The organism is Polynucleobacter sp. JS-Polo-80-F4 (assembly GCF_018881965.1).
In the GTDB taxonomy this organism is placed as follows: Bacteria; Pseudomonadota; Gammaproteobacteria; order Burkholderiales; family Burkholderiaceae; genus Polynucleobacter.
Map to the genome: position 1 here is coordinate 880,727 of NZ_JACVPI010000001.1, position 110,877 is coordinate 991,603.

A 110,877-nucleotide genomic window follows, 5' to 3' on the forward strand; every position below is an offset into this window, starting at 1 on the left:
TGTAGTTACAGGCCGTATCGAGCGCGGTATCGTTAAAGTGGGTGAAGAGATCGAAATCATCGGTATCAAGCCAACACTCAAGACAACTTGTACTGGTGTTGAAATGTTCCGCAAATTGCTCGACCAAGGTCAAGCAGGCGATAACGTTGGTATCTTGTTACGCGGTACAAAACGTGAAGAAGTTGAGCGCGGCCAAGTATTGGCTAAGCCAGGTTCAATCACTCCACATACTCACTTTACAGCCGAGGTTTACATCTTGGGTAAAGATGAAGGTGGCCGTCATACACCATTCTTTAACAACTATCGTCCACAGTTTTACTTCCGTACAACGGACGTAACTGGTTCAATCGAGTTGCCAAAAGACAAAGAAATGGTTATGCCTGGTGATAACGTCACGATTACCGTAAAACTCATCGCCCCAATCGCGATGGAAGAAGGTTTACGTTTTGCGATCCGTGAAGGTGGCCGTACTGTTGGCGCCGGCGTGGTTGCAAAGATTTTGGCTTAAGTAGTCGGTATTAATTAGTAAAAATATTTAGCGGTTTGCTAACCGGTGACATCAGTGCTGCTGATGTCACCGAGCTCTTTAGATGTATAACGTGGCAGCACCACAACGCTCTTTGGAATTAATATGCAAAACCAAAAAATTCGTATTCGCCTTAAAGCATTTGATTACCGTTTGATCGACCAGTCTGCAGCTGAAATTGTTGATACAGCTAAGCGTACTGGTGCAGTTGTTAAGGGCCCAGTACCTTTGCCAACCCGTATCGAGCGCTTTGATATCTTGCGCTCACCACACGTGAACAAGACATCTCGTGATCAGTTAGAGATCCGTACCCATCTCCGTTTGATGGATATTGTTGATCCTACAGAGAAAACTGTAGATGCTTTGATGAAATTAGACCTCCCAGCAGGTGTAGACGTCGAAATTAAGTTGCAGTAATTTGTATTTTCCGGTCTTTTTGCTTGTCAAGACTGGGTTTTCGGGATAGAATCTAAGGCTTCGCTCAATTATTTCGGCGAAAATCTTAGTTTTATCAGCATTAAAAACGTTGTAACTTATTGATTTAGAAGTACTTTTACTTGTAAATCATTTAAATTAATTTTGCCGACCAATCGAAGTCGGCGTGGAGCATGAATATGAGCTTAGGCTTAATCGGCCGCAAGGTCGGCATGACCCGTCTATTTACGGACGAAGGGGATTCTATCCCTGTAACCGTAATTGACGTGAGCGACAACAGAATCGCTCAAATCAAGACCCAGGCAACTGATGGCTATGATGCTATCCAGTTGGCACATGGCACACGTAGAGCTACTCGCGTTACTAAAGCAATGGCTGGTCACTTCGCCAAAGCTGGTGTGATGGCTGGTAACGGTCTCAACGAATTCCAATTAGATGCAGCAAAAATCGCAGAAATGACACCAGGACAAGTTATTCCTGCTGACACTGCATTTACTGCTGGTCAAAAAGTGGACGTACAAGGTGTGTCTATCGGTAAGGGTTACGCAGGTACCATCAAGCGTTATCACTTCGCTTCTGGCCGCGCATCTCACGGTAACTCACGTTCACATAACGTACCAGGCTCAATCGGTATGGCGCAAGATCCAGGTCGTGTTTTCCCTGGTAAGCGTATGACCGGTCACTTGGGTGACGTTACACGTACAGTTCAAAATTTAGTCATCGCACGCATTGATGCAGAACGTAATCTCATCATGGTTAAAGGCGCTATTCCAGGTGCCCCAGGCGGTAAAGTTATTGTTACTCCAGCGGTGAAGACACCGTTGAAGAAGAAATAAGGAGAGCGAATATGGAACTTAAGCTTCTCCAAGACAACGGTACTTTAGGTGCAGGCGTACAAGCTTCACCAGAAGTATTCGAGCGTGAATATAACGAAGCATTGGTACACCAAGTTGTAGTGGCTTACCAAGCAAATGCACGTAGCGGTAACCGTGCACAAAAAGACCGTGAGCAAGTTAAGCACACAACCAAGAAACCTTGGCGTCAAAAAGGTACTGGTCGTGCACGTGCTGGTATGAGCTCTTCCCCGCTGTGGCGTGGAGGTGGTCGTATATTCCCGAATTCTCCAGAAGAGAATTTCAGCCAAAAAGTAAACAAGAAAATGTACCGCGCTGGTATGAGATCTATTTTGTCTCAGTTAGCACGCGAAGGTCGTTTGAATGTTGTTGATCAATTTTCTCTTGACGCTCCAAAGACTAAAGTTTTAGCTGACAAAGTTAAAGCAATGGGCTTGGATTCAGTCTTGATTATTGTTGATCAGGTTAGCGAGAATTTGTACTTGGCATCACGTAACTTGCACAAAGTTGCTGTATGTGAGCCACAGCACGCTGATCCATTAGCTTTGGTTCAATACAAAAAAGTATTGGTAAGCAAAGCTGCGATCGCAAAAATTGAGGAGTTGCTGAAATGAGCCAAGTCCGTAAAAATGATCACAACCTGATGAGGGTTCTGCTTGGACCGGTTATCTCTGAAAAAGCCACTATGGTTGCAGAGAAAAACGAACAAGTAGTTTTCCAAGTAGCTCGCGATGCAAACAAGAGCGATGTTAAACAAGCAGTTGAGTTGCTCTTTAAAGTGCAAGTTGACTCTGTTCAAATCGTGAATCAAAAGGGTAAGCCTAAGCGCTATGGCCGTTTTGAAGGTCGTCGTGACCACACTAAGAAGGCCTACGTAAGCTTGAAGCCAGGTCAAGAAATTAACTTTGAAGCGGAGGCGAATTAATCATGCCTTTGATGAAGACAAAACCGACCTCACCAGGTCGTCGTTCAATGGTCAAGGTGGTAAATCCTGACCTGCATAAAGGTAAACCTTTTGCAGCGTTGGTAGAGCCACAATTCCAAAAAGCGGGTCGTAACAATAATGGTCACATCACTACCCGTCATAAAGGTGGTGGTCATAAGCATCACTATCGTGTTGTTGATTTCAAACGCAACGACAAAGATGGTATTCCAGCAAAAGTTGAACGCTTGGAATACGATCCAAACCGCAGTGCAAATATTGCATTGATCGTGTTTGCTGATGGTGAGCGTCGCTATATTCTTGCTGCAAAAGGCATGACTGTTGGTCAGGCATTGATGAGTGGCTCAGAAGCCCCAATTAAGTCTGGTAACAATTTGCCAATTCGCAACATTCCAGTTGGTAGCACGATTCACTGTGTAGAAATCATGCCAGGCAAGGGCGCTCAGGTAGCACGCTCCGCTGGTGGTTCTGCAGTATTGTTGGCTCGTGAAGGCGTTTACGCTCAAGTGCGTTTGCGCTCTGGTGAAGTTCGCCGTGTTCTGATTGACTGCCGTGCCACTATTGGCGAAGTTGGCAACGAAGAGCATAGCTTGCGTGTTATCGGTAAAGCCGGTGCAAATCGCTGGCGCGGTATTCGCCCAACCGTTCGCGGTGTGGCAATGAACCCAGTAGATCACCCACACGGTGGTGGTGAAGGTAGAACTGGCGAAGGCCGTGTACCTGTATCCCCATGGGGCACACCAACCAAAGGTTATCGTACACGTCGCAATAAGCGTACAACTTCGATGATCGTTCAACGTCGTCAAAAACGTTAAGCGATAAGGATAAATAGATATGACACGTTCAGCTAAAAAAGGCCCATTCTGCGACGCCAGCTTAGTAAAAAAAGTTGAAGTTGCACAAGCCAACAAAGACAAAAAGCCGATTAAAACTTGGTCACGCCGTTCAACAATCCTCCCAGACTTTATTGGTCTGACGATTGCTGTACATAACGGTCGTCAACACGTTCCGGTATATGTATCAGAAAACATGGTGGGTCATAAGTTAGGCGAATTTGCCTTGACCCGTACTTTCAAAGGTCACGCTGCTGACAAGAAAGTAACGAAGAAGTAAGGGGATGATGATGGAAGTTAAAGCTATTCACAAGGGTGCCCGCATTTCAGCGCAAAAGACACGTTTGGTCGCCGACCAAATTCGTGGCTTGCCGATTGCTCGCGCATTAAACATTTTGAACTTCAGCCCCAAGAAAGCTGCCTTCATTGTGAAAAAAGTGGTTGAGTCTGCAGTGGCCAACGCTGAACACAATAAAGGTGCTGACATTGATGAGCTCAAGGTTTCAACAATTATTGTTGATAAAGGTACTTCCTTGAAGCGCTTCACAGCACGCGCTAAGGGTCGTGGCAATCAAATTGAAAAACAAACATGTCACATTACCGTGACCTTGAGTAACTAAGGAAAGATATGGGACAAAAGATAAACCCAACCGGATTCCGACTCGCGGTAACGAAGAATTGGACATCAAAGTGGTATGCAAACAATACTGACTTCGCAAAGATGTTGAAAGAGGACGTAGATGTCCGCATCTATCTGAAGAAGAAGTTGAAGAACGCATCTGTAAGCAAAGTAGTTATCGAGCGTCCTGCAAAGAATGCCCGTATCACTATCTATAGCTCACGTCCAGGTGTTGTAATCGGTAAAAAAGGCGAAGATATTGAAGTGCTCCGCCGCGAATTGCAAAAGCGTATGGGTGTTCCAGTTCACGTGAATATCGAAGAAATTCGTAAGCCTGAAGTTGATGCGCAATTGATCGCTGACTCAATTACTCAGCAGCTCGAAAAACGTATCATGTTCCGTCGTGCGATGAAGCGTGCAATGCAAAATGCAATGCGCCTTGGCGCACAAGGCATCAAGATCATGTCATCAGGTCGTTTGAATGGTGCTGAGATTGCTCGTCGCGAATGGTACCGTGAAGGTCGCGTTCCACTTCATACATTGAAGGCGGATATCGATTACGCAACTTCCGAAGCTGAAACTACATACGGCATCATCGGCGTAAAAGTTTGGGTATACAAAGGCGATACATTGGGTCGTGGTGCAGAAGCTCAAGTAGCTGCTCCATCTGCTGAACCAGCTGCCGAAGAAAAGAAAACTCGTCGTGCTCCAAGTAAGACAGCTGCTCGTAAACCAGCTGCTGGCACAGACAAGCCATTAGTTGCTGCTAAACCAGCAGTAAAGCGTGTGCGTAAGGTTGAAACACCGGCCGCAGATACGCAGAAGTCAGGAGAGTAAGCATGCTACAACCAAAGCGTCGCAAGTATCGTAAGGAACAAAAAGGCCGTAATACCGGCGTGGCAACACGTGGTAGTTCAGTAGCCTTTGGTGACTTTGGATTGAAGGCCGTTGGCCGTGGTCGTTTGACTGCTCGCCAAATCGAGTCAGCACGTCGTGCAATGACTCGTCACATTAAACGTGGTGGCCGTATTTGGATTCGCATTTTCCCAGATAAGCCAATTTCACAAAAACCTGCTGAAGTACGTATGGGTAACGGTAAAGGTAATCCAGAGTACTACGTAGCTGAAATTCAACCAGGCAAAGTGCTTTACGAGATGGACGGTGTTGATGAGCAATTGGCGCGCGAAGCTTTCAAGCTTGCTGCTGCTAAGTTGCCTTTACAGACCACTTTCGTGATTCGCCACTTAGGTTGATCGGGATAGAGATTATGAAAAATACAGAATTAGCTTCAAAAGATCTGACAGCTTTAAATGCAGAGTTAACCGAGTTGCTTAAGACCGGTTTCAAGCTCCGCATGCAAAAAGGCACTCAGCAACTCACAAATACCAGCCAATTGGGTAAAAATAAGCGCGACATCGCTCGTGTGAAGACTTTTATCGCCCAAAAGACTGCACAGAAATAAGGAAAAAGGGATATGACAGAATTATCTAAACCCTTGCGCCGCACCCTAGTGGGCCGTGTTGTTAGCGACAAAATGCAAAAAACTGTGACGGTGTTGGTTGAGCGTCAAGTTAAGCATCCAGTGATTGGTAAGTACGTTGGCCAGTCCAAAAAGTACCATGCTCATGACGAAGCTGGCACATACAAGATGGGTGATACCGTTGAAATTGCTGAATCTAAGCCAATTTCACGCACTAAATCTTGGGTTGTGACCCGTTTAGTTGAGGCTTCAAAGGGTATTTAAAGAAATATTAGGGATTTTGGCGAAGTTTCTTCCCAAATCCCTGTTTTACGTAGTAGAATAGAAGGCTTCTCTGGTTTTATTGGAGAAGCAGTGTTTTTCATTAATTCCGGGTTTTAGCTTTCGTTAAAACCCATAGACGGAACCAAGACTGTTTGCCTTTGGCCAATAAGTTGGGGATTAGAAATGATACAAACCGAAAGTAGATTACAGGTTGCCGATAACACAGGCGCCAGTGAAGTTTTGTGCATCAAGGTATTGGGCGGCTCTAAGCGTCGTTACGCCAGTATCGGTGATGTCATTAAAGTGACTGTAAAGTCCGCTGCTCCACGTGGCCGTGTAAAAAAAGGTGACATTTATAACGCCGTAGTAGTGAGAACTGCTAAGGGTGTTCGCCGTCCAGATGGTTCATTGATTAAGTTCGATGGCAACGCTGCGGTATTGCTCAACGCTAAGTTAGAGCCAATTGGCACACGTATCTTTGGACCAGTGACGCGCGAGTTGCGTACTGAAAAGTTCATGAAGATCGTTTCTCTCGCCCCCGAAGTTATTTAAGAGGCTGATATGAAAAAGATTCGTAAAGGTGATTCAGTAGTTCTGTTGACTGGCCGCGATAAGGGCAAGCAAGGAACTGTTACGGCCGTTCTCGAGAACAAGTTAGTGATCGAAGGCGTAAACATTTATAAAAAGAGCGTTAAGCCAAATCCAGCAGCCGGTGTTACTGGCGGCATGATTGACAAGACGATGCCTGTTCACATTTCTAATGTGGCTGTGGTTGACGGTAACGGCAAACCATCACGTGTTGGTATCAAACTCGTGGACGGTAAAAAGCAACGTTTCCTCAAAACCACTGGCGCAACTTTAAGCGCATAAGGGGCACGGAGAAATTATGAGCACACGTTTTCAAGAACACTATCAAGCTAAAGTTGTTGCTGATTTGATCGCCAAATTTGGTTACAAGTCAGTAATGGAAGTTCCGCGTATCACTAAGGTAACCCTGAACATGGGCTTAGGCGACGCAGTGAACGACAAGAAAATTATCGAAAATGCAGTTGGTGATTTAACTAAAGTTGCGGGCCAAAAGCCAGTTGTAACTAAAGCGAAAAAAGCGATTGCAGGCTTCAAGATTCGTCAAGGCTACCCAATCGGTGCCATGGTGACATTGCGTGGTGCACGCATGTACGAATTCTTGGATCGTTTCGTTACTGTTGCATTGCCACGCGTACGCGACTTCCGCGGTATTTCTGGTAAAGCATTTGACGGCCGTGGTAACTACAACATCGGCGTTAAAGAACAGATCATTTTCCCTGAAATCGAATACGACAAAATTGATGCCCTTCGTGGTCTCAATATCAGTATTACGACGACTGCTAAAACCGACGAAGAAGCAAAAGCTTTGTTGGCAGCATTCAAATTCCCTTTCCGCAATTAAGAGGCTAACGTGGCAAAACTATCCCTAATTGAGCGCGAGAATAAGCGCGCAAAAACTGTAGAGAAGTACGCTGTAAAGCGTGCCGAACTCAAAGCGATCATTGCTGATCAATCACGCAGCGATGAAGAGCGCTATGAAGCTCGCTTGAAGCTACAGGCACTTCCACGTAACGCAAGCCCGATTCGTCAAAGAAATCGTTGTTCATTAACCGGTCGCCCACGTGGCACATTCCGCAAGTTCGGTTTGGCTCGTAGCAAGATTCGTGAAATCGCCTTCCGTGGCGAAATCCCCGGTTTAACCAAGGCCAGCTGGTAAGCGGCGAAAGAATTAGGAGAACTCATGAGTATCAGCGATCCAATCGCCGACATGTTGACAAGGATCCGCAATGCGCAAGCAGTGCAGAAACCCGTAGTCTTGATGCCGTCGTCAAAAGTAAAAGTAGCCATCGCAAAAGTTTTGCAAGATGAAGGCTATATCGAAAGTTTTGAAATCAAAGGTGAAGCAGCTAAGCCAGTGCTACACATCGATCTCAAATACTATGCAGGCCGTCCTGTTATTGAGCGTATTGACCGTGTATCAACACCAAGTCTACGTATCTATAAAGGCCGTCATGACATTCCAGAGGTAATGAATGGCTTGGGCATTGCAATTATTTCAACCCCTCAAGGCGTAATGACAGACCGTAAAGCACGTGCAACAGGCGTGGGCGGCGAAGTTATTTGCTACGTAGCTTAAGGAGCGAAATATGTCCCGCGTAGGTAAATCACCAATTACAGTTCCTAAAGGCGCTGAAATCAGCATCAACGGTGCAAATGTTACTGTTAAAGGCCCATTGGGTACTTTGACACACAACTTGCATCCTTCTGTTGGTTTGAAACAAGAAGATGGCGTATTGACAGTTGTTTTAAATAACGACTCACCAGAAGCTGGTGCACAGTCAGGTACAGCACGTGCTTTGGTTAATAACATGGTTGTTGGCGTAACTGCTGGCTTTGAGCGCAAGCTCAGCTTGGTAGGCGTTGGTTACCGTGCTGCTGCTCAAGGCGAAACATTGAAATTGCAGTTAGGTTTCTCACACGACATTATTTACAACCTGCCAAAGGGCGTAAAGGCTGAGACTCCTACTCAAACTGAAATCATTATCAAAGGTTCCAACAAGCAGCAAGTTGGCCAGGTCGCAGCTGAAGTTCGCGCATACCGTTCACCAGAGCCATACAAAGGCAAGGGTGTTCGCTACGTGGATGAGGTTGTGCATCTGAAAGAAACTAAGAAGAAGTAAGCGAGATTAGAAAATGAATAAAGACGAATCCAGACAAAGACGTGCTAGGCAGACTCGTATTCGCATTGCCGAAGCATTGGCAAATCGCTTAACAGTTATCCGTAGCAATACCCATATTTCTGCACAGGTTTATAGCCCATGCGGAACCAAGGTTGTAGCAGCTGCTTCAACAATGGAAAAAGATTTGCGCCAAGCGATCAAAAACGGCGGCAACGCTGAAGCGGCTAAACAAATTGGCAAGTTAGTTGCTGAGCGTGCTGTTAAGGCAGGCGTTGTTGATGTTGCGTTTGATCGTTCCGGACATCGTTACCACGGCCGTATTAAGGCCTTAGCTGAAGCTGCGCGTGAAGCCGGCCTGAAGTTCTAAAAGGGTTTAGGAAAAAACATGGCAAAAATGCAAACTAAGATGCAAAACGAAGAGCGTGATGATGGTCTTCGCGAGAAGATGATCGCTGTTAATCGTGTAACTAAAGTGGTTAAGGGTGGTCGTATTCTCGGCTTCGCTGCACTCACTGTAGTTGGCGATGGCGATGGCCGCATCGGCATGGGTAAAGGCAAATCAAAAGAAGTTCCAGTTGCTGTTCAAAAAGCAATGGATGAAGCTCGTCGCAAGATGATCAAAGTAACTTTGCGTAAAGGTACTTTGCAGCACACTGTTACTGGTCAGCACGGCGCGTCACGCGTTTTGATTTCACCAGCTAAAGACGGTACTGGAATTATTGCTGGCGGCCCAATGCGCGCAATTTTCGACGTAATGGGTGTAACTAACGTGGTTGCTAAGTCACTTGGCTCTACAAACCCATACAACTTGGTTCGTGCAACCATTGATGGTTTGAGCAAGATGAGTACTCCTGCTGAGATTGCTGCTAAGCGCGGTAAGTCAGTTGAAGAGATTCTCGGCTAAGACCAAAAGATTAGGAATCTACAAATGACAACATCTAACTCCAAACTCAAACTGCAATTAGTACGCAGTTTGATCGGTACACGCGAAAGCCACCGTGCAACTGTACGAGGCTTAGGCCTTCGTCGTATCAATTCAGTTTCTGAATTGGAAGACACTCCAGCTGTTCGCGGCATGATTAATAAAGTTTCTTATCTAGTTAAAGTCGTTGGCTAATAACTAGCAAGTAAATAGGCGAAGAATATGCAACTCAACACAATTAAACCTGCAGAAGGCTCCAAGAAAAACCGTCGTCGCGTTGGTCGCGGCATTGGTTCTGGTCTTGGTAAAACTGCTGGCCGTGGTCACAAAGGTCAAAAATCCCGTTCTGGTGGTTTCCATAAGGTCGGATTTGAAGGCGGTCAGATGCCTATGTATCGTCGTTTGCCAAAACGCGGTTTCGTGTCTTTGACACGTCGTCACGTTGGTCAAATTACATTGAACGACTTAGCAAAAATCAACTTGCCAGAAGTAGACTTACTGGTATTGAGAGCTCATGGCTTTGCTGGTGAGCAAATCAATGCAGTTAAGGTTATCAAGACTGGCGAACTCAAGATTGCTGTAACCCTCAAGGGCATCACAGCAACTGCTGGCGCAAAAGCGGCTATTGAAGCGGCTGGCGGCAAATTGGTTGAATTGGTTTAATAAGTTTCCTAGTAGATATGGCATTAGCACCTACCAATAACGCAAACACTGCAGCAACAGGCGGCAAGTTTGGCGAATTAAGCCAACGCTTGATTTTCCTGGTGCTGGCTTTGCTCGTGTTCCGTTTGGGTGCTCATATTCCAGTCCCTGGAATTGATCCCGACCAGCTGGCACAGTTGTTCTCTGGCCAAAAAGACGGCATCTTGGGAATGTTTAACTTGTTCTCAGGTGGCGCCTTATCTCGTTTCACCGTATTTGCTTTGGGCATCATGCCGTATATCTCTGCATCGATCATCATGCAGTTGATGACAATTGTTGTGCCTTCTTTGGAGGCCTTGAAAAAAGAAGGTCAAGCAGGTCAACGCAAGGTTACCCAATACACCCGCTATGGCACAGTACTTTTGGCAACATTCCAAGCCTTAGGTATTTCTGTTGCGTTGCAAGCTCAGCCAGGTTTAGTAATTAATCCAGGCTTGATGTTTGAACTCAATACTGTAGTTACTTTAGTAACCGGCACAATGTTCCTCATGTGGCTTGGTGAACAAATTACTGAGCGTGGCCTTGGTAACGGTATCTCTATTATTATTTTTGGTGGCATTGTCTCTGGCCTGCCAAATGCGTTGGCAAGCTTGTTGGAATTGGTTCGTACTGGATCAATGAATATTATTTCTGCACTGCTCATCGTGGTTATTTGCGTAGCGGTGACTTATTTTGTGGTGTTTGTAGAGCGCGGTCAGCGCCGTATCTTGGTGAACTACGCTAAGCGTCAAGTAGGCAACAAGATTTATGGTGGCCAGTCTTCTTACTTCCCATTGAAGTTAAATATGGCAGGCGTAATTCCTCCAATTTTTGCTTCATCGATTATTTTGTTCCCTGCGACAATTGCTGGCTGGTTTACATCAGGCGAGCCAACCAATATGTTCAGCAGAATTATTAAGGACTTGGCAGCTACATTGGCACCAGGCCAGCCGGTTTACACAATTTTGTATGCTGCAGCGATTATTTTCTTCTGTTTCTTCTATACCGCATTGGTATTTAACAGCCGTGAGACTGCTGAGAACTTGAAGAAGAGTGGCGCATTTGTTCCAGGTATTCGCCCGGGTGACCAAACAGCACGTTACATCGATAAGATCTTGGTGCGTTTGACTCTAGCTGGCTCTATTTATATGGTTCTGGTTTGCTTGTTACCAGAATTCTTGGTGTTGAAGTACAACGTGCCGTTTTATTTCGGCGGTACTTCATTGTTGATTATTGTTGTTGTTGCAATGGATTTCATGGCTCAAGTTCAGTCATTCGTGATGCAACAGCAGTATGGCTCTTTGATGAAGAAGGCCAATTTTAAGATGGGCGCCTAACTGAATGTCTAAAGACGATGTAATTCAGATGGCGGGAGAAGTTGTAGAGAATTTGCCGAACGCAATGTTTCGCGTGAAGCTGGAAAACGGACATGTGGTTCTAGGGCACATTTCCGGAAAGATGCGGATGCACTACATCCGAATTTTGCCGGGAGATAAGGTGACGGTGGAGATGACTCCTTACGACCTAACGCGCGCCAGAATCATTTTCCGAGCGAAGTAAAGATTAAGTAGTACCTATTTTTTTAGAGGTGAGTTATGAAAGTTTTAGCATCCGTTAAGTGTATTTGCAGAAATTGCAAGATCATTAAGCGCAAACGCGTTGTTCGCGTGATCTGTTCTTCAGACGCACGTCATAAGCAGCGTCAAGGCTGATCTGGTTAATTAAGAGGAAATCTCATGGCACGTATCGCTGGGGTAAATATCCCAAATCATCAACATACTGTTATCGGTTTAACAGCAATTTTTGGCATTGGCACAACTCGTGCACGCAAAATTTGTGAAACCACAGGTGTTGCTATCGACAAAAAAGTCAAAGACCTTACTGACGGTGACTTGGAAAAGTTGCGTGATGAAGTAGGTAAATTCATTACCGAAGGTGACCTTCGTCGTGAAGTAACTATGAGCATCAAGCGTTTGATGGACTTAGGTTGCTACCGCGGTGTTCGTCATCGTAAGGGCTTGCCTGTACGTGGTCAACGTACTAAGACTAATGCGCGTACCCGCAAGGGCCCACGCAAGTCTGGTGTGCAACTCAAGAAATAATCAAGAAAGTTTATTGACATGGCAAAACAACAATCCGCTTCTGCAGCTTCACAGCGCGCACGCAAGAAGGTTAAAAAGAACGTTGCTGACGGTATTGCACACGTTCACGCTTCTTTTAATAACACCATTATTACGATCACTGATCGCCAAGGTAATGCGCTTTCATGGGCAACATCTGGTGGACAGGGTTTTAAAGGTTCACGCAAATCAACACCTTTTGCTGCTCAGGTAGCTGCTGAAGTTGCTGGTAAAGCTGCTGTTGAATGCGGCATCAAGAACTTGGAAGTTCAGATCAAAGGCCCAGGCCCAGGTCGTGAATCAGCGGTTCGTGCATTGAACTCATTGGGCATCAAGATCACTGAGATTCAAGACGTTACTCCAGTTCCACACAATGGTTGCCGTCCTCCTAAGCGTCGTCGTATTTAAGCTAGGAAGTTGGCAGTACAAGTTTTAGTAGTTTTTTATTAAAGCCCACTGTTCGCCCGATTTAAAGGGCGAACTCACCGCCGGTCGTAAGACTGCGGCAAAGAAAGGAAAGCATCGTGGCACGTTACTTAGGGCCTAAGGCCAAATTAGCTCGTCGGGAAGGTACCGACTTATTTTTAAAGAGCGCACGTCGCGCCCTGTCAGACAAGTGCAAGTTAGATACTAAGCCTGGTCAACATGGCCGTACATCTGGCTCAAGAACATCTGATTACGGTAATCAATTGCGTGAAAAGCAAAAGGTTAAGCGTATGTATGGAATTTTAGAGCGTCAGTTCCGTCGTTATTTCGCTGAAGCTGAGCGTCGTAAAGGTAATACCGGTTCGATGTTGCTTCAGTTGTTAGAGTCACGTCTTGATAACGTTGTTTATCGCATGGGCTTTGGTTCTACTCGTGCTGAAGCACGTCAGTTGGTTTCCCACTGCGCAATTTTGCTCAATGGTAACCCTGTAAATATTCCATCCATTCAGGTTAAACCTGGTGATGTAGTTGCTATTCGTGAAAAAGCGAAGAAGCAAGCGCGTATTACAGAATCATTGAATTTGGTTGGACAAATGACTCCTGTTACTTGGGTTTCAGTTGATGCAGCTAAGCTCGAGGGAACATTTAAGCAAGTGCCTGACCGCGAAGATATTAGCGGTGAAATTAATGAAAGTTTGATCGTTGAATTGTATTCACGCTAATTAGGCACTCTCAAGGAAAAAATATGCAAACAAATTTGCTCAAGCCAAAGATTATTTCTGTTGAAGCGCTTACCGCCAACCAAGCTAAGGTTGTTATGGAGCCGTTCGAGCGTGGCTATGGCCACACACTCGGAAATGCATTACGTCGCGTACTCTTGTCCTCGATGGTTGGTTATGCGCCAACTGAAGTAGCTATTGCTGGTGTTGTTCATGAGTACTCCACATTAGATGGAGTTCAAGAGGACGTAGTAAACCTCTTGTTGAACCTCAAAGGTATCGTATTTAAGTTGCAGTCGCGTGACGAAGTTACTATCAATTTGCGTAAAGAAGGCCCAGGCGTTGTTACAGCAAAAGATATCGATTTGCCACATGATGTAGAAATCATGAACCCTGACCATGTGATTGCTCACTTGTCAGCTGGTGGTAAGTTGGACATGCAGATCAAGGTTGAAAAAGGCCGTGGTTATGTACCAGGTAACGTACGTCAGTACAGCGACGAAGCTACTAAGATCATTGGCCGTATTGTGTTGGATGCCTCATTCAGCCCAGTAAGCCGTGTTAGCTATGCTGTTGAATCTGCTCGTGTTGAGCAGCGTACCGACCTCGATCGTTTGGTAATGACTATCGAAACAAACGGTGTGTTATCTCCTGAAGAAGCTATTCGTCAAGCAGCTAGTATCTTGGTTGACCAATTGGTTGTATTCGCGGCCCTCGAAAGCAGCGAAGTTTCTGGTGATTTGGCACCAAGCCGCTCATCAATGGTTGATCCAATGTTGATGCGTCCGGTTGATGATCTCGAGCTCACAGTTCGCTCTGCAAACTGCTTGAAGGCTGAGAACATTTACTACATCGGTGACTTGATTCAACGTACAGAGAATGAATTGTTGAAGACGCCTAATCTAGGTCGCAAATCTTTGAATGAAATTAAAGATGTTTTAGCGGCTCGTGGCTTAAGTCTTGGCATGAAACTCGAAAGCTGGCCTCCAGCTAACCTCGAGAAATAATTAGAAAGGAAGCATCATGCGTCACGGAAACGGCTTACGCAAACTAAACAGAACATCATCACATCGCCTAGCGATGCTGCGCAACATGTCCAACTCACTTTTGGAGCACGAAGTCATTAAAACGACTTTGCCAAAAGCAAAAGAATTGCGCATGGTTGTTGAGCCTTTGATTACCTTGGGTAAAAAAGACAACTTAGCAAACCGTCGCTTAGCATTCAATCGCACACGTGATCGCGATATCGTAGCTAAACTCTTCACAGAGCTCGGCCCACGTTACGCAACCCGTCCAGGTGGCTACCTTCGTATTTTGAAGTTTGGCTTCCGTCATGGCGACAATGCACCAATGGCCTTGGTTGAGTTGGTAGACCGCCCAGAGGTTGAAGAAACAGCAGTTGTAGCTGAAGAGGCTTAAGCCTCCCGGTTACGGTAAAAAGCCAGGCTTCGGTCTGGCTTTTTTCATTTATCAGGTTATAAATAGAGAATGTCTCAAAACTCCCCAGTGAATCCCAGCAAACCATTAGTGGTGCTAACTAGCCTACCGGATGTAGGGGCTGCAAAAGCCTTAGCTCGTGCCTTGATAGAGGGGAATTTGGCTGCTTGTGTGCAGATTATGGATGGCATTCAATCGATTTATCGCTGGGAGGGCAAGGTTTGCGAGGAGCATGAAGTATTGCTCTCTGCAAAGACGACAGAGTCAAGATGGTTAGAGATTTCTGCTTTTATTCAAAGCGCCCATCCATATGAATTACCAGAAATATTGGCTTTTTCTCCAGATCAATATGAAGAGCAATACGGCAAGTGGATTGAGTCTGAGGTAAATTCGAAGTTATGAAATTACATTCTTTGTTCGTGAGAATTCTTGCGCTCTTGCTGCTCATCTCTGCGCAGGTTTATGCGGCGCAAGATTTCTTATCCCCAGAAAAAGCATTTCGAGTAGAAGCTACTTGGTTGGAAAACTCTAATCAAGTGGAGGTGGAGTTTCTGCCAGCTAAAGGCTATTACATCTATCAAGAATCTTTAAAGTTCCAAGTAGGGAACCAGCCCGGGAAGTTAAGTAATATAAGGCCTTCATTACCTATCGGCTTTGAAAAGTTCGATGAAACTTTTCAGAAAAAGCTGCAAGTATATAAAGAGCCATTCCTCGTATTTCTAGGCATCAAGCCAGTAGTTGGTCAGCCCGTTCACTTGGAGATCTCTCTTCAAGGTTGTGCAGAGGCAGGTATTTGTTATCCACCCATGACCCTGAAGTTTTTGCTCGCAGGGCCTGGTGTAAAGGCGGCACCAATTCCAGATATCTTAGATGCCACTCCTACGGCTAATACTCAAGAAAATGCTCAATTTAGTTTGGCGGATTTATGGCGTGAGCGCGATGATGTCAATGCAATTAGCCGTTTTTTGGAAAGCACTTCAACCGCTTATTTATTCCTAGCTTTCTTTGTCTTGGGTTTGGCTTTGGCATTTACACCTTGTGTGCTCCCCATGTTGCCAATCCTATCGAGTGTCATCTTCGGAACTCAGGGTGGCAAAGCAGTATCTAAAGGCCGCGCGAGCGTCCTGGCACTTGCTTACGTTTTGGGTATGGCCTTGGTATATGCATTGGCTGGTGTGCTGATGGCGGCCTTAGGTGGGAGCGTACAGCGTGCCTTGCAAAGCCCTATTGCACTGGCCACTTTCGCCTTATTGCTCTTGATTCTTTCTGGCAGTCTGTTTGGTTTATACGACCTACGTTTGCCACAATCATGGCATCACCATGTGGATAGGCTCGCAGGACGCCAAAAGGGCGGTAGCGTATTTGGGGCTTTTGCCTTGGGCGGCATTTCAACCCTGGTGGCTAGCCCCTGTATTACGGCACCTTTAGCAGGCGTTCTCGCCTTTATTGCACAAACTGGGTCTATGAGCCTGGGTGCTGGACTGCTCTTTGTGATGGCGCTGGGAATGGGTCTGCCACTTCTCTTTATTGCTGTCGAAGCCCGAATTTTGATTCCATCTACTGGTATTTGGATGGTGTGGTTACAGCGTACCTTGGGTGTATTGCTCGTTGCCACTGCCGCTTGGATTGCCTCACCTTTAATTCAGAAAAATGAGCCTGTTGGATCTGTAAAAGCGATTAATGGACAGACTATTCATAAGGTCGGCGAACTATCTTTTGTAGTGATTCATTCGCCTGCGGAGTTGGATGCGCAATTAAGCAAAGCTAAAGAAGAGAAGAAATTTGTTCTCTTGGATTTTTATGCAGACTGGTGCATTAGCTGCAAAGAAATGGAAGTGAATACCTTTGCAAACCCTGAAGTCACTAATCAGCTCAAGCAAGTGGTTTTATTGCAGGCGGATGTTACTGCAAACAGCCCTGAGAACCAGGCATTACTTAAGCGATTTGGATTGTTTGGCCCCCCAGGAATTTTGATCTTCAATCAACATTCAGAAGAGCTCAAAGGGCAGCGCGTGATTGGTTATGTGCCACCACAGCGCTTTATTGAACGCCTAAACCAAGCCGCAAAAACTCAATAAAATAAAGTTCTATTTGCTTGCTGCGTTGGCTTTAAGTAGGCGTGCTGCTTCGAGTGCGAAGTAGGTTAGAACTCCATCCGCACCAGCACGCTTAAATGCGAGGAGAGATTCCAGCATGACTGCATCATGATCAAGCCAGCCATTCTGTGCGGCAGCTTTTAGCATGGCGTATTCACCGCTGACTTGATATGCATAAGTCGGATAATCAAACTCTTCACGCACGCGACGTACGATATCCAAATAAGGCATGCCTGGTTTAACCATCACCATATCAGCGCCCTCGCCGATATCTAGCGCCACCTCCCGCAAAGCCTCGTCACCATTGGCGCAATCCATTTGGTATGTTTTTTTGTCGGCTTTGCCAAGGTTCTTGGCGGAGCCTACAGCATCCCTAAATGGACCATAAAAAGCGGATGCATATTTAGCTGAGTAAGCCATGATGCGTGTGTGAATCAGTTTCTTGGTCTCAAGTGCTTCACGAATTTTTCCGATGCGACCATCCATCATGTCTGATGGCGCAACGATGTCCACACCTGCTTCTGCTTGAGCAATCGCCTGTTGTACCAAGATTGCAGTCGTCTCATCATTGAGAATGCGACCTTGTTCATCAAGTACGCCATCTTGACCATGACTTGTATACGGATCAAGCGCTACATCAGTCATGATGCCTAAATTTGGGAAACGTTTTTTGAGTTCACGCACGGCCGTAGGGATCAGTCCGCTAGGATTAAAAGCCTCTTTACCATCTGGTGTTTTTAATGCTGCGTCAATGACCGGAAAAAGTGCCAGAACCGGAATGCCTAAATCTACACACTCTTGCGCAACTGGAATCAGCAAATCTAAAGAAACGCGATTGACACCCGGCATGGATGCAACCGCCTCTGATTTGCCCTGGCCTTCAAGTAAAAAGACTGGGTAGATCAAATCATTCGCTGAAACGCTATTCTCTTGCATTAGGCGACGTGACCAATCATCACGACGCATACGACGTGGACGATGACCTGGAAAATTAAGCAAAGAGTTAGCTGGTGATTTCATCTTCATGAGTTTCTGCTTCAAATAGCCATTTAATAATTAAATTATCTGCCTCTTCAAGGCCAATTCGCTTGGTACTTGAAAACAATTGTGCCGTAAGTTGTTTGGATTCACCATTACCGTCGGGCAGAGCTGGGTCATATTGTTGTAATTGCTTGCGAACCGCCTCCAGCACATGCTTGCATTCACTTTTGTTGAGTTTGTCGCATTTGCTGAGTAAAACGTGAATTGGTTTGCCAGTGGGCACAAACCACTGAATCATTTGCTCGTCTAGCTCCGTGATACCGCGCCTAGAGTCCACGATCAGGATCATGCCTACCAACTGCTCTCGCTCCTGTAAATAGTCGCTTAGGAGGGCATTCCAGTGGTATTTGGTCTCATGGTTTACAGCTGCGTAGCCGTAACCCGGCAAGTCCACCAAATACGCCAATAGGTCGTCTTTAGCAAAAATCCCAAAATAATTGATATGTTGGGTGCGTCCAGGGGTTTTACTGGCAAAAGCGAGCCTTTTTTGGTTGCAAAGGACATTCAGTGCGCTAGATTTACCCGCATTTGAGCGACCGGCAAAGGCCACCTCTCGGAGCGGGGTGGCAGGCAGGCAATGGGTGTCATTGACTGTGGTGGCGAATCGGGCTTGAAAGAGTTTAGACATGTCCAGAAGCTATTGTAAAATCACGCAAAATCATGAAATATCTCATGGTGTTGGGTAAAAAGTTGTAAATGCAGGGCCCAAACACTTTTAGGAATTTTTGCCAAGGTAAACATAATGCGTCAAACCTCCCAAATCTCCAAATTAACTAGCTTACGTGCTGGTTTTGCGGCTCTCTCCATTTTCGCTCTGATCGGCGTATCGGGTGCAGTTTTTGCTGCCGATCCCGCTCCTATGGCTCCTGCTGCGGAAGCTAAGGCTGCCGTGCCAGGCAAGCCAAAGGTTGATGCTGCTGCTGGTGAAGCACTATATTCAAACGGCGATGCAACACGTGGTGTTACCGCTTGTATCACCTGCCACGGCCCTAAGGGTCAAAGCGCAATTGGCACATGGCCAAAGTTATCTGCACAGCATGCGGCTTATACAGCTAAGCAATTGAGAAACTTCAAAGAAGGCACCCGCGCTAACCCAATCATGATGGGTATGTCTGCAACCTTGACCGAGCAAGATATGCAAAACATTGCTGCTTACTTGGTAAAGCAACCTGCTTCCTTGGGCGTTGCACAAGATAAAGAAACTATTGCATTAGGTCAAAGTATTTACCGTGGCGGTATTGCTGCTAAAGGTGTTCCAGCCTGCGCTGGATGTCATGGTCCAACTGGTGCTGGTAATTCTTCACAGTACCCACGTTTAGGTGGTCAATGGGCTGAATACACTAATGCACAGTTGCTCGCGTTCCGCGAAGGTGTTCGTAAAAACAGCAGTCAAATGACTACTATTGCTACTAAGCTTTCAGATCAAGAAATGAAAGCAGTTTCTGATTACATGGCTGGTTTGCATTAATTCGTAAAAGCATAAAAACAAAACCCCGCTTATGTAGCGGGGTTTTTTATTGCCAAGTTTTTTCTAAAAAATTATTTTGGCAAAACACTTTCACTTGCAAACAAGTCGGCTGTTTTTTCACGTGCGCGAATAACGTAAGCATTTTTTCCATCAACCATAATCTCTGCAGGTTTTGGGCGCGTATTGTAGTTAGAAGCCATCACAAATCCATAGGCGCCAGCAGACAGAATAGCAAGAAGATCTCCTTCTTCTACGGCAAGTTCACGATCTCTACCAAGCCAATCACCTGATTCGCAAACAGGGCCCACGACATCGTATGTAAGACTCTTGACTTGTTTGGTTTGGGTTGGAACGATACCGTGGTGTGCCTCATATAGAGCGGGGCGCATCAGTTCGGTCATAGCCGCATCAACGATACAAAAGTTTTTCTCAGCACCGGGCTTGAGATACTCCACGGTCGTCAGAAGCACGCCAGCATTGCCTACCAAAGACCTGCCTGGCTCAAGAACAATATCTAAATGACCAAAACCACGTTCAGCCACTCGATTCAATAGGGTATTCGTAAACTCAGTGATGTCGGGTGGAGTTTCATCGCTATATGAAATACCAAGACCGCCGCCTAGGTCAAGATGGTGAATAACAATACCCTCTTTTTTCAATTGCGCTACGAGATCCAATACCTTATCTAATGCATCCAAATAGGGTGCGGTAGTGGTGATCTGGGAGCCGATATGACAATCAATACCCACAACATCAATTTGAGAAAGTTGCGATGCTTCACGATAGGTTTTTAAAACCTCGTGATATGCAATACCAAATTTATTACCTTTAAGCCCTGTTGAAATATAAGGATGAGTCTGTGCATCCACATCAGGATTAACGCGTAAAGAAATTGGGGCGCGGCAATTCAGTTTGGTCGCAACACGATTGATCTGGTGGAGTTCCGCAATCGATTCAACGTTAATGCACTTCACTCCGGCCTGTAACGCAGCAGCGATCTCATTGGCAGATTTACCAACGCCTGCAAACACAAGGCTTTTTGGGTCGGCACCAATCTCTAAGGCGCGCGCTAATTCACCACCACTAACTAAATCAAATCCAGCGCCTAATTTTTTAAAGCAATCAATCACTGCTAAATTGCTATTCGCTTTCATTGCATAGTGCACGCGTGCACGGCGTTTGCCTTGCGGATCAACGCATGCTTTGTCGTATGCTTGATAAGCTTCGGTGAGTGCTTTTTTGCTATATACGTAAAGCGGCGTTCCAAATTCCTTTGCTAAATCAGCCATTGGAATTTCTTCGGCATACCAAGCGCCATCGCGCTCGGTAAATCCGGATAAATTAGGGAGGGGAATTGCTTTGCTTGTCATTACTTGGCCGATGAAGAATTGCTTGGGCTAGCAGAGGTTTGAGGTGGGTATAACTTGCCCTTAGTTTCTGGCTCCGTAGGAGCGGGCGGAACTGGTGGCACATTTGGCATATATAGCGGCCCCCTTACCCCACACCCTGCAAGGGATATTAGAAGGCTAAAGCAGAGGGTTCTATTAAGAATCGCTATCATGAATGTCTCTAAAACGAATGATTGAATATAGCATGCAGGACTCCGGTATGAATCCAAATAATTCAGGTGTAGAAACCATCGATGACAAGCAGTTTTACAAGCTAGGAAGCGATTTATTGCAATCTATAGAAGTGGCATTAGAGGCCGCTGATGATGAGCTTGATCTGGATCTAGATGTCGAGCGCCAGGGTGGAAATGTAATCAATATTCGTTTTAAGGATAAAAGTGTCATTGTGGTCAATACTCAACCACCTTTGCATGAGATTTGGGTCGCCGCTAAATCGGGTGGATACCACTATCGTTGGGCTGGGACCATGGCAAATCCGGTGTGGCTCGATACCAAAACAGGAAAAGAGCTCTTGAGCGACTTGACTGAGTTTGCGAGCACTCAGGCCGGGCAAGCCGTCAAGATTAGATTGATTTAAGCTGCGCCAGTAGCGCTTAATGTTTCAATCACTTGGGCATCAGCTACGCTTTTAATCTGAGCCTTGCCAATTTTTTCTAAAACGACGTAGCGGATTTGACCGCCCTCAGTTTTTTTATCAACCTGCATGAGCTCCATATAGCGTTCTGCGCCAAACTTGGGGGGCGTAATTGGTAAATTCATGGATTGAATGATTTTGGTGAGGCGCTGAACATCTGCTTCACTGATGTAATTGAGGCGACGTGATAAGTCTGCCCCAAGCACCATGCCGCAACCAACAGCTTCACCATGCAACCATGCGCCATAGCCCATACCCGCTTCAATTGCGTGACCAAAGGTATGACCAAAGTTCAGGGTTGCACGAATGCCGCCTTCTCTTTCGTCGGCAGATACCACTGCAGATTTAATTTCGCAGGAGCGTAAGACAGCGTGACCCATTGCTTCGGTGTCACAAGCCAATAATGATTTTGCATTAGCCTCAATCCAATCTAAGAATTGGGCATCGGCAATAGCGCCATGTTTGACTACTTCTGCAAGGCCGGCAGATAACTCTCTTGGAGGCAGTGTTTTTAATGTATTGAGATCAGCAATTACAGCTGCTGGCTGATGAAAAGCACCAATCATATTTTTACCAAGCGGATGATTGATGCCTGTCTTACCGCCAACAGAAGAGTCCACTTGGGCGAGCAGGGTAGTTGGAACTTGAATAAAGCGAATACCGCGCATGAAGCTTGCTGCAGCAAATCCAGTCATATCACCAATAACGCCACCACCTAAGGCGACCAACATAGTTTGACGATCAGCACCAAACTTTAAAAGGTCATCAAAAATCAGCTGGAGGTTTTTCCAGTCCTTATAAGACTCGCCATCTGGCAAGACAATCGTTCTAACGGGCTTGCCAAAGGTGCTCAGCGTTCTGGTCAGGCGCTCAGCATAGAGGGGGGCAACAGTAGTATTGCTAACAATGTAAATAGAGCTTGCTTTTTCACAGGCGCTAAATAAGCTTGCGTGATCAATCAAATCTGTACCAATATAAATTGGGTAACTGCGATTACCGAGATCAACTTCAAGTGTTTTCATCATAGCCAATATATTTAAGCGGAAAGTTCAAGCTGCATAATTAAGGTGTTGACTAATTGATTAACGCTGGGCTTACCAGTTTCAATCACGTAGTCGGCGATTTCGCGATAGAGTGGATCACGGATCGAATAAAAGTTTTCTAAAATCTTTTTGGCATCACCATTTTTTAATAAGGGGCGACCTTCGCCACCTTTGGTGCGATGCCAAAGTTCCACTGGATTAGCATGAAGATAAATAACGGTGCCATGCTCACTTAATGCCTGGCGATTTTCTGGCAACAGCACTGCGCCGCCGCCAGTGGCCAAAATAATATCTTGTTCGGTAGTGATTTCACGGATAGCTTGTGCTTCTCTTTTGCGAAAGCCTTCTTCACCTTCCATTTCAAAGATGACGGGAATTTTTACGCCACAACGTTCTTCGATGACATGGTCCGCATCCAAAAAGCGACGCCCCAATTTTTTTGCCAATACCTTGCCGACAGTCGACTTCCCGGCGCCCATGAGGCCGATCAGAAAGATATTGTTTGTCGAAGAGTTCACCCCCCGATTTTATTAGGGTTTGTCGAGAATGGTCGGAGTTAAGAAGACGAGCAGCTCAGTTTTGTCTTGTAATTTAGATTTATGGCGAAAAAAATGGCCAATGAGGGGTATATCTCCTAATAAAGGGATTTTGACTTCATCCTCACGTTCGGTGGTTTGGAAGATGCCGCCAATGATCACTGTTCCTCCATTTTCAACAGTCACCTCTGAACTCAGACTTTTGGTATCAATTGCATAGCCTTGCTCTGTTTTCATGCCTACGGTGTCTTTATTAATACCCACCAGCATGGAAATCTTGCCATCCGGATGAATTTTAGGAAGCACTTCAAGGCGTAGGTTTGCCTTTCTGAATTGCAATTTACTGCCATTTTGATTCGATGTTTGGTATGGCAGCTCTGTGCCTTGCTCAATCGTGGCTTTGACTTGATCGCCAGTCATGATGCGAGGGTTGGAGAGAATCTTTCCTTGCCCCTCGGATTCGAGCGCAGAAAGCTCTGCTTGAAGAATCCGACTTGCATTTCTAGAAACGAGGGTTGCAGCCATGGATGCTGGATTAAAGCCGCTTAAGCCAGCGCCACCTAAGTCAATATTGCCCACCAGCTTTTGCTCTGCGTTACCCCCAATGCCATTGGCTTGGTAGCCAAGCTTAACGCCTAGCTCTCTAGCAAAGCGCTCATCAGCCTCGACAATTCGTGCCTCAATGAGAATTTGCCTTGGACTATTCATGTGATCCCCCCCAAAAGGAAGGGCGGCATCCTCACGCCGGAATTTTTGAAAAGCTTGGATTTCTGCATGGGGCCCAATCCAGTAGATTTCTCCATTGCGAACTAGCCTCAACCCACGACTTGCCAAAATAGAGTGAAGGGCTGTTTGCCAGGGAGTATTTCTGAGGTCTATCGAAATAGTTCCCTGAATGGACTCGCTTAACAAAAAATTGGTGTTTCCCAATTTCGCCATGACTTGCAAAAGCTCTGTCATTTCGATGTCTGTAAATTGCAGGCTAATGGGGCTCAGGAAATGATTTTGTGAGAGTGAGCTTCCTGCTGCTGGATTGCCTAGTAAATACATCAATACAGTCAACCAAATACTGAAATTTTTTAAGTGCTTTTGAATGGTATTGAAGTTGGTTTTCATGGAGTCTTGGAGGCCTTCAAAACCAGAGATTTACCTTGGCTATGAGTAAGGGTGACAAGTCCCTTTTCAATATTGCTCAGACGCCATTCCCCCAAAACCTGAGCCCCTTTGTCAAAAACGAGATGGCTTTTGCCCGTATGAAAATAGGCTAGATGGGAGATGCCCATTTGAGAGGCTCCAAGGTAGCGCCAGCGGCGGAGTTCTGACTCATGAACAGGCATTGGGGGCTTATTGAAAACCCTGATTTCTGGCTTTTTCTCCTCTAATGAGTGAATACTCACTTCTAATTTATCTATTGCAATATATAGGTCATCTTGATCCTGATAGATTTCATCGCGCATTAAAGACATTTCTTTTTTGAGTTCGGAGATCTGCTTTTGAGACTCCTCAAGATCGTTTTGAGAGCTGCTATTCAAAGCGTTAAAGACAGCAAAAAATCCAATAGCTATTACAACTAAGGCACCAATGAAGATGACGGGAATCGTCAATCCCTGGGTTAAATTTTTAATTTGACTATGGCTTAGGGACCCCGCGAAAAAATTGTCATTACTTTGGCTTGAGGCTTTGGGTGGAATGTTTTTTTGGGGAGGTGGCTTGCGAATGCCATGTGGGTCTGGGATGGCTGGATCATCGCCCAGGTCACTCAAAATCTCATCAAAAGATTGGCTGGAAATATGGCGTGCTGGCATATCGATATTCTTGGTTTTTGAAGGCTGGAAATCTATCAGCCCGACTTGAACCCCATGTCAGAAATTCACCCTTTTCTGTACCCAAAAGAAGGGTTTTGGAGCTTTTAGGGAAATTGTCTAAGCACCCTATAATTTGGACATATGGCCTTACCTCCAAAAGACAAGCCGCCGCTGAATCAGCGTCCCATTCGTCCATCCGATAGACGTCCTCGGCAAACGCGAGTTGAGCCGGACTTGTCACGTAAGAAATCAAGCAACCCCCTCGTAAAGGCCTTGTTAATCATCGGCGTAGTTTTTGCCTTGGTGATTACCTTGCTCATGGGTTATGCCTTCTTGGTAGCTAAGCCTAACCTCCCTAAAATTTCTGCCTTAACTGATTACAACCCTAAGACTCCTCTGCGCATCTACACGGCGGATAAAGTATTAATTGGTGAGTTTGGCGAGGAGCGACGCAAGGTAATCCCGCTAAATGAAATTCCTCAAAGTATGCGCAATGCAGTTTTAGCCATTGAGGATGATCGTTTCTACTCTCATGGCGGCGTGGACTATGTTGGAATTTTGCGGGCAGCCTTAACCAATTTGCGTGGACATCTTTCACAGGGTGCTTCAACGATCACAATGCAAGTAGCACGTAATTTCTTTCTCAGTAATGAGAAAACGTTTAGTCGAAAAATATACGAAGTACTGCTCGCTTGGGAAATTGAGTCTCAATTAACCAAAGACAAGATTCTGGAAATCTATATGAACCAGATTTTCTTGGGACAACGGGCTTACGGTTTCTCTAGTGCGGCACAAATCTATTTTGGTAAAGAGTTAAAAGACATCACTATTGCAGAGTCAGCGATGTTGGCCGGATTACCAAAAGCGCCCTCTGCATATAACCCAGTTAGTAATTTCCGTCGTGCCAAGATTCGCCAAGAGTACATTCTTCAGCGCATGCGCGATCTGGGTTACATCACACCAGAGGAATATCAAAAAGCGATGATTGAAGAGTTGCATATTCGTGGCCTAGGTAACGAATTTGCAGTGCGAGCCGACTTCCCAGCTGAAATGGTTCGTCAATTGCTCTTTACTCAATATGGTGAAGCAATTTATTCGCAAGGGATTGACGTTTACACCACCATTTTGAAAGCCGACCAAGATGCTGCTTATAAGGCGGTGCGCAAGGGAATTTTTGAGTACGACTTGCGTCATGCTTATCGTGGTCCAGAGGGCTTTATCGATCTTCCTGAAGATTCCGTGAAACGTCAGCGTGCGATTGACGAAGCATTACTTGCCTATCCTCAGTTAGATGACTTGCAGTCTGGAGTTGTGCTTGATGTGAAACCAAAAGAAATGCAGGTCATGATTGCCACGGGCGATACCATCACCATTAAAGGTGAGGGTATGAAGTTGGCTGCAGCCTCTATTACCGATAGCACTCAACCTAAAAAACGTTTGCGTCCTGGTGCTGTAGTGCGCCTTCTGTCAGACGGCGGCGTATGGAAGCTGGCCCAGTTGCCGCAAGTTGAGGCTGCCTTTGTTTCCATGAATGCTGAGACAGGCGCGATTCTGTCGTTAGTAGGCGGTTTTGATTTCCGTCGCAATCAATTCAACCACGTGACACAAGCCTTACGTCAGCCTGGCTCCTCATTTAAACCATTCATTTACGCAGCTGCGATTGAAAAAGGCTTTACCCCCAGCACGATGGTGAACGATGCGCCGTTATCTATTGGCAGTATGGAAACGGGCAGCCAAGCCTGGGAGCCAAAAAATTACGATGGCAAATACGACGGCATGATGCGTTTACGTAATGCCCTGGCGAAATCGAAGAATTTAGTTTCTGTTCGTATCATTCGCGCCATTGGCCCTTCTTATGCGCAGGAATATATTCAGCGTTTTGGCTTTGAGCCAGAAAAGCATCCGCCTTATTTAACTATGGCTTTGGGCGCGGGTTCTGTAACCCCATTACAGATGGCCTCTGCTTATAGTGTGTTTGCGAATGGCGGTTATCGTGTAGATCCATTCTTGATTGACAAGATGGTGGACTCCAAAGGCGCCGTAATGTTCGAAGCAAAACCTACGCGTGTAGGTGACGGTGCACCACGTGTCTTGGATGCCCGAACTGCATTTGTGATGGATAGCATGCTGCAAGAAGTCACCAAAACCGGCACAGCAGCCTCTGCACGTGGGAAGTTGGGACGTAGTGATATTGCCGGTAAAACAGGTACAACGAACGATTCACACGATGCTTGGTTTGCTGGTTACAACCCTAAGGTAGTGGCTATTGCTTGGATTGGTTTTGACAAGCCTGCAAGTTTGGGCGATCGTGAAACTGGTGGTGGTCTAGCTTTGCCGATGTGGATTTCTTATATGTCGACTGCATTAAAAGATAGCCCACAGATCTCACGTGAAGTGCCAAGTGGCGTGACTCAGGTTGATGGTGATTGGTTTATTCCTGATTTCGCTAACAATGGTGGTGTGCGCGAACTGCAATAGTTCGTTTTCAACATGGCACGGCAAGCTCGTACAGTAATACCAGGCCAAGCAATGCATGTAATGGTTCGTGGTAACAATCGCGAAACATTATTTTTTACCGACGAAGATCGGCGCACATACCTGGAATGGTTGCGCGAAGCAGCGAGGCAATTTGGCTGTGCAGTCCATGCCTTTGCATTAATGCCTAATCATGTTCATGTATTAATGACCCCCCAAAACGAAGATTCGCTTGCTAAGACCATGCAGTCTCTCGGGCGTCGTTATGCGCAATATTTCAATCAACAGCATCGTCGGTCTGGGACGATTTGGGAAGGGCGTTATCGCTCCTCACTCATTGACCCAGATTATTTTCTACGTTGTCAGCGTTACATAGAGCTCAATCCAGTGAGATCTGGATATGAATCTCATCCTCAAGGCTCCACTTGGACGAGTTTTGCTACCCATATTGGCGGCAAGGCTGAGCCTTGGTTGGTAGATCATCAATACTTTTGGAAGTTGGGTAATACGCCTTTTGAGCGGCAGATGAGCTGGGCTAACTTTGTTAAAGAGGGCGCCCCCCACTGGGAAGACCGCCAAATTACAGAATCACTTATTCGCTCCAAGCCTTGGGTGAGTGATATTTATGCGAAAAAGCTCTTCAAAGACGCACCAGAGATAGCTGCCATTCGGCACCGCGGCCGCCCTAGAAAAATAAACCTAGCAAATTCAGTAACTTAGTCAGATAAGTAGCCTCCTAAATATGATCTAGGGGGTTGAAAGCATCGACTCTGTCCCCATATAGGTAATTCATATTGGTGCGACATCAAAATAAATGGGACAGACTCATTTTATTTCTATTGCATCGGTGTGGGTATTCCCCTATATTTGATCCTCCAAAAGTAATCAGGCCTTTGTTGCCCCTCGGAAATACTATGACTACAAAATTAAATTCAGATCTTCGCCCAATCGCTCAAGGTTTATATGACCCTAGAAATGAGCACGACGCTTGCGGCGTAGGATTCGTTGCACATATCAAAGGTAAGAAATCTCATGAGATCGTTTCTCAGGGTTTGCAGATTCTTGAGAACTTAGATCACCGGGGAGCGGTTGGTGCCGATCCTTTGATGGGTGATGGTGCTGGTATCTTGATTCAGATTCCAGATACTTTGTATCGCGAAGAAATGGCAAAGCAAGGCGTGACCTTGCCACCTTTAGGTGAGTATGGCGTTGGCATGATTTTCTTGCCAAAAGAACATGCTTCACGTTTGGCATGTGAACAAGAATTAGAGCGCACTGTACGTTTAGAGGGTCAGGTGGTTTTGGGCTGGAGAGATGTTCCGGTAGATGTGAAATTACCGATGTCGCCAACTGTGCAAATGACTGAACCATTCATTCGTCAAATTTTTATTGGCCGTGGTCGCGACATCATGACAACCGATGCGCTTGAGCGTAAGTTATATGTAATTCGCAAGACAGCAAGCCACGCTATTCAAGATTTGCACCTCAAGCATGGTAAAGAATATTTCGTAGCCTCAATGTCAGCCAGAACCATTGTTTATAAGGGTTTGCTGTTGGCTAACCAGGTGGGTGCTTATTACGAAGACTTACAAGATAAGCGCACGGTATCAGCACTTGCTTTAGTGCATCAACGTTTCTCTACTAACACCTTCCCTGCTTGGGAATTGGCACATCCATACCGCATGATTGCGCATAACGGTGAGATCAATACTGTTAAAGGTAACGTCAATTGGGTTAACGCACGTGAAGGCGCGATTAGCTCTCCAGTACTTGGCGATGACTTACAAAAACTCTGGCCATTAATTTACCCGGGTCAGTCAGACACTGCGTGTTTTGATAACTGCTTAGAGTTGTTGGTGATGTCTGGTTACCCATTGGCTCAAGCCATGATGATGATGATCCCAGAGGCATGGGAACAACATACATTGATGGATGACAATCGTCGCGCTTTCTATGAATACCACGCGGCAATGATGGAGCCATGGGATGGCCCTGCAGCAATGGCATTTACAGATGGTCGTCAAATCGGTGCAACTTTGGATCGCAATGGTTTGCGTCCAGCACGCTACTACGTAACGGATGATGATTTAGTGATCATGGGCTCAGAGGCTGGTGTATTGCCAATCCCTGAGAGCAAGATCGTTCAAAAATGGCGTCTGCAACCAGGCAAGATGTTCATGATCGACATGGAGCAGGGCCGCATTATTGATGACATTGAGTTGAAGGATGCGGTATCTAAGGCTAAGCCATATAAGAGCTGGATCGATGCAGTTCGTGTGAAGTTGGATGAAGTTGATGCCAGCAAGGCGGACTTGATCGACGAGAAAATGACTATTCGTCCAGCGGCTAAATTATTAGATCGCCAACAGGCATTTGGTTACACCCAAGAAGACATCAAGTTCTTGATGGCCCCAATGGCCACCAATGGCGAAGAGGCTATCGGTTCAATGGGCAATGACAGCCCATTGGCAGTTCTCTCTAACAAGAATAAGCCGCTTTATAACTACTTCAAACAATTGTTTGCGCAAGTGACCAATCCTCCGATTGATCCAATTCGCGAGAACATGGTGATGTCTTTGGTTTCTTTCATTGGGCCTAAGCCTAATTTATTAGATACCAACAATATCAACCCACCAATGCGCTTGGAGGTAAGTCAGCCAATTCTAGATTTTGATGACATCACTAAGATTCGTCATATTGGCCATTACACCAACGGTAAGTTCCGCTCTTATGAGTTGGATATTTGCTACCCAGCTTCATGGGGTAAGGCAGGCATTGAGGCTCGTTTGGCATCTCTGTGTGCTGAAGCTGCAGATGCCGTCCGCTCTGGTTACAACATTTTGATCGTGAGCGATCGTCAGGTTGATGAGGAGCACGTAGCTATTCCAGCTTTGTTGGCAACTTCTGCAATTCATCAGCATTTAGTGCAAAAAGGTTTACGTACCAGCGTTGGCTTAGTAGTGGAGACTGGTAGCGCGCGTGAGACACATCACTTTGCACTCTTGGCTGGTTATGGCGCAGAAGCCGTTCATCCATACCTCGCAATGGAAACCCTGGCGGAAATGGCTAAAGGCTTATCCGGTGATTTGTCAGCGGAAAAGGCAGTGAAGAACTTTGTAAAAGCTATTGGTAAAGGTTTGCAAAAAGTCATGTCCAAAATGGGCATCTCTACTTACATGTCCTACACTGGCTCACAGATTTTTGAAGCAATCGGTTTAAATCACGACATCATTGATCAATACTTCAAAGGTACTCCATCAAACGTTGGTGGTATCGGCGTATTTGAAGTGGCTGAAGAAGCATTGCGTATGCATACATCCGCGTTTGGTAATGACCCAGTCTTGACCAATATGCTTGATGCTGGCGGTGAATATGCCTTCCGTATTCGTGGCGAGAACCATATGTGGACTCCAGACACGATTGCGAAGTTGCAGCACTCCACACGTATTGGCGCAGAGAAGGGCTACCAGACATATAAAGAGTACGCCAACATCATCAATGATCAAACCAAACGTCAAATGACTTTACGTGGTTTGTTTGAGTTCAAGATTGATCCAGTTAAAGCCATTCCTTTGGACGAAGTAGAGTCCGCGAAAGAAATCGTCAAACGTTTTGCAACGGGCGCGATGTCTTTGGGTTCTATCTCTACAGAAGCACATGCTACTTTGGCAATCGCAATGAACCGTATTGGCGGCAAGTCCAATACTGGTGAGGGTGGCGAAGATCCAAATCGTTATGTGAATGAACTTAAAGGCATTCCAATCAAGAAGGGCGAGACTCTAGCCAGCATCCTCGGTAGCGATGTAGTTGAGGCCAATATCCCATTGCAAGATGGCGACTCATTGCGCTCGAAGATTAAGCAGGTTGCTTCTGGTCGTTTTGGTGTGACTACTGAGTACTTACGCTCTGCTGATCAGATTCAGATCAAGATGGCGCAAGGCGCTAAGCCTGGTGAAGGCGGTCAACTGCCTGGCGGCAAGGTTTCTGATTACATCGGTAAGTTGCGTTTCTCAGTTCCTGGCGTAGGTTTGATTTCTCCTCCTCCGCACCATGATATTTACTCCATTGAAGATATCGCCCAGTTGATTCATGACTTGAAGAACGTTAATCCAAAGGCTGACGTATCTGTGAAGTTAGTGTCTGAAGTCGGCGTTGGTACTGTTGCTGCTGGTGTTGCAAAAGCAAAAGCAGACCACGTAGTGATTGCTGGCCATGATGGCGGTACTGGCGCATCTCCACTGTCTTCAATCAAGCATGCTGGTTCCCCATGGGAATTGGGCTTGGCTGAAACACAGCAGACATTAGTTCTCAATGGTTTGCGTAGTCGTATTCGTGTTCAGGCTGATGGCCAAATGAAGACTGGTCGCGACGTAGTGATCGGTGCTTTGTTAGGCGCTGATGAATTCGGTTTCGCGACTGCACCATTGGTAGTTGAAGGTTGCATCATGATGCGTAAGTGTCATTTGAATACCTGCCCAGTAGGCGTTGCTACTCAAGACCCAGAGTTGCGTAAGAAATTCTCAGGTAAGCCAGAGCATGTTGTGAACTTCTTCTTCTTTATTGCTGAAGAGGCTCGCGAGATCATGGCGCAACTCGGTATTCGTAAGTTTGATGAATTAATTGGTCGTGTTGATTTGTTAGATACCCGTAAAGGTATTGAGAACTGGAAAGTGCATGGTTTGGATTTCAGCAAGATTTTTGCTGAGCCACAAGTTGCCGCTGAAGTTCCACGTTACCAAGTGCTAACTCAAGAGCATGGCTTGGCTAGTGCACTCGACAATATTCTGATTGAGAAGAGTGAGCCTGCATTAGAGCGTGGTGAAAAAGTTTCTTTCATTGTTCCGGTGAAGAACGTGAACCGCACTGTTGGCGCAATGCTCTCAGGCGAAGTTGCCCAACGTTATGGTCACGCAGGTTTGCCTGATGACACTATTCATATTCAATTGAATGGCACTGCTGGTCAAAGCTTTGCAGCCTTCTTGGCACGCGGCATTACATTGGATTTGGTGGGCGATGGCAATGACTATGTTGGCAAAGGTTTATCCGGTGGTCGTGTGATTGTTCGCGCTCCTCATGAGTTCCGTGGCGATACAGCGAAGAACATCATCGTTGGTAATACCGTGCTTTACGGTGCGATTGCTGGTGAAGCATTCTTTAACGGTGTAGCAGGTGAACGCTTTGCAGTCCGCAACTCTGGTGCTACTACTGTTGTTGAAGGTACTGGCGACCACGGCTGTGAATATATGACAGGTGGAACAGTGGTTGTATTGGGTGCGACAGGCCGTAACTTTGCTGCAGGTATGAGCGGTGGTATTGCTTATGTTTACGACGAAGATCGCTTGTTTGATAAGCGATGCAATACCAGCATGGCAACTTTAGAAAAAGTCTTGCCTTCTGCAGAGCAGATTGCCAAGATGCCAAAGTCTGAATGGCATGCTCCTGTCGATGTAAAAGATAGTGGCGAGCGTTTGACTGATGAGCAAATTTTGAAGGGCTTGATCGAGCGCCACTTCCGTCACACTGGCTCTGAGCGCGCTAAAGCAATCTTGGCTGATTGGGAGAATGCTCGCGGACGTTTTGTGAAGGTGCTTCCAACTGAGTACAAACGTGCTCTAGGTGAGTTGTGGGAAAAAGCTCAAAACAAAACTGTTGCGGCTTAAGCCACTTGATCAATAAAGACATTAAGAAAAGATACTAAGGATTCGATATGGGTAAGGTCACTGGATTTATGGAATTTGAGCGCGTTGGCGAAACGTACGAAGCGCCGGTTAAACGCCTTCATCATTACAAAGAATTTGTTGCTGCATTGACTGATGAAGAAGCAAAAGTTCAAGGTGCACGTTGTATGGATTGCGGTATCCCGTTTTGCAATAACGGATGCCCAGTGAACAACATCATTCCTGACTTCAATGACTTGGTATTTCATAATGATTGGAAGAATGCCTTAGATGTTTTGCAATCCACCAATAACTTCCCAGAATTTACTGGCCGTATTTGTCCGGCCCCTTGTGAGGCCGCATGTACCTTAGGAATCAATAGCACTGCAGTGGGCATCAAGTCTATTGAGCATGCCATTATTGATAAAGGCTGGGAAAATGGCTGGGTTAAACCACAACCACCTAAAACTAAGACTGGCAAAAAAGTAGCAGTAGTTGGTGGCGGCCCAGCAGGCATGGCAGCTGCGCAGCAACTAGCGCGCGTTGGTCATGATGTAACCGTGTTTGAAAAGAATGATCGTGTTGGCGGCTTACTGCGCTACGGCATTCCTGATTTCAAAATGGAAAAGTGGTTGATTGATCGTCGTGTAGAGCAGATGCAAGCTGAAGGCGTCAAGTTTGAGACCGGCGTTTTTGTTGGTAAAGAAGCGATTGGTGCGGAAGTAAAGAATTACTCCAACAAAACTGTTTCTCCTGAGCAGTTGATGAAAGATTTTGATGCGGTAGTTATCACTGGCGGTGCAGAGCAGCCACGTGATTTGCCGGTGCCAGGTCGTGAATTGGCTGGCGTTCACTATGCATTGGAATTTTTGATTCCGCAGAACAAAGAAAATGCAGGCGACTTTAAAAATGAAATTCGCGCAACAGATAAGCATGTAGTCGTTATCGGTGGTGGTGATACAGGTTCAGATTGTGTCGGAACTTCAAATCGTCACGGTGCAACCAGGATTACCCAGTTTGAATTACTTCCTCAGCCTCCTGAAGTTGAGAACACGCCTTTGGTGTGGCCATATTGGCCAACAAAGCTGCGCACTTCTTCATCTCATGAAGAGGGTTGTGATCGTGACTGGTCTGTTGGAACTAAGCGTTTTGAAGGCAAAAACGGTAAAGTTGAGAAATTAATTGGTGTTCGTTTGGAGTGGAAAGACGGCAAGATGGCAGAAGTGCCAAACTCTGAATTTGAAATCAAGGCAGATTTAGTACTTTTGGCAATGGGTTTTGTGTCTCCAGTTCAGCAGGTCTTGAATGCATTTGGCGTTGAGAAAGATGCTCGCGGTAATGCTAAGGCAACGGAAGATGGTCAAAATGCCTATCAAACTAACGTTCCTAAGGTGTTTGCTGCGGGTGATATGCGTCGCGGACAGTCTTTGGTAGTTTGGGCAATTCGTGAAGGCCGTCAATGTGCCCGTTCAGTAGACGAGTATTTAATGGGGTCTTCCGTTTTACCTCGATAATGTTGAGGATATGAACAGTGGCCAGCCAAACTCTTTGGATGTAAATAAGCAAGCAACAGGTGAAGTTGTCGTCTCTATCAAGGACGTCAACTTTTCCTATGCTCCAGGTGAGCGGCAAATTTTGTCGGGACTCAATATGGAGTTTCGACGTGGCCAAGTAGTAGCTGTCATGGGTGGTTCAGGCTGCGGCAAGACCACTATTCTTCGATTAATCGGCGGTCAATATAGAGCGCAATCAGGTCAGGTTCTATTTGAAGGTCAAGATATCGGCCAGATGAATAACGCCGAGTTAATGACTGCCCGTCGTCGCATGGGAATGCTTTTTCAATTCGGCGCTTTATTTACCGATCTGAGTGTTTTTGAAAACGTAGCCTTTCCTCTGCGTGAGCACACAGACCTTAGCGAAGAACTATTGCACACATTGGTATTGATGAAGCTCAATGCGGTTGGCTTGCGTGGAGCGCGCGATTTAATGCCCTCACAAATTTCTGGCGGAATGGCAAGACGTGTTGCGCTTGCTAGGGCGATTGCTTTAGATCCACCGCTGATCATGTATGACGAGCCATTTGCTGGCCTAGATCCTATCTCTCTTGGCATTACTGCACGTTTAATTCGGGATCTTAATAATGCCCTGGGAGCCACGAGTTTATTGGTAACGCATGATGTCGAGGAGACATTTGCTATCGCCGATTATGTGTATTTCATTGCGAATGGACGTATTGGCGCAGAAGGCACTCCTGAGGAATTGAGTCGCTCCACGGATCCTTTCGTGAGACAGTTTTTAGATGCGGCCCCAGATGGTCCCGTGCCTTTCCATTACCCAGGAAAAACTTTGGAAGAAGATTTTGGAGTGAGCGCCCAATGACCGCACTTCATAAATTATTGAATTTATTTGGCGACCTTGGATTTTTTGTACGTCGCAATTTAAGTAGTTTGGGTTTGGCTGCTCGCATGTTTGCTGCAGTGATCATGCGTTCAGGATTCTTACTCAAGAGACCACGCTTGGTAATCGATCAAATTTTATTTGTCGGTAATCATTCTTTTGTCATCATTGCTGTTTCAGGATTATTTGTTGGTTTCGTTTTGGGATTGCAGGGTTACTACACCTTAAATCGTTATGGCTCAGAGCAAGCGCTCGGGTTATTGGTAGCGCTTTCATTAACTCGTGAGTTAGGCCCAGTGATTACTGCTTTATTGTTTGCTGGAAGAGCGGGCACCTCTTTAACGGCTGAGATTGGATTGATGAAGGCTGGCGAACAATTGACTGCTATGGAGATGATGGCGGTTGATCCCTTGGGCCGCGTCATTGCACCACGACTTTGGGCGGGCATTATTTCTATGCCAATCTTGGCAACGATATTTACAGCCGTCGGCGTTCTGGGTGGCTATTTAGTGGGCGTACCCCTCATTGGAGTGGATTCAGGCGCCTTTTGGTCCCAGATGCAGGGTGGAGTGGATTTGTTCTCTGATATTGGCAACGGCTTAATTAAAAGTATGGTGTTTGGTGTGGCGGTGACGTTTATTGCTCTTTACCAGGGTTATGAATCTAAACCTACGCCAGAAGGCGTTTCGCAAGCGACTACCCGTACGGTGGTGATCTCTTCTTTATCGGTTCTAGCATTGGATTTCTTGCTAACCGCGATGATGTTCTCAAATTAGAAAGAATAAACTGGGGCTCTTATGAGAAAAAGTGCAATTGACGTCTGGGTAGGAATTTTTGTTGCCATTGGTTTGCTGGCAGCACTCTTTCTTGCGCTGAAGGTGGGCAATATGAATGCAGTGTCATTCGCACCGACATACAAAATTTCTGCACGCTTTGACAATATCGGCGGCTTGAAGCCTCGTGCTCCTGTTAAAAGTGCAGGTGTAGTGGTGGGCAGAATTGCCAACATCTCTTTTGATGACAAAACCTATCAAGCAACTGTAGTGATGACTATTGAGGACTCATATAAGTTTCCAAAGGATTCTTCTGCAAAGATTCTCACATCCGGTTTATTGGGTGAGCAGTACATAGGTCTTGAGGCAGGCGGCTCTGACGATATGTTGACCAATGGCGAAAAGATTGCTCAAACTCAATCAGCTATCGTTCTAGAGAATTTGATTAGTCAGTTTCTTTACAACAAAGCAGCAGATAGCGGCCAAGAAAAGGGCGCAGCAAAATGACGTTGTTCATTCTGCGCAAAATCAAGAAGGCCTGCTTGCTTACCTTGATTGCAACCATGGTTGGCTGTGCATCCATTCCTGCTGGTGTCGAGCGCTCCCCTCAGGATCCTTGGGAGCCATTTAATCGCTCAGTATTTGAATTTAATGAAGGCTTGGACGCATATGTTCTAAAGCCGGTAGTGGCTGGCTATCGCTTTGTGTTACCCGAATTTGTGCGGGATGGAATTTACAACTTCTTTAGCAACTACAGTGATATCTATACCGCTCTTTATAACTTGCTGCAAGGTAAGCCAGGGGATGCCTTTAACGATTTCATGCGAGTAGTGGTCAATACAACCATGGGCTTGGGCGGACTTATCGACCTAGCGACACCTGGCGGACTTGAAAAGCACAAAGAGGATTGGGGGCAAACTTTAGGTGTTTGGGGTGTGCCCTCAGGCCCTTACGTAGTTCTGCCATTCTTTGGCCCAAGCAATGTGCGTGACACTTTTGGTACTGTGGCGGACTTAGAGTCGGACTATCTATTTAGCTTTGTGAAGGACATTGGTCTGCGAAACAGTATTACTGGTTTGCGTGTGGTCAATGCCCGAAATACTTACTATGAAGCTGGTGATTTATTGGATGGCGCTGCAATTGATAAGTACAGCTTTATGCGGGATGCGTATATTCAGAGACGGGCTTATCAAATTAACGAGGGCAGAGACGATGAAGAACCACTCATGCCGGTTTACGAGAATCCATACCAATAAATCAAGCAAGTCAGCAATATAGTGTGAAGCGACTAAAATGACTTTCAACATCAATAAAGATAGTGGGCAGGAATATGAAAAGCTTTAAAAAAATCTACAACTTCCTTTTTGCAGGCCTGCTCCTCGCATCCGGCACTATTTTTGCTCAAGCCCCTGACCAATCAACACCCCCAGACGCTTTAATTAAGATGGTGGTGACTGAAGTAATGGCAACAGTTAAGGCTGATCCAGATATTCAAAAGGGCAATATTCCGAAGATTGTGGATTTAGTCGAAAAGAAAATTGTTCCCTATACCGATATGCGTCGCACAACAGAAATGGCAATGGGGCCTAATTGGAAAAAGGCCACACCTGAGCAACAGGCTCAACTGACATCCGAGTTTAAGAGTCTGCTCATTCGCACATACTCTGGTGCATTAAGCCAGTTACGCGATCAGACTGTGCAATTTAAGGCCTTGCGTGCAGCCCCAGACGATAAAGAAGTTGTTGTGAAGACTGTGGTGCTTGGTCGTGGCGATCCAGTGCCTTTAGATTACCGTTTAGAAAAAACAGCCAATGGCTGGAAGGTCTATGACATGAATATCATGGGTGTTTGGTTGGTTGAGGCTTATCGCAACCAATTCTCCAATCAAATCAGTCAAAACGGTATTGAAGGCCTGGTGAAATTCTTGCAAGATCGCAATAAGCAATTGGCTAGCGCTAAACCAGCTAACTAATTCTTAAATATATAGATCATGCCCTTTCTTTTGCCCAAAAAAGTTACGCAAGAAAATGCTTTGCTCCTGCAAAAAGAGGGCTTGTTAAATAGTCCAAGCCTACGCTTGATCGATTGCTCAGAATTAAAAGATTTTGATTCGACCGTGCTCACGGTTTTGTTGGCATGGCAGAAAAAACTCTTGGCTGACGGTCAATCTATTTCAGTTGAGCATGCTCCAGAAAAGTTGAAAGTTCTTGCTGGTGTTTATGGCGTTAATGCATTGCTAGGTTTGTAATGATGATGCATTCGGCAATATCTATTCAACATATATCTAAGCAGTATGGGGCGCTCCAAGCTTTAGATGATGTGTCTCTGACGATTGAGCCTGGAGAATTTTTTGGTTTGTTGGGACCAAATGGTGCCGGTAAAACTACTTTGATTTCTATTTTGGCTGGCCTAGTCAGGCCCACTCATGGTCATGCGGCCATTATGGGTGCCGATGTTCAAAAAGGGTTTCGTGAGGCACGCCGGATGCTGGGCGTGGTTCCTCAAGAGTTAGTCTTCGATCCCTTCTTTACTGTGCGCGAAACTCTCCGTTTTCAATCTGGCTATTTCGGGATTAAAAATAACGATGCGTGGATTGATGAGATCATAGCTAATCTTGATCTCACTTCAAAAGCGGATAGCAATATGCGTTCCTTATCTGGCGGAATGAAGCGTCGAGTGCTTGTGGCGCAGGCTTTGGTTCATAGGCCTCCAGTCATTATTTTAGATGAGCCTACTGCTGGAGTCGACGTTGAGTTACGTCAATCCTTATGGCAATTTATTAGTCGATTAAATCAAGATGGCCATACGATTGTGCTGACTACCCATTACCTAGAAGAGGCAGAAGCTTTGTGTCAGCGCATTGCCATGCTCAAGCAAGGCAAGATTGTGGCGCTTGATACTACCGCTAATTTATTGAGTCGTTACGGATCCGTTAAAAAAGATGGCGAAGGTAAAACGGATTTAGAAGAAGTCTTCGTCAACATCATGTCAGGGAGCGCTCAATGAAGCATGGTCTCAATCGACCTGCCCTGGAGTATGGCAGCGGTTTCCCGACTTTATTGTTCAAAGAAGTAAAGCGCTTTTATAAAGTAGCTTTTCAGACAGTAGCGGCACCGGTACTCACAGCTGTTCTATATCTCATGATCTTCGGGCATGTCCTTGAGGGGAGGGAGGTCTATGGACGCTTTAGCTATACAGCCTTTTTAATCCCGGGCCTTGTGATGATGAGTGTTTTGCAAAACGCATTTGCAAATACATCCTCTTCTTTAATCCAGTCAAAAGTAACCGGCAACTTAGTTTTTGTTTTGCTGGCCCCATTAAGTCATTTTGAGTTTTACTCTGCTTATATTTTGGCTGCTGTATTTCGGGGCATAGTTGTGGGATTGGGCGTGCTCTTAATCACCATCTGGTTTGCCATGCCTACCCTGGAATATCCATTGTGGATTTTGGTGTTTGCATTCTTGGGGGCTGCGATTTTAGGAAGTCTTGGTTTAATCGCTGGTATCTGGGCTGACAAATATGACCAGTTAGCGGCTTTTCAGAACTTCATCATCATGCCCGCCACCATGTTGTCGGGCGTCTTCTATTCCATTCACTCTTTGCCGCCGGCGTGGCAGGTGGTGTCGCACTTCAATCCTTTCTTTTACATGATTGATGGCTTCCGTTATGGGTTCTTTGGGGTTTCTGATAACTCTCCTTGGAGTAGCCTGGCAATTGTGTTTTGCTTTTTTGTAGTGGTGTCAGTGATTGCCCTGCGTCTGCTGCAAAAGGGCTATAAGCTCCGCTATTAATTATTTACACCCTGGTTTTATTAGGAGAAGAAATGCTACCCACCCCAGAACAAATTGAAGGCTATATCAAACAAGGTATTAGTTGCACCCATATCCAGGTTGAAGGCGATGGCCAGCACTTTTTCGCAACGATTGTGAGCCCCGACTTTGAGGGTAAGCGTTTGATACAACGTCACCAATTGGTATACAGCGCAATGGGCGATCGCATGAAAGCGGAGGTGCACGCCCTCTCAATCAAGGCATTTACGCCTGAAGAGTTTGCGCAGAATTCAGCAGCGTAAGAATTGCCTCTTTACTGATTGCGCATTACACACCACATATTAATTATTAAGTTTTTACTGGAATCGTTTCATGGATAAATTACGAATGGTTGGCGGCTCTCCTCTTAATGGAGAGGTAGTGATTGCTGGTGCTAAAAATGCCGCATTGCCAATTCTGTGTGCTTGTCTATTAACCGATCAACCAGTCGTGTTGCGTAATGTTCCTGACTTACAAGACGTGCGTACCATGCTCAAGCTCTTGCAAGAAATTGGCGTTACGGTAGATTTTCCAAATGCTGCCGATCATAGTCATATGGTATTGAGCGCGGCAGTTATTAAAAGCTCAGAAGCCACTTATGAAATGGTCAAGACCATGCGCGCCTCTATCTTGGTGCTAGGTCCCCTGTTAGCCAGAATGCACAGCGCTAAGGTTTCCTTGCCTGGCGGTTGCGCTATTGGTGCACGTCCTGTAGACCAGCACATCAAGGGTCTAAAGGCGATGGGCGCCACCATCAAGATTAAGAGTGGCTATATTCAAGCAGAAACCAAGCCCCAATCAGACCGATTGAAGGGTGCTTCTATCTTGACCGACATGATTACCGTAACTGGTACTGAAAATTTGTTGATGGCTGCCACTTTGGCATCTGGCACTACTATTTTAGAAAACGCAGCGCGCGAACCTGAGGTTGGTGATTTAGCTGAACTGCTAGTGAAGATGGGCGCGAAGATCTCTGGCATTGGAAGTGATCGCCTTGTAATTGAAGGCGTTGAAAAACTTCATGGTGCAGAGCACTCAGTCATTGCAGATCGTATTGAAGCAGGCACATTCTTGTGTGCTGTTGCCGCCACTGGTGGTGAGATCACAGTGAAGCATTGTCGTCCAGATACTTTAGATGCGGTAATCGTTAAATTAAAAGAGGCTGGCCTTCAAATGGAGATCGGACCTGATTGGATTAAGGCGTCTATGCAGGGTCGTCCAAAAGCGGTCAATTTTCGTACCTCTGAGTACCCCGCTTTCCCAACCGACATGCAAGCGCAACTCATGACCGTGAATGCAATCGCATCGGGTAGTTCAACTATTACCGAAACGATTTTTGAGAATCGTTTTATGCACGTACAAGAGCTCAATCGTTTGGGTGCAGATATTGCCATTGAAGGTAATACCGCAATTGCTCAGGGAGTGGAAAAACTTTCGGGCGCAATTGTGATGGCTACCGATCTACGTGCCTCGGCTAGCTTGGTGATTGCTGGATTGGCTGCCCAAGGTGAAACCCAGGTAGACCGGATTTACCACTTAGATCGTGGCTATGACCGCATGGAGCATAAGTTAACCCTCTTGGGCGCCAATATTGAGCGCATAAAGTAAGGCTGATGGATAATTAGTCCATGAAATTGACTTTAGCGCTGTCCAAAGGGCGCATCTTCGAAGAAACCGCAGAGATCTTATCCAAGGTCGGCATTGTGCCGCTGGAAGATCCTGAGAAGTCACGCAAACTCATCATTGAGACCACCAACCCGGACGTTCGCCTCATCATTGTTCGCGCATCCGATGTGCCAACTTATGTGCAATTTGGAGGCGCTGATTTTGGAGTGGCTGGATTGGATGTTCTGATGGAAAAAGGTGCTGATGGTTTATATGTGCCTTATGACTTAAATATTGCTAAGTGCCGCATGTCTGTTGCTGTTCGTGAGGGGTTTGATTACGCTGCGGCAGTAAAGCAGGGATCTCGTTTAAAAGTCGCCACTAAGTATGTCAACTGCGCGCGTGAGCACTTTGCCAATAAAGGCGTTCACATCGATACGATCCATCTCTATGGCTCTATGGAGCTTGCCCCCTTGGTAGGTTTAGCAGACGCTATTGTGGATTTGGTTTCTACAGGAAACACATTAAAAGCGAATGGCTTGGTTGAGGTTGAACCCATTGCCGATATCAGTGCTCGCTTGGTAGTGAATCAGGCTTCGTACAAGCGTAAGCGTGCACAACTACAGCCTATTTTTGAGTTGCTGAAGTAATCAGTTTCCAGCGAAAAGTCTTCATCAATGTCTGCACAAATCAACGTTAAACGTCTCAATAGTAAAGATGCCGACTTCAGAGAAATTCTGTTGGCCAGCCTTTCTTTGCCTACCGCTGATGATGAGGCGATAGATGCTGCGGTGGTTAAGATTTTGGCAGCAGTGAAAGCGCAAGGTGATGAAGCTGTTCTTGGATTTACAAAACAGTTTGATCGCTTGAATGTTGCAAGTGTTTCCGAATTAGAAGTTCCTCGTAAAGATTTAGAGCTTGCTTATAACTCTTTATCTGCAGAACAAAAAAATGCTTTAGATATTGCTGCGCAAAGAGTGCGCGCTTATCACGAGCATCAAAAGATTGAAGCGGGTTGCCATTCTTGGGAGTACGAAGAAAAGGATGGAACACGCCTTGGTCAAAAAGTAACTCCATTAGATCGTGTTGGGATTTACGTGCCTGGAGGCAAGGCGGCTTACCCTTCATCCGTATTGATGAATGCCATTCCTGCAAAAGTAGCTGGTGTCGCTGAAGTCATTATGGTGGTGCCCACTCCGGATGGTGCACGTAACCCGCTGGTCTTGGCGGCGGCATATCTTGCGGGCGTTGACCGCGTCTTTACGATCGGCGGCGCTCAGGCAGTTGGTGCTTTGGCCTACGGTACTAAAACAATTCCATCGGTCGACAAAATTGTTGGTCCTGGTAATGCTTATGTAGCTGCAGCTAAGCGCAGAGTGTTCGGCATTGTGGGTATTGATATGATCGCTGGCCCATCTGAAATTTTGGTACTTTGCGACGGATCTACCAACCCCGATTGGGTTGCAATGGATTTGTTCTCTCAAGCTGAGCACGATGAACAGGCTCAATCCATATTACTTTGTCCTGATATTACATATATTGAGCAAGTACAGAAAAGTATTGATAAGCTCCTGCCAGAAATGCCAAGAGCAAAAGTGATTGAAGCTTCGCTCACAAACCGTGCATTGTTGATTCAAGTAAAAGACATGTCAGAGGCCTGTGTGATTGCTAATGCAATTGCTGCTGAGCACTTAGAGATTTGTGCTGCAGATCCTCGTAAGTGGGCGGACCAGATTCGTCATGCGGGCGCTATCTTTATGGGCAACTACACAAGTGAGTCGCTAGGCGACTATTGCGCAGGCCCCAATCATGTGTTGCCTACTGCACGTACCGCACGTTTCTCTTCACCACTAGGTGTGTATGACTTCATCAAGCGCTCTAGCATGATTGAAGTCAGTGAGGCTGGCGCACAAACTTTGGGCGCAGTTGCTAGCACGTTGGCTCACGGCGAGGGATTGCAAGCTCACGCTCGCGCAGCTGAGATGCGCCTCAAAAAGTAAGCCCCAAAAACTTAATTCAGAATTTCTTTTAAGGCAGCGACAAGCTCATTGCTTTGCTCATCCGTGCCAATCGTTATCCTCAAAAACTCTTCTATGCGCGCGGATTTAAAGTGACGAACGATGATTCCTCGATCACGTAAGGCTTGATATAACTTAGCTCCAGCATGTTTTGGATGACGCGTGAAAATAAAGTTGGCGGTTGAAGGTAAGGTCTCGAATCCTAATGTCCCCATTTGCTCAACCATCTTTGTGCGAGTCTGAATCACCTTAGCAGAGGCCTCTTCAAGATGTGCTTGATCTTCAATAGCTGCAATAGCACCGGCTTGAGCAAGTCGCCCAAGCGGATAAGAATTGAAACTGTTTTTAACTCGCTCCAAGCCCTCAATTAAATCTGGATGACCAACGGCAAAGCCAACACGCAGACCAGCCAGAGCACGAGATTTAGAGAGCGTATGGACGACTAGAAGATTTTCAGGACAGCTCTTACCGCGTAATAGTGGGATACAAGATTGCGTTCCGTAATCCACATAAGCCTCATCAATGACTACTACAGAGTCCTTGTTGTGCGATAGTAAAACTTCGATTTCTGAGCGGGGGATTGATCTACCTGTTGGCGCGTTTGGGTTGGGGAAAATAATTCCACCATTTGGAGTTTTGTAATCAGCCGTGCTGATCTCAAAATTTTCACTCAATGGAATTGTTTGGTAATTGATCCCAAAAAGCTTGCAGTACACGGGATAAAAACTGTAGGTGATATCTGGAAAATGAACGGGTTTACTTTGTTTGAGTAATCCAGCAAAGACGTGAGCTAAGACTTCATCTGAGCCATTACCTAAAAAAACCTGTTTTGGCTCTAAGCCATGTAATTTGGCAATAGCTTTTTTGAGGCCAGCCCCCTCTGGATCCGGGTAGAGGCGTAAATCAGCAGTATTGTGGGCCTCGATTGCTGCAAGCGCCTTTGGCGATGGGCCATAGGGACTTTCATTGGTGTTGAGTTTGACCAGCCGCTGCATTTGCGGTTGCTCCCCTGGGACATAGGGGGTTAAGGTTTGAACAACAGGGCTCCAGAAACGGCTCATGAGGGTTCTCGGGTCAAAAATCAGGATAAAAGTGTAGCGATATCAGTATTTAAATCTCTTCTAGGAATGATATTATGAGGCTTCAATCAACACTTCGCCTCGCGGCGCAATGAAGCATGCGGCAAGCCGACGTCACCCGAAACACTTCGGAAACCAAAATTCAGATTTCCATCAATTTAGATGGAACCGGTAAGGCTGAGCTAGCCTCTGGAGTCCCTTTTCTCGATCACATGCTCGATCAGATTGCCCGTCACGGCATGATCGACCTGAAAGTGGTTGCTAATGGCGACACTCATATTGATGATCACCACACTGTTGAGGATGTGGGAATCACCTTAGGTCAGGCGTTTGCCAAAGCGGTTGGTGATAAGGCTGGCATTACTCGTTACGGCCATTCTTATGTGCCTTTAGATGAAACGCTTTCTCGTGTTGTGATTGATTTCTCTGGCCGCCCAGGATTGGAATTTAACGTTCCATTCACGCGTGCGCGCGTAGGTGACTTTGATGTGGATCTCAGTATTGAGTTCTTCCGTGGTTTTGTGAACCATGCAGGAGTAACTTTGCACATTGATAATTTGCGCGGTATTAATGCGCACCATCAAATTGAAACTGTGTTCAAAGCCTTTGGTCGTGCTTTGCGTATGGCCTTGGCAGTTGATCCACGTGCTTCAGGTGCCATTCCTTCAACTAAGGGAAGTCTTTAATCTAGACTCCCCCATAGTTGCTCAGTAGATAACAATAGACAGCAGATAAATTTTGGCGCAAACCATTGCGATCGTCGACTATGGAATGGGTAATCTCCGTTCTGTATATCAAGCATTTCATCATGTTGCACCCGATGACAATGTATTGATTGCACATCAGCCAGAAGAAATTCGTTCAGCCGATCGTGTGGTGCTGCCTGGTCAAGGCGCTATGCCCGATTGCATGAAGCACTTAGAAGAATCTGGATTGCTAGAAGCCCTGCTAGAGGCATCTACAAGCAAGCCGCTTTTAGGGGTTTGTGTGGGCGAGCAAATGCTGTTTGATCAAAGCGCTGAAGTGCGAACCAGTCGTAATGACCAATGGACGTCGTGCTTGGGATTAATTCCTGGTGAAGTGCGTCGCTTTGATTTAGCCGGCAAGAAGCAGCCTGATGGATCGGCCTATAAAGTGCCGCATATGGGCTGGAACCAAGTGCGCCAGGACTGTCAGCACCCACTTTGGGATGGTATTCCCGATCTAACAAGCTTTTATTTCGTACACAGCTACTATGTTGTGCCGCAACGTAATGAAGATATTGCCGGCTCTACCGAATACGGTGAATGGTTTACTTCTGCGGTGGCACGAGATAATATTTTTGCAACTCAGTTTCATCCAGAAAAAAGTGCAGAATACGGTCTAAAGCTTTATAAAAATTTTGTTTCTTGGCAACCTTAATATCTCTAACCATTTGCTATGCTGCTGATTCCCGCGATTGATCTAAAAGACGGCCACTGTGTTCGACTCGAACAGGGTGATATGGATAAGGCCACGGTTTTTTCAGAAGACCCAGGGGCGATGGCGGCACATTGGATTAGTAAAGGCGCACGACGTTTGCATTTGGTAGATCTAAATGGCGCCTTTGCAGGCAAGTTGAAAAATGAGGCTGCAATCAAATCCATTCTCAAGGCAGTGGGTAATGAGATTCCCGTGCAACTTGGCGGCGGTATACGTGACCTTGAAACGATTGAGCGTTTATTGGATGACGGTATCAGCACAGTCATTATCGGTACAGCAGCAGTTAAAAACCCGGGCTTTGTACAGGATGCCTGTACGGCATTCCCAGGACATGTGATGGTTGGGTTGGATGCGCGTGATGGCAAGGTAGCTACGGACGGCTGGAGCAAAATTACTGGCCATGAAGTGATTGATCTTGCCAAGAAATTCGAAGACTGGGGTGTTGAGGCCATTATTTATACCGATATTGGGCGAGATGGCATGCTCAAGGGTGTGAACATTGACGCTACAGTCAAATTAGCTCAAGCGATTCGCATACCCGTGATTGCCAGTGGCGGGCTCTCAAATAATCAAGACATTGATGCTCTATGCAAGGCTGAAGAAGAGGGTGTAATGGGGGTTATTGCCGGCCGCTCTATTTATGCTGGAGATCTTGATCTTGCTGCCGCCCAAAAATATGCAGATGAGTTGACGCTCAAATATAAAAAGAAAATTATCTAGTGTTAACCAAGCGAATTATTCCTTGTCTAGATGTTACTGCAGGGCGCGTTGTTAAGGGTGTGAACTTTGTAGGCCTGCGCGATGCAGGCGATCCCGTTGAAATTGCAAAACGGTATGACACACAAGGCGCAGATGAGCTTACCTTTTTAGATATCACTGCGACCTCTGATGGTCGCGATCTCATCTTGCACATCATTGAAGATGTGGCATCGCAAGTATTTATTCCATTAACTGTTGGTGGCGGCGTTCGTGCCGTGGCTGATGTGCGACGTTTGCTTAACGCTGGCGCAGATAAAGTGAGCATGAATTCTTCTGCGGTAGCTAATCCAGATTTAGTTTCTGACGCGGCAGCTTATTACGGCTCTCAATGTATTGTGGTGGCGATAGATGCCAAGCAAACTGAGGCGGGTAACTGGGAAGTATTTACTCATGGCGGTAGAACAGCTACTGGTATGGATGTAGTGCAGTGGGCTAAGGAAGTTGCCAAGCGCGGTGCCGGTGAAATTTTATTAACTAGTATGAATCGCGACGGTAGTAAGAATGGTTTTGACCTTTCCTTAACTGCCGCTGTTAGCGATGCAGTTTCTGTTCCGGTGATTGCTTCGGGCGGAGTTGGTAATTTGCAGCATTTGGTTGATGGCATTACCAAGGGCCATGCGGATGCTGTCTTGGCAGCTAGTATTTTTCACTATGGTGAATTCACTGTTGGCCAGGCAAAAGAATATATGGCTGCCCAGGGAATCCCAGTTCGAATTTAGTGGGGACTTTTAAGCGCTAATCGCCATATGCGCGATAAAAGCAGAGCGATTTTCACCGGCCGACTTAGCTTTAGCATCTAATCTTGCCAACACTCTTTTTGGTAAAGAGATATTGACCCTTTCGATATCATCTGACAACAACGCAGGATCAATCTCGGCAATAGCCCAGATATACCCCTTGAACTCTTTCTTTTTTTGTAGGTCGGTAATAGAGCTTGGTTTCGGTATATCTTCGCCGGCATCTAATGCTGACTCAATCCAAAGCTCGATTGCTTCTTTGGCATTTTCAATCGCTTCATCTATTCCGCTGTCAGCGGCTGAGAAGCAACCTGGCATATCTGGAACAATTACGCCCCACGCCAACTTTTCTCCACCCGGTTCAATAGCAATTGGATATTTCATGAGTTATTCCTTTATTTGATCCCTGCTTGTTTCAGTAGCTTTTGAGCCCCGTAAAACCCAACCATCCCTTTCTAACGCCTTGATTAGTTCTTTGCTGTTCATTCCTGAATTATAAATTCTATACACATCATACACACAAATAAAGTAAGTGTCCATGAGGGAGGGCGGGTCATTGGGGTAGGTCTTCGGTAACCGCTTATTTGCTTAGGACAAAACAATTCTGTCAAAATTGAACAAATGTCAGATACAAATAAAAACCCACAAGAACTAGCTTTGCTTGAGGCTGTGACTTGGAATGAGCAAGGTCTCGTGCCCGTTATCGCGCAAGAAGTTGATAGCGGCGATGTATTGATGATGGCCTGGATGAATCGCGATGCCCTTTTAGAAACATTACGTTTGGGTGAAGCAGTCTATTGGACTCGCTCTAGACAAAAGCTTTGGCACAAGGGTGAAGAATCTGGCCATACCCAAAAAATAAAAGAAATTCGCTTGGATTGCGACGGCGATACGATTTTGCTATTGGTGGAGCAGAAAGATCATATTGCATGTCATACGGGAGAGCATAGTTGTTTCTTTCTGCGTTTAGACCCAACAACGACCTCCTGGGTTGATGAGTCAGTTGCAAAAAAAATAGCGAAGCAAGGATCTTCAGCCTAAAAGACATAAAATGACCAGATGACTAGTTCTGCAAATAAACCTACTAATCTCGATTCTGCATTTGCCCATTTGGCCGATGTCGTAGATCAACGTCGTGATGCGTTTAAGGCGGGTCAAGCAGATCCTAAAACTTCCTATACTGCTTTGCTCTTCTCCAAGGGCGATGATGGGATCTTGAAAAAGATTGGCGAGGAGGCTACCGAGGCTGTCATGGCAGCAAAAGATGCGCGGAACTCGAATTTGGCGGCCGATCAGCAAAAACTGCTGGTAGGTGAAATGGCTGACCTATGGTTTCACTGTTTGATTGCCCTATCTCAATTTAACTTGCGCCCAGAAGATGTTATTGCTGAGCTTGACCGTCGTTTGGGCACCTCTGGCATAGAAGAGAAGGCCGCTAGAAAAGCTGCTGACAAAGAATAAGCATGTCACACGACCCTAATTGCCTGTTTTGCAAGATTTCTCAAGGTTTAATTCCTTCTCAGAGGGTATATGAGGATGAGGAAATCTACGCATTTAAGGATATCAACCCAGCAGCGCCAATCCACTTCCTTGTGATTCCTAAGAAACATATACCCATGTTGGAGTCCTCGGAAAGCGAAGATATCCCTTTGCTGGGTAGAATGATGGAATTAGCACCCCGTCTTGCCAAAGAGCAAGGTTGTCGTCCCGGAAAGGATGGTGGCTTTAAATTGATGGTGAACAATGGTGCAGATGGTGGGCAGGAGGTTTATCACTTGCACTTGCATGTGATGGGCGGTCCCCGCCCCTGGAAAAAATAATCCAAGGAGATTAAAGATGGGTTCATTTAGCATTTGGCACTGGTTAATTGTTTTGGTTATCGTGATGTTGGTATTCGGTACCAAAAAATTGCGCAATATCGGCACAGACTTAGGTGGTGCTGTAAAAGGTTTTAAGGATGGCATGAAAACCTCTGAAGAGCCTAAAGAGCAAATTCAACAAAGTTCTGCAACAGCAGAAAAGACTGTTGATGTGCAGGCTAAAGACGTCAATAAATAAGTAACAATAACCAATAAATATCTGAGGCGCGATAGAAGCTCATGCAGCATTTAAACGACTGGTTAAATGATTGATCTCGGAGTTTCAAAGCTTGCGCTGATTGCTGTAGTTGCCTTGGTTGTGGTTGGACCAGAGCGTCTGCCTAAAGTGGCTCGAATGGCTGGTAATTTATTTGGACGTGCACAACGCTATATGGCTGACGTGAAGTCTGAAGTGAATCGTCAGATGGAGGTGGAGGAGTTTAAAAAGTTTCGCGAAGAAACTACCGCCACGCTTAAGGAAGTTGAAAATAGTATCGGCTCTACAGTACAAGAGGCTGGCGCCAATCTCAGTGATCAAGCTGATATCTTCGAAACCAGGTTTGAGAAGCCACCCCTCGACGAGAAGGAAGTGCTTCGCAAGACTAAGCGCCAAGGCCGTAATAGCTGGGGTGTACGCCGCGCTGCAAGGCCGGTTTGGTTTAAGCGCTCTGCTGGCATCCGTACTCGCGTGCAATCTGGTGCCGCCAGAATGAAGCGCTTTCATCACAGCGCTCTCAAATAAAAATCATCAGTAAAAGAATAAAAACATCCACGCATGACTGAAAATAATTCAACTGAAGACTCGGGATTACAAGAAACGTTTCTTTCCCACTTATTTGAATTACGTGATCGCGTAATCAAGTCAGCATTAGCAATCATTGCTGTCTTTGTATGTTTGGTTTATTGGGCGCCAGATATTTTCCATTTGTTTGCTCAGCCTTTATTAGAGGCTTTGCCTGCCGGCGGAAAAATGATTGTGACTGATGTAACGGGCTCATTCTTTGTGCCTATGAAAGTCACCATGCTCGTGGCATTTTTGATTGCATTGCCTGTGGTGATGTATCAGCTCTGGGCATTCATTGCGCCTGGCCTGTATCTGCATGAAAGAAGACTCATTCTGCCTTTGGTGGTGAGTAGCTACACCCTGTTCATCATTGGTATGGCATTTGCTTACTTCTTGGTGTTTCCAACGGTATTTAAGTTCATGGCCAGCTATAACGCACCCCTAGGTGCGGAGATGTCGACTGACATTGATAACTATTTAAGTTTTGCCATGACAACCTTCTTGGCATTTGGCATTACTTTTGAGGTGCCTGTTGTCGTGGTTGTTTTGGTACGCATGGGCATGGTGCCTCTAGCTAAGTTGCGAGAGATTCGCCCTTACGTTATTGTTGGCGCCTTTGTTATTTCTGCGGTTGTGACGCCGCCTGATGTACTTTCACAATTGCTGCTAGCTGTACCAATGACGCTGCTTTACGAGCTGGGTTTATTAATTGCACGTTTTTATGTGCCCAGGCCATCCGAAGAAGATGCGGAAGATCAGTCGACTTCTACGCCCGCTTGATTCTTGGAAAAAGTATTCGTTAGCCACTTGGTAACACGGTCAAAGCGATAGCGTCTTTGTCTTAGGTTGCCCTCAAGATCTATTTCTGACCCTGCAAATGCTTTACCAGCTGCCAAAAGGGCGCGACGTTGTTGGATGGTTTCAATCTGAATCAATCTAGGCAAGATCTTTGGTAATTCCCAGCGAATATCTACCACCACACAATGTTCATGCTGTAGCTGGCCCACCTCAGACAACAATAGCTCTGCTTTGCTGAAGTTAAATTGGTTTGCAATGATGATGCGATGACAGAGTAAGAGCCAATCTTCATCCAGCTTGTGTTCCGCATGATGATTAATCGCTTCTTGGGCGCATTGGGCTAATTCAAACCATTCATTCAATTTGGGATCGGGACAACTTTCTAAAATCTTACTCAGCAATTCTTTGGCTTCTGGCACACCTTGCTGATGTGCTTGCCATACCCAATAAGAAGCTTGGAGGCCACGAACCTTTTCTTCGCTCTTTTCGCGCTTACGCCAAAGATTGGCGCCCTTACGCAGCTGTGCCTGTGCATGACCAAGATCAGCGGCGCGATCAATAGAGCGATCACTCTCTGCGGCGTTGTAACCAGAGAATTGTGGACGGCGATAAATTTCACCAAGCGCATACCAAGCATCACGATCACCATCTTTAGCAGCAAGCTCTAACCAATAGGCCGCTTTCTTCAGTGAGGCGTTTGATTTTGTTTCGGCCACTTCGACTCTTTCGTCGAGTTGTGCAAGGCGTAAGCCCAAGGTTAGTTTTGCAACAGTTAAACCAAGCTCAGCAGCCTGAATTAATGCGTCTTCATTTTGTTCGTTAAGCCAGACTTGCCACAATGAAGACAGCGCTTCATTCTTAGGCTGTAATTTAATCAGGAGTTCTTTTGCGCCTGGCGAAAAATCAGACGCACCATCAGCGAGCTCTTGTAAATACTGCTTGGCTAATTTTTGAAGCCCACCAAGGTCTGCTCCATTTATTTTGTCTAGTGCAGGCGCAGGCACTTTTTTCATTAGCCAGTCTGATAGCTGGGATTGGATTTCAAGGTTGCTGGGATTAATTAATAAATTAACCAATTGCCACTTTGCTGCTAATTTCGGCCCTGAATCGCCCGTTGCCTCAGCTAAACCCCAAAAAGAGTTCCAGCCAAAATCAAAAGCAGGTGAATTGAAGGTGCTTGCTAGCGGGATATTGGCTACTTGAGATAAAACATCCAAGATTTCAGGGGCGCTTGAGGTTTGGGATTCAAGCAGTTGATTTGTAATGGAAAAATAAGATTTTTCTAGCCAAATCAATGCGTTAGCCGGTTGGATGGGGGTTTTAAAAGCGCCAGTCAAATAGGCCTGAGCCAATTTTTGTTGCGCCGATACATCACCCAAACGGGCTGAACTAAGGATTTTTAAGAATTCGCGACTTGCCATATGACAATTTTGGCATCTGGAGCCTATAAAAGACAGAAATCGATGGTCTTGTTGCCGAGATACAACGAAGAAAGCCAAAAAACTACCTTTTGACAAGCAAAAAGAACTCCTAAATACCCTGACCCCCAGTCTAGCGGGGCAAAAGAAGCAAAATTCATAGGTCCCAGTTTTATTTGGGCATTACTTTTAATTTTTGGAGATTTAAAGAATGAAAAAATCGCTATTAGCAGTTGCAGCTATCGGTGCATTTGCATCTGCTGCTCAAGCTCAGTCCAGCGTAACCGTTTACGGTATCTTGGACGTTGGTTACATCGGTGGAACAACACGTGTACAAGACTCAGTTAAAGCAAACACAGCTGGTTACAACAACGGTACAGCAAAAGCAACAGTGAACCAATTTGGTCAAGGTGCCGAGCAAACTAACCGTTTGGGTTTCAAAGGTGTTGAAGATTTGGGTAACGGCACATCAGCTTTCTTTACAGCTGAATTTGCATTAACTCCACAAGACCAAGCTCTTTCTGGTAACACAAACGGTGGCTTGTCTAACCGTCAAACTTTTGTTGGCTTGAAAAAGAATGGTATTGGTCAAACAGCTATTGGTTTGCAATACACACCAGTCTTTAATGCTGCTGCTGCGACTGACGTTGGCCAGTTGAACAACATGACTGGTAACGTAATTTACGCTGGTTCTACAGGTATTACTTCTGCTGGCGCTGGTACAAACAACCTTGGTTTCACAAACCGTACAGGCAACACATTGTCTGTTAAGTCTGATAACTTTGGTGGCTTCACAGCTTCTGCTATCTACACACTGAACAACAAGAATCAAACTGAAACTACTCTTTCTACTGCGACTGTTGGTGGCAACACAAACGCTAGCGGTTGGGGCTTAGGTGCTGATTTCACATACAATAAGTTCTATGTAACTGCTGCTTATCAAGCTCTCAAGCAATTGACAGTTTCTGATGCTGCTTTGGCTAACACAAACGTTTGGACAAATGCTCAAGCGGCTGGTGCTACTGCTGTTGGCGCTTTGCCATCCACTGGTAACGCTGTAAACGTACAAGACAACCAGTTCTACGCTGGCGCGACTTATGACTTCGGTATCTTGAAGGCATACGCTCAATACGTTTCACGTAAAGCAACTTCTACAATTTCTACAAACTACTATGTTAAGCGTCAAGCTGAGCAGATCGGTGTTCGTAGCTACATTACTCCAACAATCGAAGCTTGGGCTTCTGCTGGTTTAGGTCGTTACACATCATTCGGTGGTACTAGTGCTCAACCAACTGCTAACTTCAACGGTTGGCAGTTAGGTTCTAACTACTACCTCAGCAAGCGTACCAACTTGTATGCAATCTATGGTCAAACATTGACATCAACAGCTGCTATTGCTGGTTCAACTGTTAGCTCTGGTTTGAACAACTACGCTATTGGTGTGCGTCACACTTTCTAATTTAAAGCTAGCGTAAGCTAGTTTTGATTAGATTTAAAAACCACCCTTCGGGGTGGTTTTTTTATGCCCTTTAGGAATAGGTTAGGCAGCAAGGTTAAATTGGCTTTTTCTTATTTGCCATAGGTATTCCATTGATTGCAGTTTAGATGTGGAAAAGTGTATTATCAAATTTATTAATGATTTTGCGATAACCGCTAAATTTTGATTAACAAAAGGATATTCAATGAAGCTCAAATCTTTGGCATATTTGTCAGCAGCAATGTTTGTTGTATCAGCAAATGTAATGGCAGCATCCCCAACGTTGGACAAAATTAAATCAAGCGGTGCTGTAACAATGGGCGTGCGCGAATCCTCCATCCCAATGTCCTATACCACTGGTGATAGTCGCTTTGATGGCTACCATGTTGAAATTTGCCGCATGATCCTGGGCGACATTAAAGATAAATTAGGCATGAGTACTCTGCGCATTAATTACCAGCCAGTTACATCTCAAAACCGTGTACCTTTAGTACAAAATGGCACCGTTGATATCGAGTGCGGCACAACAACTAACAATGTAAGCCGAGCTAAAGATGTTGGTTTTGCTAATACGCTGTATGTGGAAGAGGTGCGCATTGCAGTGAAGGCGAACTCCGGTATTACTTCAATTGCTCAACTCAATGGCAAGAAGGTAGCTACCACTACTGGCACTACTTCTGTACAGTTATTGCGTAAGAATGAAAAAGCGACTGGCGTCAATTTTGATGAAGTATTTGGTAAGGACCACGCTGACAGCTTCTTGCTCTTGGAATCTGGCCGTGCCGATGCTTTTGTAATGGACGGATCTATTTTGGCGGGTAATATTGCCAACTCAAAAAATCCAAAAGATTTCAAAATTGTTGGTGAAGTGCTGAGTACAGAGCCTATTGCAATTATGGTCCGTAAGGATGACCCAGAATTTAAAGCCGCTGTAAATGCTGCAATCGCTAAGATTGTTGCAAATGGCAAAATGCCTGGTTTATGGAACAAGTGGTTCTTGTCACCAATTCCACCTAAGAATATTGTGGTTGGTCTCGAGCTTTCTCCAGCAACTAAAAATGCTTGGGCAAACTTGAATGACAAGCCAGCTGAAGACTACAACAAGAAATAATCCAATACAAATAAGTTTCTACTATGTCATTAGACTTAGGTGTCTTTTGTAAGAGCACCTTAGATGGAGAAGCGGTTGATCACTGCTTCTCCGCTTTATTGGGGCTCGGACAAAACGCTGACCCTAGCTATTTAGACTGGCTTTTTAAAGCATGGGGCTGGACATTGGCGGTCTCGAGCCTAGCATTGGTTATCGCCATGGTTCTGGGTGCTGTGATGGGTACGCTACGAACTCTGCCGGATACAGGCAGGCTCAGTAGATCACTTGTAGCGCTATCAACGGCCTGGGTTGAGTTATTTAGAAATATTCCTGTGTTGGTTCAAGTATTTCTTTGGTACCACGTCATTCCTGCGTTTGTTTTACCCTTAAAGGCACTACCATCCTATTGGCTTGTAAGTATTGCACTGGGATTTTTTACTTCGGCACGTATTGCCGAGCAGGTAAGGGCAGGGATTCATTCTCTTCCTAGTGGCCAACGAGCAGCGGCTACGGCCCTGGGGCTGACTACACCGCAAACCTATCGCTACGTTATCTTGCCAATGGCCTTACGTATCGTCCTGCCTCCGCTGACTTCGGAGAGTATGAACATTATTAAAAACTCTTCGGTTGCTTTTGCGGTGTCAGTGCCAGAGCTCACCTTATTTGCGATGCAGGCACAAGAAGAAACATCGCGCGGAGTGGAGATTTACTTAGCAGTAACCCTTTTGTATGCCCTTTCAGCTTTCTCGGTAAATCGAGTGATGTCTTATATAGAAAAACGCACCAGAATTCCGGGTTTTATTGCCCCTAGTAACGATACGGGAGCTCATTAAATGCTTCTAATATGGGTGGCAATATGCTGAGTTTAGATTTAAGTTTTTATAACTGGGAACTCTTTACCAATTACATTCTGAAGGGTCTTCTCTTTAGCGTTCAGCTGACAGTGATCGCTACTGTAGGCGGAATCATAGCGGGAACCTTTTTGGCCTTAATGCGACTATCTGGAAAGCCGGCGTTAGTTTATCCCGCGACTTTTTATGTCAATATCATGCGATCCATTCCGCTGGTAATGGTCATTCTTTGGTTCTTCTTGCTCATTCCAATGCTGATAGGCAGGCCGATCGGGGCAGATTTGTCGGCAACCATTACTTTTATTGCCTTTGAAGCAGCCTTTTTCTCGGAGATTGTGAGAGCAGGAATTCAGTCAGTACCCAAAGGTCAAACTTATGCAGGTGAAGCACTCGGTATGACTTACGGTCAGAACATGAGGCTAGTAGTTCTTCCTCAAGCTTTCCGCAACATGATCCCAGTCTTCATGACACAGACCATCATTTTGTTTCAGGACACCTCTTTGGTTTATGCAATTGGAGCATACGACTTATTGAAGGGCTTTGAAATTGCAGGTAAGAACTATGGGCGCCCGATAGAAACGTATTTACTGGCGGCCGTAACTTATTTCCTGATTTGCTTCTCGCTGTCAAAAGTAGTGCGTCTTATTCAGGCCAAAGTGGCGATCATTCGCTAATCTTGTTAATCGAATGCTAAACAAATAATTCATCATGATAGAACTTAGAAACGTTTCTAAATGGTACGGCTCTTTCCAGGTGCTAACGGATTGCTCTACCTCAATTAAAAAAGGTGAGGTGGTTGTTATTTGTGGACCTTCTGGTTCTGGAAAATCAACTCTGATTAAAACCATAAATGCACTTGAGCCTTTTCAGGCTGGAGAGATTTCAGTTGATGGTATTGATTTGCATGATCCTAAAACCAATTTACCTAAATTGCGCTCAAGGGTTGGCATGGTATTTCAGCACTTTGAGCTTTTCCCGCACCTCAGCATTACTGAAAACCTCACTCTTGCACAAATGAAGGTATTGGGCCGCTCCGCCACTGATGCCAAGGCGCATGGCTTAAAGTACTTAGAGCGTGTTGGTCTGAGCGCTCAAAAAGATAAATTTCCTGGTCAGTTATCAGGGGGACAACAACAACGGGTTGCCATTGCTAGAGCACTAAGTATGGATCCTATTGTGATGCTCTTTGATGAGCCTACTTCTGCGCTAGACCCAGAGATGGTCGGAGAAGTTTTGGACGTGATGATCAAGCTTGCTAATGAAGGCATGACAATGTGTTGCGTTACCCACGAGATGGGCTTTGCAAGAAAAGTGAGTCATCGCGTGATCTTTATGGATCAAGGCCGTATTGTTGAAGACTGCAGCAAGTCCGAGTTTTTTGATATTCCTGAAGCCCGCTCCCCAAGGGCTAAAGAATTCTTATCAAAGATCCTCGCGAATTAATTTCAGATTAACGAATTTAATTTGCCTGTTGCTTGGGTCTAGGGCGCTTGCCAACTTGGGCTGTTAACTCCAATTCTTTGCCTTTGCGCAAAATAGTAAGCTTTGCCTGGTTGCCGGGACTGATTTGAGCGACCTGATTCAGAAGTCCGCGGACATCTTTGGTGGAGTTGCCATTTACGGCGATTAACACATCTCCCGGTTTTACGCCGCCACGTGCAGCAGGTCCACCCTCAAGAACGCCTGATAAGACAACGCCAACCGTATTGGCAGGCAGCCCCAGAGACTCTGAGAGCTCTTTTGAGAGGTTTTGTGGTTCTACTCCAATCCAACCCCTGGTGACACTACCATTAGCCAGAATAGACTCCATGACCTGCTTGGCTAGGTTGACTGGGATTGCGAAGCCAATACCCATTGACCCGCCGTTATTTGAATAAATGGCGGTATTAATTCCTATGAGATTACCGCGCGTATCAATCAGTGCGCCTCCAGAGTTACCTGGATTAATGGCGGCATCCGTTTGGATGAAATTCTCAAAGGTATTGATGCCTACATGATCACGACCTAATGCAGAAACTATTCCCGAGGTCACTGTTTGACCAACTCCAAATGGGTTACCAATTGCAAGAACGACATCGCCTAAATGTACTGACTCGACTTTTCCAAGAGTGATGGGAATGGGCAATTGCTTTGCATCGATTTTTAAGACAGCAATATCTGTTTCTGGGTCACTGCCAATCACTTGCGCCTTTACCTTCCGGCCATCAGACAAGGCAACATCAATATCATCCGCATCGCTAATCACATGATGGTTAGTCAAAATATAGCCTTCGGGGCTTACCAAAACTCCAGACCCCAAGCTCGAGCTTGGCTCTTCTTCTGGAGGTTGATCTCCAAAGAAGAATTTAAATAAGGGATCTGCAGAATTTGGTCCACCACTCTTACGGGTCTTCGGTTTGGCAGAAACTTTGTTCGTGAAAATGTTGACAACGGCAGGCATAGAACGCTTAACAGCCTCATGATATGAGCCTGGACTGAGTTGGCCGTCGTAATTACTTTCTTTTAAAGAGACGGTGTCTACCAAAGAGCCAACTCTAGATGTTGAAAGCCACTCTGGCTTTAAGGTGGCGACAATAAATAATGCTGCAAGCAAAATGGTGATGGCTTGCGCAAATAGGAGCCAATATTTTTGAAAGGATGAGTTCATTGGGCGCGCTTTATTTTCGGGTCTGTTGAATCAGAAAATTTTCTAATGCTTTAATAGGCTCTAGGTCGTTAAACAAAATGGCTTTAGATTTTGCAATCTGATCTCTATAAGCGTTCAGTCGGTCTCGATTCTGAAGTAACTCTACTACTAAATCAATGTAGCCATTATTGGTTTGGCATACCAAATTTTCAAGCCCAATTTGATTCAGAATTGCGCTAGCTAAGCGCCCCCGCATTCTTTTACCCTCTATGGTGACAATGGGTAAGTCACATGTAATCGCTTGCATGGCAGTATTGAATCCTGAAAACCCGATGGTGTCTAGGTATAGGTCTGCCTTTTGCATTAATCCATGAAACTCTTCTTTTTTGAGAAAGGGGATAAACCGTAAAAATGCCTTGGCATCAAGTTGCGCATCTGAAAATGCAAGTTGTAGGCGCTCCTTCAAAATGGCGGTGAGATTTTCATCAAAGTTAAAGAAGATGAATTGGCACTGACCAACCCGTTTAGCGATTTCTATAAATACAGAGTCGTCATTTGGATTGTATTTAGAGGGCGATCCAGCGCATAACAGGATAGGCAGTGACGGATCTATGCCAAGAGCGGCAAGATTTGGTGTGATTGGCTTAACGATCTCATTCTCAAAATACGTTCCCAGATTCGGAAGCCGAACTAACTGTTCGCTATAAAAATCTTCACCCCTATTGGGTTCTAACATCTGTCCTGATAGATAAAAATCAATCGTCTCAAGACCAGTCGTTTCAGGATGTCCCCAGCTCACTGCCTGCACTGGCGCTAATCGCAGGCAGGCGAGGGCTTTGCTAGTCGTATCCATGGCAATTTCTGGGTAGAGCAATAGATCAAGATTTTGCGCGATGATAGTTTGAGCGGCACGCTCGATGGAGTTGGTGCAGTTGATGTAATTTGCCGTTTTTGATTTGGCAAAATCAGTCTCTGCATCTTCTAGACCATTGGTATTAAAAAGATTAATTTCAAATTGATCTGGATTGAGGTGGTTTACCCATCCTTTGGTGATGGCATGCCACACAGGATGGTTGCAGAAAAAATGGCTCACAATGCCGATGCGTATTTTGCCTTTCGACTTCGGAGCTTGTGTGATGTTTCTGAAGTGATCTTGAATAGCTAAAGCTTGCTTAGAGCAAAGTGCCCCATATTGAGAGAGCAGGGGCTCATTATTTTCATCTTGATAGGCAAGGTAAAAAGGGTGACGTTTCAGGATATTCAAAATTTCATCAAAGCTGCAACTTTGATGACTATTGGCTTGTAAATGCCCAAGCTGATTGGAGAAAGAGGCTCTAGAGGCCAGTACTTCCTGCTCGTTTTTGTAGACCTTTGGAATTTGGGCAATGGTTAAGGCAAATTGAGTTAATAAATTAGAGGGATCTAGAGTTAAAGATTTTGCATAGTATGTTTTTGCTAGATCGCAATCACCGCTGTCGTAGTAAATCTCTCCGAGTAGAAAAAATGTTTTTGCATGCTCGGGATTTATTTTAAGCGCGTGTTGATAGCAATCAATAGCAGCGCTAAACTGCTTGGCTTTCTTTAAGCTATTACCAAAATTTAAACAAGCATCTAAGTATCTGCTGTTAATTTGTAAAGCACGTTCGAAACATTGAAAGGCGCTCTCGTAAGCATCTAATTGAGTGAGTGCATTGCCAAGATTATTGTAGGCAGTCGCTAAGTTTGGGTTGGCTTCGATAGCTTGCTCAAAAAGAGGGATTGCTTTTTTGGGATTACCTTCTTCCAAAAGAATCACGCCCTGATTGCTTAATGCTTCAGCATAGTTAGGGCGCAGTGCGAGGGCATGCTGGTAGGCGTTTACAGCCTCTTGGTTTCTGTTTAATCCTTTTAAAGCAATACCACGATTGTTATGCGTCTCTGGAATATTTGGATTGCTGGTAATGGCTAAATCAAAGCATTCGAGTGCTGATTGAAAATCAAAAAGTGCATTGTGCACAAGTCCAAGGTTACTTAAAGTTTGTGCTGAATTTGGTGCAATATGATTTGCACTATTCAGAAAATTCAGCGCATTTTGAAGTTCAGATTTTTGATATGAGCGAATACCCAGAAGATTTAATGCATCAATATTTTCTGCATCGAGTAAGTGCGCCTCTAGAAAAAGTTTATCCGCTTCTTCTAGATTTCCTTGTTGCAGCAATCTCAAACCATTTTGACAAATGAGTTGAGATTGCTCGCGTTCAGCTTGATGAGAATTGCTAGACAAATTATTTTTTTAGGCTGTCACGAATTTCGCGAAGCAGTACAACATCTTCGGGAACGGGTGGGGCAGGGGGAACGTCCATCAAGCGGATCTTATTAACCACTTTGACCATTTGGAAGATGACAAAGGCCAAAAGGATGAAGTTAATGGAAATGGTGATGAAGTTGCCGTAGGCAAAAATGGGCACCCCGGCCTTTTTGAGGGCGTCAAAGGTTCTGGGTACCCCTTCTGGGACATGGCCTAGGACGATAAAAAGGTTAGTAAAGTCGATATGACCCCCTAAAAGGGTCGAAATAACGGGCATAACGATGTCATTTACCAGGGAATCCACGATTTTCCCAAAAGCCCCGCCAATAATGACGCCGACCGCCAAATCGATCACATTGCCTTTAACGGCAAAGTCCCGAAACTCCTTTAAAACGCTCATAAATGCCCTCCTTTGAATTTAGATGCCGATTAACCCAAGATTAACCCCATAACTTTCTTGCTTACCCCACTTTTTACTTTAAAATCCTACCTTTAAGCAATTTCCACCCATAAATACCCTTTCTAGGAATTTTGTAAATGAGTGACAAGCCCTGTATGGACAAGGATCGCCGTAACTGGTTGATCGCCACATCGGCGGTTGGAGGCGTAGGAGCAGCCGCAGCCCTGTACCCTTTTATTGACAGTTTTGAGCCTTCTGAGCGTGCAAAAGCCGCTGGAGCAGCTGTTGAAATTGATATCACTGGCATGCAGCCAGATGAGATGAGAATGGTTGAGTGGCGCGGTAAGCCAGTTTGGGTAGTTCGTCGCACGCCTGAACAAGTGGCTGAGTTATCAAAAATTGATAACGAATTGGCTGATCCAAATTCCTTGCGTGATCCATCACAATTTACGCCTCCTTACGCCCAGAACCAGTGGCGCTCAATTAAGCCTGAGTACCTAGTAGTGGTTGGCATCTGCACGCATTTAGGTTGCTCACCAACGCCGAAATTTGAAGCTGGTGCTCAGCCTTCCTTGCCAAATACTTGGCCAGGTGGCTTCCTTTGCCCATGTCATGGCTCTACATTTGACATGGCAGGCCGTGTGTTTAAGAACAAACCAGCCCCAGACAATCTTGAAGTGCCGCCGCATATGTATTTGAGCGACACCAAGATTCTGATCGGCGACGATAAGAAGGCCTAAGGAGAGATAAATGGCATTCCAAGAAAAACAAGTCCCAGCAGACGCATCCGCAGCCCAGAAGCTAATGGCGTGGGTTGACTCACGTCTACCGGTAACTGAAGCATTTAAGCGTCACATGAGTGAGTATTACGCGCCGAAGAATTTAAATTTCTTCTACATTTTTGGCGCGTTGGCAATCGTAGTTTTGGTTAACCAGATACTGACTGGTATTTTCTTAACCATGAACTACAAGCCTGATGCTGCAAAGGCTTTTGAGTCAGTTGAATACATCATGCGCGAAGTTCCGTGGGGTTGGATGATTCGCTACATGCACTCCACAGGCGCTTCTTTATTCTTTGTGGTTGTGTATATGCATATGTTCCGTGGTTTGATCTACGGTTCTTATCGCAAGCCACGTGAATTGATTTGGATTTTCGGTTGCGCAATTTTCTTGTGCTTAATGGGCGAAGCCTTCTTTGGATACTTGCTCCCATGGGGCCAGATGTCCTACTGGGGTGCTCAAGTAATCGTGAACTTGTTCTCTGCAATCCCATTTATTGGTCCTGACCTATCTTTATGGTTGCGCGGTGACTATGTTGTGGGTGATGCAACTCTGAACCGCTTCTTCGCATTCCACGTCATTGCAATCCCATTGGTATTAGTTGGCTTGGTAGCGGCCCATATTTTGGCGCTCCATGAAGTTGGTTCAAACAATCCTGATGGTGTTGAAATCAAAGAGAACTTGGACGCGAATGGTCATCCAGTAGATGGCATTCCATTCCACCCTTTCTACAGCGTGCATGATGTGATGTACTTGGGCGGTTTCTTGATGATTTTTGCTTGCATCGTGTTCTTTGCTCCAGAGATGGGCGGTTATTTCCTTGAGGCAAATAACTTCATCCCTGCAAATCCATTACAAACACCTGCACACATTGCTCCGGTTTGGTATTTCACACCGTTCTACTCCATGTTGCGTGCAACTACCACGAACTTCTTGTTGCCTCTGTGGATTTTCCTTGCAGTCATTCTGGGAATGTTTGCTCTGAAGAGTAAAGATCTCAAGGTTAAGGGCGCATGCGCTGCAATCGCTTTGGGATTGGCTGGCGGCTTCTTCTTGTTTGATGCTAAGTTCTGGGGTGTCGTGATCATGGGCGGTTCTGTTGTGATCATGTTCTTCTTGCCTTGGCTTGATCATTCACCAGTGAAATCCATTCGCTATCGCCCACAGTTCCATAAATATATTTATGGCGTGTTTGTGGTGAGCTTTGTGATCTTGGGTTACTTAGGCATTCAGCCACCTTCACCAGTATTTGAAAAGATTTCTCAGGTATGCACTATTTATTATCTGGGCTTCTTCTTGGCAATGCCGTTCTGGAGCACGCTTGGTAAATTCAAGCCAGTTCCAACGCGCGTTACTTTTGAGTCCCATTAATTCAGATACCACAGAGAAACTAGGAACTAGTATGAAACGAATTCTGCAAACTTTGATGGGCGTCTGCCAAGCAACAGTATTGGTTGCGGCCCTGAGCTTTGGCATAAGTGCCAATGCAAATGAAGGTGGCTTTCCTTTAGATCAAGCCCCTAATCGCGTTAGTAACAATGCCTCACTGCAAAACGGCGCTAAGTTATTTGTGAACTACTGCTTGAACTGCCACGCGGCCTCAAGCATGCGTTACAACCGTTTGCGCGATATTGGCTTGACTGATCAACAAATCAAAGACAACCTCATTTTGACTGATGCCAAAGTGGGTGATTTGATGACTATCGCCATGACGCCAAAAGAAGGTAAAGCTTTCTTTGGTAAGAACCCGCCTGATTTATCAGTTGAGGCTCGTGCTCGTGGAACCGATTGGCTCTATACCTACTTCCGTACTTTCTACAAAGATGACACTACCCAAACTGGTTGGAATAATTTAGTTTATCCAAACGTTGGTATGCCACACGTACTCTGGCAATTGCAGGGTGAGCGTGCTGCTAAGTTTGAGGAGCGTAAAGATCCGCATGATGAAGGCAGAATGGAGAAGGTATTTGTAGGTTTTGAGCAGTTAACTCCAGGCACCATGAAAACAGAAGAGTACGACGACAACATCGCCGACTTAGTTGCCTTCATGTCATGGATGGCTGAACCAGTGCAGTTAGAGCGCAAGCGTCTTGGCGTAGTGGTGCTCTTGTTCTTGGCTATCTTCACCCTCTTGGCCTGGCGCTTGAATAAAGCCTATTGGAAAGACGTTCACTAATCAGATTTGATGGGTCCTGATGTTAGGACCCTTTAGTGAAATGATTTAACGCTGTTGTGCGTTTGTTGTATTGAAGTAGAAATTTAAGGAAATAAATTTATGATGGTGTTGTACTCGGGTACTAATTGCCCATTCTCGCAACGCTGCCGTTTGGTGCTTTTTGAAAAAGGCATGGATTTTGAAATCCGTGACGTCGACTTGTTTAATAAGGGCGAAGACATTTCAGTCATGAACCCATATGGCCAAGTTCCTATTTTGGTTGAGCGCGATTTAATTTTGTATGAGTCAAACATCATCAATGAATATATTGATGAGCGTTTTCCTCACCCTCAATTAATGCCGCCTGATCCAGTAGCTCGTGCACGTGCACGTCTCTTCCTCTTCAATTTTGAGAAAGAATTGTTTGTGCACGTAGCTGCTCTGGAAAATGAAAAAGGTAAAGCGGCTGAAAAGACTCATGAAAAAGCACGCTTAGCAATTCGTGACCGCTTGACTCAACTGGCGCCTATTTTTGTAAAAAATAAGTACATGTTGGGTGATGAATTCTCCATGTTGGATGTTGCCATTGCGCCTTTGTTGTGGCGTCTTGAGCACTATGGCATTGATCTTTCTCGTAATGCTGCTGCCCTCCTAAAATACGCTGAGCGTATTTTTAGCAGACCTGCTTACATTGAGGCTTTGACACCTTCTGAGAAGGTAATGCGCCGCTAAGCTTTCCTAGCGGTTCATTATTAGTCAGTATGTCTGACGTTCCAAGCAACAAACCCTATCTGATCCGTGCCCTACACCAGTGGTGCACGGATTTTGGTTTTACGCCCTTCATAGCTGTTTTTGTAGACGCTAGGGTAGAGGTTCCCATGGAGTTTGTGAAGAACGATGAGATTGTTTTGAACCTCGCCTTAGAGGCCTGCCATCAGTTGCAGATGGAAAACGATTGGATAAGCTTTCAGGCAAGGTTTGGGGGTGTTCCTCGGAAAATTATGGTCCCAGTTAGCCATGTTCTTGCTATTTATGCCAGGGAGAACGGTCAGGGTATGTCCTTCCCGTTTGATCCAGCCCAAGTCCGAGATCTCCATATCGCTGACTCAACAGATCAAGCCCCTGAAAAGCCAAAAACCCCAAGACCTTCCTTGAAGATTGTGAAATAGGTTAAAATATTATCCGTGCCCCTTTAGCTCATCTGGTAGAGCAACTGATTTGTAATCAGTAGGTGGTCTGTTCGAGTCGGACAAGGGGCACCACCAACAATTTTCAGTCTTAAGATCCCTGACATATTAATCATAGTCATACCTATGCTGAACTCTCTCAATTGCACTTGAAATGACTGAAAATATTCAGTGTCGACTATGCGAGGGTATTTCTAAATTTTCATTTAGTAAAAAAATTCTCTCCAAGCATAAGATAGGCTATTACCTCTGTGAGAATTGTGGTTCTCTACAAACTGAAGAGCCATATTGGCTAGAGGAAGCCTATGATCCACTAAATGAGAAGTTCGATACTGGACAGCTGGTTAGAGTGTTTCATAACGCTGTATTTCTCAAGGCAATCCTTACTCATCTAGATCTATTGGGTTGCCGTCTTATTGACTATGGCTGCGGCTCAGGTTTATTAACAAGGTTTATGAGAGATATTGGAGTCGATGCCTGGGGTTTTGATTCTTACTCGGCACCTCGACTGTCCATGGGGTTTCATACAGATACTCTAGAAGGCGCGACAGTAGTTAATTTATGTGAGGTGGCAGAGCATTTTGATCACCCATTGAAATATTTCGATGAAATTTTTTCGCATCACCCAGATTTATTGGTGATGCAAACTAATTTATTGGAGACTGTAGACGAGGGGTGGGATTATTTGGCGGTTGACCATGGACAACATATTTTCTTTTATTCACCAAAGGGTGTCGAATATTTAGCTAAACGTAACAATATGTTAGCTACTTATATAAATGGGTTTATTGTTTTCTTTAACCCTAATTTCTTTGAAAAATTATTTGTTCAGGGTTCTTGGGTCCTTACAAGTGACTTCCAGGAAGCGCTAAATAGTTCAGTGCCAAATTTTTTGAATCAAATGTTAGCAAATGGTTATAAATACGCAATTCAAGATCATCTGATGCTGAAGAATTTAAATTCCATTAATTCTTAATAAAACTGCCCCAAAAGGGCGATCTAAATGTTCGAAAAATTATGAAGCATGTAGACCAGAGCTTACTTGATGCACCAATTATGGTTGTTGGTTTAATCCGGAACGGAGTGGCTACTCTCGAGGCCAATATTGCAGTATTAAGCAAGGCACTGTCAAAATTTTCTGAAGTTCATTGGCTATTGGTTGAGTCAGATAGCACTGATGGTACCGAGCAGTTATTAAGAGATATTTCAGAAAGAGTTCCTCGTTTTAGATATTTATCTCAAGGCAATTTGAACGAAAAAATGCCCCAGAGAACTGAGCGTTTAGCCTTTTGTCGCAATGTATATCGACAGGAAATTTTGAATAATCCGCTATATCAGCAAGTAAAGTATGTGATAGTTTCTGACCTAGACGACACCAATTCCCTGTTGTCTGAAGAGGCAATTCTTAGTTGCTGGGAAAGGGATGACTGGGATGTCGTTACAGCCAATCAAAAGGGACCTTATTACGATATTTGGGCCTTGAGGCATCCGGTCTGGTGTTCAAATGACTGTTGGCTGGAGCATAGATTTTTATCGCAATTTAACAATCGCCACCTTGATCTTACCTATGCTTGTGTGTATTCAAAGATGATTGAGGTTCCCAACCATTTAGATTGGTTGGAGGTTGACTCTGCATTTGGAGGGCTTGCAATTTATAAAAAATCCACCATGAAGATGGGCGTGTACGTAGGCTTGTATGCAAATGGCAGTGAGGTGTGTGAGCACGTCCCATTCAATATGGGCATCAGAGAGACGGGGGGCAGAATTTTTCTTAATCCTAGATTAATAAATACTGATTACACCGATCACTCTCTTCCCTTAAAGACAGCTTGAATTGAGTGGCTGAAAAAGTAAAAACTATTCCTATAGGTTATTTGCAAATATAAAGCTGCTTTTCCATTTGTATTTAGATTTTTTACTAAAAGTCTTTAAGGAGTATTTTGTGCGATTGTTTCAGAAATGGGTAAAGCCGTAAATTTAAGCAAATCTCCGAATATTCTCATATCAGGAATGTTCCATATTCGTTGCCTTATTAGAAGGGCTTCCATATAGGACTCTAGGGCACGAATATCTGATATACCCCCGCCCATATAAGAGACTGGTGGCGATATATTGAGAAGATGGCCGTCCCCAAAGGCAATTGCGTATCGACTTAAATGGTCATAATCCGAGGCAATTTTATAGCTCAAATCAAAACCATCAATGGCTAAAGAATTTTTGACTTTTAATATTGAAGTCGGATGAGGGCAGCTCATGCCATGTTTCATTTGATTTGGGGCGGGATTGAAAATATTATTTGAGAGCTCTACCAGTAGCGGTGCATGATAAGCATGATGAGTGAAAGTATTTTTTGAAAGCTCTTTTATTAGCTGACTCATCCCATCGGGAAGTATTGTATCTCCAGCCCCCAGAACCATATAGTAATCAGTTAAGGATTTTTTGAGGCATTGATTTAGGGCATCATAAAGAGAGGAGTCGCTTTCTTGATATACCTGAATATGTTTTCCAGAAAAGTTAGCTATAAAATTTTTACTTGTTTTCTCTGAAAATTTAATGATCCAAACTACATCATTTGATAACCAAGGAGCTATTGAATTTGCGGTATTCAATAGAGCTTCCGGCTCCCCAATTACGCAGGTAAAAATTGATAAGGTTGCCATAATATTTTTCACTAATTTAAAAGAAGATAATAATGTTAAATTAGCATTTAATTTTCTAATTTAATATTTGGATTTTATGATACCTAAAAAGTTACATTTTGTATGGATTGGAGACGAATCAAAACGTCCTGATCACTGTATAAATACTTGGAAAGAGAAAAATCCAGATTATGAAATAGTAATTTGGGGTAATAAAGAATTAGACCAATATGGGTGGATTAATAGTAAGCATATTTATGAGATGTCCAAAAAAGAATTGTGTGGAGTGGCTGATCTCATGAGGTATGAAATTCTTTTCAGGGAGGGCGGTATTACCCTGGATGCAGATTCAATATGTTTAAACCCTCTAGAAGACTGGCTTTTAATGCCGCAGGCATTTGCATATTGGGAGCAGGAAATTGCGCGCCCAGGTCTAATAAGCGTAGGGGTGATGGGGTCTGTAAAAAACAACCCTTTTTTTGGGGCGTGTATTCATGAATTAGAAATTAAAAGTACTGTTGTGAATGAAGATGCATGGAAAACTACGGGCCCGGTGCACCTCACCAATGTATTTCATAAAACCCAGTACGATTTAACGATATACCCGAGCCACTTTTTTTCTAGGGATCATTTTACTGGTAAGACATATTCAGGTAGTGGACATATTTTTGCTACCCAGCTTTGGGGTTCAACTAAGGGCTATGACAACATTACTTGAATCTTGCGATATGGCGATATTTGAAGTTATGCATGCCAATATACGATGAAAATTTTAATTGCAGTTGCAACCTATAACCGACCAATTGTTACCGAGCTTTGTTTGCAAAACCTACAATTGGTGCGCGATTCAGAGACAAGGATTGTCATATACGATGACAACTCAGATGCATATAGTCTGGAGTTCTTAAGGGGGCTGGCTGATGAGGTGGTTCGTTTCAATGCACGTCAAGGAATTGAAAAATCGAGAGCTCAAACTTTTCGGGACTTCTTAACTAAATATCCCGATTATGAGCTCCTCTATCTAACAGACAATGATGCAATACATGACCCAAGTTTTACGACAAGACTGAGGGAGATGTTTGAAGTGCAAAAGCAATCTTCTTTGCCAATACACCCTGTAGGGCTCTTTAACTCCATATTTCATCAAGGCAGAATTCTAGGTCAGGAAGACCAATTCAATATTTATGAAACTTGTCCCGGCATCAGTATGTGCCTCACTAGATCAATGGTTCAAAAAATTGTTGATTATCTAGATGAGGATGTACTAAATGAATCAAGTTATGGATGGGATATGAAGTGGCCTAAGGCAATCGGGCTGCCTTTTAAGATATCAAAAACCTCCTATGTTGAGCATTTTGCAAGGGATCGATTTGAATCCGGAATGCATAGCACTAATTCGGGGGTTGCACTAGAAAATGCATTGAAAGATTTTGAGAGAGATAGGGCGCTTAATCCCTCCGAATATTTGATCGAGATTAGGCCCCAAATTATTCGAGGGATTCTGGGCAGTTGGAGCGTCTCTGATGAGGCGATTTCGACGATGGTGGCAAATGCATTAAAGAAGATCCAGGAAAACCAATTTCTCGAGGCTCAAGAATTATTATTGCAAGCACATTGTCTGGATTCCAAAAATCCAAACATTATTCGTTTTTTGAGCGTAGTTTCTGCGCTCCAGTTTGATTATCAAAAAGCACTTCAATTAATCGATGAGGCTATTCAGCTGACACCTGGCTATGCAATAGCTCATAGCAACAAGGGAAATATTCTTAAGGAACTGGGCCGTCATAAAGAGGCATTGATAGCTTTAGATTTAGCCATTAAGTTGGATCCCTCTTATGCCGAAGCTTATATGAATAAGGGCAATGTTCTTTATGAGATGACTCGCTATCAAGATGCGTTGACTTGGTTTGATAAAGCGATTGGTCTTCAGTCAAATTATGCTGAGGCATATAGCAATAAAGGTAACACTTTAGTCTTAATGGATCGCCCCCAAGAAGCCATGCAATGCTTCGATCAAGCCACTTCGATTAATCCTAATTATGTTGATGCTTATTGGCACAAAGGTTTGCTTCAATTAATTTATGGCGACTATGAAAATGGTTGGCAAAATTATGAAGCACGTTGGTTTAAGTCGAATCCAATTCAGTTTCAATTTACCAATATTCCAAGGCTCGAAAGTCTCGACAGCATTGCGGGCAAAAAGATCCTTATATGGTCTGAACAGGGTCTGGGCGATGCCTTACAGTTTTGTCGCTATATAAAACCTCTTTTTGAACTTGGTGCGCAAGTTACATTTGGGGTGCCCGCTCCGCTTCTCAGTGTATTGAAAGGATTAACAAAATTCTGCAATCTGGTTACTATTAATAACATCAAGAATGATGGGTTTGATCTCCAGTCCCCCTTACTAAGTCTGCCTTTGTTGTTTAAAACAGGCCTAGACTCAATTCCTAATCAGATCCCTTATTTAGATGTTGATCAAGTGCAGAAGAATTCTTATGAGCAAGAGATTTCGGATAAGAAAAATCTTCGCGTGGGCCTCATTTGGAATGGCGGCTTTAGGGCTGAGCATCCAGAGTTGTGGGCCATTAACAAACGCCGCAATATTGAAATGGATCAAATCGCAGCGTTGAAAGATATTCCTGGGGTTGATTTTTTTAGCTTACAAAAAGGTGATCCAGCTGAATCAGAATTAGCCGCCAGAAAAGATCAAGTTTGGCCTGAGCTTATTAATTGCGTTCATTTACTCAATGACTTCTCCGATACTGCTGCGCTGATGGATTGCTTAGATCTGATTATTTCTGTAGATACCTCTTCAGCACATTTGGCTGGGGCACTCGGTAAGCCGGTATGGATTCTCAATCGCTACGATTCTTGCTGGCGCTGGTTACGGGGAAGAGAGGATAGTCCCTGGTATCCAACAGCAAAAATCTATCAGCAAAAACAACCGGGTAATTGGGATGAGGTCATTGCGCGTGTAAGGCTTGATTTGAATGATCTTGCGCAAAAGAAGCGCGCGGCACTTTAAGTGTTGAGATCAACCTTTTTGGTTTCTGGTAAATAAAAGAGCGCTGTTACGCCTGCGCTCGCCAAAAAAATAGTCGGATACCAAAGGCCGGCCTTATCCGTTCCCCATTGTTGATTTAGCCAAGTGACAATCAGGGGGAGCAAGCCACCTATCCATCCGGCAGCTAAATTATGAGGAAGTGTTGCAGCGCTATTGCGCGACTTAGCCGGGAATAATTCTGCTAACAAGGCGGTTTGTGGGCCGACTACTAATGCTAGTGCAAGAGATAGGGATGCAAGAATTGCACTAATGAGTAGAAGAGCCCCATTGTCACTTGTTTGTTGATAAGTATTGCCTAAATGTTGAAGCGCATTAAATGCTGGAATCGTAATGGCGGCGCCAAAAATAAGGCCACTAACGACAACAGCCTTCCGTCCCACCTTATCAGAGAGCCAACCCGCAAACACAGTGAGCGGCAATAGGCAGAGCGTTGAATACAGGCTGAGTTGGTCGACGATTTCGGGCGCTAACTTGATGGATGTTTTTAAAAAGATTGCGGTGTAAACCTGTACACAGAAAAAAAGAACGGCACCACCAGATGAAATACAAAAAAATAGTAAAAACATTCTTTTGCGCGTTTGTGGATCGCGAAAATTAGTTATTAATGGATTCTCGATCTTGTGACTGTTTTTGGAGAGCTCTAAAAATACTGGTGTCTCCTCTAAAGCCATTCGTGCTTTAAATGCGATTAACAACAACACAATGGAAATCCAAAAAGGCACACGCCAACCCCAGGATTGAAATTCTTCTGGCGATAGGTAATTTCTGAGCAAGGCAATTTGCAGAGTCGAGAACAGAATGCCAAGCGGACCCATGAGTTGTAGGAAGCTCGTTTTAAATCCCCTGTGCTGAATACCAGCATGTTCTGTGAGATAGACAGCGCTCCCACCGATCTCTCCTCCAGCAGACAGCCCCTGAAGAAGGCGTAAGGCTACCAAAAGGATCGGCGCCCAAATTCCTGCTTGGGCATAGGTGGGTAAAAAGCCGACGCTCACGGTCGCAACCCCCATTAGGGCAATGGTAATCATGAAGACGGGCTTACGGCCAATTCGATCGCCCATAGAGCCAAAGAGAGCAGCTCCAATAGGCCTAACCACCATCCCAACACCAAAGGTCGCCAAACTCGCTAAAAGGGCTGTATTGGGGTCAGTTGAGGGAAAGAATAGGGGGGCGAAAACCACCGCCAGGGTCGCAAAGGTCAAAAAGTCGTACCACTCCAAAAAGGTTCCAAAGCAGGCTGCAATAGCTACTTTTCGGTAGGAATGATTATTCTGTTTTGACATTAAGTTATTGATTATATTGAATTTATTTTATTTAAGGGATATATTTGTTGCAAAGCAGCAAAAATTTCTTGATTTGCCCTATTCCTTCAGTTACAGTTTCATGGTGCAGTGCAATATTTAAGGTATCTACAGTTTTCCATCTCTTAAATCGTGCGCTTAATTGACTAGTTGTACCACTTAATTTCTGGAGAAATACATGAACCAAGATCAAATCACCGCTAAATTGTCCCAAATTAACAGCAAAGGCCTCGAGGCTTCATTTTCTTTGAGCGAAGCTGCTTTAGAAAATGCTCAAAAATTAGCTGAGTTGAACTATGCAGCTTCTAAAGATGCGTTGGTAAATGCTCAAGACGGTATTCAGCAAGTATTGACAGCTAAAGACCCAAAGCAAGTTACTGAAATTTTTACTGCTGATTCTTTGCAAGCTGCTGGTAATCAGGCTGTTGCTTATCAAAAGAAAGTAAGCAAAGTATTGCGTGACAGCAATAAAGAATTTTCAAACGTAGTGGATGCAAGCATCGACCAGATGCAAGATGGCTTCCAAGATTGGCTCAATACAGTTACTGCTAATGCACCTGCAGGTTCTGATGCTTTTTTATCATCATTTAAAACTGTATACGGTAGTGCATTGCAAGGTTTTGAACAATTCCGCGCTGCTAGCAAAGAGGCTTTTGTTAATGCAGAAAAGACTGCTGAACAAGCAATCGAAACTGTACAAGGTCAAATTGCTCAAGTGAAGAAGGCTGCTACACCTGCATCACGTAGCCGTAAATCTGCTTAAGCTAAAAGATTTAGATTTCAGTAGTCAGAATTAAAAAACCCCGCTTAGTGCGAACTAGGCGGGGTTTTTGTTTGCCTGTATTTTCATTGCAGAATCTAACTTCTGACTCAGGCTATTCAAAGTCGGAAGAAGAATCAATCAGGGGTGGAGATAGGTTTTTGCTGGGCTTTACACCTAGTTCGCGGACTTTTTCAGCGGAGCGGATGAGGTTGCCTTTGCCGGTCTTCAGTTTATTGAACGCATCGTGGTAACTCGTTTGGGCCTGATCGAGGCGTTGGCCTAACTTCTCTAGATCATCTACAAAACCAACAAATTTATCGTACAGATTGCCACATTGTTTTGCGATCTCTAGGGCATTGCGATTTTGATGATCTTGTCTCCACAGATGCGCTACTGTTCGCAATGTAGCCATGAGAGTACTTGGACAAACCAGCACGATATTTTTTGCTAGAGCTTCTTGGTAGAGATTTGGTGCAGTCTTCAACGCAAGTAAGAATGCAGGTTCAACCGGCACAAACATTAAAACAAAGTCGACTGAGCCAACGCCATAGAGTGAGCTGTAATTTTTCCCTGATAGACCATGAATATGCTGACGTAGTGACTGGATATGGGAGGCCAGCTCTTGCTCAGCAACTACGGTATCGGTAGTTTCGGCATGACGAGCATAGGCTGTAATGGATACTTTGCTATCAACTACCAGGCTTCTTCCTTCAGGGAGCTTAATAACTACATCGGGCTGAAGGCGCGAGCCATCAGTTTGGGTGTGACTATCTTGAACGACATACTCTTCGCCCTTGCGTAAGCCAGAAGATTCCAGAATGGATTCCAGCACCAATTCTCCCCAGTCACCTTGAACCTTAGAGTCACCCTTTAATGCTTTTGTTAGAGAGCGAGTCTCATCAGACATGCGCAGATTGAGATTGGCAAGGCGTTCAATTTCACTTTTGAGCGCATGGCGTTCGCGAGCTTCATTGTCGTAAGAAGTGCTGACCTGCTCCTTGAATTCTGCGAGCTTAGTTTGTAAAGGCTTTAGTAAGGCATCCAGGCTAGTTGCATTTTGTTCGGTAAAGCGCTTGGACTTATCTTCCAGAATCTCATTAGCCAAATTTTTAAACTGATTGGTAAGCGCTTCCTTAGCTTCATTCAGTGATTCAATCCTACCTTGACCTTGTTTGCGTTCAGAGTCCAGCTCGGCTTCTAGTCGTATTGCATTTTGTAATGCTTGGTCACGCTCGGTACGTAAGCTGAGAGCTTGGGATAGCTCTGCTTGAGCTTGTTGCTCTGAGCGTGTAAGGGCAGAGCGTAAGTTCAGTGCATAAACTAAAAGGCCTGCACAAACTCCAAATGGCAGGCCAAATAGTAGAAGTGAACCTAAGTCTAAAGTCACAGCGTCAAAAGTCTTGGCAATAAACTTGCTTAAGCTTTAACGAGCTTTTGGAGTTCGCCAGACTGAAACATTTCAGTCATGATGTCAGAGCCGCCGATAAACTCACCATTGATATAGAGCTGAGGAATGGTTGGCCAATTAGCATACTCTTTAATTCCTTGGCGAATTCCAGCATCTTCTAAAACGTTCACGGTGTGGAGATTTTCAACACCGCTAGCGCGCAGGATGTTGACAGCATTCCCAGAAAATCCGCATTGTGGAAATTGTGCATCGCCCTTCATAAACAATACAACTGGATGGCTGGTAACGATTTCTTTAATTTGAGCTTGTGTGTCCATATATTCTTTCTACTAAGTTTCTATTGCGGCAGTCTTATTGCAAAGACGGTTTGAAAATGAGGTTTATGTGATTTTAAGACTTAATGTGAAAAAAGGTTATTTAGCCCTATTTTCTGCCTGAGGCGACACGGTAATGGCCGCCTAAATCCAAATGCGTTTGGATGTCATGAAAATCGGCTTGTTTCATAAGGGCTACAACCGCCTCTGATTGGTCAAAGCCATGCTCAACGGCGAGTAAGCCATTTGGATTGAGGTAGTGTTTGGCATTCAGAATAATGTTCTCCAGGCACGTGAGCCCGCTACCATGGTCGGTTAGGGCTGAAACCGGTTCAAAGCGCAAGTCGCCCTGACTTAAATGCGAATCTTGAGCGGCTATATACGGTGGATTGCTAAGGATGATGTCAAAAGGTGCGCCTTCTTCAATCGCCTCATACCAGCTGCCTAGTAAAAACTGTACTCGAGTGGCGACATTCAACAATTTGGCATTAGTTTTGGCGATTGCTAAAGCAGCTTCCGATTGATCGGTGGCGGTAAGTTGCGCACCAGGAACCTCATGGGCAATTGCTAAGGCGATCGCTCCTGAGCCAGTTCCTAAATCTAGAATCCTTGCAGGAGACTTTAGGTGATTGATTTCACGCAAGCCGATCTCAACGAGGAGTTCAGTTTCCGGCCTTGGTATCAAAACGCCAGGAGCAACATACAGCTCAATATTATGAAAACCTCTTTTGCCTACTAGGTAGGCAATGGGTTCGCCATGAAGTCTTCTGGCTTGAAGATGGTTCCAGTCTGCCATTGCTTCTGCATCTAGCGACATCTCATCTCGAGAGAGTAGGGCTGAGCGAGGAAGTTGGTAATGCTTTTCTAGAATATGGGCCATAAGGATTTTTGCCTCGGCTGGCCTCAGGGCTGTATCTCTCAATAGAGAGCGCAGGCTTAAATCTTCACTCACAGTTGTAGTTATCTCGGTTATGGCTTAGTTATCACCGAGAGCTGCAAGTAACTCTGCTTGATGCTCCGAAGCAAGCGCATTGCAAAGATCATCGATATCACCATCCATCATGGCATCGATTTTATAAAGCGTTAGGTTAATGCGATGGTCGGTGATGCGACCTTGGGGAAAGTTATAAGTGCGGATTCGATCACTGCGATCACCAGAGCCAACTAAGGACTTGCGGGTCTGCGCTTCGAGCTGATGTTTCTCGCGTTCCCGGGCATCCATGATGCGAGAAACCAATACCTTCATTGCTTGTTCTCGATTGCGGTGTTGGCTGCGATCATCTTGGCATTCAACCACTGTGCCGGTAGGTAAGTGTGTAATGCGCACTGCTGAATCCGTTTTGTTAATATGCTGACCGCCAGCGCCTGAGGCGCGGAAGGTATCAATGCGTAATTCAGCAGGATTAATTTTGACTGCTTCAAGCTCATCTGCTTCTGGCATCACGGCTACAGTACAGGCCGAGGTATGAATGCGTCCTTGAGTTTCTGTTTGTGGCACGCGTTGCACACGATGACCGCCAGATTCAAACTTGAGGCGTGAGTAAACAGACTGCCCAACCAGGCGAAGGACCACTTCTTTATATCCGCCTAAATCGGATTCAGCGGCGCTGACCATTTCCACTTTCCAGCCTTGGCGCTCTGCAAAGCGTGTATACATGCGCAGGAGATCACCAGCAAAGAGCGCGCTTTCATCGCCGCCTGTTCCGGCGCGAATCTCTAAGAAAACATTGCGATCATCATTTTCATCCTTAGGAAGCAAAAGCTTTTGTAATGCGCCCTCAAGGAGCTCCATCGTAGCCAAGGCCTGCTTCTGCTCATCATCGGCAAAGTCCTTCATCTCCGGATCTTTACGCATGTCTTCCGCCGCTTGTGCATCAGCCTCGGCTTGCTTGTAGAGGCCAAACTGCTCAACTACCGTAGCAATATCGGAATGTTCACGCGTGAGTTTCCGATAGGCATCCATATCTTTGGTTGCTTCTTCGGAAGTTAAAAGGGAGTTAAGTTCGGCTAAGCGCGTATCTAGGTGGTCTAGCTTAGCCCGCATACTGGGCTTCATCTAATGATCTTCTGGCTTGGTGTGTGAGGCGAATAGTTTGGGTAACAACTTAATCAGGGCGTCACGCTCAGCGCCATTCGAATGTTGTAGTGCATGGAGTGAACCGTGCAAAAATTTATTGGTTAAGCCTTGAGCCATTGCATTGAGAACTTCTTGTGGATCTTCGCCGCGCATCAAACGTTTCATTGCACGTTCAAGTTCAAGTTGACGCAATCGCTCACCTTGCTGCTGAATATCTTGAATGAGAGGCACTGCGTTGCGGCCTTGCATCCAATGCATGAAGTTACCAACGCGATCTTCGATGATTGCTTCAGCTTGACTAACAGCCGCTTGACGCAAGCTTGTGCCAGTCTGAATCATGACTCCGAGATCATCGACTGTGTAGAGATAGATGTCGTCTAATCTGGATATTTCTGGCTCAAAGTCTCGCGGCACTGCCAAATCAATCATCACCATAGGCTTATGGCGACGCTGTTTCAATGCGCTCTCCACCATGCCTAGACCAATAATCGGTAAGGATGAGGCGGTACTCGACACAATGATGTCGAACTCATGCAAGCGACCAGGAAGCTCTGAGAGCTTGAAGGACTCGGCTTCTACATCTTGCTCAGAAATGGAATCTGCTAACTCCTGGCCACGCTCAATAGTGCGGTTGGCGATAGCTACATTCTTCGGTTTGCGTGCAACAAAATGAGTGGCGCATAAAGTGATCATTTCACCTGCGCCAATAAATAGAATCTTTTGATCTGAAATCTTTTCAAAGATCCGCTCAGAGAGGCGAACAGATGCTGCTGCCATTGAAATGGAGTGAGCACCAATTTCAGTGGAACCGCGAACTTCTTTGGCTACCGCAAATGTTTTCTGAAAGAGTTGGTTAAGGTAGGTTCCTAAAACACCAGCATCGTTTGCAGTGCGAACCGCATCTTTCATTTGACCCAAAATTTGAGTCTCGCCAATCACCATAGAATCTAAGCCACAAGCAACTCTGAATGCATGTCGAACTGCATCTGATTGTGGCAGTGAATAAATGTGTGGCTCAAGACTGCTTGGAGCAAGCTGTTGGGTTTTAGCTAACCAATCAAAAGTAGCTTCATGTAAAAGGCCTGCAGCGCTGGCATCATTTGCAGCACAGTAGACTTCAGTTCGATTACAGGTTGACAAGATAGTGGCCTCGGGCAGCCCAGCCTGATTCGCACCAACTAAATGTTGGCGAAGGTCATGTAACGCTTCTTGAAGAAATTCAGGGTCAAAGGCGACCTTTTCCCGAACGGCTAGCGGCGCTGTGTGATGATTGATGCCGAGTGTCAACAACTTCATAATGGCGATTATAGATTTGATGGCAGCATTAATGGGGGTATCAATGGGGTTTTTAGCTTTTCTGGTGATTGGGGGTATTTCTGGGGCATCAGCCTGGATTTTTTATCCCGGCGCTTCTTCTGGGGCTAAGTCCGGAAGAATTCTCATAGCCTTCTTGCTTGGGTTTATTGCGGCAGCTATCAGCTCGTATTTAGGGCAATACTGGGGTCTTTTCCAGTCTGGGCAAATCCTGGAGTGGGCAAGCGCTATTTTTGCTGCTTGTACTGTGGGTTGTATTTTTACTGCTTTAGCTAAATAGGTTCTTCTCAGGGTCTACTACCCACTGAATAGGCAAATCTTTGTGGTTTAAAAGCCATTGGTTAGCTTTGGCGAAGTGACCACAGCTTGCTTTGCCTCCAGGCTCCAAAAATGGTTTATCGGTTTTGTATACGCCAAGACCTGAGGGGTGGGAGGATTGCAAAACCAATGGGTCTTTGCCATTTTCAATCAAGGGAAGTTTAGATTGAGCATGACCACCCCATAACATCCAGACTAGATTGGGATTTTGTTTTGACAAAGCGCTAATGAGATGGTCAATCAAACTTTTCCATCCCAGATTAGTGTGGCTACCGGCTTCACCCAATTTAACGCTCAAGGCTGTATTCAGCAGAAGCACCCCTTGCTTGGCCCAGTGATGAAGATCTCCATTTGGTAAAGATCCAAAACCTTCTAGCACCAGTGCTTTGCTGATATTGCGCAGTGAACTAGGAAATGCTCGGGAGTTCACTGCTATCTCTGCGGGAATAGAAAATGCTAGTCCCTGAGCCAAACCAGCTGAATGATATGGATCTTGGCCTAGGATGACGACTTTTACTGAATGAACGGGGCTAAGTTTGAGGGCTTTAAAAAAGTTTTGCGGCTCAGGCCTAACAGTACTAGGGTTCAAATCTAAAGCAGTCTGTAAATTTTTCTCTAAAAATTGCCAATCTGCTGTCTCGAAATAACTCCCAAGCAATTCTTGCCAATCATTCGGGATATCGTCTTTTGAAAATTGCGCTTTCAATTTTGCTCAAGCATCTTTCTTGGGCGTGAGTCCGTATTGAACTGGTATTAGTGCAGACTGCAGTGAGACCATGCGCTCATGCTCAAGATCATCGCGATAGAAAGTAATGCGGGTATGAGCATTTTCAGAAAGACTGCCTAGGACTCTATCCCAGCGGGCGCTAGTAACACGTTGCCCATCAATACTGGCTAGTAAATCTCCAGCTGCAAGTCCTGCTGCTTGCGCAATACCACCGTCAAGAACGTGAGTCACCTTAAGCCAGCCATTCATATCGGTATGACGCATCCCAAACTGGAGCTTGATCTTTTCCAGTGTCGATAGGGATTTTGGTTTTACAGAAATGAGATTTGAGGCAATCCATTTTTGTAGCGGAATGTCTTCAACGCCAAAAATATATCGCACCTTCATCTCGCGCCACGTTTTGCTAAAACCATCGCCTAACAATTCAAAAATCAACTCATCTAATCCATCTTCCGCGATTCCGGTGCTGCCATGCTTGCGCCAAAGCAGGCGCATAAGATCGTCAAGAGACTGTTTATTCTTAGAGAAAGCGCGGATTTGTAAATCTAAGCCAAGCGCCAGTAGGGCGCCTTTGCCGTAGTAACTTACGACAGCATTAGGGGTGTTCTCATCAGATTGGTAATATTTAGTCCACGCATCAAAAGAGCTGTCAGCCAAACTTTGCTTCTGGCGGCCTGGGCCGCGCAAGATGCCATTCCAATTGTCTGCAACGAGTTTAAGATAAGTTTTGAGATCAATTCGTCTGCTGCGTAATAGCTGGAGATCGTCGTAATAGCTGGTAAAGCCTTCAAATACCCACAGCAAGCGAGTGTGATTACGTTTAGATAAATCGTATGGCTGAAAAGCCTTAGGCTGAATTCTTTTGACTAGCCAAGCATGAAAATACTCATGACTACATAAGCCCAGGAATTCTCTATAAGTAGATTCTTCAAAGAGAATATTTTCTTGGGGAATCTGATCGCGACGGCAGAGTAAGGCAGTGCTATTACGATGCTCAAGTCCACCATAGCCATTCAACACTGCATTGACCAAGAAAAGATATTCTCCAAAAGGCGCACGCTTAGTTTTAGGCTCAAAGAGATCAATAGTGCTAGTGCAGATTGCTTGTAAATCTTGGGCTAGACGTTTGGCATCAACAATATGATTGCATCCTTGGATTGCCATGCGATGCGCTACGCCATTCGATTTCCAGTGTACGAGCTGGAACTCACCCATTGCTAAAGGATGATCTACCAGATCATCATAGTTTTGTGCCAGATAAAAACCAAACCCACGGTCATCGGTTTTAACTGCCCTTAAGGTGGTTTGCACTGTCCAATGATCAGCAAAAGCAAGCTCCGGAGGTGTGATGGCAAGTGAGCAGGGTAAGTGCTCTTGGCCTTTAACAGCCAAACACAAGCTGGTAGCGTTAATGAATGCTCGTTCGGTATCTAAATATGCTGCTCTCACTGAAGAGTCAAACGCATAAACACTAGTGAGGATTTCTACCGGGCCGACCAGTGGCGGTAGAAGCCAATGGTCGTTGTCTATACGTTCGAGAACAATTTTTTTTCTAGTGCCTGTAATTGAATGGGCTTCAATCGACTCAATTTGTTTGCTGAAATCACGAATTAAATAGCTTCCTGGAATCCAGGCTGGCATTTGTAATATTTGCCCATTTGGATCTGGGTTAGCAATGTGTAATTTGACACGAAAGCGATGACCATGCAGATCTGCCGGCCAGATCGTATATTGAATTGCAGGTAAGTCGGCATGGTTCATGATTATTTCAGCGAGTTAAATTTCTTTTCGATATCTGTGATTTGTACTGCACCAGGGAAGCGGCTGCCATCTGTAAAGAATAGCGTTGGCGTGCCTGTGATGCCATAGGTCTTGGCAAAAGCCATATTCTTATCTAGCGGTGTCGTGCACTCGCCTTTGCCGCTAGGTGCTATACCGTTAATCATCCAATCAATATATGCCTTGTATGGATCGGAAGAGCACCAAATCTGTTTTGATTTTTGCGTGGAGTCAGGCGACAGGATCGGAATTAAGTAGGTATAGATCGTCACGTTATCGAGTTGTTGCAGGGACTTTTCTAGGCGCTTACAGTAGCCACAGTTGGGGTCAGAGAAAACCGCTAGTTGACGGCTGCCATTACCACGTACGTTTTTGATGGCATTGGCAGGCGTTAATTCGCTCCACTTAATCCGGTTCAAGTCAGCCTGTCTTTGTTCAGTAATATTTTTACCCGATGCGAGCTCGATGATTTCACCTTGGATGAGATATTTCGCAGAAGCATCGGTATAAAAAATATCATTGCCAACCAACACTTCATATAAACCCGAAACCGGCGCTGGCGAAACGCTTTTTACTTTAGCGTTTGTCCCTAACTTCTTTTGAATCTCGGTTTTTATTTGTTGCTCTGGTTGTGCGTGTATCGATCCAGCACAAAGGAATGTTGCGCCAATAAAGGCGATCGCAGCTAAGAATTTATTCAAAATCAATTTCTCCTAAAGCGCGTTCAATTAAGCGCTGTTTAATAAAGTGACTCTTATTCACAAGACCTAGACCCCAGTTGCGGAGTTGGCGTTCAGTGTTGCTGCTTGCAGAAAATAATTTCTTGAGTTTATCGGTAACCCATAAGAGTGCACTGGTATCACCTTGGCGCTGACGTTCATAACGACGCAATAGCACGATGTCGCTTGGTGATCGGAAGGATTCCCGTTTACCTAAAATATTTAGTAAAACAGCAACATCACGTAAACCTAAATTGAGGCCTTGTCCGGCTAATGGGTGCATGACATGGGCGGCATCGCCGATCAATACCACCTTTGGTGAGGCTTCTGGACCAATAAATCGTTTAGCGCGAATTTTTCTCAAAGGATAGGCGGCGGGAGTTGAGTTGAGAGTCAGTTCACCCAGCTGCTTAATAATTGCACCATGAGCAATAGATGCAAATTGATCCAACCATTGCGCTTGATCGAGTTTTAATAAATCATTGGCATTTTCTGGTGAGGTTGACCAAACCATGGAGACTTGTTTCCCCGGTAATGGCAGCATGGCAACAATATCGCCACCCGGCAAGAACCACTGAAAAGCAGTTTCTAAATGGGGATAGGTACAAAGCCAATTAATAACTACTGCGCTTTGCGAATAACTTTCTTCGCTTACACTCATTCCTAGTTCATTGCGAATTGGAGAGTTAGCACCGTCGGCTGCAATGACTAGTTGTGCACGAATGCTGCCGCCATTTTTTAAATGGAGAGTGCTCCCATCGGCATCTACATAAATTTTTTCAACTACATCATTAATGCGTTCTAGTTTGTTTTGAAAACGTGAAGCTTGATCAATGGTGTGTTCAATTAAGTTGGCCTCTCCAATCCAAGCAAGCTGCGGAGTTCCTGCTTCAAAAGCAGAGAGATGGAGTTGATCGTTCTTTTCGCCTCTATCGCCATAGATTCGCATATCTCTTACTGGCTGCAATCGACCGTGATCAATTGCATCCCAGAGATGCAAATGGGCTAATAATTTTTGGGTGCTTGGGGAAAAAGCGTAAATTCTTTGGCCCCATTGGGTTCCTTGCGGATTTGGGACGTTTTGTCCTAAATCGGGGGCAATCTCAATGGTTTGCAGGCCAAGCTGGGCTAGGCCTAGGGCGCAGGCCTTACCTACAATGCCTCCACCAACCACCACGACATCTACGGAGCGGTTTTGGGAGTTGGGAGCCGAGGACTTCGAGAGGTGATTTTGCAAAACTTCTGACATAACTCGATGATATCGAAACCAGCCCCTTTACAATACCGGTATGTCTTTGAAATGTGGCATCGTCGGCCTGCCTAACGTCGGCAAATCTACCCTCTTTAATGCGCTTACCAAAGCTGGAATCGCAGCAGAAAACTATCCTTTCTGCACGATTGAGCCTAACGTGGGCGTTGTTGAGGTCCCTGACCCCCGTCTAGCCGCCTTGGCTGAGATCGTGAAGCCTGAGCGCATCCTGCCGGCAGCTGTTGAGTTTGTCGATATAGCTGGTTTGGTAGCTGGTGCCTCAAAAGGCGAAGGTCTTGGCAATCAGTTTTTAGCGAATATCCGTGAAACTGATGCCATTACCCACGTGGTGCGGTGCTTTGATGACCCTAACGTCATCCACGTTGCCGGAAAAATCGATCCTATTGCTGACATTGGCGTGATTGACACCGAATTGGCTTTATCGGACTTGGCGACGGTTGAAAAAACCTTAAATCGCTCAAGCAAGGCTGCTAAGTCTGGAAACGATAAAGAGGCTGCCGCATTAGTCGCGGTTCTCACTAAAGTTCAATCTCATCTGGATTCAGCGTTACCAGTGCGGAGTTTGAATCTGAGTGACGACGAAAAGTTATTAATTAAACCTTTGTGTTTGATTACTGCTAAACCTGCTATGTATGTTGCAAACGTAAAAGAAGATGGTTTCTCAAACAATCCTCATCTTGAAGCGGTTAAGCAGCATGCTGCAAAAGAAAACGCTCCAGTGGTGGCTGTATGTGCCGCAATTGAGGCAGAAATCGCAGACCTAGAAGAAGCAGACAAGATTGAGTTCTTAGCGGACCTAGGTATGGAAGAGCCTGGCTTGGATCGCGTGATTCGCGCTGGTTATTCATTGTTAGGTTTACAAACGTATTTCACAGCAGGCGTTAAAGAAGTTCGCGCCTGGACTATTCATGTAGGTGATACGGCACCGCAAGCGGCTGGCGTTATTCATACAGACTTTGAGCGTGGATTTATTCGTGCTCAGACTATCTCTTATGATGATTTTGTTCAGTTCAAGGGTGAAGCGGGCGCTAAAGAAGCGGGTAAGATGCGCGCTGAAGGTAAGGAGTACGTTGTTAAAGACGGTGACGTCTTGAATTTCTTATTTAACGTCTAAAGCATTTGATCTTGACCAAATAAAAAAGCCCTTTTCAGGGCTTTTTTGCTTATCCAGTGGGGCTGTGATTGATTATGAAGCTTTGGCTGCCTTCTCTAAGCATTTTGAAATTTCTTCATAGCGCTTGAGTGCCATCTTGGTAGGAAGCACTTCTTTTTTGCGACCATCGGTATTTGCTGCCATTTTGATGTATCCCAAAGCGCTCAGATTTTTGAGGCGCCCGTGCAAGGTAGCTTGTGAGCCTAGGTCAGAAATAGAAATCAAGTCACCAACCAAAATTGCTTGCTTCGCATGAGCACAGGCAACAATCTTATCAAGCAAACTCTCTTCGATGCAGTCAAGTTTTTTCCCTGGGTTGATGCGATCAATAGCATCGAGCAGATTAAGAAACTTAATATAGGAAGAGGGTTTTGGAATTGACATATTTAGTAGTAATTATTAGTTATTAGCTCTAAGGCTAACGCAATTTTATTACTAGAATCTAATTTTAGCAATTGATGCGTATCAATTAAAAATAATCCATACTATTTGCAATGTTTAAGTTATTTAAAATTTCTTCAGAATGGTTTATCGGACTAGTGATTAGTTCGATGGTGTACACATTTCTTTTCTATTTCAATAACTGGTTAACAAGTAGCATCACCTTCGGCTTGGGAGTAAGTTGGATTTATCTGCCCGCTGGTCTGCGCTTATTTTTAACTCTGATTTTTGGTTTGCCGGGTGCGATCGGTATCGCTGTAGCTTCTTTCTTAATTAGTTATTACGGCGATTTTCCGCACGATTTAACCTTATGTATTGGCGTTGGACTTATCTCTGGATTCGCGCCTTACTTGGCTAGATATTTTGTCTTTAGCAATATTCGTCTTGAGTCAGACTTGAGTAATTTGAGCTTTCCAAAGCTCATTGCTTGTATTTTGATTTACTCCTTACTTTCAGCAGGCCTCCACCAGTGGTGGTTCTCCATAATGACGTTGGAGGATACGGGTAGCCTAAATCACTTTGTGGTGATGTTTATAGGTGATGTCTTAGGTTCGTTACTACTGATCTCTTTGATTAAATCTTGCTTAGATCTTTTAAGGAAAACTAGGAAAATAGCTCACTAAGGGCTGCGCCTGGATCAGCAGCGCGCATAAATGCTTCGCCAACCAAGAAGGCATTAATTTGACTGTTACGCATAAGTTCCACATCAGCGCGACTTAATATCCCTGACTCAGTAACCAAAGTTTTATTGGCTGGAACCATCGATAGTAATGAAAGGGTAGTTTGCAGCGTTACCTCAAAGGTTTTGAGGTTGCGGTTGTTAATTCCGAGTAATGGCGTTTTTAGTTCCAATGCCTGCTCTAATTCTGGTGCGTTATGAACCTCGACCAATACATCCAGTCCCAACTCATGAGCGCAGGCCTCGAGCTCTTTCATTTGATTGAGTTCCAAGCAAGCCACAATTAATAAGATTGCATCAGCGCCAATCGAGCGGGCTTCATAAACTTGATATGGGTCTATGGTGAAGTCTTTGCGTAAAACAGGGATTTGGCATGCAGCACGCGCTTCCTGTAAGTAGGCATTACTGCCTTGGAAGTAATCTTGATCAGTAAGCACTGATAAACAAGCGGCGCCATGCTTTTCATAAGATTGAGCAATGGCTGCTGGCAAGAAGTTCTCGCGCAAAATGCCCTTGCTTGGACTTGCCTTTTTAATTTCAGTGATGACCCCAGCTTTACCAGCAGAGATTTTGCTCTCAATGGCTCGAATAAAGCCTCTTGGCTTTAGTAGCGCATCTTGATTGTTCGCCTGCGCTTGCTCACGATGATTGGCGAGCGATACTTTCTGCAGGCACTTGGCTACTTCAATCTTTTTGGTAGCAACAATTCTGTCGAGGATATCGCTCATGTATAAGGAATTATTTAGATTGTGTTGCTGCAACAAAAACGTTTAATTTTTGACGTGCTGCACCAGAAGAAATGGCCGCTTTAGCTAGAGTAACGCCATTGGCAATATCATTAGCCACTCCTGCTACATAGAGTGTGGCCCCAGCATTAAGACAAACGATGTCACTAGCTGCGCCTGGCTTGCCATCGAGCACATCTAACACTATTTTTTTGGACTCTTCAGCGTTGGCAACTTTAAAGCTATTGGTAAGGGCAGTATTGAGTCCAAAATCGCTTGGATTAATTTCATATTCACGAACCACGCCATCCTTAAGTTCGCCGACTAAGGTTGGGCCCTCTAGGGAAATTTCATCTAGACCATCGCGTCCATAAACCACTAGTGCGTGCTCCATCCCCAGAGCTTGTAATACACGTGCCTGAATACCAACGAGATCAGGATGAAAGACGCCCATCAATATCCGCTTGGCATCAGCGGGGTTGGTCAGGGGTCCCAGGATATTAAAAATGGTGCGCACGCCAAGTTGTTTGCGAATTGGCACTACGTTCTTCATTGCGGGATGGTGATTCGGGGCAAACATAAATCCAGCACCTACTGTTGAGATGCATTTCGCAACTTGATCGGCAGATAAGGTCAGATTAACGCCAAGCGCCTCTAATACGTCCGCACTTCCTGATTTGCTGCTCACACTACGGTTACCATGCTTAGCGATTTTTGCACCCGCTCCAGCTGCCACGAACATCGCTGCTGTAGAGATGTTGAAAGTATGTGCACCATCACCGCCAGTACCCACTACATCGACTAAATGACTGCGGTTATCAACCTTCACGGTGGTAGCAAACTCACGCATCACTTTTGCGGCTGCGGCGATTTCGCCAACAGTTTCTTTTTTGGTGCGTAGGGCAACCAGTAATCCAGCAACAAGCTCTGGCGACATTTCACCGCTCATGATGAGACGCATCATTGCTGTCATTTCATCATGAAAGAGTTCGCGATGTTCAATGCAGCGTTGTAAGGCTTCTTGCGGAGTAATTGGCATGGCGCTATTAATAGGCTTTATTTGTTTTGTAAAAAATTCTTGAGCAGGGCGTGGCCGTGCTCAGAAAGAATGGATTCTGGATGAAACTGCACACCTTCAACTGCAAGCTCTTTATGGCGCACGCCCATAATCTCACCATCAGATGAAGTTGCTGTGATCTCCAACATCGCAGGCAAAGAACTTTTCTCAATAGCTAGCGAGTGATAGCGAGTGACTTTAAATGGGTCTGGTAGATTTTTAAATACACCCATACCAGTGTGATGAATACTATCTGTCTTGCCATGCATTACTTTTTGGGCGCGAATCACTTTACCGCCAAATGCTTCGCCAATAGCTTGGTGACCCAAACAAACTCCGAGGATTGGAATTTGTCCGGCATAACGCTTGATTGTTTCAACGGATATACCCGCCTCAGAAGGGCTGCAAGGTCCAGGCGAGATACAAATGCGCGCAGGATTGAGCTTGGCAATATCTTCCACAGCAATTTCATCATTCCGAAATACTTTTACTTCTTCACCGAGTTCTGCAAAGTACTGAACTAGGTTGTAAGTAAACGAATCATAGTTATCAATCATTAGGAGCATCGAGTCCTCCTTGTACTAAATCTGCTGCAGTTAACACTGCGCGTGCCTTAGCTTCAGTTTCTTTCCATTCGGCAGTCGGGTCGGAGTCAGCTACAACGCCAGCTCCAGCCTGAGAATGAAGCATGCGATTACGGATGACGCCAGTGCGAATAGCAATTGCAACATCCATATCGCCGGAGAACGAGAGGTAACCCACTGCGCCACCATACACACCGCGCTTCACAATTTCCATCTCATCGATGATTTCCATTGCCCGAATTTTTGGGGCGCCTGATAGGGTGCCTGCTGGGAAGGTGGCGCGCAACACATCCATATTGCTCATATTGTCTAAGAGATCACCTTCTACTGAGCTTACGATGTGCTGAACATGGGAGTATTTCTCAATCGACATAGAGTCAGTTACTTTGACGGAGCCAGTCTTGGCAATGCGTCCCACATCATTTCGAGCTAAATCGATCAACATGACATGCTCGGCGATTTCTTTGGGATCTGCCAAGAGTTCTTTGGCTAAACGCGCATCTTCCTCTGGATTTGCCCCACGAGGGCGAGTGCCTGCTAGCGGTCTGATGGTGACAATCTTCTCAGCGGCGCGTTTTTCTTGGCGAACCAAAATCTCAGGAGATGAGCCAACAATTTGCATGTCGCCAAAATCATAGAAATACATATAAGGCGATGGATTGAGTGAGCGCAAAGCTCTGTAGAGGGCCAATGGTGAATCTGTAAATGGCTTGCTAATGCGTTGACCAATAACTACTTGCATACAATCGCCGGCCAAAATATATTCTTTAGTTTTAAGCACTGCCTTTTCGAAATCTTCCGCTTTGAATTTACGAATGAGATCAGTTTTAGTGCTTGGTAAAGAGGCTGGCATGTTTGCTGGCTTACCAAGGCAGGTCAGTAATTCTTTTAGACGGGCCTGTGATCTTTCAAAGCCATCTGTAATGCTTGGGTCCGCATAAACAATGAAGTAAATTTTCCCAGCAACGTTATCAATCACAGCTAGCTCTTCAGTCAGCATGAGTTGAATGTCAGGCACACCTAATTCATCCGGCAAGTGATGCTTAGCTAAACGGTGCTCAATATAACGAACCGTATCATAGCCAAAGTAACCGGCAAGACCACCACAAAAGCGCGGCATGTCAGGCTGCAAAGCTACCTTAAAGCGTTTGAAATAAGTGTCTACAAAGTCGAGCGGATTATCAGTGTTGGTCTCAATAACTTTTCCATCGGTCACCACTTCGTTAACTGGTGCAGAAGGGGTCCCAACAGTTCTCAAGATTGTCTTGGCAGGCAGGCCAATAAAGGAGAAGCGGCCAAAACGCTCGCCACCCAATACGGACTCCAGCAAGTAAGTATTCGTCTTGCCGAACGCTTGAGTGAGCTTGACATAGAGGGATAGCGGGGTCTCTAGGTCCGCTAAAACCTCTTTAATTAAAGGGATGCGGTTGAAGCCCTGCTTTGCTAAAGCGTTAAATTCTTCGCGCTGCATTACGCTTTCCCTGACTTACCTAATTCGGTGCGCATTGCTTCGATTACTTGTGCGTAATTCTCTTTTGCATAAATTGCTGAGCCTGCCACAAAAGTATCGGCACCTGCTCGTGCTACCTCCGCAATATTGTCGACCTTAATTCCGCCATCCACTTCAAGGCGAATGTGTCGACCAGTTTCTGCTTGATAGCGATCAAGGCGTGCGCGTACTTGAGTAATCTTTTGTAAAGTGCTTGGGATAAATGATTGACCGCCAAATCCTGGGTTCACTGACATGAGTAATACAAGATCCAGTAATTCCAAAGTGTGATCGAGATGATCTAGTGGCGTAGCTGGATTGAATACTAGGCCCGCTTGACATCCTTGATCGCGAATTAAGTTCAGCGTGCGATTAACGTGAGGGCTTGCTTCAGGATGAAAGCTAATTAAATTTGCACCGGCTTTAGCAAAGTCAGGAACGATCCGATCCACTGGCTCGATCATGAGATGCACATCAATCACTGCTGGCTTGCCATCTTTGTTTGCATAGGGGCGAATAGCCTCACAGACTAAGGGGCCAATAGTGAGATTCGGAACGTAGTGGTTATCCATCACGTCAAAGTGAATCCAGTCCGCACCCGCCACTAAAACGTCCTGTACTTCCTTGCCCAGGCAGGCAAAGTCAGCCGACAAAATAGAGGGTGCAATGACAAATTGACTGTTTGAGGATGATTTTTGGCTTTCCATCCCTAGATTCTAGCTTGCAGTTGGGTTCAGGATGAAGCAGAATTCGAGCATGAATCCCCACGAAATGACTGTTACGGTGAAAGCCCAGTACCTTCCAGAGCAATCTGACCCTGATAACCGTCAATTTGCCTTTGCTTACACGGTCACCATTCGAAATACTGGAACAGCCAGCATTCAGCTGATAGCGCGCCATTGGTTCATTACCGACGGAGATAACGATGTCCAGGAGGTTCGGGGCTTAGGGGTCGTAGGGCAGCAGCCATTATTGCGCTCTGGCGAGCATTTTGAGTACACCAGCTGGGCTACTTTGCCGACTCCAGCCGGCACAATGCGTGGAGAGTATTTTTGCGTCACTGAGGATGCCCAGTTCTTTCAGGCCCCCATTCCAGAATTTGCTCTAGTGATGCCACGTACCCTGCATTAATGTGGGGCCTCAGAAAGACTGCTGCAATACTATTTCTTGCCTTTACCTGTCCATAGGACAATAAACAGCAATAGCCCTAAGGCAACAGCACCCTCAAAAGCAAACAGTAGCATTGGGTATTCATCGAGTAAATTGGCAATCATGATTTCTAAATTTAAATTGGTTTCGCTAAGTGTATTCGCTATCCTCATAGCGAGCTTGATTGCAGGGTGTTCAGCACCCCCTACTCGCAGCACAGCATCGCGCTCTAGTGCTTCTGGCGCTTCACCGACAAATTACAACTCTTCGATCGCCAGCTTCAGTGCAGTCTCTTGGCAAGCTCTGCCAGGGTGGCAAGAGGACGACTTATCTCAGGCTTGGCCTGCTTGGTTAAAAAGTTGCGATGCCTTACGCAAGAAAAATAGCGAGGTGAATTGGCGACAGGTCTGTGCTCAAGCTAACAATGTATCGAGTAGGGATACGCAGGCGATTCGTAAATACTTCGAAAGTAATTTTCAGGCTTATGAAATTCGCAATAGCGCTGCAAGTGATATAGGTTTAATTACTGGCTATTACGAGCCAGTGATGAATGGTTCACAAACCCGGACCAGTACTTATAACGTGCCACTGTATGGCTACCCTAATGCATGGCGCAAATCTAAACCTAACCCAGCCCCAAGCCGGGCTGAACTGATGAGCTCGGGCATTTTGCAGGGCTCAGAAATTGCATGGGTGCAAGACCCAGTAGCAGCAGCATTTATGCAAATTCAAGGCTCTGGAAAAATTCGTCTTGAAGATGGTCGCATCTTGCGCCTTGGTTATGCTGGCACCAATGATCAACCATTCAAATCATTTGCTCAGTGGCTATTAGATCGTAAGGAAATTACTCGTAGTGAAGCCACCATGCAAGGTATCTCTCAATGGGCTAAACGTAATCCTGGTCAAGTAAATGAGATGCTCAACGCAAACCCCCGTTTTGTTTTCTTCAAAGAGTTGCCAGGTAACGTGGCTGCAGATTTGGGTCCCAATGGCGCTCTAGGAGTCCCGCTGACTAGCGAGCGCAGTATTGCGGTGGACTTACAGGCTTTGCCATTGGGTGCACCTGTCTTTTTAGCGACTACCAAACCATTGAGTAGTCAGCCTTTGCAAAAATTAGTCATGGCACAAGATACGGGTAAAGCCATTGTGGGTGGCGTAAGAGCAGACTACTATTGGGGGTCTGGAGACTCTGCTGGAGAAATGGCGGGTCGCATGAAACAAAATGGCAGGATGTGGTTATTGCTTCCACGTTAATCAAACATAACACCGAAAGAAATTCATGAGCTACAAAACAATTTTGACTGAAGTGGAAGGTAAGGTTGCGACCATTACTTTGAATCGTCCAGAGGTATTGAATGCATTGAATGATCAGTTAATGGAAGAACTTGGCGCGGCATTATTGGCGTTTGATGCAAATGACAATATTGGTTGCATGATTATTACTGGTAGCGAAAAAGCATTTGCTGCTGGGGCAGATATTGCTTCAATGGCTAAGTATGGGTTGAAGGACGTCTATCGTGGCGACTTTATTACCCGTAACTGGGAAGAGATTAAAAAAGTTCGTAAGCCAGTAATCGCTGCAGTATCTGGCTATGCACTCGGTGGTGGATGTGAGCTGGCGATGATGTGTGACACGATCATGGCGGCCGATAACGCCAAATTTGCACAGCCTGAAGTAAAGCTTGGCATTATTCCAGGCGCTGGTGGTACACAGCGTTTACCTCGCGCGGTATCGAAAGCAAAAGCAATGGATCTGGCTTTGACAGGGCGCATGATGGATGCTGCTGAAGCTGAGCGTTCAGGCCTAGTGGCAAGAATATTTCCTCAGGCGGATTTATTGAAAGAGGTAAAGGCGATTGCTAAAGGAATTGCAGATATGCCTTTATTGACTGCAATGATGGTGAAAGAGAGTATCAACACCGCTTATGAGACTACCTTGTCTGAAGGCATTCATTTTGAGCGTCGTCTCTTCCATGCTTGCTTTGGAATGAATGATCAAAAAGAAGGAATGGCTGCGTTTATGGAAAAACGCCCAGCCAAATTTACCAACTCTTAATTACAAAACGAGTTTAGTTTTTTTCTAGGAAGCGTTGAGCTAGTTTGACCCAATAGCTCACGCCCACTGGGATCAACGAATCATTGAAATCGTATGAGGGATTGTGTAGGTGGCATGGGCCCATGCCGTGACCCACAGAGCGATGATCACCATCGCCATTGCCTAAAAAGACATAACAACCGGGTTTTTCAAGCAACATAAATGCAAAGTCTTCAGCACCCATCGTTGGATCCACAGAGCTATTGACGTTTTGTTCGCCAACCAATTCACTCATCACTTCTGTCGCGAATTTAACTTCATTGGCGTGATTGATGAGGGGTGGGTAATTTCTAGAGAAGGTAATTTCAGCTTGGCAATCAAATGCACCCGCAACACTATGGGCGATTTCACAGAGCCGTTGTTCTATAAGATCTAATACATCTAAGGTAAATGTACGTACCGTTCCACCAATGAAGGCGCTATCCGGAATGACATTACTAGTTTCACCCGCATGAAATTGTGTAATCGATAAAACCGCAGCATCTACAGGGCGTTTGTTGCGCGTGATGATGCTTTGCAAGGCAAGTACTACTTGTGCGCCAGTAAATACTGGATCAGCGCTGTTATGGGGTAGTGCAGCATGACCACCTTTGCCAGTGATGGTGATTTCAAAAGTATTACTAGAAGCCATCATGGGGCCAGCAGTAACACCAAACTGGCCTGCCGCAAAACCAGGCCAGTTATGCAAACCAAATACCGCATCACATGGGAACTCTTTAAAGAGTCCATCTTTAATCATTTCATTCGCGCCAGCACCGCCCTCTTCGGCGGGTTGGAAAATAAAAATTACCGTGCCTTTAAAGTCGCGATGATTTGATAAATATTGTGCAGCCCCCAGTAGCATTGCCGTATGTCCATCGTGCCCACACGCGTGCATCTTTCCAGGATTTTTTGAAGCATGAGCAAAGTTATTGTGCTCTTGCAATGGCAGCGCATCCATATCAGCGCGTAGGCCAATCATTTTCCCTGGGCCTAAGTCACCATCTAGTCGACCAACCACGCCAGTTTTCCCCATGCCGCGGTAAACAGTAATTCCCCAGCTAGAAAGTGCCTCAGCTACAAGATCGGCTGTGCGATTTTCTTCGAAGCGTAATTCAGGATGCGCATGAATATTGCGTCGAATTTCTTGAATGGCTTCTGCGGAGTCAGTAATTTCAGGGATTAAATGCATCCCTTCATCTTATCCGAAAGTCTTTTGATATGTCTTTAGACGGGAGTTAGTGCTTGTTGTTTCTAGGGTAATTGAATGTGCTTTGCAGCAAAAGTCAGAGCTTCAATGGAATAAGGACTATTTATGGGTTTTTGAAGTTCTTTTGGGAGTGCTGGAATAAGGCCTAAAAAAGGAGCTTCAATTCTGGCTTCGATGGCCTGTGCATTTTCTTGAAGCAGTGACATTTCTGTGGATAAGGCATTGGCTACCCACCCGGCAATATTTAAATGACGTGCTTTAAGTGCCTCATAAGTAAGTAGGGCATGATTAATACAGCCTAACTTCATACCCACTACGAGAATGACTGGTAAATCAATTGCCTTCGCAAACGCACTTAAGTCTTCATTTGCATTCAAGGGAATCAGAAAGCCACCAGCGCCTTCAGCTACGACGCAATCTGCAACCTTTTGAATCTTCTGAAAGGCCTCGACCATAATATCCATCTCTAGTGTTGAGCCCTGATGCTTTGCCACGAGGTGAGGGGCGGCTGGCTGATCCAATACGTAGGGACACAAACTCAACTCAAGAGAGTCGAGGTTTGAAGCAAGTCGGAGGGTTTCAATATCTTCATTCAGAGTTAAACCCTGAGCGTTTTGATAAGTGCCGGCAACTACTGGCTTAAAGCCGATAGCATTCATTCCTTGCTCACGCAATTTCAGAATGAGTGCCCCGCTGACTAAGGTTTTGCCAACTTCAGTATCCGTACCTGTGACAAAGAATCCATTGGACTTACTCATGAGTTGCCTTATTGATTACTTGCTTTTCAATTGCATTCAGAGTGGCGATGAGTTGACGCAAATCAGCTGCACTGTGATTGGCAGAGAACGTAATACGCAATCGTGAGCTCCCTTGTGGCACAGTAGGCGGTCGAATAGCCGGAATCCAATATCCCGCTTCATCCAATAACTTGGCAGCAAGCAAGGCATTGGCGTTGCTACCCAAAATCACAGGCTGAATGGCGGTACATGAGGGAACTTTTTCCCATTGAGAAAAATGCATTTCATCTTGCCAGATGCGAATCAATTGATTGAGTTGAGCGCGTCGATTGCTTCCTTCGGCTCCATTAATGATTTCTAGACTCTTAGAGAGGGTGTGGGCTATTGCTGGTGGCGTTGCTGTGCTGTAAATAAAAGGACGGCCCTTTTGTATAAGCCATTCAATAAAGGTTTCTTGTGCGCATACAAAGGCGCCACTGACACCAGCGGCCTTACCAAGCGTGCCGATATAAATAATGCGATCAGAGCAAATATTTTCTTGCTCCAAAATGCCATGACCATGATTGCCTAGAGCTCCAAAGCCATGGGCATCATCAATCAATAGCAATGCATCGTATTGCTCAGCCAGCTTAAGCAGCGCTTTCACCGGAGCTAGATCACCATCCATGCTAAAAACACCATCGATAACAATGAGCTTTAAGGATCTTTGGTCTGCCTTTAGTAGCTCATTAAGCGCATTCATTTGTGTGTGATCAAACAAAGTGACGCTTGCTTTGGACTGCGCAGCAGCTAAACGCACACCATCGATTAAGGATGCGTGATTTAACTTCGCCGAATAAATGCTGGTCGATCCTTCGGGCGCAAGTCTTGCGAGTCCGGTGATGGCTGTTAGGTTGGCAAGATAGCCGGTACTAAAAAAGAGTGCACGTGCATTCGGGATATGTTGCTCTTGAAAAGAGGCTAATTGTTTTTCAAGGAGTTCATGTGCGATGCTATGACCACTGATGAGATGGGAGGCCCCGCTACCTACCCCATACTTCTCGCCGCCTTCAGCAAGGGCTTTAATCAGCGCGGAATGGTTCGCGAGTCCCAAGTAGTCGTTGCTGCAGAAGGCTTTTAGCTCGCGTCCATCAACTAATGACTTGGTATCGCATGGAGATTCTGTAGCTCTGAGTTTGCGTTTGAGCAATTGCGACTCAAGGTCAGCAATTTGCTCTTGCGCCAATTGGATCGCTTTAAATGTGTTCGCAGAGTTGGTCATGCCAATGTTTTCTCAAGGGCAATTTGCACGGCTTTGCCTAATTGCATAGTTTCTGCAGGTGACAAAATATAGGGCGGCATGACATAGATAGTATTGCCGATTGGTCTGATCAATACACCTTCATCCAAACTATTTGCAAACATTGTGCGTGCAAATATTTTTGGGTCTTTAAGACAATTATTTTTAATATCGAATGCCAAAATCATTCCTTGTTGGCGCCAATGCTCAATTCGAGAATCAGTTTTTGCCCACGCAAAAGCTGTTGCCAAATCTTTTGAGCGCTCAATATTTTTCTCCAACACTTTGTCTGTTTCAAATATCTCAAGACAGGCCAGAGCTGCAGCACAGGCTAATGGGTTGCCGGTATACGAATGAGAATGTAAAAACCCTTGCTGAGTTTGATCGCCATAAAAAGCTTGATAAATCTGATCAGTAGTTAGGCAAAGTGACAGCGGTAAATACCCACCACTAATACCTTTTGAAAGCGTTAGAAAGTCTGGCCAGATATCCGCATGCTCACAAGCGAAAAATTTACCGCTGCGCCCACAGCCAACGGCAATCTCATCGGCAATCAGATGTATCTCATATCGATCACATAGCTTTCTTACTAAGCGAAGGTATTCAGGTGAGTGCATGGCCATCTGACCAGCACATTGCACTAAGGGCTCGACAATGATGGCGGCAATATTGTGATGCTCTCTTGCCAATAATTCTTCAAGTTTTTTGGCAGCATGCTTTGCGACATCTTCCGCGTTCTCGCCTGCTTTTGCCTTACGGGCATCTGGCGATGCAATCGTGAACACGTCTTGCAAGAGTGACCCATAGGCCTCTCGAAAAATAGCAACGTCAGTGACGGCTAATGCACCAAGTGTTTCTCCGTGGTAACCATTCTCCAAGCAAACAAATTTTTTCTTTTGCGACTTGCCATTCAGTTGCCAGTAGTGGTGACTCATCTTTAATGCAATCTCAACAGCAGATGCACCATCAGATGCGTAGAAGACATGACCTAGGTGGTGATTGGTGAGTGCAGAAAGTTTTTCAGATAACTCAACGACTGGCTGATGGGTAAATCCTGCGAGCATGACATGCTCAATTTTTTCAAGTTGCGTGGTAATGGCTTGATTGATGCGTGGATTGGAGTGGCCAAATAAATTGGTCCACCAAGAACTGATCGAATCGAGCAGGGCTTTTCCATTTTCGTCATAGAGCCACGCACCCTTACCCTTTGTAATAGCAACTAACGGAAAGGACTCATGCTGTTTCATCTGAGTGCATGGGTGCCAAACTGCGGCTAGGCTGCGATCAACGAGAGGGGTTTGATTTAAATCAGAAATAACCTTCATGTTTGATATTTGACCACTAGTTTTTCCAAATTCAGGCCTGTATCTGTTATGTTTATGCCTTGAATCTACCTATTTTCTGGAATTTGCCCATGCAGGACACTCAAACCGTCGAAAAACCCTTAACCCAGTTCAAATCTAAGGCGGATTTGCATCAGGACGTAAATGTAGGTGTCCAAGCATCTGGCGAGTGGTCCGTGGCTCAAATTGAGGCTTTATTTGCCCTTCCTTTTAATGAGCTACTGCTCAAGGCTCAAGAGACTCATAAGGCCTACTTCCCAGAAGGTGATGTGGAATTGGCGACTTTGTTATCCATTAAAACGGGCGGCTGTCCTGAGGACTGCGGTTACTGCCCTCAAGCTGCTCGTTATGACACCGACGTCAAGGCAGAGAAGTTGATGGGTCTAGAAGAGGTTCTGGAGGCTGCTAAAGCCGCTAAAGCTGCTGGTTCCAACCGTTTTTGTATGGGTGCTGCTTGGCGCGAACCTAAAGATCGCGATATTGAAAAAGTCACAGCCATGATTAAGGGTGTTAAAGCCTTGGGTTTAGAGACCTGCGCCACTTTAGGTATGCTGGAGGCTGATCAAGCCCAGGCCTTGCAAGAGGCTGGTTTGGACTTTTATAACCATAACCTTGATACCAGTGAAGATTTTTATCGCTCTGTGATCTCTACCCGCGGCTATCAAGATCGTTTGGATACGATTTCTAATGTCCGCGCTGCTGGCATGTCTGTTTGCTGCGGCGGTATTGTTGGTATGGGCGAGTCTAGACAGCAACGAGCTGCATTTTTGGCCCGCTTAGCCAATTTGAGTCCATATCCCGAGTCAGTTCCCATTAATCATTTGGTTCCAGTGGCGGGTACGCCATTAGCAGAGCAAAAGCCATTGGATCCTCTGGAGTTTGTGAGAACGATTGCAGTTGCAAGAATCACTATGCCGAAAGCCCGAGTCCGATTATCTGCTGGCCGTCAGGAGCTCGGCAGGGCAGTTCAAGCTATGTGTTTCATGGCTGGTGCCAATTCGATTTTCTATGGTGAGCAACTGCTCACTACCGGTAATCCAGAGGCAGAACAAGACCGTGAGCTCTTAGCAGAGCTGGGCTTGAAGACCAAGCAAAGCTGTAAAGCAGAGGTTTTAGTCTAGTTTCTTATGACCCCGATAGATCGCCTCATTCTGGAATTTGATTCCGCGCTTCGATCGGTGGTTGGCGGTGCAAATGCCCATAGACCTATCCCAGGGTCTCTTGCGGGAAGTGATTCTGTATTAGATGCCGCTGAACGTAACCATGCAGCAGGACTCATGCGCGTGAATCACGTTGGTGAAGTTTGTGCACAAGCCCTGTATCAATCACAAAAATTAGTCGCGCGAAATCCGGAAATTCGGGAGATGTTGGACCACTCTGCACAAGAGGAAATGGATCATCTTGCATGGTGTGAAACTCGCCTTCAAGAGCTCGGCTCACATACTAGCTATCTCAATCCACTCTGGTATGCGGGATCCTTTGCAATCGGCTTGGCAGCTGGCTTAGCGGGTGATAAGTGGAGTTTAGGTTTCGTTGCGGAAACGGAAAAACAAGTTGAAAATCATCTAGAAAGTCATCTCGAAAAATTACCCAAAGATGATCAGCGATCTCGAGCAATTGTTGACCAAATGCGTCTCGATGAAATTGCTCACGGACAGGCTGCAAAAAATGCTGGTGGCGTGAATTTGCCCGAGCCTGTTCAAAAAATCATGCAGACAATGTCAAAGATAATGACTACTACTGCTTATAAAATTTAAAACTGAAATTCGATTTAATTCTTCAAGTCTATTTCTGATTAATTTCATATATATTTTTCACAGATTACTGTTTTTAAATACAGTATATTGAGGGATTATCTAGCCCAATAGCTAAGATCTATTCTTAAGTATATTTTCCAAGCCTTTGTTTCAAGTAGCTATTTTATATTCACCATTTTCTCAACACATGACGCTAAGTGTTTGTAAACACTAGAGAAATTCCTAAAAAAACTCCTAAAAACACTTGACCCTCTTAGTGTGATCCTCTAAAGTGGGAGGAAGTGTGAAAAAGTGGGGTAAATAGTGTTTCAAGGTGCGTCAGCTCTCAATTTAGATGCAAAAGGCCGCATGTCTGTGCCGGCTAAGCATCGTGACGCCTTGTTGGTTCAGGGCGAGGGCCGAATCACGCTCACAAAACACCCCGATGGCTGCCTGCTTCTCTTCCCAAGACCAGAGTGGGAAACCTTCAGAGCAAGAGTGGCGCAACTGCCAATGGACGCTCATTGGTGGCGCCGCATTTTCTTGGGTAATGCGGCTGAAATGGATTTGGATAGCGCTGGTCGCGTATTGGTTAGTCCTGAATTGCGTTCAGCAGCAGGTATTGAAAAAGAAGTGATCTTGCTTGGTATGGGAAGTCACTTGGAGTTGTGGGATGCGGCTACATACGCTGCAAAAGAACAGGCTGCGATTGCATTAGGCATGCCTGAAGCACTCAAGCAATTTAATTTTTGATGACAGGGTGCCATGAACATAACTCATCGCCCAGTATTGCTGGCCGAGGCGGTGACGGCGCTAGTTGGCGGTCCGCTGATTCAAAATCAAAATACAGAAAAACAAATTTTAGTGATCGATGGAACCTTCGGGCGTGGTGGTCATACGCAGGCATTGCTCAAGGAGTTGAATCCTTCTGCGCGCATGATTTCATTCGACAAGGATTTGGATGCGATTGCAGTAGCACAACAAATCAACGATCCACGACTCAAGATCGTGCACGACAGTTTTGCGCAGATGGATCAGTACGCAGAGCCGGAATCGGTCGATGGCATTTTGTTGGATTTGGGAATCAGTTCGCCGCAAGTAGACGAAGCGCATCGGGGGTTTTCTTTTCGCCGGGAGGGTCCGCTCGATATGCGCATGAATACCGATCACGGTTTGACTGCAGCAGAGTGGTTGGAACAAGCGCCGCCGGAGGAAATCACACAAGTGATTAAGACTTACGGAGAAGAACGCTTTGCTTTTCAGATTGCGAAGGCTATTGTGGCTAGGCGCGAAGAAGGCTTGTCCCCAAAAACTACAACCGAGTTAGCCAGTCTTGTGGCGAGCGTAGTACGCACACGAGAAGCAGGTCAAGATCCTGCAACAAGAACATTTCAAGCATTACGTATTTTTATTAATCGCGAGTTGGAAGATTTAGAGCTCGGCTTAAAGGCGGCCCTGAAATTATTAAAGCCTGGTGCAAGACTCGCTGTAATCAGTTTTCATTCGCTAGAAGATCGCATCGTGAAGCAGTTCATGCAGGCACATGCAAAAGTAGAGGTGCCACGCGGTTTGCCTGTGCGTGAAAGAGATTTGCCACAAAGTGCGCTTGAAATTATTGGCCGCGTTAAGCCAAGTGATGCCGAGGTGTCTGGGAATCCGCGTGCACGTTCAGCAATCATGCGTGTTGCTGAAAAGCGTATTGGAGCAGTTGCATGAATCGCGCTACTTTGACTTTGCTAGCATTGCTATTGATTTGCGCTCTTTCATTGGTCGCAGCTCAGCAGCGTGCTCGAAAATTATTCATTCTTCAAGAGCGCGCTCAGATTGAAGAGCGCAAGTTAAACCAAGAATGGTTGCGCTTGGAATATGAGCAGCGCAATCTCTCAAAGTCTGCACGTATTCGTGATGTTGCTCGCAATCAATTACGAATGTCCCCGATTACTCCTGAGCGTACTTTGTATTTGAGGGAGGCTAAATGAGGCCGGTTGGTTTTTCTACTACGCCAAATTTAGTATTGCGCCTGCCAATGTGGCGGTCGCGTTTGATGCTATTCCTCTTGTTTTTCGTTTTCATGATGCTATTGCTACGCGCATTTTGGATTCAGGGTCCAGGCAATGCTTTTTATGAAGCTAAGGGTGTTCGTGGTACTCAGCGTGAATTAGAGTTGCCAGCCAGTCGCGGGAAAATTTTGGATCGTAATGGTCAAGTTATTGCAACCAGTTTGGAGGCTAAGTCTGTTATCGCCTACAACGACACAGTCCCAGATGATTTAGCTGCCGATAAAGTTCAAAAGCTGGCAAGTCTGTTGCAAATGAGTGAGTCTGAGTTGCGTAAGAAGTTAAAAGAAGAGCGCAAACAGATTTTCTTAAAGCGTCAAGTTGATCCTGCTGTTGCACAACAAATTAAGTTGTTAGAAATTCCAGGCATTGGCTTAAATAATGAATATCGCCGCTTCTATCCAGAAGGTGAGGCAATGGCGCATGTGGTTGGCTTTACCAACGTAAATGACAAAGGCCAAGAAGGTATGGAGCTTTCTCGGGAAGCAGAGCTAGCCGGCCATCCAGGGCAAAGACGCGTAGTAGTTGATCGACTCGGGCGCGTAGTTGATGAGATGGCGATCTTGCAATTGCCACAAAACGGAAAAGATTTAAATCTGTCTATTGATAGCAAGATTCAGTTCTTGGCTTACAACGCTGTTAAAGATGCAGTTGAAAAGCATCATGCTAAAGCTGGTGGTGCGGTCGTTCTTGACACCCAAACAGGCGAGATTTTGGCTTTAGCAAATTACCCGAGCTACAACCCGAATGATCGAAGGTACTTAACAGGCGAGCAATTACGTAATCGTGTGTTGACCGATACGTTTGAGCCTGGCTCAACGATGAAGCCGCTGACTATCGCAATTGCATTAGAAAAAGGCGTAGTTAAGCCCGATACCAATATGGTCATTGGTGCGAAATATTTGGTTGGCCCAAAACCAATTACAGACACGCATCCTTATGGCAATTTAACAGTCGCACAGATTATTCAAAAGTCTAGCAACATCGGTACCGCTAAGATTGCTATGAACAACCTCTCTGCTGAAGAGATGTGGGATTTCTATACGGCAGTTGGTTTGGGTCAGGCGCCAAAAATTGGCTTCCCTGGCGCTGTTGCTGGAACGGTTCATCCTTACAAGAAGTGGATGCCTACTGATCAGGCGCGTATTGCGTTCGGTTACGGTATTTCTGCTTCACTCTTCCAAGTGGCGCGTGCATATACCGTTTTTGCGCGTGATGGTGAGTTGGTGCCTTTAACCATTGAGCGAAGTCCAGATTTCAAGCCGGGCACTAAAGTCCTTTCTCCAAAAACAGCGATTGAAATGCGCAACATGATGGAAGCGGTTACTGAGCCAGGAGGCACCGCAATTAAGGCGCAAGCCGAAGGCTTCCGTGTTGGCGGCAAGACTGGAACAGCGCATAAGTTGGTTGGTAAGGGGTATGGAAATAAATACCGCGCCTACTTTGCTGGATTAGCGCCAATCAGTGCGCCACGTATAGTTGTTGCGGTAATGATTGATGAACCCACTGGCGGAAGCCATTACGGTGGTGATGTAGCAGCGCCAGTGTTCTCAACTATTGTGAGCGAAACATTACACACATTAAATGTGTTGCCTGATAGCAAAGTAAAGCAAATGGTATTGCAGGATAAGGGTCCGCAGGAGATTCAGACTGCGAATGCCCAAGCTCAACATGTGGTTTTGAAAAGATGAGGGTGGACTTGAAAATAGACACCAATCATTTGATTGACCACTTACACACCCTAGCAAATGCTTCTGCAAAAGTGTGTGCGGATAGTCGCCAGATTCAGTCTGGCGATATCTTTTTTGCCTACCCCATTGGTCATGGCAATGTTTTGCGCGATGGTCGTCAATTTATTAGTGCCGCTTTAGAGTGCGGTGCAGCTGCCGTTGTCTTTGATCCAGTAGGCTTAGAAAATCAATTTATTGATCATCCGCAATGTTTTGCAGTCGAAAATCTCGCAGCAAAAGTAGGCGAGCTTTGCGCGCAGTGGTATGGCTATCCGAGCAAAGAATTAAACATCATTGGCGTCACTGGCACCAATGGCAAAACCAGTATCACGCAATGGTTAGCCCAAGCTTTGGATGCAAACAATCATCGCACCGCAGTTTTGGGTACTTTAGGTACTGGTTTCCCCGGTGCATTAGTTCAAACGGGATATACAACGCCGGATGCCCCTAAATTACAGACTCAGCTAGCAGAGTTAGCTAAGGCTGGCGCAAAACAAGTGGCGATGGAAGTATCTTCACATGCGCTACATCAAGCGCGAATTGCCGGAACTGAATTCAATTGTGCGGTATTTACTAATCTGACGCAGGATCACCTGGATTACCACGGTAGCATGGCTGATTATGCTGAGGCAAAAGCTACATTATTTCGCCAAACCGGCCTTAAGCATGCAGTTATCAACTTAGATGATGCTTTTGGTCGCGAGTTAGCGATGAATCTATTAGCCAAAGAGAGCTTGAAGGTCTGGGCATATGCATTGTCCCCATCAGCATTTAAGGGTTTTGAAAAATTTGGCGATCGTTTGCAACGTATTTATGCAAAAGACTCCGTGCTAACTGGTTCTGGTTATGACTCCACCTTTGTTTCTGAAGGTGTGGGTAGCGTGCAATTGCACATTCCATTACTAGGTGAATTTAATTTAAGTAATGCGCTTGCCGTATGGGCGGTATTGCTTACGCAGGATATTGGTTTCGAGAGTGCGGGTAAGAAAATAAGTCAATTGAATCCGGTACTTGGTCGTATGGAGTTAATTCGCCTGGGCAAGCAACAAAAGACGGAAGGCTTGTTAGCAGTTGTAGATTACGCACACACACCTGATGCATTAGAAAAAACCTTGCAAGCATTACGCCCTATTGCTGATCAACGTGGTGGAAAGATTTGGTGTGTATTTGGCTGTGGAGGTGATCGCGACGCTGGTAAACGTCCGCAGATGGGTGCCGTTGCTGAGCGCAATGCCGACCACGTTCTCATCACTAGCGATAATCCTCGCTCAGAAGATCCGCAAGCCATCATGAAGATGGTTCGTAGCGGTATTAAGGCGGAAGCACAAAATATCCAAATGATCGCCGATCGCGCGGCAGCCATCATGGCTGCAATTCGTCATGCTGACACGCGCGATATTGTCTTAGTTGCTGGTAAAGGTCATGAAACTACCCAAGAAATTAATGGCAAGAAATTTGATTTCTCTGACCAAGAGCATATTCGCTTAGCTGCGGGAGGTGGGGTCTGATGTCAGTCATGACAACGCTTGCGCAAGCTCAGGCCATGCTACCTGGAAGCACATTGATTAACGCGTCCGCAGAGGCTGCGCAGGAATTAGTCATTTCTCGGGTAGGCACAGATAGTCGTCAGATCGATCGCAATGAATTATTTGTTGCCTTAGTTGGCGAGCGCTTTGATGCACATGATTTTTTAACTGATGTAGCTAAGGCTGGAGCTGGTGCAGCACTCATTAGTAGTCAAGATAAAGTGCCGGCAGACTTACCTGCAATTTGCGTTTCAAATACCCGTATTGGATTGGGGAATTTAGCAAAAGCATGGCGTGCTAATCATCCTATTCCTTTGGCATTAGTTACAGGTAGCAACGGCAAGACCACTGTTAAGGAAATGATTGCCTCCATTTTCAAAGCGGCAGTTGGCGAGCAACATACTTTGGTTACTAAAGGTAATTTAAATAACGATATTGGTTTGCCATTAACGCTCTTGAAATTGCGCTCAACAGATCGTCTCGCAGTCGTTGAGCTCGGCATGAATCATCCCGGTGAAACTGCACAGTTGGCTGCAATTGCACAAGCAAATATTGCGTTAATTAATAACGCTCAACGAGAGCATCAGGAGTTTATGGCAACGGTTGCAGCCGTTGCAGAAGAGCACTCTGATGCAATTCATGCTTTGCCAAGTGATGGTGTTGCCGTATTCCCTGCAGATTCAGAATTTGCAAATGTTTGGCGTCAGGCTGCTGCGGGTCGCCAGGTAATTGACTTTGTTCTCTCGTCTGCACAGAGTAAAAATTCAGCTTCAGTTACTGGAAGTCTATTAAGCAACGGCATGGTGCAGATACAAACGGAGCAGGGCTCTATAGAAGTTCAGTTAAATACTTTAGGTAGTCACAATGTCCGTAATGCTCTAGCTGCAAGTGCTGTTGGTATAGCGGCTGGAGTAAATCTTGAAAAGATTAAGCAGGGTCTTGAATCGTTCTTACCAGTAAATGGTCGTATGCAGGCAAAAGTGATTGATTCAAATCACACCTTAATTGACGATAGCTATAACGCCAATCCTGATTCCGTAAGGGCAGCAATTGATGCCTTAAAACAATCCGGCAACTTATCTTGGTTGATTTTGGGTGATATGGGTGAAGTTGGTAATCAAGGGCCAGAGTTCCATCGAGAAGTCGGTGCCTATGCAGCAGAACAGGGTATCTCAAAGATATTTGCCTTAGGCGAGCAATGCGAATTTGCTCTGCAGGGATTTAATGGAGTTGCTAGAAATAATGAGGCGCAATCTAGCGCATTACATTTCTCCGACATGGATAGTCTGATTGCGCAATTAAGAGATGCGCTACATGCACAGTCTAGCGGCAGCAATCAACACCTCAATATTTTGGTTAAAGGTTCACGGTTTATGCGCATGGAGCGTGTAGTGCAGGCTTTGTTAGAGGAGGCTAAAACATGCTCTTAATGTTGGCGCAATGGTTGCAAGATGATTTCGGATTTTTCCGAGTATTTAACTACATCACCTTTAGAGCAGTGATGGCAACAGTAACTGCTTTGTTAATTGGTTTGGCTGCAGGACCTTGGGTGATTCGTAAATTGGCTGCCTTAAAAATGGGGCAAGCCGTTCGCACTGATGGACCGCAAACCCATTTGGTGAAATCAGGTACCCCAACGATGGGTGGTGTATTGATTTTGATAGGTATCTTTATCTCATGCATGTTGTGGGCTGATTTAAGTAATCGATTTATTTGGATTGTGATGATCGTTACTTTTGGCTTTGGTCTAGTAGGCTGGGTAGATGACTACCGTAAAGTGGTTTACAAAGATCCCAAGGGTATGGCCTCAAGAGAAAAGTTTTTCTGGCAAACCTTAATTGGATTATTTGCTGCTATCTACTTGGCGTTTTCAGTTTCTGAGGTAAACAACCTCAAGGTGCTGCAATTGTTCTATGAGTGGCTCAGAAGTGGCTTTGCTCTAGATCTACCTGCAAAAACCAATTTATTAATACCATTCATGAAGGAAGTGAGCTACCCACTAGGAATAATGGGTTTCATTATCTTGAGTTATCTGGTGATTGTTGGCAGCAGTAATGCTGTCAATCTGACTGATGGCCTTGATGGCCTGGTCATTATGCCGGTGATTTTAGTGGGGGCTGCTTTAGGTGCCTTTGCCTATGTGATGGGTAATGCGATTTATGCAAAGTATCTCCTCTTTCCTTATATTCCTGGGGCTGGTGAGTTAATGATTTTTTGCGGCGCCATGGGTGGTGCTGGTCTCGCCTTCCTTTGGTACAACACGCACCCAGCGCAAGTATTCATGGGCGATGTAGGCGCGCTAGCTTTGGGTGGAGCGCTGGGCACTATCGCTGTGATTGTTCGTCAAGAAATTGTGTTATTTGTGATGGGCGGTATTTTCGTTGCCGAGACTGTCTCAGTCATGCTTCAAGTAACTTGGTTCAAGTTCACCAAAAAACATTTTGGTGAAGGCCGTCGAATTTTCCGGATGGCTCCATTGCATCACCATTTTGAATTGGGTGGATGGAAGGAGACACAAGTGGTTGTACGTTTCTGGATCATCACCATTCTTTTAGTCTTAATTGGCTTGTCTAGCTTGAAGTTACGGTAATCCAAAATTTAATATGTTGATCTTAGAAAATACCTTTGCAAATTCAGCTTTCATGGCTGATGAAGGCTATCAAGCACCCCACCGATTCCTTATTTTAGGGTTGGGTGAGTCAGGTGTTGCCATGGCAAAGTGGTGCTTGCGTAATGGCGCAGAAGTACGCTTGGCAGATACGCGTGATCAATCAACATTTACTGAAAAACAAAATGCTTGGCTCGATGAGCTTCGAATTGCAGGTTTAAAAGATGTTTGTTTTGGTCCTTTGAGTGAAGATCTGCTCAAAAATATTGATGTGATTGGTATCAGCCCGGGTCTTTCTCCAGTGCAGGACCCAACTTATTCTTTTTTAGTAAAGGCTGACGAAGCTGAGATCGATGTTTGGAGCGAATTAGAATTTTTTGCTCGTGCAATTGCTGCTGTAAGTCGCATGGCGCAAGCACAAGAGTTAAGTTATGAGACTTCAGTATTGGCTATTACTGGTACTAATGGCAAAACAACCACCACCGCATTAACTGGCCAGCTCTGCGAACGCGCAGGTAAGAAGGTTGCTGTTGCAGGAAACATTAGTCCGGCTGCTTTAGATAAGCTCATGAACTGCTTGGATTTGGCAGATCAAATTACGGATATGCCAGATATTTGGGTATTAGAGCTCTCAAGTTTCCAGTTGGTCTACACCCATACGCTGAATGCTACGGCGGCAACCGTCTTGAATATCACCCAAGACCATTTAGATTGGCATGGTGATATGAAGGCTTATGCAGAGGCTAAGTCAAAAATATTTGGCGCCGATACAGTATGTGTACTGAATCGAGATGATTCATTGGTGATGGGCTTACTTTCTGAAGAGCAAAAGGCTGAGAAATCTATTGTGACTTTTGGCTCTAACCGTCCAGATGAGCAAGGCGCTTTTGGTATTGAGCACGACTTACGCGCAGGTGGAATTGATTGGCTCGTATGGGCTGAAGTTGACGAAGATGTTGAACCAAAACCCAAGCGTCGTCGTAAGTCTGCAGCTATAGAGGAAGATGAGCCATTGCGACTGAAGCGCTTGATTCCAGCGGATGCTTTAAGAATACGTGGACGTCACAACGCATTAAACGCCTTAGCTGCACTTGCCTTAGCGCGTGCTGCAAATTTACCAATGAATGTTTTATTGCATGGTTTACGTGATTACCATGGCGAACCACACCGTGTACAGAGTATTGCGATTGTTAAAGATGTTGAGTATGTGGATGACAGCAAGGGCACTAATGTAGGCGCTACTGTTGCTGCATTGAATGGCCTCGGTAGTAATGAATCCGGCAAACGTATTTGGTTGATTGCTGGTGGCGATGGGAAAGGTCAAGATTTCAGTCCATTGCGTGAACCGGCCTTGCGTTTTGTTAAGGGCGCATTCTTGATTGGCAAGGATGGGTCTGCAATAAGCGAGGCTTTAGGTTCCGATATTCGCAGTACAAATTGTGGTGATCTGAAGTCCGCTGTTCAGGCTGCGGCAGCACAAGCTATATCCGGGGATTTGGTGCTACTTTCGCCTGCTTGCGCAAGCTTAGATCAATTCCGCGACTACGTTGAGCGCGCTCAAGTATTTGCTTCAGAGGTTGAAGAATTAGGAATGCAGTTTGAAGGAGTTCAAGCATGAACTTAAAAGAAAAGTTATTTCCTGAAAATCGCCTTGGATTAAATCGCTTCTGGAATTTTTCTCGCGGTGGAATTGATAACTTCCGCACTGGTTTACGCGATGCTGTTTCTGGAGTTGAGCAAACTCGTTCACGCATGATGGATTACGACCAGTTACTCGTGTGGGCAGTCCTGTCACTGATGCTGATTGGTTTGGTAATGGTGTACTCCGCCTCAATTACTTTAGCTGATGGCCCTAAGTACGCTAACTACAGTAGCAACTTCTTCCTTATTCGTCATGTCATCTCCCTAGCAATTGCGATTGGCGTCGGAATCTGGGCCTTTAAGATTCCCACTAAGGTATGGGATCGTTATTCACCAGTGATTTTTGGGTTTACTGTCTTGCTACTGATTGCTGTTTTGATTCCTGGCATTGGTAAAGGCGTGAATGGTGCAAAGCGCTGGATTCCATTGGGCCTAATGAACTTTCAGCCCTCCGAGTTAATGAAGTTTGCCGCTGTGATCTTTGCAGCAAGCTATACCGTTCAACGTCAAGAATATCTCCATTCTTTTGTTAAAGGTATGCTGCCTATGGGTATTGCGGTTGCTCTGGTGGGCGGCTTGTTAATGGCAGAGCCTGACATGGGTGCATTTGTAGTGGTTGCCTTGATTGCATTTGGCATCCTCTTTTTGGGCGGTATTAATGCCAAGTTATTCGGTGGCTTGATTGCTGTTGGTCTTATGAGCGGTGCAACGATGATTGCGCTATCTCCGTTTCGTCGTGGACGCATGTTGGCTTTTATGGATCCATGGCAAGTAGATAACGCTGCCAATAAGGGCTATCAATTAACCCATTCACTCATGGCGTTTGGCCGAGGCGAATGGTTTGGTACAGGGCTTGGCGGTAGTGTAGAAAAATTGCATTACCTACCAGAAGCGCATACCGACTTCATCATGGCGGTGATTGGTGAAGAATTAGGTTTCGTTGGTGTAGTGGTCATGATCTTCTTGTTCTATTGGATCGTACGTCGCGCCTTCTTAATTGGTCGCACTGCTTTGCAATTGGATCGTAGCTTTGCTGGTCTTGCTGCTAAAGGCGTCGCTATTTGGATTGGCTGGCAAGCATTCATCAATATGGGTGTGAACCTTGGGCTGCTTCCAACCAAAGGTTTGACTTTGCCATTGGTCAGTTATGGCGGCTCTGGAATTCTGATGAACGCAGTGGCTGTAGCAATGTTGCTGCGTATCGATTTTGAAAATCGCATCCTCATGCGCGGAGGGAAGCTGTGACAAAACCCTCTATTCTGGTGATGGCTGGCGGTACTGGGGGACATATTTTCCCAGGCCTTGCTGTCGCTGAATATTTGCGGATTTGCGGTTGGAATGTCTCTTGGTTAGGTAACCAAGCGGGCATGGAATATCGTCTTGTGAAGTCTTGTGATTTTCCATTTGAGGCAGTTGATTTTGGCGGTCTACGAGGCAAGGGTTTAAAAACAAAGCTGATGTTGCCTATCAATCTCATACGTGCATGCTTCCAAAGCTGGAAGATTATGCGTCGTATAAAACCAAATGTTGTTTTGGGTATGGGCGGCTACATTACTTTCCCAGGTGGATTGGTTACTAAATTTTTGAAGCGCCCTTTAGTTTTGCATGAGGCAAATTCGGTTGCTGGTAGTGCAAATTTGGCGCTGAGCAAAATTGCAATGCGTACGCTCACTGGATTCCCTGAAGCGATGGCTCATGCAGAGTGGGTGGGCAATCCGATTCGTGAAGAGTTTGATCATATGCTTGCACCCGCAGCTCGTTATGACCAGCGCCAAGGCCCACTCTCAATATTAGTAGTAGGTGGTAGCTTAGGTGCCGCGGCCCTAAATGAAAATATCCCCGCTGCGCTGTCATTAATTCCAGAAGAGTCACGCCCTAAAGTCATTCATCAGGCGGGTGATAAGCATTTAGCTGATCTGCAAAAACGGTACATCGATCTCGGTGTGGTTGCAGATGTTCGTCCTTTTATTGATGACATGCCTGCTGCGTATTCACAGGCAGATTTGGTGATTTGTCGCTCGGGCGCTATGACTGTCTCTGAAATAGCCGCTTGTGGAGTTGCGTCTTGCCTTATCCCTTTCCCATTTGCAATTGATGATCACCAAACCGCAAATGCACAATTTTTATCAAATTCTGATGCAGCAGTTCTGTTGCCACAGCCATCGCTCAATCCTCAAGATTTAGCAATGATGATTCAAAACTTCAATCGCACAGAATTAAAAGAGATGGCATTGCGTGCACATGCATTAGCAAAGCCACATGCAACTCAGCGAGTAGCTGAAGTATGTGCAGATTGTGCGGGGGTGGGTATATGAAGCATATCGTTCAGCAAATACATTTCATCGGTATCGGTGGTGCTGGCATGAGCGGCATTGCTGAAGTACTTTTGAATTTGGGTTACCAGGTTTCGGGATCCGATCTTGCCGATGGTGCAGTGACTAAGCGTCTAAGAGAGTTGGGTGCGGTCATTCATATTGGCCATGAC

General features: G+C 45.3%; 127 protein-coding genes, 1 tRNA gene and 2 pseudogenes (2 of these 130 only partly in view). 95 read left to right on the forward strand and 35 right to left on the reverse strand.

Annotation, left to right across the window (positions count from 1 at the left end; translation table 11 throughout):
• From tuf to dsbD, 32 genes are all read left to right on the forward strand, one after another.
• Nucleotides 1-508, forward strand: the end of a protein-coding gene (tuf, locus tag ICN20_RS04415; RefSeq protein WP_071464430.1) for an elongation factor Tu. 683 nt of this gene lie to the left of the window's left edge; only the last 508 of its 1,191 coding nucleotides appear in the window; its start codon lies beyond the left edge, outside the window; the stop codon is at nt 506-508.
• Nucleotides 509-631: 123 nt separating this feature from the next.
• Entirely contained in the window at nt 632-943 is a 312-nt protein-coding gene (gene rpsJ, locus ICN20_RS04420) for a 30S ribosomal protein S10 (RefSeq protein ID WP_011901899.1), read from the forward strand.
• A 197-nt stretch (nt 944-1,140) separates the two neighbouring features.
• Nucleotides 1,141-1,797, forward strand: a complete 657-nt coding sequence (gene rplC, locus ICN20_RS04425) for a 50S ribosomal protein L3 (RefSeq protein ID WP_011901900.1) — start codon at nt 1,141-1,143, stop codon at nt 1,795-1,797.
• Nucleotides 1,798-1,808: 11 nt separating this feature from the next.
• Nucleotides 1,809-2,429: a 50S ribosomal protein L4 gene (rplD, locus tag ICN20_RS04430; protein ID WP_011901901.1), complete on the forward strand. Its 621-nt coding sequence runs from the start codon at nt 1,809-1,811 to the stop codon at nt 2,427-2,429.
• Entirely contained in the window at nt 2,426-2,740 is a 315-nt protein-coding gene (gene rplW, locus ICN20_RS04435; protein ID WP_068320111.1) for a 50S ribosomal protein L23, read from the forward strand. Before rplD ends, rplW begins: the two co-directional genes overlap by 4 nt.
• Before the next feature lie 2 nt (nt 2,741-2,742).
• Nucleotides 2,743-3,573, forward strand: coding sequence for a 50S ribosomal protein L2 (gene rplB, locus ICN20_RS04440; protein ID WP_215362450.1), 831 nt, complete (start codon nt 2,743-2,745; stop codon nt 3,571-3,573).
• Nucleotides 3,574-3,592: 19 nt separating this feature from the next.
• Nucleotides 3,593-3,871, forward strand: coding sequence for a 30S ribosomal protein S19 (rpsS, locus tag ICN20_RS04445; RefSeq protein WP_011901904.1), 279 nt, complete (start codon nt 3,593-3,595; stop codon nt 3,869-3,871).
• Between the two features lie 7 nt (nt 3,872-3,878).
• Nucleotides 3,879-4,211, forward strand: a complete 333-nt coding sequence (rplV, locus tag ICN20_RS04450) for a 50S ribosomal protein L22 (protein ID WP_215392687.1) — start codon at nt 3,879-3,881, stop codon at nt 4,209-4,211.
• Between the two features lie 8 nt (nt 4,212-4,219).
• Nucleotides 4,220-5,047 (forward strand): 30S ribosomal protein S3, encoded by an 828-nt coding sequence (gene rpsC, locus ICN20_RS04455; protein WP_216238315.1) that lies wholly within the window; start codon nt 4,220-4,222, stop codon nt 5,045-5,047.
• Nucleotides 5,048-5,049: 2 nt separating this feature from the next.
• Nucleotides 5,050-5,463, forward strand: coding sequence for a 50S ribosomal protein L16 (rplP, locus tag ICN20_RS04460; RefSeq protein WP_011901907.1), 414 nt, complete (start codon nt 5,050-5,052; stop codon nt 5,461-5,463).
• Between the two features lie 14 nt (nt 5,464-5,477).
• Nucleotides 5,478-5,672 (forward strand): 50S ribosomal protein L29, encoded by a 195-nt coding sequence (gene rpmC / locus ICN20_RS04465; RefSeq protein WP_215362451.1) that lies wholly within the window; start codon nt 5,478-5,480, stop codon nt 5,670-5,672.
• Between the two features lie 12 nt (nt 5,673-5,684).
• Nucleotides 5,685-5,954, forward strand: a complete 270-nt coding sequence (rpsQ, locus tag ICN20_RS04470) for a 30S ribosomal protein S17 (protein WP_011901909.1) — start codon at nt 5,685-5,687, stop codon at nt 5,952-5,954.
• A 183-nt stretch (nt 5,955-6,137) separates the two neighbouring features.
• Nucleotides 6,138-6,506 (forward strand): 50S ribosomal protein L14, encoded by a 369-nt coding sequence (gene rplN / locus ICN20_RS04475; protein ID WP_015420241.1) that lies wholly within the window; start codon nt 6,138-6,140, stop codon nt 6,504-6,506.
• A 9-nt stretch (nt 6,507-6,515) separates the two neighbouring features.
• On the forward strand, nt 6,516-6,824 hold the full coding sequence (gene rplX / locus ICN20_RS04480; protein ID WP_011901911.1) for a 50S ribosomal protein L24: 309 nt from the start codon (nt 6,516-6,518) through the stop codon (nt 6,822-6,824).
• A gap of 16 nt (nt 6,825-6,840) precedes the next feature.
• Nucleotides 6,841-7,383: a 50S ribosomal protein L5 gene (gene rplE, locus ICN20_RS04485; protein ID WP_046329383.1), complete on the forward strand. Its 543-nt coding sequence runs from the start codon at nt 6,841-6,843 to the stop codon at nt 7,381-7,383.
• Nucleotides 7,384-7,392: 9 nt separating this feature from the next.
• Nucleotides 7,393-7,698 carry a 30S ribosomal protein S14 gene (rpsN, locus tag ICN20_RS04490; RefSeq protein WP_011901913.1) on the forward strand — a complete coding sequence of 102 codons (306 nt, stop codon included), beginning with the start codon at nt 7,393-7,395 and terminating at the stop codon, nt 7,696-7,698.
• 24 nt (nt 7,699-7,722) lie between these two features.
• A complete protein-coding gene (gene rpsH / locus ICN20_RS04495) occupies nt 7,723-8,118 on the forward strand; it encodes a 30S ribosomal protein S8 (RefSeq protein WP_011901914.1) in 396 nt (131 codons plus the stop codon).
• 10 nt (nt 8,119-8,128) lie between these two features.
• Nucleotides 8,129-8,662, forward strand: coding sequence for a 50S ribosomal protein L6 (rplF, locus tag ICN20_RS04500; RefSeq protein ID WP_071464447.1), 534 nt, complete (start codon nt 8,129-8,131; stop codon nt 8,660-8,662).
• Between the two features lie 13 nt (nt 8,663-8,675).
• Complete coding sequence (rplR, locus tag ICN20_RS04505; RefSeq protein ID WP_215360615.1) at nt 8,676-9,029, forward strand: 50S ribosomal protein L18; 354 nt, start codon at nt 8,676-8,678, stop codon at nt 9,027-9,029.
• Nucleotides 9,030-9,047: 18 nt separating this feature from the next.
• The gene (gene rpsE / locus ICN20_RS04510; protein ID WP_011901917.1) at nt 9,048-9,566 is read left to right on the forward strand and encodes a 30S ribosomal protein S5; all 519 of its coding nucleotides are present in this window, start codon (nt 9,048-9,050) and stop codon (nt 9,564-9,566) included.
• A gap of 24 nt (nt 9,567-9,590) precedes the next feature.
• Nucleotides 9,591-9,779, forward strand: a complete 189-nt coding sequence (rpmD, locus tag ICN20_RS04515) for a 50S ribosomal protein L30 (protein WP_215391871.1) — start codon at nt 9,591-9,593, stop codon at nt 9,777-9,779.
• Nucleotides 9,780-9,806: 27 nt separating this feature from the next.
• The gene (gene rplO / locus ICN20_RS04520; protein WP_215360616.1) at nt 9,807-10,247 is read left to right on the forward strand and encodes a 50S ribosomal protein L15; all 441 of its coding nucleotides are present in this window, start codon (nt 9,807-9,809) and stop codon (nt 10,245-10,247) included.
• Nucleotides 10,248-10,264: 17 nt separating this feature from the next.
• On the forward strand, nt 10,265-11,602 hold the full coding sequence (gene secY, locus ICN20_RS04525; protein ID WP_216238316.1) for a preprotein translocase subunit SecY: 1,338 nt from the start codon (nt 10,265-10,267) through the stop codon (nt 11,600-11,602).
• 4 nt (nt 11,603-11,606) lie between these two features.
• Nucleotides 11,607-11,825 (forward strand): translation initiation factor IF-1, encoded by a 219-nt coding sequence (infA, locus tag ICN20_RS04530; protein ID WP_068320132.1) that lies wholly within the window; start codon nt 11,607-11,609, stop codon nt 11,823-11,825.
• Between the two features lie 35 nt (nt 11,826-11,860).
• Nucleotides 11,861-11,977, forward strand: a complete 117-nt coding sequence (gene rpmJ / locus ICN20_RS04535; protein ID WP_012357167.1) for a 50S ribosomal protein L36 — start codon at nt 11,861-11,863, stop codon at nt 11,975-11,977.
• A 24-nt stretch (nt 11,978-12,001) separates the two neighbouring features.
• On the forward strand, nt 12,002-12,367 hold the full coding sequence (gene rpsM, locus ICN20_RS04540; RefSeq protein WP_015420253.1) for a 30S ribosomal protein S13: 366 nt from the start codon (nt 12,002-12,004) through the stop codon (nt 12,365-12,367).
• Between the two features lie 18 nt (nt 12,368-12,385).
• Nucleotides 12,386-12,793 carry a 30S ribosomal protein S11 gene (gene rpsK / locus ICN20_RS04545; RefSeq protein ID WP_011901923.1) on the forward strand — a complete coding sequence of 136 codons (408 nt, stop codon included), beginning with the start codon at nt 12,386-12,388 and terminating at the stop codon, nt 12,791-12,793.
• Between the two features lie 116 nt (nt 12,794-12,909).
• On the forward strand, nt 12,910-13,533 hold the full coding sequence (rpsD, locus tag ICN20_RS04550) for a 30S ribosomal protein S4 (protein ID WP_216238317.1): 624 nt from the start codon (nt 12,910-12,912) through the stop codon (nt 13,531-13,533).
• A 23-nt stretch (nt 13,534-13,556) separates the two neighbouring features.
• Nucleotides 13,557-14,537, forward strand: coding sequence for a DNA-directed RNA polymerase subunit alpha (gene rpoA / locus ICN20_RS04555; protein WP_215321281.1), 981 nt, complete (start codon nt 13,557-13,559; stop codon nt 14,535-14,537).
• Between the two features lie 16 nt (nt 14,538-14,553).
• Nucleotides 14,554-14,949 (forward strand): 50S ribosomal protein L17, encoded by a 396-nt coding sequence (rplQ, locus tag ICN20_RS04560; protein ID WP_087908811.1) that lies wholly within the window; start codon nt 14,554-14,556, stop codon nt 14,947-14,949.
• 69 nt (nt 14,950-15,018) lie between these two features.
• Nucleotides 15,019-15,369, forward strand: a complete 351-nt coding sequence (cutA, locus tag ICN20_RS04565; protein WP_216238318.1) for a divalent-cation tolerance protein CutA — start codon at nt 15,019-15,021, stop codon at nt 15,367-15,369.
• Complete coding sequence (dsbD, locus tag ICN20_RS04570) at nt 15,366-17,045, forward strand: protein-disulfide reductase DsbD (protein WP_216238319.1); 1,680 nt, start codon at nt 15,366-15,368, stop codon at nt 17,043-17,045. The genes cutA and dsbD overlap by 4 nt, the downstream gene beginning before the upstream one ends.
• A 9-nt stretch (nt 17,046-17,054) precedes the next feature.
• On the opposite strand, the gene hemB is transcribed toward dsbD, so the two are convergent.
• Both hemB and yihA read right to left on the reverse strand, forming a co-directional pair.
• Nucleotides 17,055-18,089, reverse strand: coding sequence for a porphobilinogen synthase (gene hemB / locus ICN20_RS04575; RefSeq protein WP_370624523.1), 1,035 nt, complete (start codon nt 18,087-18,089; stop codon nt 17,055-17,057).
• Nucleotides 18,067-18,732: a ribosome biogenesis GTP-binding protein YihA/YsxC gene (gene yihA, locus ICN20_RS04580; protein WP_216238320.1), complete on the reverse strand. Its 666-nt coding sequence runs from the start codon at nt 18,730-18,732 to the stop codon at nt 18,067-18,069. The genes hemB and yihA overlap by 23 nt, the downstream gene beginning before the upstream one ends.
• 114 nt (nt 18,733-18,846) lie before the next feature.
• Between yihA and ICN20_RS04585 the strand changes: the two genes are divergently transcribed.
• A complete protein-coding gene (locus ICN20_RS04585; RefSeq protein ID WP_216238321.1) occupies nt 18,847-19,572 on the forward strand; it encodes a cytochrome c in 726 nt (241 codons plus the stop codon).
• 71 nt (nt 19,573-19,643) lie between these two features.
• On the opposite strand, the gene lysA is transcribed toward ICN20_RS04585, so the two are convergent.
• Together lysA and ICN20_RS10335 are read right to left on the reverse strand one after the other, a co-directional pair.
• Entirely contained in the window at nt 19,644-20,942 is a 1,299-nt protein-coding gene (lysA, locus tag ICN20_RS04590) for a diaminopimelate decarboxylase (RefSeq protein WP_216238323.1), read from the reverse strand.
• A gap of 71 nt (nt 20,943-21,013) precedes the next feature.
• Nucleotides 21,014-21,133: pseudogene (locus ICN20_RS10335) on the reverse strand (lipoprotein); the annotation flags it as partial.
• 2 nt (nt 21,134-21,135) lie between these two features.
• Between ICN20_RS10335 and cyaY the strand changes: the two are divergent.
• Nucleotides 21,136-21,558 carry an iron donor protein CyaY gene (cyaY, locus tag ICN20_RS04600; protein ID WP_255534647.1) on the forward strand — a complete coding sequence of 141 codons (423 nt, stop codon included), beginning with the start codon at nt 21,136-21,138 and terminating at the stop codon, nt 21,556-21,558.
• Here the strand turns inward: cyaY and aroB are convergent.
• Genes aroB through ICN20_RS04620 form a run of 4 tightly spaced genes read right to left on the reverse strand, consistent with a single transcriptional unit; the run spans nt 21,555 to nt 24,999 of the window.
• Nucleotides 21,555-22,637, reverse strand: a complete 1,083-nt coding sequence (aroB, locus tag ICN20_RS04605; RefSeq protein ID WP_255534731.1) for a 3-dehydroquinate synthase — start codon at nt 22,635-22,637, stop codon at nt 21,555-21,557. The two genes, cyaY and aroB, sit on opposite strands and share 4 nt — an antisense overlap.
• Nucleotides 22,638-22,651: 14 nt before the next feature.
• Complete coding sequence (locus ICN20_RS04610) at nt 22,652-23,176, reverse strand: shikimate kinase (RefSeq protein WP_216238327.1); 525 nt, start codon at nt 23,174-23,176, stop codon at nt 22,652-22,654.
• Between the two features lie 12 nt (nt 23,177-23,188).
• Nucleotides 23,189-24,310 (reverse strand): secretin and TonB N-terminal domain-containing protein, encoded by a 1,122-nt coding sequence (locus ICN20_RS04615; RefSeq protein WP_255534648.1) that lies wholly within the window; start codon nt 24,308-24,310, stop codon nt 23,189-23,191.
• Nucleotides 24,307-24,999: a hypothetical protein gene (locus ICN20_RS04620; protein WP_216238329.1), complete on the reverse strand. Its 693-nt coding sequence runs from the start codon at nt 24,997-24,999 to the stop codon at nt 24,307-24,309. Before ICN20_RS04620 ends, ICN20_RS04615 begins: the two co-directional genes overlap by 4 nt.
• 141 nt (nt 25,000-25,140) lie before the next feature.
• Here ICN20_RS04620 and ICN20_RS04625 point away from each other — a divergent pair, with 141 nt between their 5' ends.
• The 16 genes from ICN20_RS04625 to hisD all read left to right on the forward strand — a co-directional run bounded on the left by ICN20_RS04625 (nt 25,141) and on the right by hisD (nt 43,715).
• Nucleotides 25,141-27,477 carry a penicillin-binding protein 1A gene (locus ICN20_RS04625; protein WP_216238331.1) on the forward strand — a complete coding sequence of 779 codons (2,337 nt, stop codon included), beginning with the start codon at nt 25,141-25,143 and terminating at the stop codon, nt 27,475-27,477.
• Nucleotides 27,478-27,489: 12 nt separating this feature from the next.
• Nucleotides 27,490-28,194 (forward strand): transposase, encoded by a 705-nt coding sequence (locus ICN20_RS04630; protein WP_216238332.1) that lies wholly within the window; start codon nt 27,490-27,492, stop codon nt 28,192-28,194.
• A 194-nt stretch (nt 28,195-28,388) separates the two neighbouring features.
• Nucleotides 28,389-33,134, forward strand: coding sequence for a glutamate synthase-related protein (locus tag ICN20_RS04635; RefSeq protein WP_216238334.1), 4,746 nt, complete (start codon nt 28,389-28,391; stop codon nt 33,132-33,134).
• A 47-nt stretch (nt 33,135-33,181) separates the two neighbouring features.
• The gene (locus ICN20_RS04640; RefSeq protein ID WP_216238336.1) at nt 33,182-34,645 is read left to right on the forward strand and encodes a glutamate synthase subunit beta; all 1,464 of its coding nucleotides are present in this window, start codon (nt 33,182-33,184) and stop codon (nt 34,643-34,645) included.
• Between the two features lie 10 nt (nt 34,646-34,655).
• Nucleotides 34,656-35,510 (forward strand): ABC transporter ATP-binding protein, encoded by an 855-nt coding sequence (locus tag ICN20_RS04645; protein ID WP_216238338.1) that lies wholly within the window; start codon nt 34,656-34,658, stop codon nt 35,508-35,510.
• Entirely contained in the window at nt 35,507-36,304 is a 798-nt protein-coding gene (gene mlaE, locus ICN20_RS04650) for a lipid asymmetry maintenance ABC transporter permease subunit MlaE (RefSeq protein ID WP_216238339.1), read from the forward strand. The genes ICN20_RS04645 and mlaE overlap by 4 nt, the downstream gene beginning before the upstream one ends.
• Before the next feature lie 21 nt (nt 36,305-36,325).
• Nucleotides 36,326-36,808, forward strand: a complete 483-nt coding sequence (gene mlaD / locus ICN20_RS04655) for an outer membrane lipid asymmetry maintenance protein MlaD (protein ID WP_215321296.1) — start codon at nt 36,326-36,328, stop codon at nt 36,806-36,808.
• Nucleotides 36,805-37,557, forward strand: coding sequence for a VacJ family lipoprotein (locus tag ICN20_RS04660; protein ID WP_216238341.1), 753 nt, complete (start codon nt 36,805-36,807; stop codon nt 37,555-37,557). Before mlaD ends, ICN20_RS04660 begins: the two co-directional genes overlap by 4 nt.
• A gap of 74 nt (nt 37,558-37,631) precedes the next feature.
• A complete protein-coding gene (locus ICN20_RS04665) occupies nt 37,632-38,273 on the forward strand; it encodes a phospholipid-binding protein MlaC (protein WP_216238343.1) in 642 nt (213 codons plus the stop codon).
• Between the two features lie 18 nt (nt 38,274-38,291).
• Nucleotides 38,292-38,549 (forward strand): lipid asymmetry maintenance protein MlaB, encoded by a 258-nt coding sequence (locus ICN20_RS04670; RefSeq protein WP_216238346.1) that lies wholly within the window; start codon nt 38,292-38,294, stop codon nt 38,547-38,549.
• 5 nt (nt 38,550-38,554) lie between these two features.
• Nucleotides 38,555-39,307 (forward strand): ABC transporter ATP-binding protein, encoded by a 753-nt coding sequence (locus ICN20_RS04675; RefSeq protein WP_216240272.1) that lies wholly within the window; start codon nt 38,555-38,557, stop codon nt 39,305-39,307.
• The gene (locus tag ICN20_RS04680) at nt 39,304-40,092 is read left to right on the forward strand and encodes an ABC transporter permease (protein ID WP_216238348.1); all 789 of its coding nucleotides are present in this window, start codon (nt 39,304-39,306) and stop codon (nt 40,090-40,092) included. Before ICN20_RS04675 ends, ICN20_RS04680 begins: the two co-directional genes overlap by 4 nt.
• A 32-nt stretch (nt 40,093-40,124) precedes the next feature.
• Nucleotides 40,125-40,373, forward strand: coding sequence for a BolA family protein (locus ICN20_RS04685; RefSeq protein ID WP_216238350.1), 249 nt, complete (start codon nt 40,125-40,127; stop codon nt 40,371-40,373).
• 70 nt (nt 40,374-40,443) lie between these two features.
• Nucleotides 40,444-41,718: a UDP-N-acetylglucosamine 1-carboxyvinyltransferase gene (gene murA, locus ICN20_RS04690; protein ID WP_216238351.1), complete on the forward strand. Its 1,275-nt coding sequence runs from the start codon at nt 40,444-40,446 to the stop codon at nt 41,716-41,718.
• 20 nt (nt 41,719-41,738) lie between these two features.
• On the forward strand, nt 41,739-42,365 hold the full coding sequence (gene hisG / locus ICN20_RS04695) for an ATP phosphoribosyltransferase (RefSeq protein ID WP_216238353.1): 627 nt from the start codon (nt 41,739-41,741) through the stop codon (nt 42,363-42,365).
• Nucleotides 42,366-42,392: 27 nt separating this feature from the next.
• Nucleotides 42,393-43,715, forward strand: a complete 1,323-nt coding sequence (gene hisD, locus ICN20_RS04700; protein ID WP_216238355.1) for a histidinol dehydrogenase — start codon at nt 42,393-42,395, stop codon at nt 43,713-43,715.
• Between the two features lie 11 nt (nt 43,716-43,726).
• Here hisD and hisC read toward each other — a convergent pair whose 3' ends face one another.
• On the reverse strand, nt 43,727-44,794 hold the full coding sequence (gene hisC, locus ICN20_RS04705; RefSeq protein ID WP_216238356.1) for a histidinol-phosphate transaminase: 1,068 nt from the start codon (nt 44,792-44,794) through the stop codon (nt 43,727-43,729).
• 116 nt (nt 44,795-44,910) lie between these two features.
• Between hisC and hisB the strand changes: the two genes are divergently transcribed.
• From hisB to hisF, 4 genes are read left to right on the forward strand one after another with little or no spacing between them, the layout of a single operon-like run.
• A complete protein-coding gene (gene hisB / locus ICN20_RS04710) occupies nt 44,911-45,498 on the forward strand; it encodes an imidazoleglycerol-phosphate dehydratase HisB (RefSeq protein ID WP_215321305.1) in 588 nt (195 codons plus the stop codon).
• Between the two features lie 52 nt (nt 45,499-45,550).
• A complete protein-coding gene (hisH, locus tag ICN20_RS04715) occupies nt 45,551-46,213 on the forward strand; it encodes an imidazole glycerol phosphate synthase subunit HisH (protein ID WP_216238358.1) in 663 nt (220 codons plus the stop codon).
• A gap of 18 nt (nt 46,214-46,231) precedes the next feature.
• Nucleotides 46,232-46,993 (forward strand): 1-(5-phosphoribosyl)-5-[(5-phosphoribosylamino)methylideneamino]imidazole-4-carboxamide isomerase, encoded by a 762-nt coding sequence (hisA, locus tag ICN20_RS04720; protein ID WP_216238360.1) that lies wholly within the window; start codon nt 46,232-46,234, stop codon nt 46,991-46,993.
• Complete coding sequence (hisF, locus tag ICN20_RS04725; RefSeq protein WP_216238362.1) at nt 46,993-47,751, forward strand: imidazole glycerol phosphate synthase subunit HisF; 759 nt, start codon at nt 46,993-46,995, stop codon at nt 47,749-47,751. Before hisA ends, hisF begins: the two co-directional genes overlap by 1 nt.
• A gap of 9 nt (nt 47,752-47,760) precedes the next feature.
• Here the strand turns inward: hisF and ICN20_RS04730 are convergent, their stop codons facing one another.
• Nucleotides 47,761-48,153 (reverse strand): type II toxin-antitoxin system HicB family antitoxin, encoded by a 393-nt coding sequence (locus ICN20_RS04730; RefSeq protein WP_216238364.1) that lies wholly within the window; start codon nt 48,151-48,153, stop codon nt 47,761-47,763.
• 237 nt (nt 48,154-48,390) lie between these two features.
• Here ICN20_RS04730 and hisI point away from each other — a divergent pair, with 237 nt between their 5' ends.
• The 6 genes from hisI to tatC all read left to right on the forward strand — a co-directional run bounded on the left by hisI (nt 48,391) and on the right by tatC (nt 51,192).
• On the forward strand, nt 48,391-48,810 hold the full coding sequence (gene hisI, locus ICN20_RS04735; RefSeq protein WP_216238365.1) for a phosphoribosyl-AMP cyclohydrolase: 420 nt from the start codon (nt 48,391-48,393) through the stop codon (nt 48,808-48,810).
• Nucleotides 48,811-48,828: 18 nt separating this feature from the next.
• The gene (locus tag ICN20_RS04740) at nt 48,829-49,230 is read left to right on the forward strand and encodes a phosphoribosyl-ATP diphosphatase (protein WP_216238366.1); all 402 of its coding nucleotides are present in this window, start codon (nt 48,829-48,831) and stop codon (nt 49,228-49,230) included.
• A gap of 2 nt (nt 49,231-49,232) precedes the next feature.
• A complete protein-coding gene (locus tag ICN20_RS04745) occupies nt 49,233-49,589 on the forward strand; it encodes a histidine triad nucleotide-binding protein (protein WP_216238367.1) in 357 nt (118 codons plus the stop codon).
• A 16-nt stretch (nt 49,590-49,605) separates the two neighbouring features.
• Nucleotides 49,606-49,827 (forward strand): Sec-independent protein translocase subunit TatA, encoded by a 222-nt coding sequence (gene tatA / locus ICN20_RS04750; protein WP_216152303.1) that lies wholly within the window; start codon nt 49,606-49,608, stop codon nt 49,825-49,827.
• Nucleotides 49,828-49,893: 66 nt separating this feature from the next.
• Nucleotides 49,894-50,370 carry a Sec-independent protein translocase protein TatB gene (gene tatB / locus ICN20_RS04755; protein ID WP_216238368.1) on the forward strand — a complete coding sequence of 159 codons (477 nt, stop codon included), beginning with the start codon at nt 49,894-49,896 and terminating at the stop codon, nt 50,368-50,370.
• Between the two features lie 33 nt (nt 50,371-50,403).
• Nucleotides 50,404-51,192 (forward strand): twin-arginine translocase subunit TatC, encoded by a 789-nt coding sequence (gene tatC, locus ICN20_RS04760; RefSeq protein WP_216238369.1) that lies wholly within the window; start codon nt 50,404-50,406, stop codon nt 51,190-51,192.
• On the opposite strand, the gene ICN20_RS04765 is transcribed toward tatC, so the two are convergent.
• Nucleotides 51,168-52,631, reverse strand: a complete 1,464-nt coding sequence (locus ICN20_RS04765; RefSeq protein WP_216238370.1) for a sel1 repeat family protein — start codon at nt 52,629-52,631, stop codon at nt 51,168-51,170. The genes tatC and ICN20_RS04765 overlap by 25 nt on opposite strands.
• A 208-nt stretch (nt 52,632-52,839) precedes the next feature.
• On the opposite strand from ICN20_RS04765, the gene ICN20_RS04770 reads away from it, so the two are divergent.
• From ICN20_RS04770 to ICN20_RS04790, 5 genes are all read left to right on the forward strand, one after another.
• Entirely contained in the window at nt 52,840-54,087 is a 1,248-nt protein-coding gene (locus ICN20_RS04770) for a porin (RefSeq protein ID WP_216238371.1), read from the forward strand.
• Between the two features lie 223 nt (nt 54,088-54,310).
• Entirely contained in the window at nt 54,311-55,216 is a 906-nt protein-coding gene (locus ICN20_RS04775) for an amino acid ABC transporter substrate-binding protein (RefSeq protein WP_216238374.1), read from the forward strand.
• Between the two features lie 23 nt (nt 55,217-55,239).
• Complete coding sequence (locus ICN20_RS04780; RefSeq protein ID WP_216238376.1) at nt 55,240-56,028, forward strand: amino acid ABC transporter permease; 789 nt, start codon at nt 55,240-55,242, stop codon at nt 56,026-56,028.
• A 23-nt stretch (nt 56,029-56,051) separates the two neighbouring features.
• Nucleotides 56,052-56,720 (forward strand): amino acid ABC transporter permease, encoded by a 669-nt coding sequence (locus ICN20_RS04785; RefSeq protein WP_216238377.1) that lies wholly within the window; start codon nt 56,052-56,054, stop codon nt 56,718-56,720.
• A gap of 34 nt (nt 56,721-56,754) precedes the next feature.
• Nucleotides 56,755-57,489, forward strand: a complete 735-nt coding sequence (locus tag ICN20_RS04790; RefSeq protein WP_216238378.1) for an amino acid ABC transporter ATP-binding protein — start codon at nt 56,755-56,757, stop codon at nt 57,487-57,489.
• 16 nt (nt 57,490-57,505) lie between these two features.
• On the opposite strand, the gene ICN20_RS04795 is transcribed toward ICN20_RS04790, so the two are convergent.
• The 3 genes from ICN20_RS04795 to mscL are packed head-to-tail and all read right to left on the reverse strand — an operon-like array spanning nt 57,506 to nt 61,359.
• The gene (locus ICN20_RS04795) at nt 57,506-58,693 is read right to left on the reverse strand and encodes a trypsin-like peptidase domain-containing protein (protein WP_216238379.1); all 1,188 of its coding nucleotides are present in this window, start codon (nt 58,691-58,693) and stop codon (nt 57,506-57,508) included.
• Nucleotides 58,694-58,703: 10 nt separating this feature from the next.
• On the reverse strand, nt 58,704-60,935 hold the full coding sequence (locus ICN20_RS04800) for a glycosyltransferase family 41 protein (RefSeq protein ID WP_216238380.1): 2,232 nt from the start codon (nt 60,933-60,935) through the stop codon (nt 58,704-58,706).
• 1 nt (nt 60,936) lies between these two features.
• A complete protein-coding gene (gene mscL / locus ICN20_RS04805) occupies nt 60,937-61,359 on the reverse strand; it encodes a large conductance mechanosensitive channel protein MscL (protein ID WP_216238388.1) in 423 nt (140 codons plus the stop codon).
• Nucleotides 61,360-61,496: 137 nt separating this feature from the next.
• Between mscL and petA the strand changes: the two genes are divergently transcribed.
• From petA to ICN20_RS04845, 8 genes and pseudogenes are all read left to right on the forward strand, one after another.
• Complete coding sequence (petA, locus tag ICN20_RS04810; RefSeq protein WP_216238390.1) at nt 61,497-62,099, forward strand: ubiquinol-cytochrome c reductase iron-sulfur subunit; 603 nt, start codon at nt 61,497-61,499, stop codon at nt 62,097-62,099.
• A 10-nt stretch (nt 62,100-62,109) separates the two neighbouring features.
• Complete coding sequence (locus ICN20_RS04815) at nt 62,110-63,510, forward strand: cytochrome bc complex cytochrome b subunit (protein ID WP_216238392.1); 1,401 nt, start codon at nt 62,110-62,112, stop codon at nt 63,508-63,510.
• A gap of 31 nt (nt 63,511-63,541) precedes the next feature.
• A complete protein-coding gene (locus tag ICN20_RS04820; RefSeq protein ID WP_370624525.1) occupies nt 63,542-64,315 on the forward strand; it encodes a cytochrome c1 in 774 nt (257 codons plus the stop codon).
• Between the two features lie 99 nt (nt 64,316-64,414).
• The gene (locus ICN20_RS04825; RefSeq protein ID WP_216238394.1) at nt 64,415-65,026 is read left to right on the forward strand and encodes a glutathione S-transferase N-terminal domain-containing protein; all 612 of its coding nucleotides are present in this window, start codon (nt 64,415-64,417) and stop codon (nt 65,024-65,026) included.
• A gap of 29 nt (nt 65,027-65,055) precedes the next feature.
• Nucleotides 65,056-65,457: pseudogene (locus tag ICN20_RS04830) on the forward strand (ClpXP protease specificity-enhancing factor); the annotation flags it as partial.
• Nucleotides 65,458-65,480: 23 nt separating this feature from the next.
• Nucleotides 65,481-65,556 (forward strand) — tRNA-Thr (locus ICN20_RS04835).
• A gap of 79 nt (nt 65,557-65,635) precedes the next feature.
• Nucleotides 65,636-66,457 carry a methyltransferase domain-containing protein gene (locus ICN20_RS04840; RefSeq protein ID WP_216238398.1) on the forward strand — a complete coding sequence of 274 codons (822 nt, stop codon included), beginning with the start codon at nt 65,636-65,638 and terminating at the stop codon, nt 66,455-66,457.
• 41 nt (nt 66,458-66,498) lie between these two features.
• Entirely contained in the window at nt 66,499-67,314 is an 816-nt protein-coding gene (locus ICN20_RS04845) for a hypothetical protein (RefSeq protein WP_216238399.1), read from the forward strand.
• 95 nt (nt 67,315-67,409) lie between these two features.
• Here ICN20_RS04845 and ICN20_RS04850 read toward each other — a convergent pair whose 3' ends face one another.
• Nucleotides 67,410-68,141 carry a hypothetical protein gene (locus tag ICN20_RS04850; RefSeq protein WP_216238400.1) on the reverse strand — a complete coding sequence of 244 codons (732 nt, stop codon included), beginning with the start codon at nt 68,139-68,141 and terminating at the stop codon, nt 67,410-67,412.
• Between the two features lie 76 nt (nt 68,142-68,217).
• On the opposite strand from ICN20_RS04850, the gene ICN20_RS04855 reads away from it, so the two are divergent.
• Nucleotides 68,218-68,838 carry a glycosyltransferase family 32 protein gene (locus tag ICN20_RS04855; RefSeq protein WP_216238401.1) on the forward strand — a complete coding sequence of 207 codons (621 nt, stop codon included), beginning with the start codon at nt 68,218-68,220 and terminating at the stop codon, nt 68,836-68,838.
• Nucleotides 68,839-68,883: 45 nt separating this feature from the next.
• Nucleotides 68,884-71,145: a tetratricopeptide repeat protein gene (locus ICN20_RS04860; protein WP_216238402.1), complete on the forward strand. Its 2,262-nt coding sequence runs from the start codon at nt 68,884-68,886 to the stop codon at nt 71,143-71,145.
• Here the strand turns inward: ICN20_RS04860 and ICN20_RS04865 are convergent.
• Nucleotides 71,142-72,467, reverse strand: a complete 1,326-nt coding sequence (locus tag ICN20_RS04865; protein ID WP_216238403.1) for an MFS transporter — start codon at nt 72,465-72,467, stop codon at nt 71,142-71,144. The genes ICN20_RS04860 and ICN20_RS04865 overlap by 4 nt on opposite strands.
• A gap of 196 nt (nt 72,468-72,663) precedes the next feature.
• On the opposite strand from ICN20_RS04865, the gene ICN20_RS04870 reads away from it, so the two are divergent.
• The gene (locus tag ICN20_RS04870; RefSeq protein WP_216238404.1) at nt 72,664-73,248 is read left to right on the forward strand and encodes a phasin family protein; all 585 of its coding nucleotides are present in this window, start codon (nt 72,664-72,666) and stop codon (nt 73,246-73,248) included.
• Nucleotides 73,249-73,360: 112 nt separating this feature from the next.
• Here ICN20_RS04870 and rmuC read toward each other — a convergent pair whose 3' ends face one another.
• From rmuC to hemA, 5 genes are all read right to left on the reverse strand, one after another.
• Nucleotides 73,361-74,635, reverse strand: a complete 1,275-nt coding sequence (gene rmuC / locus ICN20_RS04875) for a DNA recombination protein RmuC (RefSeq protein ID WP_216238405.1) — start codon at nt 74,633-74,635, stop codon at nt 73,361-73,363.
• Between the two features lie 29 nt (nt 74,636-74,664).
• Nucleotides 74,665-74,973 (reverse strand): Grx4 family monothiol glutaredoxin, encoded by a 309-nt coding sequence (grxD, locus tag ICN20_RS04880; RefSeq protein ID WP_216238407.1) that lies wholly within the window; start codon nt 74,971-74,973, stop codon nt 74,665-74,667.
• A gap of 106 nt (nt 74,974-75,079) precedes the next feature.
• Nucleotides 75,080-75,922, reverse strand: a complete 843-nt coding sequence (gene prmC, locus ICN20_RS04885; protein ID WP_216238409.1) for a peptide chain release factor N(5)-glutamine methyltransferase — start codon at nt 75,920-75,922, stop codon at nt 75,080-75,082.
• A gap of 24 nt (nt 75,923-75,946) precedes the next feature.
• Nucleotides 75,947-77,026, reverse strand: a complete 1,080-nt coding sequence (gene prfA, locus ICN20_RS04890; RefSeq protein WP_216238410.1) for a peptide chain release factor 1 — start codon at nt 77,024-77,026, stop codon at nt 75,947-75,949.
• The gene (hemA, locus tag ICN20_RS04895; RefSeq protein ID WP_216238414.1) at nt 77,027-78,343 is read right to left on the reverse strand and encodes a glutamyl-tRNA reductase; all 1,317 of its coding nucleotides are present in this window, start codon (nt 78,341-78,343) and stop codon (nt 77,027-77,029) included.
• Nucleotide 78,344: 1 nt separating this feature from the next.
• On the opposite strand from hemA, the gene ICN20_RS04900 reads away from it, so the two are divergent.
• A complete protein-coding gene (locus ICN20_RS04900; RefSeq protein WP_255534650.1) occupies nt 78,345-78,641 on the forward strand; it encodes a hypothetical protein in 297 nt (98 codons plus the stop codon).
• On the opposite strand, the gene ICN20_RS04905 is transcribed toward ICN20_RS04900, so the two are convergent.
• Genes ICN20_RS04905 through ICN20_RS04920 form a run of 4 tightly spaced genes read right to left on the reverse strand, consistent with a single transcriptional unit; the run spans nt 78,630 to nt 83,153 of the window.
• Nucleotides 78,630-79,385, reverse strand: coding sequence for a uracil-DNA glycosylase (locus tag ICN20_RS04905; protein WP_216238416.1), 756 nt, complete (start codon nt 79,383-79,385; stop codon nt 78,630-78,632). The genes ICN20_RS04900 and ICN20_RS04905 overlap by 12 nt on opposite strands.
• 6 nt (nt 79,386-79,391) lie before the next feature.
• Nucleotides 79,392-81,167 (reverse strand): M61 family metallopeptidase, encoded by a 1,776-nt coding sequence (locus ICN20_RS04910; protein ID WP_216238418.1) that lies wholly within the window; start codon nt 81,165-81,167, stop codon nt 79,392-79,394.
• Between the two features lie 2 nt (nt 81,168-81,169).
• Entirely contained in the window at nt 81,170-81,886 is a 717-nt protein-coding gene (locus ICN20_RS04915) for a DsbC family protein (protein ID WP_216238420.1), read from the reverse strand.
• Nucleotides 81,879-83,153 (reverse strand): FAD-dependent monooxygenase, encoded by a 1,275-nt coding sequence (locus ICN20_RS04920; protein ID WP_216238421.1) that lies wholly within the window; start codon nt 83,151-83,153, stop codon nt 81,879-81,881. The genes ICN20_RS04915 and ICN20_RS04920 overlap by 8 nt, the downstream gene beginning before the upstream one ends.
• 40 nt (nt 83,154-83,193) lie before the next feature.
• Between ICN20_RS04920 and ychF the strand changes: the two genes are divergently transcribed.
• Nucleotides 83,194-84,288, forward strand: coding sequence for a redox-regulated ATPase YchF (ychF, locus tag ICN20_RS04925; RefSeq protein WP_216238424.1), 1,095 nt, complete (start codon nt 83,194-83,196; stop codon nt 84,286-84,288).
• Nucleotides 84,289-84,360: 72 nt separating this feature from the next.
• On the opposite strand, the gene ICN20_RS04930 is transcribed toward ychF, so the two are convergent.
• Nucleotides 84,361-84,711 carry a hypothetical protein gene (locus ICN20_RS04930; protein WP_216238426.1) on the reverse strand — a complete coding sequence of 117 codons (351 nt, stop codon included), beginning with the start codon at nt 84,709-84,711 and terminating at the stop codon, nt 84,361-84,363.
• Nucleotides 84,712-84,821: 110 nt separating this feature from the next.
• Between ICN20_RS04930 and ICN20_RS04935 the strand changes: the two genes are divergently transcribed.
• Nucleotides 84,822-85,391, forward strand: coding sequence for a hypothetical protein (locus ICN20_RS04935; protein WP_216238428.1), 570 nt, complete (start codon nt 84,822-84,824; stop codon nt 85,389-85,391).
• Here ICN20_RS04935 and trpC read toward each other — a convergent pair.
• Genes trpC through rpe form a run of 5 tightly spaced genes read right to left on the reverse strand, consistent with a single transcriptional unit; the run spans nt 85,372 to nt 90,009 of the window.
• Entirely contained in the window at nt 85,372-86,175 is an 804-nt protein-coding gene (gene trpC / locus ICN20_RS04940) for an indole-3-glycerol phosphate synthase TrpC (protein ID WP_216238430.1), read from the reverse strand. The genes ICN20_RS04935 and trpC overlap by 20 nt on opposite strands.
• A gap of 10 nt (nt 86,176-86,185) precedes the next feature.
• Nucleotides 86,186-87,211 (reverse strand): anthranilate phosphoribosyltransferase, encoded by a 1,026-nt coding sequence (trpD, locus tag ICN20_RS04945; RefSeq protein WP_216238432.1) that lies wholly within the window; start codon nt 87,209-87,211, stop codon nt 86,186-86,188.
• A 17-nt stretch (nt 87,212-87,228) separates the two neighbouring features.
• Nucleotides 87,229-87,795, reverse strand: a complete 567-nt coding sequence (locus ICN20_RS04950) for an aminodeoxychorismate/anthranilate synthase component II (RefSeq protein WP_216238434.1) — start codon at nt 87,793-87,795, stop codon at nt 87,229-87,231.
• Nucleotides 87,779-89,284, reverse strand: a complete 1,506-nt coding sequence (gene trpE / locus ICN20_RS04955; protein WP_216238436.1) for an anthranilate synthase component I — start codon at nt 89,282-89,284, stop codon at nt 87,779-87,781. The genes ICN20_RS04950 and trpE overlap by 17 nt, the downstream gene beginning before the upstream one ends.
• Nucleotides 89,284-90,009 carry a ribulose-phosphate 3-epimerase gene (gene rpe, locus ICN20_RS04960; RefSeq protein ID WP_216238438.1) on the reverse strand — a complete coding sequence of 242 codons (726 nt, stop codon included), beginning with the start codon at nt 90,007-90,009 and terminating at the stop codon, nt 89,284-89,286. Before rpe ends, trpE begins: the two co-directional genes overlap by 1 nt.
• 49 nt (nt 90,010-90,058) lie before the next feature.
• Between rpe and apaG the strand changes: the two genes are divergently transcribed.
• From apaG to ICN20_RS04975, 3 genes are all read left to right on the forward strand, one after another.
• Nucleotides 90,059-90,433: a Co2+/Mg2+ efflux protein ApaG gene (apaG, locus tag ICN20_RS04965; protein WP_216228382.1), complete on the forward strand. Its 375-nt coding sequence runs from the start codon at nt 90,059-90,061 to the stop codon at nt 90,431-90,433.
• A 141-nt stretch (nt 90,434-90,574) separates the two neighbouring features.
• Nucleotides 90,575-91,705, forward strand: coding sequence for a murein transglycosylase A (locus ICN20_RS04970; RefSeq protein WP_216238443.1), 1,131 nt, complete (start codon nt 90,575-90,577; stop codon nt 91,703-91,705).
• Between the two features lie 25 nt (nt 91,706-91,730).
• A complete protein-coding gene (locus tag ICN20_RS04975; RefSeq protein WP_216238444.1) occupies nt 91,731-92,507 on the forward strand; it encodes an enoyl-CoA hydratase in 777 nt (258 codons plus the stop codon).
• 13 nt (nt 92,508-92,520) lie between these two features.
• On the opposite strand, the gene ICN20_RS04980 is transcribed toward ICN20_RS04975, so the two are convergent.
• From ICN20_RS04980 to bioA, 4 genes are all read right to left on the reverse strand, one after another.
• Nucleotides 92,521-93,717, reverse strand: a complete 1,197-nt coding sequence (locus ICN20_RS04980) for a M20 aminoacylase family protein (RefSeq protein ID WP_216238445.1) — start codon at nt 93,715-93,717, stop codon at nt 92,521-92,523.
• A 62-nt stretch (nt 93,718-93,779) separates the two neighbouring features.
• Nucleotides 93,780-94,493: a dethiobiotin synthase gene (bioD, locus tag ICN20_RS04985; protein WP_216238448.1), complete on the reverse strand. Its 714-nt coding sequence runs from the start codon at nt 94,491-94,493 to the stop codon at nt 93,780-93,782.
• Nucleotides 94,486-95,733, reverse strand: a complete 1,248-nt coding sequence (locus tag ICN20_RS04990; protein WP_216238450.1) for an 8-amino-7-oxononanoate synthase — start codon at nt 95,731-95,733, stop codon at nt 94,486-94,488. Before ICN20_RS04990 ends, bioD begins: the two co-directional genes overlap by 8 nt.
• Complete coding sequence (gene bioA / locus ICN20_RS04995; protein ID WP_216238452.1) at nt 95,730-97,076, reverse strand: adenosylmethionine--8-amino-7-oxononanoate transaminase; 1,347 nt, start codon at nt 97,074-97,076, stop codon at nt 95,730-95,732. Before bioA ends, ICN20_RS04990 begins: the two co-directional genes overlap by 4 nt.
• Before the next feature lie 89 nt (nt 97,077-97,165).
• On the opposite strand from bioA, the gene bioB reads away from it, so the two are divergent.
• The 13 genes from bioB to murC all read left to right on the forward strand — a co-directional run.
• Entirely contained in the window at nt 97,166-98,215 is a 1,050-nt protein-coding gene (bioB, locus tag ICN20_RS05000; RefSeq protein WP_216238454.1) for a biotin synthase BioB, read from the forward strand.
• A 6-nt stretch (nt 98,216-98,221) separates the two neighbouring features.
• The gene (gene coq7 / locus ICN20_RS05005; RefSeq protein ID WP_216238461.1) at nt 98,222-98,851 is read left to right on the forward strand and encodes a 2-polyprenyl-3-methyl-6-methoxy-1,4-benzoquinone monooxygenase; all 630 of its coding nucleotides are present in this window, start codon (nt 98,222-98,224) and stop codon (nt 98,849-98,851) included.
• Between the two features lie 303 nt (nt 98,852-99,154).
• Complete coding sequence (gene mraZ, locus ICN20_RS05010) at nt 99,155-99,583, forward strand: division/cell wall cluster transcriptional repressor MraZ (protein WP_216238463.1); 429 nt, start codon at nt 99,155-99,157, stop codon at nt 99,581-99,583.
• A 12-nt stretch (nt 99,584-99,595) separates the two neighbouring features.
• Nucleotides 99,596-100,546, forward strand: a complete 951-nt coding sequence (gene rsmH / locus ICN20_RS05015; protein WP_216238464.1) for a 16S rRNA (cytosine(1402)-N(4))-methyltransferase RsmH — start codon at nt 99,596-99,598, stop codon at nt 100,544-100,546.
• Nucleotides 100,543-100,809, forward strand: coding sequence for a cell division protein FtsL (gene ftsL / locus ICN20_RS05020; RefSeq protein ID WP_216238465.1), 267 nt, complete (start codon nt 100,543-100,545; stop codon nt 100,807-100,809). Before rsmH ends, ftsL begins: the two co-directional genes overlap by 4 nt.
• Complete coding sequence (locus ICN20_RS05025) at nt 100,806-102,578, forward strand: penicillin-binding protein 2 (protein ID WP_216238466.1); 1,773 nt, start codon at nt 100,806-100,808, stop codon at nt 102,576-102,578. Before ftsL ends, ICN20_RS05025 begins: the two co-directional genes overlap by 4 nt.
• A complete protein-coding gene (locus ICN20_RS05030; RefSeq protein WP_216238467.1) occupies nt 102,575-104,125 on the forward strand; it encodes a UDP-N-acetylmuramoyl-L-alanyl-D-glutamate--2,6-diaminopimelate ligase in 1,551 nt (516 codons plus the stop codon). The genes ICN20_RS05025 and ICN20_RS05030 overlap by 4 nt, the downstream gene beginning before the upstream one ends.
• Entirely contained in the window at nt 104,125-105,573 is a 1,449-nt protein-coding gene (gene murF / locus ICN20_RS05035; RefSeq protein ID WP_216238468.1) for a UDP-N-acetylmuramoyl-tripeptide--D-alanyl-D-alanine ligase, read from the forward strand. Before ICN20_RS05030 ends, murF begins: the two co-directional genes overlap by 1 nt.
• Nucleotides 105,564-106,733 carry a phospho-N-acetylmuramoyl-pentapeptide-transferase gene (gene mraY / locus ICN20_RS05040; protein ID WP_216238469.1) on the forward strand — a complete coding sequence of 390 codons (1,170 nt, stop codon included), beginning with the start codon at nt 105,564-105,566 and terminating at the stop codon, nt 106,731-106,733. The genes murF and mraY overlap by 10 nt, the downstream gene beginning before the upstream one ends.
• A gap of 13 nt (nt 106,734-106,746) precedes the next feature.
• Nucleotides 106,747-108,369, forward strand: coding sequence for a UDP-N-acetylmuramoyl-L-alanine--D-glutamate ligase (murD, locus tag ICN20_RS05045; RefSeq protein WP_370624526.1), 1,623 nt, complete (start codon nt 106,747-106,749; stop codon nt 108,367-108,369).
• The gene (gene ftsW / locus ICN20_RS05050) at nt 108,366-109,637 is read left to right on the forward strand and encodes a putative lipid II flippase FtsW (protein ID WP_216238470.1); all 1,272 of its coding nucleotides are present in this window, start codon (nt 108,366-108,368) and stop codon (nt 109,635-109,637) included. Before murD ends, ftsW begins: the two co-directional genes overlap by 4 nt.
• Nucleotides 109,634-110,707, forward strand: coding sequence for an undecaprenyldiphospho-muramoylpentapeptide beta-N-acetylglucosaminyltransferase (gene murG, locus ICN20_RS05055; protein WP_216238471.1), 1,074 nt, complete (start codon nt 109,634-109,636; stop codon nt 110,705-110,707). The genes ftsW and murG overlap by 4 nt, the downstream gene beginning before the upstream one ends.
• Nucleotides 110,704-110,877, forward strand: partial view of a UDP-N-acetylmuramate--L-alanine ligase gene (gene murC, locus ICN20_RS05060; RefSeq protein ID WP_216238472.1) — the beginning only. It continues 1,263 nt past the right edge of the window; only the first 174 of its 1,437 coding nucleotides appear in the window; it begins with the start codon at nt 110,704-110,706; its stop codon lies beyond the right edge, outside the window. Before murG ends, murC begins: the two co-directional genes overlap by 4 nt.

Excerpts from the sequence above, each read along its gene's own strand:
- rpsJ (WP_011901899.1), top strand. The coding sequence starts at position 632 with ATGCAAAACCAAAAAATTCGTATTCGCCTTAAAGCATTTGATTACCGT.
- rplC (WP_011901900.1), top strand. The coding sequence starts at position 1,141 with ATGAGCTTAGGCTTAATCGGCCGCAAGGTCGGCATGACCCGTCTATTT.
- rplD (WP_011901901.1), top strand. The coding sequence starts at position 1,809 with ATGGAACTTAAGCTTCTCCAAGACAACGGTACTTTAGGTGCAGGCGTA.
- rplW (WP_068320111.1), top strand. The coding sequence starts at position 2,426 with ATGAGCCAAGTCCGTAAAAATGATCACAACCTGATGAGGGTTCTGCTT.
- rplB (WP_215362450.1), top strand. The coding sequence starts at position 2,743 with ATGCCTTTGATGAAGACAAAACCGACCTCACCAGGTCGTCGTTCAATG.
- rpsS (WP_011901904.1), top strand. The coding sequence starts at position 3,593 with ATGACACGTTCAGCTAAAAAAGGCCCATTCTGCGACGCCAGCTTAGTA.
- rplV (WP_215392687.1), top strand. The coding sequence starts at position 3,879 with ATGATGGAAGTTAAAGCTATTCACAAGGGTGCCCGCATTTCAGCGCAA.
- rpsC (WP_216238315.1), top strand. The coding sequence starts at position 4,220 with ATGGGACAAAAGATAAACCCAACCGGATTCCGACTCGCGGTAACGAAG.
- rplP (WP_011901907.1), top strand. The coding sequence starts at position 5,050 with ATGCTACAACCAAAGCGTCGCAAGTATCGTAAGGAACAAAAAGGCCGT.
- rpmC (WP_215362451.1), top strand. The coding sequence starts at position 5,478 with ATGAAAAATACAGAATTAGCTTCAAAAGATCTGACAGCTTTAAATGCA.
- rpsQ (WP_011901909.1), top strand. The coding sequence starts at position 5,685 with ATGACAGAATTATCTAAACCCTTGCGCCGCACCCTAGTGGGCCGTGTT.
- rplN (WP_015420241.1), top strand. The coding sequence starts at position 6,138 with ATGATACAAACCGAAAGTAGATTACAGGTTGCCGATAACACAGGCGCC.
- rplX (WP_011901911.1), top strand. The coding sequence starts at position 6,516 with ATGAAAAAGATTCGTAAAGGTGATTCAGTAGTTCTGTTGACTGGCCGC.
- rplE (WP_046329383.1), top strand. The coding sequence starts at position 6,841 with ATGAGCACACGTTTTCAAGAACACTATCAAGCTAAAGTTGTTGCTGAT.
- rpsH (WP_011901914.1), top strand. The coding sequence starts at position 7,723 with ATGAGTATCAGCGATCCAATCGCCGACATGTTGACAAGGATCCGCAAT.
- rplF (WP_071464447.1), top strand. The coding sequence starts at position 8,129 with ATGTCCCGCGTAGGTAAATCACCAATTACAGTTCCTAAAGGCGCTGAA.
- rplR (WP_215360615.1), top strand. The coding sequence starts at position 8,676 with ATGAATAAAGACGAATCCAGACAAAGACGTGCTAGGCAGACTCGTATT.
- rpsE (WP_011901917.1), top strand. The coding sequence starts at position 9,048 with ATGGCAAAAATGCAAACTAAGATGCAAAACGAAGAGCGTGATGATGGT.
- rpmD (WP_215391871.1), top strand. The coding sequence starts at position 9,591 with ATGACAACATCTAACTCCAAACTCAAACTGCAATTAGTACGCAGTTTG.
- rplO (WP_215360616.1), top strand. The coding sequence starts at position 9,807 with ATGCAACTCAACACAATTAAACCTGCAGAAGGCTCCAAGAAAAACCGT.
- secY (WP_216238316.1), top strand. The coding sequence starts at position 10,265 with ATGGCATTAGCACCTACCAATAACGCAAACACTGCAGCAACAGGCGGC.
- infA (WP_068320132.1), top strand. The coding sequence starts at position 11,607 with ATGTCTAAAGACGATGTAATTCAGATGGCGGGAGAAGTTGTAGAGAAT.
- rpmJ (WP_012357167.1), top strand. The coding sequence starts at position 11,861 with ATGAAAGTTTTAGCATCCGTTAAGTGTATTTGCAGAAATTGCAAGATC.
- rpsM (WP_015420253.1), top strand. The coding sequence starts at position 12,002 with ATGGCACGTATCGCTGGGGTAAATATCCCAAATCATCAACATACTGTT.
- rpsK (WP_011901923.1), top strand. The coding sequence starts at position 12,386 with ATGGCAAAACAACAATCCGCTTCTGCAGCTTCACAGCGCGCACGCAAG.
- rpoA (WP_215321281.1), top strand. The coding sequence starts at position 13,557 with ATGCAAACAAATTTGCTCAAGCCAAAGATTATTTCTGTTGAAGCGCTT.
- rplQ (WP_087908811.1), top strand. The coding sequence starts at position 14,554 with ATGCGTCACGGAAACGGCTTACGCAAACTAAACAGAACATCATCACAT.
- cutA (WP_216238318.1), top strand. The coding sequence starts at position 15,019 with ATGTCTCAAAACTCCCCAGTGAATCCCAGCAAACCATTAGTGGTGCTA.
- dsbD (WP_216238319.1), top strand. The coding sequence starts at position 15,366 with ATGAAATTACATTCTTTGTTCGTGAGAATTCTTGCGCTCTTGCTGCTC.
- hemB (WP_370624523.1), bottom strand. The coding sequence starts at position 18,089 with ATGAAGATGAAATCACCAGCTAACTCTTTGCTTAATTTTCCAGGTCAT.
- yihA (WP_216238320.1), bottom strand. The coding sequence starts at position 18,732 with ATGTCTAAACTCTTTCAAGCCCGATTCGCCACCACAGTCAATGACACC.
- ICN20_RS04585 (WP_216238321.1), top strand. The coding sequence starts at position 18,847 with ATGCGTCAAACCTCCCAAATCTCCAAATTAACTAGCTTACGTGCTGGT.
- lysA (WP_216238323.1), bottom strand. The coding sequence starts at position 20,942 with ATGACAAGCAAAGCAATTCCCCTCCCTAATTTATCCGGATTTACCGAG.
- cyaY (WP_255534647.1), top strand. The coding sequence starts at position 21,136 with ATGTCTCTAAAACGAATGATTGAATATAGCATGCAGGACTCCGGTATG.
- aroB (WP_255534731.1), bottom strand. The coding sequence starts at position 22,637 with ATGAAAACACTTGAAGTTGATCTCGGTAATCGCAGTTACCCAATTTAT.
- ICN20_RS04615 (WP_255534648.1), bottom strand. The coding sequence starts at position 24,310 with ATGAAAACCAACTTCAATACCATTCAAAAGCACTTAAAAAATTTCAGT.
- ICN20_RS04620 (WP_216238329.1), bottom strand. The coding sequence starts at position 24,999 with ATGCCAGCACGCCATATTTCCAGCCAATCTTTTGATGAGATTTTGAGT.
- ICN20_RS04625 (WP_216238331.1), top strand. The coding sequence starts at position 25,141 with ATGGCCTTACCTCCAAAAGACAAGCCGCCGCTGAATCAGCGTCCCATT.
- ICN20_RS04630 (WP_216238332.1), top strand. The coding sequence starts at position 27,490 with ATGGCACGGCAAGCTCGTACAGTAATACCAGGCCAAGCAATGCATGTA.
- ICN20_RS04635 (WP_216238334.1), top strand. The coding sequence starts at position 28,389 with ATGACTACAAAATTAAATTCAGATCTTCGCCCAATCGCTCAAGGTTTA.
- ICN20_RS04640 (WP_216238336.1), top strand. The coding sequence starts at position 33,182 with ATGGGTAAGGTCACTGGATTTATGGAATTTGAGCGCGTTGGCGAAACG.
- ICN20_RS04645 (WP_216238338.1), top strand. The coding sequence starts at position 34,656 with ATGAACAGTGGCCAGCCAAACTCTTTGGATGTAAATAAGCAAGCAACA.
- mlaE (WP_216238339.1), top strand. The coding sequence starts at position 35,507 with ATGACCGCACTTCATAAATTATTGAATTTATTTGGCGACCTTGGATTT.
- mlaD (WP_215321296.1), top strand. The coding sequence starts at position 36,326 with ATGAGAAAAAGTGCAATTGACGTCTGGGTAGGAATTTTTGTTGCCATT.
- ICN20_RS04660 (WP_216238341.1), top strand. The coding sequence starts at position 36,805 with ATGACGTTGTTCATTCTGCGCAAAATCAAGAAGGCCTGCTTGCTTACC.
- ICN20_RS04665 (WP_216238343.1), top strand. The coding sequence starts at position 37,632 with ATGAAAAGCTTTAAAAAAATCTACAACTTCCTTTTTGCAGGCCTGCTC.
- ICN20_RS04670 (WP_216238346.1), top strand. The coding sequence starts at position 38,292 with ATGCCCTTTCTTTTGCCCAAAAAAGTTACGCAAGAAAATGCTTTGCTC.
- ICN20_RS04675 (WP_216240272.1), top strand. The coding sequence starts at position 38,555 with ATGCATTCGGCAATATCTATTCAACATATATCTAAGCAGTATGGGGCG.
- ICN20_RS04680 (WP_216238348.1), top strand. The coding sequence starts at position 39,304 with ATGAAGCATGGTCTCAATCGACCTGCCCTGGAGTATGGCAGCGGTTTC.
- ICN20_RS04685 (WP_216238350.1), top strand. The coding sequence starts at position 40,125 with ATGCTACCCACCCCAGAACAAATTGAAGGCTATATCAAACAAGGTATT.
- murA (WP_216238351.1), top strand. The coding sequence starts at position 40,444 with ATGGATAAATTACGAATGGTTGGCGGCTCTCCTCTTAATGGAGAGGTA.
- hisG (WP_216238353.1), top strand. The coding sequence starts at position 41,739 with ATGAAATTGACTTTAGCGCTGTCCAAAGGGCGCATCTTCGAAGAAACC.
- hisD (WP_216238355.1), top strand. The coding sequence starts at position 42,393 with ATGTCTGCACAAATCAACGTTAAACGTCTCAATAGTAAAGATGCCGAC.
- hisC (WP_216238356.1), bottom strand. The coding sequence starts at position 44,794 with ATGAGCCGTTTCTGGAGCCCTGTTGTTCAAACCTTAACCCCCTATGTC.
- hisB (WP_215321305.1), top strand. The coding sequence starts at position 44,911 with ATGCGGCAAGCCGACGTCACCCGAAACACTTCGGAAACCAAAATTCAG.
- hisA (WP_216238360.1), top strand. The coding sequence starts at position 46,232 with ATGCTGCTGATTCCCGCGATTGATCTAAAAGACGGCCACTGTGTTCGA.
- ICN20_RS04730 (WP_216238364.1), bottom strand. The coding sequence starts at position 48,153 with ATGAAATATCCAATTGCTATTGAACCGGGTGGAGAAAAGTTGGCGTGG.
- hisI (WP_216238365.1), top strand. The coding sequence starts at position 48,391 with ATGTCAGATACAAATAAAAACCCACAAGAACTAGCTTTGCTTGAGGCT.
- ICN20_RS04740 (WP_216238366.1), top strand. The coding sequence starts at position 48,829 with ATGACTAGTTCTGCAAATAAACCTACTAATCTCGATTCTGCATTTGCC.
- ICN20_RS04745 (WP_216238367.1), top strand. The coding sequence starts at position 49,233 with ATGTCACACGACCCTAATTGCCTGTTTTGCAAGATTTCTCAAGGTTTA.
- tatA (WP_216152303.1), top strand. The coding sequence starts at position 49,606 with ATGGGTTCATTTAGCATTTGGCACTGGTTAATTGTTTTGGTTATCGTG.
- tatB (WP_216238368.1), top strand. The coding sequence starts at position 49,894 with ATGATTGATCTCGGAGTTTCAAAGCTTGCGCTGATTGCTGTAGTTGCC.
- tatC (WP_216238369.1), top strand. The coding sequence starts at position 50,404 with ATGACTGAAAATAATTCAACTGAAGACTCGGGATTACAAGAAACGTTT.
- ICN20_RS04765 (WP_216238370.1), bottom strand. The coding sequence starts at position 52,631 with ATGGCAAGTCGCGAATTCTTAAAAATCCTTAGTTCAGCCCGTTTGGGT.
- ICN20_RS04770 (WP_216238371.1), top strand. The coding sequence starts at position 52,840 with ATGAAAAAATCGCTATTAGCAGTTGCAGCTATCGGTGCATTTGCATCT.
- ICN20_RS04775 (WP_216238374.1), top strand. The coding sequence starts at position 54,311 with ATGAAGCTCAAATCTTTGGCATATTTGTCAGCAGCAATGTTTGTTGTA.
- ICN20_RS04780 (WP_216238376.1), top strand. The coding sequence starts at position 55,240 with ATGTCATTAGACTTAGGTGTCTTTTGTAAGAGCACCTTAGATGGAGAA.
- ICN20_RS04785 (WP_216238377.1), top strand. The coding sequence starts at position 56,052 with ATGCTGAGTTTAGATTTAAGTTTTTATAACTGGGAACTCTTTACCAAT.
- ICN20_RS04790 (WP_216238378.1), top strand. The coding sequence starts at position 56,755 with ATGATAGAACTTAGAAACGTTTCTAAATGGTACGGCTCTTTCCAGGTG.
- ICN20_RS04795 (WP_216238379.1), bottom strand. The coding sequence starts at position 58,693 with ATGAACTCATCCTTTCAAAAATATTGGCTCCTATTTGCGCAAGCCATC.
- mscL (WP_216238388.1), bottom strand. The coding sequence starts at position 61,359 with ATGAGCGTTTTAAAGGAGTTTCGGGACTTTGCCGTTAAAGGCAATGTG.
- petA (WP_216238390.1), top strand. The coding sequence starts at position 61,497 with ATGAGTGACAAGCCCTGTATGGACAAGGATCGCCGTAACTGGTTGATC.
- ICN20_RS04815 (WP_216238392.1), top strand. The coding sequence starts at position 62,110 with ATGGCATTCCAAGAAAAACAAGTCCCAGCAGACGCATCCGCAGCCCAG.
- ICN20_RS04820 (WP_370624525.1), top strand. The coding sequence starts at position 63,542 with ATGAAACGAATTCTGCAAACTTTGATGGGCGTCTGCCAAGCAACAGTA.
- ICN20_RS04825 (WP_216238394.1), top strand. The coding sequence starts at position 64,415 with ATGATGGTGTTGTACTCGGGTACTAATTGCCCATTCTCGCAACGCTGC.
- ICN20_RS04840 (WP_216238398.1), top strand. The coding sequence starts at position 65,636 with ATGACTGAAAATATTCAGTGTCGACTATGCGAGGGTATTTCTAAATTT.
- ICN20_RS04845 (WP_216238399.1), top strand. The coding sequence starts at position 66,499 with ATGAAGCATGTAGACCAGAGCTTACTTGATGCACCAATTATGGTTGTT.
- ICN20_RS04850 (WP_216238400.1), bottom strand. The coding sequence starts at position 68,141 with ATGGCAACCTTATCAATTTTTACCTGCGTAATTGGGGAGCCGGAAGCT.
- ICN20_RS04855 (WP_216238401.1), top strand. The coding sequence starts at position 68,218 with ATGATACCTAAAAAGTTACATTTTGTATGGATTGGAGACGAATCAAAA.
- ICN20_RS04860 (WP_216238402.1), top strand. The coding sequence starts at position 68,884 with ATGAAAATTTTAATTGCAGTTGCAACCTATAACCGACCAATTGTTACC.
- ICN20_RS04865 (WP_216238403.1), bottom strand. The coding sequence starts at position 72,467 with ATGTCAAAACAGAATAATCATTCCTACCGAAAAGTAGCTATTGCAGCC.
- ICN20_RS04870 (WP_216238404.1), top strand. The coding sequence starts at position 72,664 with ATGAACCAAGATCAAATCACCGCTAAATTGTCCCAAATTAACAGCAAA.
- grxD (WP_216238407.1), bottom strand. The coding sequence starts at position 74,973 with ATGGACACACAAGCTCAAATTAAAGAAATCGTTACCAGCCATCCAGTT.
- prfA (WP_216238410.1), bottom strand. The coding sequence starts at position 77,026 with ATGAAGCCCAGTATGCGGGCTAAGCTAGACCACCTAGATACGCGCTTA.
- hemA (WP_216238414.1), bottom strand. The coding sequence starts at position 78,343 with ATGAAGTTGTTGACACTCGGCATCAATCATCACACAGCGCCGCTAGCC.
- ICN20_RS04900 (WP_255534650.1), top strand. The coding sequence starts at position 78,345 with ATGGCGATTATAGATTTGATGGCAGCATTAATGGGGGTATCAATGGGG.
- ICN20_RS04910 (WP_216238418.1), bottom strand. The coding sequence starts at position 81,167 with ATGAACCATGCCGACTTACCTGCAATTCAATATACGATCTGGCCGGCA.
- ICN20_RS04920 (WP_216238421.1), bottom strand. The coding sequence starts at position 83,153 with ATGTCAGAAGTTTTGCAAAATCACCTCTCGAAGTCCTCGGCTCCCAAC.
- ychF (WP_216238424.1), top strand. The coding sequence starts at position 83,194 with ATGTCTTTGAAATGTGGCATCGTCGGCCTGCCTAACGTCGGCAAATCT.
- ICN20_RS04930 (WP_216238426.1), bottom strand. The coding sequence starts at position 84,711 with ATGTCAATTCCAAAACCCTCTTCCTATATTAAGTTTCTTAATCTGCTC.
- ICN20_RS04935 (WP_216238428.1), top strand. The coding sequence starts at position 84,822 with ATGTTTAAGTTATTTAAAATTTCTTCAGAATGGTTTATCGGACTAGTG.
- trpC (WP_216238430.1), bottom strand. The coding sequence starts at position 86,175 with ATGAGCGATATCCTCGACAGAATTGTTGCTACCAAAAAGATTGAAGTA.
- trpD (WP_216238432.1), bottom strand. The coding sequence starts at position 87,211 with ATGCCAATTACTCCGCAAGAAGCCTTACAACGCTGCATTGAACATCGC.
- ICN20_RS04950 (WP_216238434.1), bottom strand. The coding sequence starts at position 87,795 with ATGCTCCTAATGATTGATAACTATGATTCGTTTACTTACAACCTAGTT.
- trpE (WP_216238436.1), bottom strand. The coding sequence starts at position 89,284 with ATGCAGCGCGAAGAATTTAACGCTTTAGCAAAGCAGGGCTTCAACCGC.
- rpe (WP_216238438.1), bottom strand. The coding sequence starts at position 90,009 with ATGGAAAGCCAAAAATCATCCTCAAACAGTCAATTTGTCATTGCACCC.
- apaG (WP_216228382.1), top strand. The coding sequence starts at position 90,059 with ATGAATCCCCACGAAATGACTGTTACGGTGAAAGCCCAGTACCTTCCA.
- ICN20_RS04970 (WP_216238443.1), top strand. The coding sequence starts at position 90,575 with ATGATTTCTAAATTTAAATTGGTTTCGCTAAGTGTATTCGCTATCCTC.
- ICN20_RS04975 (WP_216238444.1), top strand. The coding sequence starts at position 91,731 with ATGAGCTACAAAACAATTTTGACTGAAGTGGAAGGTAAGGTTGCGACC.
- ICN20_RS04980 (WP_216238445.1), bottom strand. The coding sequence starts at position 93,717 with ATGCATTTAATCCCTGAAATTACTGACTCCGCAGAAGCCATTCAAGAA.
- bioD (WP_216238448.1), bottom strand. The coding sequence starts at position 94,493 with ATGAGTAAGTCCAATGGATTCTTTGTCACAGGTACGGATACTGAAGTT.
- ICN20_RS04990 (WP_216238450.1), bottom strand. The coding sequence starts at position 95,733 with ATGACCAACTCTGCGAACACATTTAAAGCGATCCAATTGGCGCAAGAG.
- bioA (WP_216238452.1), bottom strand. The coding sequence starts at position 97,076 with ATGAAGGTTATTTCTGATTTAAATCAAACCCCTCTCGTTGATCGCAGC.
- bioB (WP_216238454.1), top strand. The coding sequence starts at position 97,166 with ATGCAGGACACTCAAACCGTCGAAAAACCCTTAACCCAGTTCAAATCT.
- coq7 (WP_216238461.1), top strand. The coding sequence starts at position 98,222 with ATGACCCCGATAGATCGCCTCATTCTGGAATTTGATTCCGCGCTTCGA.
- rsmH (WP_216238464.1), top strand. The coding sequence starts at position 99,596 with ATGAACATAACTCATCGCCCAGTATTGCTGGCCGAGGCGGTGACGGCG.
- ftsL (WP_216238465.1), top strand. The coding sequence starts at position 100,543 with ATGAATCGCGCTACTTTGACTTTGCTAGCATTGCTATTGATTTGCGCT.
- ICN20_RS05025 (WP_216238466.1), top strand. The coding sequence starts at position 100,806 with ATGAGGCCGGTTGGTTTTTCTACTACGCCAAATTTAGTATTGCGCCTG.
- ICN20_RS05030 (WP_216238467.1), top strand. The coding sequence starts at position 102,575 with ATGAGGGTGGACTTGAAAATAGACACCAATCATTTGATTGACCACTTA.
- murF (WP_216238468.1), top strand. The coding sequence starts at position 104,125 with ATGTCAGTCATGACAACGCTTGCGCAAGCTCAGGCCATGCTACCTGGA.
- mraY (WP_216238469.1), top strand. The coding sequence starts at position 105,564 with ATGCTCTTAATGTTGGCGCAATGGTTGCAAGATGATTTCGGATTTTTC.
- murD (WP_370624526.1), top strand. The coding sequence starts at position 106,747 with ATGTTGATCTTAGAAAATACCTTTGCAAATTCAGCTTTCATGGCTGAT.
- ftsW (WP_216238470.1), top strand. The coding sequence starts at position 108,366 with ATGAACTTAAAAGAAAAGTTATTTCCTGAAAATCGCCTTGGATTAAAT.